Source organism: Salinicoccus jeotgali (assembly GCF_039538805.1).
Taxonomy (GTDB): Bacteria; Bacillota; Bacilli; order Staphylococcales; family Salinicoccaceae; genus Salinicoccus; species Salinicoccus jeotgali.
The window spans coordinates 1-109,667 of sequence record NZ_BAABCK010000017.1; the positions used below are offsets into that span (position 1 = coordinate 1).

101 protein-coding genes, 2 pseudogenes and 1 riboswitch are annotated in these 109,667 nt (G+C 46.2%); of the genes and pseudogenes, 34 read left to right on the plus strand and 69 right to left on the minus strand.

From position 1 onward, the window contains the following. Nucleotides 1–237: 237 nt before the first annotated feature. The 4 genes from ABD734_RS04030 to ABD734_RS04045 all read right to left on the minus strand — a co-directional run bounded on the left by ABD734_RS04030 (nucleotide 238) and on the right by ABD734_RS04045 (nucleotide 3,970). On the minus strand, nucleotides 238–1,503 hold the full coding sequence (locus ABD734_RS04030) for an amidohydrolase family protein (protein WP_344701665.1): 1,266 nt from the start codon (nucleotides 1,501–1,503) through the stop codon (nucleotides 238–240). Nucleotides 1,504–2,162: 659 nt separating this feature from the next. Continuing rightward, nucleotides 2,163–2,708, minus strand: a complete 546-nt coding sequence (locus ABD734_RS04035) for a TetR/AcrR family transcriptional regulator (protein ID WP_084135718.1) — start codon at nucleotides 2,706–2,708, stop codon at nucleotides 2,163–2,165. A 60-nt stretch (nucleotides 2,709–2,768) separates the two neighbouring features. Further along, nucleotides 2,769–3,539, minus strand: a complete 771-nt coding sequence (locus tag ABD734_RS04040; RefSeq protein WP_026858747.1) for a DNA alkylation repair protein — start codon at nucleotides 3,537–3,539, stop codon at nucleotides 2,769–2,771. A 2-nt stretch (nucleotides 3,540–3,541) separates the two neighbouring features. Further along, complete coding sequence (locus ABD734_RS04045; protein WP_026858748.1) at nucleotides 3,542–3,970, minus strand: VOC family protein; 429 nt, start codon at nucleotides 3,968–3,970, stop codon at nucleotides 3,542–3,544. Between the two features lie 460 nt (nucleotides 3,971–4,430). On the opposite strand from ABD734_RS04045, the pseudogene ABD734_RS04050 reads away from it, so the two are divergent. The 6 genes and pseudogenes from ABD734_RS04050 to ABD734_RS04075 form a co-directional block, all read left to right on the plus strand. Further along, a pseudogene (locus ABD734_RS04050) lies at nucleotides 4,431–4,944 on the plus strand (recombinase family protein); the annotation flags it as partial. 104 nt (nucleotides 4,945–5,048) lie between these two features. Next, nucleotides 5,049–5,144, plus strand: coding sequence for a type I toxin-antitoxin system Fst family toxin (locus ABD734_RS04055; protein ID WP_344701666.1), 96 nt, complete (start codon nucleotides 5,049–5,051; stop codon nucleotides 5,142–5,144). 386 nt (nucleotides 5,145–5,530) lie between these two features. After that, nucleotides 5,531–5,632: riboswitch (TPP riboswitch) on the plus strand. A gap of 126 nt (nucleotides 5,633–5,758) precedes the next feature. Beyond that, entirely contained in the window at nucleotides 5,759–6,757 is a 999-nt protein-coding gene (locus ABD734_RS04060) for an ABC transporter substrate-binding protein (protein WP_344701667.1), read from the plus strand. Continuing rightward, complete coding sequence (locus ABD734_RS04065) at nucleotides 6,758–7,537, plus strand: ABC transporter permease (RefSeq protein WP_344701668.1); 780 nt, start codon at nucleotides 6,758–6,760, stop codon at nucleotides 7,535–7,537. Beyond that, a complete protein-coding gene (locus tag ABD734_RS04070) occupies nucleotides 7,527–8,282 on the plus strand; it encodes an ABC transporter ATP-binding protein (protein WP_344701669.1) in 756 nt (251 codons plus the stop codon). Before ABD734_RS04065 ends, ABD734_RS04070 begins: the two co-directional genes overlap by 11 nt. After that, nucleotides 8,279–9,370 carry an acyl-CoA dehydrogenase family protein gene (locus ABD734_RS04075; RefSeq protein ID WP_344701670.1) on the plus strand — a complete coding sequence of 364 codons (1,092 nt, stop codon included), beginning with the start codon at nucleotides 8,279–8,281 and terminating at the stop codon, nucleotides 9,368–9,370. Before ABD734_RS04070 ends, ABD734_RS04075 begins: the two co-directional genes overlap by 4 nt. A gap of 347 nt (nucleotides 9,371–9,717) precedes the next feature. On the opposite strand, the gene ABD734_RS04080 is transcribed toward ABD734_RS04075, so the two are convergent. The 12 genes from ABD734_RS04080 to pxpB form a co-directional block, all read right to left on the minus strand. Beyond that, complete coding sequence (locus ABD734_RS04080; RefSeq protein ID WP_344701671.1) at nucleotides 9,718–10,311, minus strand: alpha/beta hydrolase; 594 nt, start codon at nucleotides 10,309–10,311, stop codon at nucleotides 9,718–9,720. A 21-nt stretch (nucleotides 10,312–10,332) separates the two neighbouring features. After that, nucleotides 10,333–10,473, minus strand: a complete 141-nt coding sequence (locus ABD734_RS04085) for a hypothetical protein (protein ID WP_344701673.1) — start codon at nucleotides 10,471–10,473, stop codon at nucleotides 10,333–10,335. A 20-nt stretch (nucleotides 10,474–10,493) separates the two neighbouring features. After that, entirely contained in the window at nucleotides 10,494–11,390 is an 897-nt protein-coding gene (locus ABD734_RS04090; protein WP_344701675.1) for a ring-cleaving dioxygenase, read from the minus strand. Between the two features lie 25 nt (nucleotides 11,391–11,415). Next, entirely contained in the window at nucleotides 11,416–12,369 is a 954-nt protein-coding gene (locus ABD734_RS04095) for a ring-cleaving dioxygenase (protein ID WP_344701676.1), read from the minus strand. An 88-nt stretch (nucleotides 12,370–12,457) separates the two neighbouring features. After that, nucleotides 12,458–12,898, minus strand: a complete 441-nt coding sequence (locus ABD734_RS04100; protein WP_344701678.1) for a MarR family winged helix-turn-helix transcriptional regulator — start codon at nucleotides 12,896–12,898, stop codon at nucleotides 12,458–12,460. A gap of 160 nt (nucleotides 12,899–13,058) precedes the next feature. Beyond that, complete coding sequence (locus ABD734_RS04105; protein ID WP_344701680.1) at nucleotides 13,059–13,838, minus strand: putative hydro-lyase; 780 nt, start codon at nucleotides 13,836–13,838, stop codon at nucleotides 13,059–13,061. A 12-nt stretch (nucleotides 13,839–13,850) separates the two neighbouring features. Beyond that, complete coding sequence (locus ABD734_RS04110; protein WP_344701682.1) at nucleotides 13,851–15,062, minus strand: NRAMP family divalent metal transporter; 1,212 nt, start codon at nucleotides 15,060–15,062, stop codon at nucleotides 13,851–13,853. Nucleotides 15,063–15,073: 11 nt separating this feature from the next. Next, nucleotides 15,074–15,832: a LamB/YcsF family protein gene (locus ABD734_RS04115; protein ID WP_344701683.1), complete on the minus strand. Its 759-nt coding sequence runs from the start codon at nucleotides 15,830–15,832 to the stop codon at nucleotides 15,074–15,076. Nucleotides 15,833–15,844: 12 nt separating this feature from the next. Beyond that, the gene (gene accC / locus ABD734_RS04120) at nucleotides 15,845–17,191 is read right to left on the minus strand and encodes an acetyl-CoA carboxylase biotin carboxylase subunit (protein WP_344701685.1); all 1,347 of its coding nucleotides are present in this window, start codon (nucleotides 17,189–17,191) and stop codon (nucleotides 15,845–15,847) included. Nucleotide 17,192: 1 nt separating this feature from the next. Then, nucleotides 17,193–17,603 carry an acetyl-CoA carboxylase biotin carboxyl carrier protein gene (locus ABD734_RS04125; RefSeq protein ID WP_344701687.1) on the minus strand — a complete coding sequence of 137 codons (411 nt, stop codon included), beginning with the start codon at nucleotides 17,601–17,603 and terminating at the stop codon, nucleotides 17,193–17,195. Between the two features lie 4 nt (nucleotides 17,604–17,607). Continuing rightward, nucleotides 17,608–18,600 (minus strand): 5-oxoprolinase subunit C family protein, encoded by a 993-nt coding sequence (locus ABD734_RS04130; RefSeq protein ID WP_344701690.1) that lies wholly within the window; start codon nucleotides 18,598–18,600, stop codon nucleotides 17,608–17,610. Beyond that, on the minus strand, nucleotides 18,597–19,313 hold the full coding sequence (pxpB, locus tag ABD734_RS04135; RefSeq protein ID WP_344701692.1) for a 5-oxoprolinase subunit PxpB: 717 nt from the start codon (nucleotides 19,311–19,313) through the stop codon (nucleotides 18,597–18,599). The genes ABD734_RS04130 and pxpB overlap by 4 nt, the downstream gene beginning before the upstream one ends. 101 nt (nucleotides 19,314–19,414) lie before the next feature. On the opposite strand from pxpB, the gene ABD734_RS04140 reads away from it, so the two are divergent. Continuing rightward, nucleotides 19,415–20,680 (plus strand): M20 family metallo-hydrolase, encoded by a 1,266-nt coding sequence (locus tag ABD734_RS04140; RefSeq protein WP_344701694.1) that lies wholly within the window; start codon nucleotides 19,415–19,417, stop codon nucleotides 20,678–20,680. Between the two features lie 71 nt (nucleotides 20,681–20,751). Beyond that, the gene (locus tag ABD734_RS04145; protein ID WP_344701696.1) at nucleotides 20,752–23,016 is read left to right on the plus strand and encodes an ATP-binding cassette domain-containing protein; all 2,265 of its coding nucleotides are present in this window, start codon (nucleotides 20,752–20,754) and stop codon (nucleotides 23,014–23,016) included. A gap of 60 nt (nucleotides 23,017–23,076) precedes the next feature. On the opposite strand, the gene ABD734_RS04150 is transcribed toward ABD734_RS04145, so the two are convergent. The 7 genes from ABD734_RS04150 to ABD734_RS04180 all read right to left on the minus strand — a co-directional run bounded on the left by ABD734_RS04150 (nucleotide 23,077) and on the right by ABD734_RS04180 (nucleotide 29,686). Beyond that, nucleotides 23,077–24,336: a TolB-like translocation protein gene (locus tag ABD734_RS04150; RefSeq protein WP_344701698.1), complete on the minus strand. Its 1,260-nt coding sequence runs from the start codon at nucleotides 24,334–24,336 to the stop codon at nucleotides 23,077–23,079. Between the two features lie 66 nt (nucleotides 24,337–24,402). After that, a complete protein-coding gene (locus ABD734_RS04155; protein ID WP_344701700.1) occupies nucleotides 24,403–25,578 on the minus strand; it encodes a diaminopropionate ammonia-lyase in 1,176 nt (391 codons plus the stop codon). A 34-nt stretch (nucleotides 25,579–25,612) separates the two neighbouring features. Then, on the minus strand, nucleotides 25,613–25,819 hold the full coding sequence (locus ABD734_RS04160; RefSeq protein ID WP_344701701.1) for a hypothetical protein: 207 nt from the start codon (nucleotides 25,817–25,819) through the stop codon (nucleotides 25,613–25,615). Then, nucleotides 25,812–26,798: an alpha/beta hydrolase gene (locus tag ABD734_RS04165; RefSeq protein ID WP_344701702.1), complete on the minus strand. Its 987-nt coding sequence runs from the start codon at nucleotides 26,796–26,798 to the stop codon at nucleotides 25,812–25,814. Before ABD734_RS04165 ends, ABD734_RS04160 begins: the two co-directional genes overlap by 8 nt. A 57-nt stretch (nucleotides 26,799–26,855) precedes the next feature. Continuing rightward, nucleotides 26,856–27,518: a DUF6320 domain-containing protein gene (locus ABD734_RS04170; protein ID WP_344701703.1), complete on the minus strand. Its 663-nt coding sequence runs from the start codon at nucleotides 27,516–27,518 to the stop codon at nucleotides 26,856–26,858. Beyond that, nucleotides 27,515–28,792, minus strand: a complete 1,278-nt coding sequence (locus ABD734_RS04175; RefSeq protein ID WP_344701705.1) for a condensation domain-containing protein — start codon at nucleotides 28,790–28,792, stop codon at nucleotides 27,515–27,517. Before ABD734_RS04175 ends, ABD734_RS04170 begins: the two co-directional genes overlap by 4 nt. Nucleotides 28,793–28,825: 33 nt before the next feature. Further along, entirely contained in the window at nucleotides 28,826–29,686 is an 861-nt protein-coding gene (locus ABD734_RS04180; protein ID WP_344701707.1) for a putative RNA methyltransferase, read from the minus strand. 161 nt (nucleotides 29,687–29,847) lie between these two features. Between ABD734_RS04180 and ABD734_RS04185 the strand changes: the two genes are divergently transcribed. Next, on the plus strand, nucleotides 29,848–31,194 hold the full coding sequence (locus ABD734_RS04185; protein ID WP_344701709.1) for a dihydrolipoyl dehydrogenase family protein: 1,347 nt from the start codon (nucleotides 29,848–29,850) through the stop codon (nucleotides 31,192–31,194). A 46-nt stretch (nucleotides 31,195–31,240) separates the two neighbouring features. Here ABD734_RS04185 and ABD734_RS04190 read toward each other — a convergent pair whose 3' ends face one another. Further along, nucleotides 31,241–31,678 carry an SRPBCC family protein gene (locus tag ABD734_RS04190; protein ID WP_344701711.1) on the minus strand — a complete coding sequence of 146 codons (438 nt, stop codon included), beginning with the start codon at nucleotides 31,676–31,678 and terminating at the stop codon, nucleotides 31,241–31,243. Nucleotides 31,679–31,823: 145 nt separating this feature from the next. Here ABD734_RS04190 and ABD734_RS04195 point away from each other — a divergent pair, with 145 nt between their 5' ends. Continuing rightward, entirely contained in the window at nucleotides 31,824–32,672 is an 849-nt protein-coding gene (locus ABD734_RS04195; RefSeq protein WP_344701713.1) for an aldo/keto reductase, read from the plus strand. Nucleotides 32,673–32,811: 139 nt separating this feature from the next. Here ABD734_RS04195 and ABD734_RS04200 read toward each other — a convergent pair whose 3' ends face one another. Further along, nucleotides 32,812–33,807, minus strand: coding sequence for a proline racemase family protein (locus tag ABD734_RS04200; RefSeq protein WP_344701715.1), 996 nt, complete (start codon nucleotides 33,805–33,807; stop codon nucleotides 32,812–32,814). 123 nt (nucleotides 33,808–33,930) lie between these two features. On the opposite strand from ABD734_RS04200, the gene ABD734_RS04205 reads away from it, so the two are divergent. Both ABD734_RS04205 and ABD734_RS04210 read left to right on the plus strand, forming a co-directional pair. Beyond that, the gene (locus ABD734_RS04205; RefSeq protein ID WP_344701717.1) at nucleotides 33,931–35,040 is read left to right on the plus strand and encodes a M24 family metallopeptidase; all 1,110 of its coding nucleotides are present in this window, start codon (nucleotides 33,931–33,933) and stop codon (nucleotides 35,038–35,040) included. 226 nt (nucleotides 35,041–35,266) lie between these two features. Then, nucleotides 35,267–36,250, plus strand: a complete 984-nt coding sequence (locus tag ABD734_RS04210; RefSeq protein ID WP_344701719.1) for a formamidase — start codon at nucleotides 35,267–35,269, stop codon at nucleotides 36,248–36,250. A gap of 103 nt (nucleotides 36,251–36,353) precedes the next feature. Here the strand turns inward: ABD734_RS04210 and ABD734_RS04215 are convergent, their stop codons facing one another. Beyond that, complete coding sequence (locus tag ABD734_RS04215; RefSeq protein ID WP_344701721.1) at nucleotides 36,354–37,760, minus strand: sodium/glutamate symporter; 1,407 nt, start codon at nucleotides 37,758–37,760, stop codon at nucleotides 36,354–36,356. Nucleotides 37,761–37,897: 137 nt separating this feature from the next. On the opposite strand from ABD734_RS04215, the gene ABD734_RS04220 reads away from it, so the two are divergent. Further along, on the plus strand, nucleotides 37,898–38,131 hold the full coding sequence (locus tag ABD734_RS04220) for a hypothetical protein (RefSeq protein ID WP_344701723.1): 234 nt from the start codon (nucleotides 37,898–37,900) through the stop codon (nucleotides 38,129–38,131). Between the two features lie 91 nt (nucleotides 38,132–38,222). Continuing rightward, a complete protein-coding gene (locus ABD734_RS04225) occupies nucleotides 38,223–38,693 on the plus strand; it encodes a peptide-methionine (S)-S-oxide reductase (RefSeq protein WP_344701724.1) in 471 nt (156 codons plus the stop codon). A 174-nt stretch (nucleotides 38,694–38,867) separates the two neighbouring features. Here ABD734_RS04225 and ABD734_RS04230 read toward each other — a convergent pair whose 3' ends face one another. The 3 genes from ABD734_RS04230 to ABD734_RS04240 all read right to left on the minus strand — a co-directional run bounded on the left by ABD734_RS04230 (nucleotide 38,868) and on the right by ABD734_RS04240 (nucleotide 41,481). Then, nucleotides 38,868–38,963 (minus strand): type I toxin-antitoxin system Fst family toxin, encoded by a 96-nt coding sequence (locus ABD734_RS04230; RefSeq protein ID WP_344701726.1) that lies wholly within the window; start codon nucleotides 38,961–38,963, stop codon nucleotides 38,868–38,870. Between the two features lie 114 nt (nucleotides 38,964–39,077). Beyond that, the gene (locus ABD734_RS04235; RefSeq protein ID WP_344701728.1) at nucleotides 39,078–39,248 is read right to left on the minus strand and encodes a hypothetical protein; all 171 of its coding nucleotides are present in this window, start codon (nucleotides 39,246–39,248) and stop codon (nucleotides 39,078–39,080) included. A 94-nt stretch (nucleotides 39,249–39,342) separates the two neighbouring features. Beyond that, nucleotides 39,343–41,481: an LTA synthase family protein gene (locus tag ABD734_RS04240; protein WP_344701730.1), complete on the minus strand. Its 2,139-nt coding sequence runs from the start codon at nucleotides 41,479–41,481 to the stop codon at nucleotides 39,343–39,345. A gap of 527 nt (nucleotides 41,482–42,008) precedes the next feature. On the opposite strand from ABD734_RS04240, the gene ABD734_RS04245 reads away from it, so the two are divergent. The 3 genes from ABD734_RS04245 to cls all read left to right on the plus strand — a co-directional run bounded on the left by ABD734_RS04245 (nucleotide 42,009) and on the right by cls (nucleotide 45,685). Next, entirely contained in the window at nucleotides 42,009–42,518 is a 510-nt protein-coding gene (locus ABD734_RS04245) for a cupin domain-containing protein (protein ID WP_344701731.1), read from the plus strand. Nucleotides 42,519–42,614: 96 nt separating this feature from the next. Then, entirely contained in the window at nucleotides 42,615–43,964 is a 1,350-nt protein-coding gene (locus ABD734_RS04250) for a dihydrolipoyl dehydrogenase family protein (RefSeq protein WP_344701732.1), read from the plus strand. Between the two features lie 239 nt (nucleotides 43,965–44,203). Next, entirely contained in the window at nucleotides 44,204–45,685 is a 1,482-nt protein-coding gene (gene cls, locus ABD734_RS04255; protein ID WP_344701733.1) for a cardiolipin synthase, read from the plus strand. 99 nt (nucleotides 45,686–45,784) lie between these two features. On the opposite strand, the gene ABD734_RS04260 is transcribed toward cls, so the two are convergent. From ABD734_RS04260 to ABD734_RS04280, 5 genes are all read right to left on the minus strand, one after another. Beyond that, complete coding sequence (locus ABD734_RS04260) at nucleotides 45,785–46,135, minus strand: ion channel (RefSeq protein ID WP_344701734.1); 351 nt, start codon at nucleotides 46,133–46,135, stop codon at nucleotides 45,785–45,787. A 137-nt stretch (nucleotides 46,136–46,272) separates the two neighbouring features. Beyond that, nucleotides 46,273–46,833, minus strand: coding sequence for an SAV1803-related protein (locus tag ABD734_RS04265; protein ID WP_344701736.1), 561 nt, complete (start codon nucleotides 46,831–46,833; stop codon nucleotides 46,273–46,275). A 396-nt stretch (nucleotides 46,834–47,229) separates the two neighbouring features. After that, nucleotides 47,230–50,316 (minus strand): type I restriction endonuclease subunit R, encoded by a 3,087-nt coding sequence (locus tag ABD734_RS04270; RefSeq protein ID WP_344701738.1) that lies wholly within the window; start codon nucleotides 50,314–50,316, stop codon nucleotides 47,230–47,232. Nucleotides 50,317–50,328: 12 nt separating this feature from the next. Further along, nucleotides 50,329–51,537, minus strand: a complete 1,209-nt coding sequence (locus tag ABD734_RS04275; RefSeq protein WP_344701740.1) for a restriction endonuclease subunit S — start codon at nucleotides 51,535–51,537, stop codon at nucleotides 50,329–50,331. After that, nucleotides 51,534–54,098: a type I restriction-modification system subunit M gene (locus ABD734_RS04280; RefSeq protein WP_344701742.1), complete on the minus strand. Its 2,565-nt coding sequence runs from the start codon at nucleotides 54,096–54,098 to the stop codon at nucleotides 51,534–51,536. Before ABD734_RS04280 ends, ABD734_RS04275 begins: the two co-directional genes overlap by 4 nt. A gap of 303 nt (nucleotides 54,099–54,401) precedes the next feature. Here ABD734_RS04280 and ABD734_RS04285 point away from each other — a divergent pair, with 303 nt between their 5' ends. The 4 genes from ABD734_RS04285 to ABD734_RS04300 all read left to right on the plus strand — a co-directional run bounded on the left by ABD734_RS04285 (nucleotide 54,402) and on the right by ABD734_RS04300 (nucleotide 59,307). Further along, nucleotides 54,402–56,612 (plus strand): McrB family protein, encoded by a 2,211-nt coding sequence (locus tag ABD734_RS04285; RefSeq protein WP_344701744.1) that lies wholly within the window; start codon nucleotides 54,402–54,404, stop codon nucleotides 56,610–56,612. Further along, on the plus strand, nucleotides 56,602–57,933 hold the full coding sequence (locus ABD734_RS04290; protein WP_344701746.1) for a 5-methylcytosine restriction system specificity protein McrC: 1,332 nt from the start codon (nucleotides 56,602–56,604) through the stop codon (nucleotides 57,931–57,933). Before ABD734_RS04285 ends, ABD734_RS04290 begins: the two co-directional genes overlap by 11 nt. A 203-nt stretch (nucleotides 57,934–58,136) precedes the next feature. Continuing rightward, complete coding sequence (locus ABD734_RS04295; RefSeq protein ID WP_344701748.1) at nucleotides 58,137–59,114, plus strand: hypothetical protein; 978 nt, start codon at nucleotides 58,137–58,139, stop codon at nucleotides 59,112–59,114. A 10-nt stretch (nucleotides 59,115–59,124) separates the two neighbouring features. Then, nucleotides 59,125–59,307: a hypothetical protein gene (locus ABD734_RS04300; protein WP_344701750.1), complete on the plus strand. Its 183-nt coding sequence runs from the start codon at nucleotides 59,125–59,127 to the stop codon at nucleotides 59,305–59,307. A 122-nt stretch (nucleotides 59,308–59,429) separates the two neighbouring features. On the opposite strand, the gene ABD734_RS04305 is transcribed toward ABD734_RS04300, so the two are convergent. The 5 genes from ABD734_RS04305 to ABD734_RS04325 are packed head-to-tail and all read right to left on the minus strand — an operon-like array spanning nucleotide 59,430 to nucleotide 65,092. Continuing rightward, nucleotides 59,430–60,989: a hydantoinase/oxoprolinase N-terminal domain-containing protein gene (locus ABD734_RS04305; protein WP_344701752.1), complete on the minus strand. Its 1,560-nt coding sequence runs from the start codon at nucleotides 60,987–60,989 to the stop codon at nucleotides 59,430–59,432. A gap of 17 nt (nucleotides 60,990–61,006) precedes the next feature. Further along, nucleotides 61,007–62,074, minus strand: coding sequence for an S-methyl thiohydantoin desulfurase family protein (locus tag ABD734_RS04310; protein ID WP_344701754.1), 1,068 nt, complete (start codon nucleotides 62,072–62,074; stop codon nucleotides 61,007–61,009). Nucleotides 62,075–62,092: 18 nt separating this feature from the next. Continuing rightward, nucleotides 62,093–63,145: an S-methyl thiohydantoin desulfurase family protein gene (locus ABD734_RS04315; RefSeq protein WP_344701756.1), complete on the minus strand. Its 1,053-nt coding sequence runs from the start codon at nucleotides 63,143–63,145 to the stop codon at nucleotides 62,093–62,095. Beyond that, nucleotides 63,142–64,503 carry a purine-cytosine permease family protein gene (locus tag ABD734_RS04320; protein WP_344701758.1) on the minus strand — a complete coding sequence of 454 codons (1,362 nt, stop codon included), beginning with the start codon at nucleotides 64,501–64,503 and terminating at the stop codon, nucleotides 63,142–63,144. The genes ABD734_RS04315 and ABD734_RS04320 overlap by 4 nt, the downstream gene beginning before the upstream one ends. A 1-nt stretch (nucleotide 64,504) precedes the next feature. Continuing rightward, entirely contained in the window at nucleotides 64,505–65,092 is a 588-nt protein-coding gene (locus ABD734_RS04325; protein ID WP_344701759.1) for a TetR/AcrR family transcriptional regulator, read from the minus strand. Nucleotides 65,093–65,615: 523 nt separating this feature from the next. On the opposite strand from ABD734_RS04325, the gene ABD734_RS04330 reads away from it, so the two are divergent. From ABD734_RS04330 to ABD734_RS04350, 4 genes are all read left to right on the plus strand, one after another. After that, on the plus strand, nucleotides 65,616–66,467 hold the full coding sequence (locus ABD734_RS04330; RefSeq protein ID WP_425568296.1) for a YitT family protein: 852 nt from the start codon (nucleotides 65,616–65,618) through the stop codon (nucleotides 66,465–66,467). Nucleotides 66,468–66,606: 139 nt separating this feature from the next. After that, entirely contained in the window at nucleotides 66,607–68,010 is a 1,404-nt protein-coding gene (locus tag ABD734_RS04335; RefSeq protein ID WP_344701763.1) for an FAD-dependent oxidoreductase, read from the plus strand. A gap of 338 nt (nucleotides 68,011–68,348) precedes the next feature. Next, nucleotides 68,349–68,834: a cation:proton antiporter regulatory subunit gene (locus ABD734_RS04345; protein ID WP_344701767.1), complete on the plus strand. Its 486-nt coding sequence runs from the start codon at nucleotides 68,349–68,351 to the stop codon at nucleotides 68,832–68,834. 2 nt (nucleotides 68,835–68,836) lie between these two features. Next, complete coding sequence (locus ABD734_RS04350; protein WP_344701769.1) at nucleotides 68,837–69,994, plus strand: cation:proton antiporter; 1,158 nt, start codon at nucleotides 68,837–68,839, stop codon at nucleotides 69,992–69,994. Nucleotides 69,995–70,052: 58 nt separating this feature from the next. Here ABD734_RS04350 and ABD734_RS04355 read toward each other — a convergent pair whose 3' ends face one another. The 3 genes from ABD734_RS04355 to ABD734_RS04365 form a co-directional block, all read right to left on the minus strand. Next, nucleotides 70,053–70,997 carry an ornithine cyclodeaminase family protein gene (locus ABD734_RS04355; RefSeq protein WP_344701771.1) on the minus strand — a complete coding sequence of 315 codons (945 nt, stop codon included), beginning with the start codon at nucleotides 70,995–70,997 and terminating at the stop codon, nucleotides 70,053–70,055. Between the two features lie 12 nt (nucleotides 70,998–71,009). Further along, nucleotides 71,010–72,320: an MFS transporter gene (locus tag ABD734_RS04360; RefSeq protein WP_344701773.1), complete on the minus strand. Its 1,311-nt coding sequence runs from the start codon at nucleotides 72,318–72,320 to the stop codon at nucleotides 71,010–71,012. A 1,127-nt stretch (nucleotides 72,321–73,447) separates the two neighbouring features. Beyond that, nucleotides 73,448–73,771: a TIGR04104 family putative zinc finger protein gene (locus ABD734_RS04365; protein ID WP_344701775.1), complete on the minus strand. Its 324-nt coding sequence runs from the start codon at nucleotides 73,769–73,771 to the stop codon at nucleotides 73,448–73,450. 126 nt (nucleotides 73,772–73,897) lie between these two features. Between ABD734_RS04365 and ABD734_RS04370 the strand changes: the two genes are divergently transcribed. Continuing rightward, nucleotides 73,898–74,593 carry a DUF554 domain-containing protein gene (locus tag ABD734_RS04370; RefSeq protein ID WP_344701777.1) on the plus strand — a complete coding sequence of 232 codons (696 nt, stop codon included), beginning with the start codon at nucleotides 73,898–73,900 and terminating at the stop codon, nucleotides 74,591–74,593. 59 nt (nucleotides 74,594–74,652) lie between these two features. Here ABD734_RS04370 and nhaC read toward each other — a convergent pair whose 3' ends face one another. The 4 genes from nhaC to ABD734_RS04390 all read right to left on the minus strand — a co-directional run bounded on the left by nhaC (nucleotide 74,653) and on the right by ABD734_RS04390 (nucleotide 78,980). After that, nucleotides 74,653–76,077 carry a Na+/H+ antiporter NhaC gene (gene nhaC / locus ABD734_RS04375; RefSeq protein ID WP_344701779.1) on the minus strand — a complete coding sequence of 475 codons (1,425 nt, stop codon included), beginning with the start codon at nucleotides 76,075–76,077 and terminating at the stop codon, nucleotides 74,653–74,655. A gap of 30 nt (nucleotides 76,078–76,107) precedes the next feature. After that, nucleotides 76,108–77,193, minus strand: coding sequence for an NAD/NADP octopine/nopaline dehydrogenase family protein (locus tag ABD734_RS04380; protein ID WP_344701781.1), 1,086 nt, complete (start codon nucleotides 77,191–77,193; stop codon nucleotides 76,108–76,110). Between the two features lie 432 nt (nucleotides 77,194–77,625). Further along, the gene (locus ABD734_RS04385) at nucleotides 77,626–78,597 is read right to left on the minus strand and encodes a YsnF/AvaK domain-containing protein (RefSeq protein ID WP_344701782.1); all 972 of its coding nucleotides are present in this window, start codon (nucleotides 78,595–78,597) and stop codon (nucleotides 77,626–77,628) included. Between the two features lie 158 nt (nucleotides 78,598–78,755). Next, the gene (locus ABD734_RS04390; RefSeq protein WP_344701784.1) at nucleotides 78,756–78,980 is read right to left on the minus strand and encodes a hypothetical protein; all 225 of its coding nucleotides are present in this window, start codon (nucleotides 78,978–78,980) and stop codon (nucleotides 78,756–78,758) included. Nucleotides 78,981–79,122: 142 nt separating this feature from the next. Here ABD734_RS04390 and ABD734_RS04395 point away from each other — a divergent pair, with 142 nt between their 5' ends. Continuing rightward, nucleotides 79,123–80,013: a patatin-like phospholipase family protein gene (locus ABD734_RS04395; protein WP_344701786.1), complete on the plus strand. Its 891-nt coding sequence runs from the start codon at nucleotides 79,123–79,125 to the stop codon at nucleotides 80,011–80,013. Nucleotides 80,014–80,067: 54 nt separating this feature from the next. Here the strand turns inward: ABD734_RS04395 and ABD734_RS04400 are convergent, their stop codons facing one another. Beyond that, entirely contained in the window at nucleotides 80,068–80,292 is a 225-nt protein-coding gene (locus tag ABD734_RS04400; protein WP_344701788.1) for a hexameric tyrosine-coordinated heme protein, read from the minus strand. A 229-nt stretch (nucleotides 80,293–80,521) separates the two neighbouring features. On the opposite strand from ABD734_RS04400, the gene ABD734_RS04405 reads away from it, so the two are divergent. Beyond that, the gene (locus ABD734_RS04405; protein WP_344701790.1) at nucleotides 80,522–80,785 is read left to right on the plus strand and encodes a hypothetical protein; all 264 of its coding nucleotides are present in this window, start codon (nucleotides 80,522–80,524) and stop codon (nucleotides 80,783–80,785) included. A 69-nt stretch (nucleotides 80,786–80,854) separates the two neighbouring features. Here ABD734_RS04405 and ABD734_RS04410 read toward each other — a convergent pair whose 3' ends face one another. Beyond that, nucleotides 80,855–81,628: a CHAD domain-containing protein gene (locus ABD734_RS04410; protein ID WP_344701792.1), complete on the minus strand. Its 774-nt coding sequence runs from the start codon at nucleotides 81,626–81,628 to the stop codon at nucleotides 80,855–80,857. A gap of 174 nt (nucleotides 81,629–81,802) precedes the next feature. On the opposite strand from ABD734_RS04410, the gene ABD734_RS04415 reads away from it, so the two are divergent. After that, entirely contained in the window at nucleotides 81,803–82,933 is a 1,131-nt protein-coding gene (locus ABD734_RS04415; RefSeq protein ID WP_344701841.1) for an NADH-dependent flavin oxidoreductase, read from the plus strand. 71 nt (nucleotides 82,934–83,004) lie between these two features. Further along, nucleotides 83,005–83,295, plus strand: coding sequence for a 4a-hydroxytetrahydrobiopterin dehydratase (locus ABD734_RS04420; protein WP_344701794.1), 291 nt, complete (start codon nucleotides 83,005–83,007; stop codon nucleotides 83,293–83,295). A gap of 172 nt (nucleotides 83,296–83,467) precedes the next feature. Here the strand turns inward: ABD734_RS04420 and phoU are convergent, their stop codons facing one another. From phoU to ABD734_RS04485, 13 genes are all read right to left on the minus strand, one after another. Further along, nucleotides 83,468–84,124: a phosphate signaling complex protein PhoU gene (phoU, locus tag ABD734_RS04425; protein WP_344701796.1), complete on the minus strand. Its 657-nt coding sequence runs from the start codon at nucleotides 84,122–84,124 to the stop codon at nucleotides 83,468–83,470. Then, nucleotides 84,121–84,969, minus strand: coding sequence for a phosphate ABC transporter ATP-binding protein PstB (pstB, locus tag ABD734_RS04430; protein ID WP_344701798.1), 849 nt, complete (start codon nucleotides 84,967–84,969; stop codon nucleotides 84,121–84,123). Before pstB ends, phoU begins: the two co-directional genes overlap by 4 nt. Before the next feature lie 15 nt (nucleotides 84,970–84,984). Then, nucleotides 84,985–85,863: a phosphate ABC transporter permease PstA gene (gene pstA, locus ABD734_RS04435; RefSeq protein ID WP_344701800.1), complete on the minus strand. Its 879-nt coding sequence runs from the start codon at nucleotides 85,861–85,863 to the stop codon at nucleotides 84,985–84,987. A 1-nt stretch (nucleotide 85,864) separates the two neighbouring features. Beyond that, entirely contained in the window at nucleotides 85,865–86,794 is a 930-nt protein-coding gene (pstC, locus tag ABD734_RS04440; protein ID WP_344701843.1) for a phosphate ABC transporter permease subunit PstC, read from the minus strand. A 70-nt stretch (nucleotides 86,795–86,864) separates the two neighbouring features. After that, nucleotides 86,865–87,848, minus strand: coding sequence for a phosphate ABC transporter substrate-binding protein PstS family protein (locus ABD734_RS04445; protein ID WP_344701801.1), 984 nt, complete (start codon nucleotides 87,846–87,848; stop codon nucleotides 86,865–86,867). 311 nt (nucleotides 87,849–88,159) lie between these two features. Further along, on the minus strand, nucleotides 88,160–89,941 hold the full coding sequence (pnpS, locus tag ABD734_RS04450) for a two-component system histidine kinase PnpS (RefSeq protein ID WP_344701803.1): 1,782 nt from the start codon (nucleotides 89,939–89,941) through the stop codon (nucleotides 88,160–88,162). Beyond that, nucleotides 89,938–90,636, minus strand: a complete 699-nt coding sequence (locus ABD734_RS04455) for a response regulator transcription factor (protein ID WP_344701805.1) — start codon at nucleotides 90,634–90,636, stop codon at nucleotides 89,938–89,940. The genes pnpS and ABD734_RS04455 overlap by 4 nt, the downstream gene beginning before the upstream one ends. Before the next feature lie 405 nt (nucleotides 90,637–91,041). Further along, nucleotides 91,042–92,259, minus strand: a complete 1,218-nt coding sequence (locus tag ABD734_RS04460) for a dicarboxylate/amino acid:cation symporter (RefSeq protein ID WP_344701807.1) — start codon at nucleotides 92,257–92,259, stop codon at nucleotides 91,042–91,044. Between the two features lie 309 nt (nucleotides 92,260–92,568). Then, on the minus strand, nucleotides 92,569–93,063 hold the full coding sequence (locus ABD734_RS04465) for a dihydrofolate reductase (protein ID WP_344701809.1): 495 nt from the start codon (nucleotides 93,061–93,063) through the stop codon (nucleotides 92,569–92,571). Nucleotides 93,064–93,144: 81 nt separating this feature from the next. Next, nucleotides 93,145–93,882: a tryptophan-rich sensory protein gene (locus tag ABD734_RS04470; RefSeq protein WP_344701811.1), complete on the minus strand. Its 738-nt coding sequence runs from the start codon at nucleotides 93,880–93,882 to the stop codon at nucleotides 93,145–93,147. A gap of 81 nt (nucleotides 93,883–93,963) precedes the next feature. After that, on the minus strand, nucleotides 93,964–94,443 hold the full coding sequence (locus ABD734_RS04475; RefSeq protein WP_344701813.1) for a PH domain-containing protein: 480 nt from the start codon (nucleotides 94,441–94,443) through the stop codon (nucleotides 93,964–93,966). Between the two features lie 212 nt (nucleotides 94,444–94,655). Beyond that, nucleotides 94,656–95,135, minus strand: coding sequence for a nucleoside deaminase (locus tag ABD734_RS04480; RefSeq protein WP_344701815.1), 480 nt, complete (start codon nucleotides 95,133–95,135; stop codon nucleotides 94,656–94,658). 26 nt (nucleotides 95,136–95,161) lie between these two features. Continuing rightward, entirely contained in the window at nucleotides 95,162–95,968 is an 807-nt protein-coding gene (locus ABD734_RS04485) for a carbon-nitrogen family hydrolase (protein WP_344701817.1), read from the minus strand. A 172-nt stretch (nucleotides 95,969–96,140) separates the two neighbouring features. Here ABD734_RS04485 and ABD734_RS04490 point away from each other — a divergent pair, with 172 nt between their 5' ends. Further along, nucleotides 96,141–96,563 (plus strand): GNAT family N-acetyltransferase, encoded by a 423-nt coding sequence (locus tag ABD734_RS04490; protein WP_344701819.1) that lies wholly within the window; start codon nucleotides 96,141–96,143, stop codon nucleotides 96,561–96,563. A gap of 33 nt (nucleotides 96,564–96,596) precedes the next feature. Here the strand turns inward: ABD734_RS04490 and ABD734_RS04495 are convergent, their stop codons facing one another. The 7 genes and pseudogenes from ABD734_RS04495 to ABD734_RS04525 form a co-directional block, all read right to left on the minus strand. After that, a complete protein-coding gene (locus ABD734_RS04495) occupies nucleotides 96,597–97,490 on the minus strand; it encodes a YitT family protein (RefSeq protein WP_344701821.1) in 894 nt (297 codons plus the stop codon). 81 nt (nucleotides 97,491–97,571) lie between these two features. Then, a complete protein-coding gene (locus ABD734_RS04500) occupies nucleotides 97,572–98,462 on the minus strand; it encodes a diacylglycerol/lipid kinase family protein (RefSeq protein WP_344701823.1) in 891 nt (296 codons plus the stop codon). Between the two features lie 294 nt (nucleotides 98,463–98,756). After that, nucleotides 98,757–99,367, minus strand: a pseudogene (locus ABD734_RS04505) (CadD family cadmium resistance transporter). A 101-nt stretch (nucleotides 99,368–99,468) separates the two neighbouring features. Further along, a complete protein-coding gene (locus ABD734_RS04510) occupies nucleotides 99,469–100,698 on the minus strand; it encodes a metal-dependent hydrolase family protein (protein WP_344701825.1) in 1,230 nt (409 codons plus the stop codon). A 24-nt stretch (nucleotides 100,699–100,722) separates the two neighbouring features. Then, nucleotides 100,723–101,874, minus strand: coding sequence for a hypothetical protein (locus ABD734_RS04515; RefSeq protein ID WP_344701827.1), 1,152 nt, complete (start codon nucleotides 101,872–101,874; stop codon nucleotides 100,723–100,725). A gap of 144 nt (nucleotides 101,875–102,018) precedes the next feature. After that, nucleotides 102,019–103,512: a pyruvate kinase gene (locus tag ABD734_RS04520; protein ID WP_344701829.1), complete on the minus strand. Its 1,494-nt coding sequence runs from the start codon at nucleotides 103,510–103,512 to the stop codon at nucleotides 102,019–102,021. A gap of 90 nt (nucleotides 103,513–103,602) precedes the next feature. After that, complete coding sequence (locus tag ABD734_RS04525; RefSeq protein ID WP_344701831.1) at nucleotides 103,603–104,013, minus strand: hypothetical protein; 411 nt, start codon at nucleotides 104,011–104,013, stop codon at nucleotides 103,603–103,605. Between the two features lie 133 nt (nucleotides 104,014–104,146). Between ABD734_RS04525 and ABD734_RS04530 the strand changes: the two genes are divergently transcribed. Together ABD734_RS04530 and ABD734_RS04535 are read left to right on the plus strand one after the other, a co-directional pair. Continuing rightward, nucleotides 104,147–106,216: a HelD family protein gene (locus ABD734_RS04530; protein ID WP_344701833.1), complete on the plus strand. Its 2,070-nt coding sequence runs from the start codon at nucleotides 104,147–104,149 to the stop codon at nucleotides 106,214–106,216. 87 nt (nucleotides 106,217–106,303) lie between these two features. Further along, on the plus strand, nucleotides 106,304–107,695 hold the full coding sequence (locus tag ABD734_RS04535) for an L-cystine transporter (RefSeq protein WP_344701835.1): 1,392 nt from the start codon (nucleotides 106,304–106,306) through the stop codon (nucleotides 107,693–107,695). Nucleotides 107,696–107,838: 143 nt separating this feature from the next. Here the strand turns inward: ABD734_RS04535 and ABD734_RS04540 are convergent, their stop codons facing one another. Next, the gene (locus ABD734_RS04540) at nucleotides 107,839–108,861 is read right to left on the minus strand and encodes a M42 family metallopeptidase (protein WP_344701845.1); all 1,023 of its coding nucleotides are present in this window, start codon (nucleotides 108,859–108,861) and stop codon (nucleotides 107,839–107,841) included. A gap of 259 nt (nucleotides 108,862–109,120) precedes the next feature. Here ABD734_RS04540 and ABD734_RS04545 point away from each other — a divergent pair, with 259 nt between their 5' ends. After that, nucleotides 109,121–109,513 carry a VOC family protein gene (locus tag ABD734_RS04545; RefSeq protein WP_344701837.1) on the plus strand — a complete coding sequence of 131 codons (393 nt, stop codon included), beginning with the start codon at nucleotides 109,121–109,123 and terminating at the stop codon, nucleotides 109,511–109,513. The last annotated feature ends 154 nt before the right edge of the window (nucleotides 109,514–109,667 follow it).

Consider the following 109,667-nt stretch of genomic DNA (forward strand, 5'->3'; position numbering starts at 1 on the left):
TTCATCCATGGTAATATGGGTGTAGGTCATGCATGATCACTCCTATGATTTCTTTTGTCGGAAAACCATTTTGAGTGTATCATGTGTGACCGTTTTATGTGTCTAGCTTAATTTTACAATCGGCGATTCATAATCCGCTCTCCTCTAAAAAGTAGAATTTTTTTCATTTCTTGTTTCACTAACCCGTCTCCTATATTTCAATAGAGTGCGAACTACTTCTTGAAGTAACTCAACTGTTCAAGAAGATTGGGTTTTTAAATAGCTAACAAAACCTTCTGCAATATGATTATATATACTTTCTATTTTTCCTTCGTCAATAGTAAGCAGTTCTCTATCTTTCATAATCCATTTACCATCAACCATCACATGTTGAACTGAACCCTCATTACTATGAAACAATAAATTGTGAAGGTAATTAGAAAAAGCTTCATTGTTTAGTAGTGGCTCCAAATCCTGACTCTTTTTAATAAAAACTAAGTCAGCTTTATAACCATCTTTTATTTTACCTATGCCCTCCTGTAAACCATAAGCTTTTGCACCATTTAAAGTTGCCATTTTAAAAATATCCTCAGCAGTGTATTTATTAACAGGGTTATTTATTTTTAATAAATAGTAAGTTAACTTCATTAATTCCCACATGTCTGTATGACTGTAATCAGTGCCTAAACAAACATTCACACCCGTTTCAAGCATGTAACTAACATCTGCAACTCCTGCTCCTGTATCTAAGTTTGAAATTGGACAATGGACAACAGAACTTTTATGTTTGGCGACTAAATCTATATCATTTTTCGACATATAAACACCATGAAACAGCACTGTCTTATCATCGAGTAACCCCAATTCATTGTAAATATCAATACTAGATCTACCAAAATCAGATTTTACTATGTTGGATCGCCACTCATTCTCTAAACAATGCGTCATCATTATAGGGTTATATTTATCCTTAGTATCTTTCAAGTTGTTTAATTCAGTATTAGTAAAGTCTTCTTCTTCTAATAAATGAGTGCCAAATAAAACATTGCCATCAGATCTACTATAATAATCCCCAATTTCTTCATATGCATCAACTATTCCTCGTATTCCAATTTCGTTTATTGCATCACTTAGTAATTTTGGCGATTGGGGATCTGAGTCACTTACAAAAGTCACCCCATTTTTAACCATATCTATATAGCTTTTTTGAGCAACACACAAAAAAGCTTCTTCAGAGACTTCATTGTCGATATACTCAAAGAACAATTGCTGTACTTTTCCTTGTTCTGTGTCATTGCTCCAGTCTTGGAGTGGCATTTCCTTCATCAATCCTTTAGTTAAAGGGGAATAACTATGGAAATGGGCGTTAACCAAACCAGGAATGACAAAATAATCCGAGCAATCTATAGCCTCCTCATCATTTGCATCATTAATATTTAGACGAATTTCACCATTTTGAATTTCAATACTTTGTGTTTCAAATTTCATATTACTATTTAGGTATGTTACATTTTTTAACTTCATTTATTTACCCCTTTAATCATTTCTATTCTATCAATTATTTTTCATAGTTAGTCACAACGAATCTCCTCTTAAAATCAATTTCAATTTATATAAAAGTACATGGCTGAATTTACATATAATGCTTCGAAACTGTAGTTATTATTATAGGTAGCTACCAAGATGATATTCCTCTATTTTATCATATATGTTTTTGCGTTCTTAAAATTATACTTTTAAGAACAGTATGAATATTCTAAATATATTAAAATAAACGTTCTTAACATATAAAAATAGTTTATGAACGTTCAATATTTTTGCATATACTTTTACGCGCATTTTTCATTTTATACTTAGAAATTAATTTTCTGGTTAAACAATATGTAAATGTGTTTTTCCCTCTTAGATTTATGATTGATTAAAGTAGATCCCAAATAGACATTAATAGAATATCGATTTTACTGCTTATCACTTTCTTCTTTATTTTGCATGTAAATGAGAAAACTCCAACTCCTTTGCTAAGAAAGGGGATTGGAGTTTTTTCTGTACTTATAGCAACTACCAATCAGTTATGATATGTAAACTGTAAAATTGACTGGAAGCCTTCTAACTTCATTTACACAAGATATTTTACGCTCTCGCATTATTATTTTTATTCGAATTTAGTAATGTAATCATTAAATTTAATAAGGGTTCTTAAATCCTAAAATTATTCCTTCTATCACAACCATGGACTTCTCTATTGCTTTTTTCTTATCGTTTTGTTCTGACACCCATATTGAAAGTTCGTTAATAGCTCCTGATAAAGCATGCGTCATTACAATTGAAGAGTTTTGTTGAAGAATATCCTTATCTTGTAACTGTTCAATCTGATTTTGTAGTAATTTCATTGAGTTTTCTTTGTCAAATCTTCGGAAAATTTGCCACCCCAATACAGATGGACCGTCTACTAGCAGAATTCGATACATATTTTCTTTTGAAATAGTTTCAATGAATATTCTACAGCCTTCTATTAATTGCTCCAACTGATCCTCGTTTTTTTCATCTACTGCACTAATTTCTTCTGCAATTAGTTGATGCGCGTGCTCGAAAACTGCATAAAACAATCCTTTTTTGCTCTTAAAGTGATGGTATACTGCCCCGCGTGTCAATTGCTCTGTTTCAACAATATCTTCCAATGAAACTTTTGAATAGCCATGTTCCGAAAATAATTCGGTTGCAATTTCTATTAATTGTTTTCTAGTTTGATTAGCTTGTTCCTTTTTTTTTTTTCACTTTAAAGTACCTCTCTATATTTCTCTTATCATTTCTAGTGCTCCTGGATATTCCTTTTTAACTAAAGTACGCAGTCCTCTTTTTATTACTATTGGTGATGTAGTTGTTCTTCTTTCAAGTAGCCATGATAACACGATTTCTGGCTCTTCTTTAGATAGATCGTTAAGGTGATTTCCTACAGATTTTCTGACGTAATTAGATGAATCATTTTTAAGTGAATCAAGTAAAACTAAATTTTGATTTATATCCCCATTTATATAGTCTATCTTTGAGGCCCAGGGTAATCTTGGGCGAGTTCCTTCGCTTACAAGTCGTCTTACGTGAGAATTATTATCTTTTCTCCATATATCAAAGTATTTTAAGCATTCGTTAGTATTGTTTACAATAAATGGTCGAATTGCATATTCTGAGGTGTGTCTTTGAGTAATCTCATAAAGTGCTTCCAAAGATAAAGAGACATGACTTGAGCCATATAATTCTACGTAACGTGCTATGGGCATTAGAAAATAACCGTTCGTAAACATGCCTTTTTCTGTCTGGTTTACTGGTCCCAGTACAGACAATAATACAAGAAGCGCTTTATCAAACTCTTTAGGCAGCGCTTTGTGTAATTCTTCTGCAATCACTAAAACACGTGCTTTTAATTCTTTGTTCTCTACTCTTTTCGAAACATTATCGATAAATATTTTGTTGGGAAATGATTTATAATTTATTGAAATTAATGTCGCTAACCTTTCAGCTAAATCCTTGTCAAAATAATATTTGAGTGGAATATACTGACCCATTATTAATTTGAACCAAAATTCTCGTCTACATATTGTTTTGTGTAATTATCGTCCGCAGGGATAACTTTTATTACATCTATTAGAACACCATTAGGATCTCTTGTAATAAAGTGTCGTTGCCCGAATGCTTCACTACGTATATCCAATACGATAGGCAACTGGTTTTCTATTGCAAGTTTTTGATAAATAGCATCAACATCTTCTACCTCTATGTTCAATAAAAGACCTTGCGCTGCCTTGCCATAACCTTCAGGTATTGTTTCGTGGTTAAGGTCAAGTAAAGCCAATTCACCGTTCGTTCGTTTATTAACAAGACTTACATACCAGTCAGCCTCGAATGATACTGAATATCCAAAATAATTCATATAGAATTCTTTGCTGCGCTTCAACTCTTCAATCATCAATACAGGATAAAAACTATTCCATTTCAATTAAATCACTCTCCTTTACAATATAAATCAATTATACATACGTACTGTATGTATGTATATATAAAAAACTTTATTTTTACTTTGATTAAGCATTAAATGCTAGAATTTCTATGGAATTTATTGTGTTTTTATTTACTTTTAATATTAAATTAACATTTCCTGTTGTATCTTTTTTGGGTCATCTTTTCATAAGTATCTTCAGAAATAAGCGTTCGTAAAAGTACACTTTTGCGGACACTTCGAAAACATTTGAAATAAATAAAAACAAGAGTTTGTAAACATACTAAATTATTTTAAGATTGTTTTTCATTTATAACTAGAAAAATAATCTTCTGGTAAAACAATATATAGATGTATTTTTCTCTCTTAAATTTTTGATTGATTAGGGCAGACCCTAAATAGACAGTTTGATGGTGTTGATAATACTGGATTCAGAGTGTGTGATTAGGGTGTATTTTAATTACATTCAGAAAAGAGGTCTGGCGCCACTGTAAATGAGCGAAGTATTTTAAAGAAGTCTTAGTATTTGGCGTTTAGGAAATCTACTCATCGTAGAATCCATTGATGGTCTGGGGAGAAATTATGATGAAGTGATAGATACCATATTTTTTTGAAACAGAAGGATGTCCAGCTGATCATCACAAGTTTGCCTATAATGAGTGAAGCAATCGGTAACCCTTTGTTGGATAAATTTATTAAAGATCAAATTATCCAAATCCTGGCCATGATTGCAGAACAGGAGCGTTCGGAGTCAAAGCTCAGGCAAACTCAGGGCATTAAATTAGCAAAAAGCAAGGGAATCTATAAAGGACGACCAACACTTTATCCCCCCAAATGCCAAAAGTCCTCAAAAGCGATTTGTTTAACATCGTGTCGTTTCTCAGTTGAATGAAAATATTGCCATATCTCAAATTGCCAAAGAGGTCGGGATTACACGACAGACGATCTATAGAATTAAGAACAATCTAGATTAGTCTTCACTATATAAAAGCGATGTATTCAAAAACGTTTTATATGATAAAATTGATGCGGTCATCTAGTTCACTTCTGTGCGGATAGCATGGAAGGAGGTAACACCATGTTTGCAACAATGTTTGAGTCCCTTATTGCACCAATTTTAGTCGGTGCAGTAATCACATTATTATCGTATTGGTTGGATAATCGTGAAGACTAACTAGATGGCTATACCAATAACACCAAAAAACCCCCAATCTACTGCCATAGATTGGGGGGTTGGTGTGTCATGTTAAGCAACAATGTTTGATTACTTATATTATAGCATTTTCACGTTGCCCCGTAAATAAAACAGAATCTACAAAGCATTTAAAGGTAAGTGATGTCCCGCTCCTTCTGTTGATTCCACCGAATAAAATGATCGCTTTCCGAACTGTCTTCCCATTGGTAACTTCGAGTGATTCCCAGCCCTTTTATACCGGAGAGATATTTTTTATGCCGTTAGCCTCCATTTTCGATTGACCATTTCCTCTCCAAATTACTCCACACTCCCCTTCCAGCTTTAACCCCTGTCCGCATCATGTTATACTGTGTTAAGAAAATAATAGTAATACATGGGGGAGCCATAACAATGGCTGAGAAGGATGCTTCCTGACCCTTTGACCTGATCTGGATAATACCAGCGTAGGGAATGTGTGGCGGTTTCGGTCTTTGCTGAATAGTAAGCACCACGCCTCCATTACTCTTTAACGCCTCCAGATACGGAAGGTGTTTTTTTATGCCCATTTCTACAATGGTCACGGAACACCACCAATTTTGAGAGGAGCATACATTATGAAAAGAATGTTATACGCCATGATTGCCATCCTGTTCCTATCCGCCTGCGGCGGAGGGGAAGATAAGGCATCGACAGGTGAGGACGGATTGAAGGATGTCACCTTCGTCCTTGACTGGACGCCGAATACAAACCACACCGGCATCTATGCCGCGAAAGCGGAAGGCTATTACGAAGAACAGGGGCTCGACGTCGAAATTGTGTTGCCTGGTGAAGCGGGAGCCGAACAGACGGTTGCTACTGGTAATGGAGATTTCGGCATCAGTGCCCAGGAGAACGTCACCCAATCGAGGTTGCAGGGCGTGTCCATCGTGTCGCTTGCTGCCATCATCCAGGACAACACGTCCTATCTTGCCTCCCCGAAAGAATATGATCTTGAGACCCCGGCCGACCTTGAAGGACAGACCTATGGCGGCTATGGCTCTCCAATCGAAGAGGAGACCATCGCGTCCATCATGAAAGCTGATGGTGCAGATATCAGTGAAGTGGATATCCTGAATATCGGAGAGACGGACTTCTTCACTGCTGTACAGCGTGATGTCGATTTCGCCTGGATCTATTACGGTTGGACGGGGGTTGAAGCAGAACTTCGGGACTTTCCGCTCAATACGATTTCCTTCACCGAGTATTCGGATGCGCTGAACTTCTATACGCCTGTCATGATCACCAATGAAAAACTGATTGAAGAAGACCCGGAGATGGTTGAAGCCTTTACAAAGGCGACTGCCAAAGGGTACCAACTGGCAATGGATGAACCTGAACAGGCAGCCCAACACCTGATTGATGCAGAACCAGACCTTGATGAGGAACTCGTCATAGCAAGCCAGAAATGGCTGACCGATGTCTATCAGGGGGATGCGCCATACTGGGGCCACCAGGAGCGTGATGTATGGCAGAACTATATGGCTTGGATGTATGAAAATGAGCTGATCGATTCTGAGCTGGACGTCGACGCAGCCTATACCAATGATTTCCTGCCGGGAAGCTCGGATGATTAGATGATGAAACGCCTACTCTCATGGAATGTTGTGGCGCCTGTTTCCGTCATTATTCTCATCCTCGCCATCTGGCAGTTGGCGGCTTCGCTGTTTGACATTCCAAGCTGGATGCTGCCAAGCCCAGTTCAAATATTCGAAGAAGGCATGCAGATCTATCCACGTATATTGGACCATAGCCTCTCCACCGTGCTGATCGCACTCGGCGGATTCGCCATCGGCGCCTCGGTTGGAATCGTTCTGGCACTTGGACTTCACCTTGTGCCCCAAGTGCGGCAGGCTGTATATCCATTGATGGTATTGTCGCAGAACATTCCGATCATTGCGCTGGCTCCGCTGCTCGTACTGTGGTTCGGCTTCGGTGCCTTGCCGAAGATACTGATCATCACACTCGTCTGCTTCTTCCCGATCGCCGTTTCCCTGATCGATGGATTCAGGCAGACCAATCCAGCGCTCCTCAACTATATGCGCATGATCGGCGCGAGCCGCAGGCAGATATTCTTCAAGCTGGAATGGCCAAGCGCCCTGCCCTACTTCTTCTCGGGTCTGAAGATTTCTGCCACATACAGCGTAATGGGTGCAGTTATCGCCGAATGGCTCGGGGCTCAAAAAGGGCTTGGTGTCTTCATGACAGTTGCCTCTTCTGCCTTTAGGACAGATCAGGTATTTGTATCGATTTTTGCGATCATGCTGATCAGCATGATTCTGTTTGGCTTCATCCTGTTGCTTGAAAAATGGATGATCCCGTGGAATACGGAAGGAGATGATCGAGATGACGGCTAAACTCCACATTGAAAATTTGACCCACACATTCAGGGGCACATCGGATATCGAAGTGTTGGCTGACCTCTCCATCACCATCGGAGACGGCGAGTTCGTCACCCTTCTCGGTCCGTCGGGAAGCGGGAAGAGTACCCTATTCAACCTGGTCGGTGGACTGATCGAGCCGGATGAAGGCGATATCTTCATAGATGGCAAGCGGGTCAACGGCACCCGAGGCAACATCAGTTATCTGCCGCAGCAGGATTCATTGCTGCCCTGGCGCACGATTGAGGACAACCTTGTTCTGGTCCAGGAGATAAACGGCAGCATCGACCGCCAGACGGCGCGTAAATGGCTGACACGGGCAGGGCTTGGCGGATACGAAAAATCCTATCCCAATACACTGTCCGGTGGGATGCGGCAGAGAGTCGCCTTCATCCGCTCCCTGCTCAGCCCTCAGCAGCTGATGCTGCTCGACGAACCGTTTGGCGCGCTCGATGAACTCACCCGCCTAGACATGCAGGACTGGCTGCTCAAGATGTGGGAGACCGACCGCCGCTCCGTGTTGTTCATCACGCACAGTATAGAAGAAGCAATCTATATGTCGGACCGCATATTGATACTATCCGACAAGCCAGCAAAAATAATAAAAGAAATTGAGGTGCCCTTCGCACGCCCAAGACACCATGACATCACATTGGAAGATACATTCACCAAGCTGAGAAGGGAAATCTACCTGTTACTGAAAGAAGGCGATACAGAATGATCGATCTGGACATGGTGTCTGAAGTCAGAAAGCATTCCGCTGCGATGGAAGAAAATGGTCGCCCCACCGATGAGATGCTTGAATATATGTATGATGAGGGGTTATTCAAACTATTTCTGCCAAAGGCACTCGGTGGCAGCATGACCCCTTTGCCTGAAGCCTTACAGACGTTTGAAACCGCGGCCTATGCCGACGGCAGTTTCGGCTGGCTCGTACAGCTTGGCTCTGGCGCGGGATTTTTTGCGGCCACATTATCACCGATAGCCGTCGAAGAATTCTTCACCGCCCGCAACTTCTTTATAGCAGGCAGCGACCGGCCACTCGGCACGGCGAGAAAGACGGACGCCGGCTACATCATCAGCGGAAGCTGGCCCTACGCAAGCGGCGCCCTGATTGCGAACTTGTTCACCGCAACGTGCAGGATAGTCTCAGATGATGAAGACGATGGGGCGTTATATGCCTTCGCCTTTACACCGGAACAGGTGACCATAGAAGAAGACTGGAATGCTTTTGGCATGAAGGCCACCGGTAGCCATACCATTCATGTTACAGAAGCCATCGTCCCAGCCTATCGGCGTTTTGATGTCGCTGCGCCGCATTTTTACTATGACCATCCCGCCTACCATTATCCGTTCTTGCCATTTGCTTCTGCCAATATCGCCGCTACCGTCATCGGAGTCGCGCGCCACTTCTATGAAGCGGCCCGCAGGCAGATCGAGTCGAAGCTCTCGACCGACAAAGAAGTAGATGAAATGCGCCACCGCCATACCCTCGATATTCTAAATGCCAACGAAACATCATTCATGCAGGCTCGCCAGTCATACTATGATGCCGTCAGGACGTCATGGCAGACCCATATGGATGGGGAAGTTCTGGACGATGAAATTCTGGACGCCGTATCTGACCACAGTAAAATGGTCGCACATGCTGCAGTCAGCGGCGCCCAGCAGCTCTATCGCCACCTCGGCATGGATATGATCATGGAAGACAATCCATTGAATCGCATATACCGTGACTTGCTCACCGCTTCCCAGCATGGCCTGCTCATCGATGCCGAAGGACGTATTGAGGAAATCAGCACCATATAATAAAAAGGCACCCCCTGTAATCTGACCGCCAGATTGCAGGGAGTGCCTTTTCTTGTCTCATCGCTTTTGGTTTTTGTCCATCTTGAGCTCAACGAAGCAATGTTGTGTATTTTCCCATTCCAGATGATCGAATGATTTCCTGCATGAAGCTTCCAGGAAACTTAGCACTGGAGCCGCATCCGCCTGCTCTACGTCCCCCTTCATTTCATAGACGAATGTCATTTCGCTGATGGGTGGTCCGGGTTATCCCCTACGTAAAACTTCGTGCTGCTTTTCTTGATATCCACTCTGATCACCTCTAATTCCGTTTTTTTAGGCTCTTATCGTAAAATGGCGGATTGTCCGTATTATCTATTGAGCCAGTTCTTCGCTTCCATCGCGGCATCCTGGGTCAGGCTGTGGCCATTCACCCATGTCACCTCAACGTCTGCACCGCGTTCTTCAAACAGGTTGATCACGCGTTCACTTTCCGCTTCCGGCACAATCGGGTCACCCTTGCCGAGGGACAGGAATACATCCACATCATTGAAGTCCTGTTTTTCTTCTACATCTGCCGGATAGAGCGGAGCGAACAAGGCCGCCCGCTTGAATGTCTCAGGCTGCCGCAGCATCATCTGGATGGCGATGTTCGAACCGTTGGAGAAGCCGACAAAGACGACATCTTCCAGTTTGAATTCATGTTCCTTCGACTTTTCAACGATGAACTCATAAAGCTCATTGCCGCGGAATTCAAGGTCTTCCCAATCATACTGGCCTTCACCGTGGCGTTTGAAGTAGCGGTTCATGCCATTCTCCTGCACATTGCCGCGGACTGATAAAACATTATATTCAGGATTCAACAGCTCAGCAAGCGGCAGCAGATCCCTTTCTGTGCCGCCTGTACCATGAAGTAATACGAATACTGGTGCGCCCTTTTTCTTTTCATTGTATAAGTGTTCCATTATGGGTCATCTCCTCTGTCATTATGGTCTTTCTGCTGTAAACATGCGTCCTATTTCTGCATGGCCATCATCTGCAAGCCTACCTACGGCGCCTGATCCTAGGGGACCGATATAGCCGTCTCGATAGATGTCCTCACCTATATGATAGTGCTGCACCTTCAAAAGCAGGACATCTGCTATGATTATACACCCAGCTTCGGCAGCAGACTTTCATACTCTTCACGTCTATGCTCGTATTGCGGCGGCAACTTCAGGGTGGTGCCTAAAGCATCTTTATCCTCGTCCCTGTCGAACCCGGGACCATCGGTCGCAAATTCAAATACGACATGGCCCTTCTCGGAGACATAGATGGAATTGAAGTAATGCCTGTCCTTGACTTCAGTAACGCCGAAGCCTTCATCCTTCAGCGCAGCCTGCCATTCATCGAGCACGTCCATGTCGGGTACGGACCATGCGATATGATGCACTGTACCGATGCCGAACCTGCCTGGGGCAAGCGGCGGGATTGCTGTGATGATATGATGCTTTTCCTCACCAGCCGTCTCGAAATGGAGGTTCTGGCCGTCGTGGTCGAGCTCCGTCAATCCCATCATGTCGGTCAACAGTTCCTTTGTGCCGCCCGGGTCACCGGACAGGAGCACAGCACCATGGAATCCAAGGATTGCGTCATCTTCAGCAGACGCTTCCCCTTCAACAAGGGCGAGCTCGAGCCCGTGTATGTCGTCGAATTCCAGGGTCTCCTTGCCGAACAGTTGAGTCACTTCGACATCAATGTCCTGGCTGCTGAGGTGGTCCTGCCATGCACTGAGGCTGCCTTTTGGCACCCTGAAGGCGATCCTGCCCACTTGACCGCTGCCTTTTCTGCCCTCTCGGCGTTCATTCGTCCATGGGAAGAATGTGATGACTGTTCCCGGGGTCGCATCGTGGTCTGAAAAGTAGAGATGGTAGACGCCCGGGTCGTCGAAATTGACTGTCTGCTTGATGAGGCGCAGGCCCAGGACATCCCTATAGAATTTCAAATTCTCATTTGGATCGCCGACGATTGCACTGATGTGATGGATGCGTTTTATTGCTTCCATTTGATCAATTCCTCCTATATGCGCATTAAGACCGCTTCGTATCGAAAGGACGTATCTGCGCTTCGATTTCTTCGCGTTGTGATTCAAGGAATGGTGGCAGGGCCAGACTCTCGCCGAGCGTTTCATATGGTTCATCGCCCATGAATCCCGGACCGTCTGTTGAAATCTCGACCAAGATGTCACCGATCCGTGTGTACAGTGCCTCGAAGTAGAAGCGGTTTACGTTACCGGAGTGTCCCATACGGTTCTGATTGTATTTCTCTTCCCATTTTTTGATCGTCTCGTGATCTTTCACCCTGAATGACACGTGGTGAACCTGTCCATAACCTTGACGGCCAGGAGTCGATTCGTCTTTCCTCAAGATCACTTGACCACCATTACCGCCCTCGCCGACTTCAAACAGCGTTACATCCTGTTCTTCCAGGCTCGGTTTCATGTCATAGATTCCTGTAAGGATCTGCTTGAACTCATCGAAGTAGCTTACCGTGATTTCAATCGGACCCAGACCATAGATCGCTTTATCTTCCGGTACCGGACCGTTCTTCCATGGAATGCCGGGAGCCACCCCTGTATCCCCTTCGTCGGAGAACAGCTGATACCTCTGGCCATCCGCCTCTTCGAACGGCAGTACTTTTTTCCCAAACACCTCTTTGATGCCATCATGTTTTACATCAAATTCTTCGAATCGCTCCAAATAATATTCCAGTGCCGCGTCATCCGGTACCCTGAGTCCTATGCGTGAAATCGAGTTCGTGCCCGGCGCGCCTTTCGGGATATTCGGGAAGTCAAAAAATGTCACGTCTGTACCTGGAGAACCGACATCGTCCGCAAAGAATGTGTGGTAGGTGTGGATATCATCCTGATTCACCGTCTTCTTGACCAATCTCATGCCGAGTACTTCAGTGAAGAATTTATAGTTCCGCTTTGCGTCGTCCGTCATCGCTGTAACGTGGTGGATTCCGAGTAGTCCTTCAGTCATTTCAAAAACTCCTTTTAAATGATTCATCCAATAATTATCTTCAATTAGAGATAATTGGCTGTTTTAAAGCCTGTGCCCGGCACAAGCTTCATTTCAGTAATCCTTCTGCATGCAGACCGACACGTTTCAACAGGTCGATCGCTTCGTCAACTTCATCATCCGTCCATTCATCGAAAATGGTGTGGATCAGCGCTTCCTGTTCTGCTACGCGTCTGTTCATATATTGCTTACCCGCTTCAGTGATGCAGGCAAACATTTTCCGCCTGTCTTCTTCACAAGGTTTCCTGTACAGGAAACCCTTCTCTTCCAGTTTATCGATGACATATGTGATGCTTCCGCCCCCCATCAGAATCTTTTTCCCGATGGATTGGATCGGCTGATCCCCCTTATGGTAGAGCAGTTCCATCACCGCATACTCATTCAGATTGATTTCCTTCTTCAGGAAATCCTGCTTGATCAGTTTCTGGATGGACTGGGATGACTTGATGAAAACAGTGAAGGCCTTGATGCGCGGATCGATATCTTTCATCTCTGCACATCCTTAAAATTAGTTTAAATTAAATTAGATTAAATTTAATATATCTGTACTATAAGCCATGAAAAATCATAATGCAACCCCTCAGCTCAAAAAATATTAAATTTAATCTAAATGGGTGCAATCCAAATGTTTTAGAAACGGCACGCCGCCTTTATTCAGGCTGCCGGACTTTAAATGCTTCATTATATAGATCCGTGACGAACATATGGCCCGGCGCATGGGTGATCATCACTTCCGGCCTGGCATTCAGGGCCGCATTCTGCGGTGTTACACCGCACGCCCAGAATACAGGTACTTCATCCTCTATAAGCTCGACACTGTCACCATAGTCCGGCTGGCCGAGGTCGGTGATTCCGATCGCATCCGGGTCGCCATGATGGATGGGACGGCCATGCATATCCGGAAACATGCCTGTAATCTCGGCTATACGTTCGACACTTTCCTTCCTGAACGGCCGCATCGAGACCACGAGATCGCCGCTGAATATGCCTGCCGGCACGGTTTTGATGCTGGTCCGGTACATTGCGACATTCCTGTTCTGCATGATGTGCTTCATCTCAAATCCGGCATCGGTGATGGCCTGTTCGAAAGTAAAGCTGCAGCCGATCAGGAACGTCACAAAGTCGTCCTGCCACCAGTCGCTTATATCATCGACGGTTTCTGACAATTTCCCGTCCCGATAGACATTGTACCGTGGGACATCCGTGCGGATATCCGACCCTTCTGCATACACACTCTCCGTCCGGCCATCCTCGAGCACCTCGATGATGGGAACGGCCTGGTGGTTGCGCATTGCATACAGAAGAAAATCGAATGCATAGCGCTTCGGCAGGATGACGACGTTGGCCTGCACATGATTGCCCGCTGCCCCAGACGTCGTCTTGTCGAATGTGCCATTTCTGATCTGGTTTCTAAGTTCCTTCGCTTCCATGGTATCTCTCCCCTACTTCACCCATAAGTCCTGCAGACCCTGCAGCGACATGACCCCTGCAATGATCGTGATGATGATGGCGATGATGCCGAAGACGATCATCCAGGATGGATGGCGATATTCTCCGACCACTTTCTTTTTACGCGAAGCAATCAGCACCGCCCCCAACGTCAAAGGCAGGATCAGGCCATTGAAGGCACCTGCAAGGATGAGCAGTGTGACCGGTCGGCCGACAAACGTAAAGATGACGGTGGAGATGACGATGAAAGAAATGATTACAATATTATTGTATTGATCGAATATGCGGTGCAGCGACTTCAAAAATGAGGCACTCGTGTAGGCGGAGCCGATGACTGAAGATAACGCCGCTGCCACAAGTACGATGCCGAACACTTGCATGCCGATGTCGCCAAGCGCGATCTGGAACACCGACGCCGGTGGATTGTCGGGATCGAGGGACACCCCGCCGGAGACGACGCCGAGGACTGCCAGGAACAGCAAGATCCGCATGACGCCGGTCGTCAAGATGCCGTAATTGGCGGCACGGCTGACGAACCCTAGATTCTCACGCCCAGTCATGCCCGCTTCTATCAGCCTGTGGGCACCGGCAAATGTGATGTAGCCGCCGACAGTCCCCCCGACCAGCGTCACCACCGGCAGGAACAGAGTCAACGGCTCTTCAGGCATGACGGCGCGGTAGGCCGCCTCCCCATAAGGTGGATCGGATTTGATCATGACGAACGCCGTGATGCCGATCATGAGGACACCGAGTATCTGGATGATGATATCCATGACCGCCCGGCCGTTCCTGAGCAGGAATACGATGATGGCGATGACCCCGGCGAGTGCTGCCCCAACCCTTGGGTCCCACCCGAAGATCGCATTGAAGCCAAGGCCCGCCCCGGCGACGTTGCCGATATTGAACGCGAAGCCACCGAGTACGATGAAGAACGCGATTACGTAGCCAAGTCCGGGAAGGACATCATTGGCGACGTCCTGCCCCCGTTTGCCGGAGACGCTGAGGACCCGCCAGATGTTAAGCTGCGCCCCGATATCGATGACGATGGAGGCAAGTATCGCAAACGCAAAACTGGCAAGGAACTGTTCGGTGAAGACGCTGGTCTGGGTCAGGAACGCCGGACCGATGGAAGAAGTCGCCATCAGGAAAACTGCTCCGAACAGCAGCCTGCGCTGCGTCGTTGTCATTTTGGGCTTGTTATCCATTATTCCACTCCCTACATCGTTGTGACTTCAATATCATTTTCCTTCAGGCGCCGGCGGATCTCCCGGACGAATTCAAGCGCCTTCTCCCCATCCCCATGTACACAGATGCTGTCAGCCTGTATTTCGATGTCGGAGCCGTCGATTGCCTCCACCCGGCCTTCAGTAACCATCCGGATGACACGCGCTGCCGCTTCGTCTGTATCGGTCACCATCGCCCCTGCCTTACGGCGGCTGACCAGCGTGCCGTCGGCTTCATATGCACGGTCGGCAAAGACTTCGTGACGCACTGCCAAGCCGGCTGCCTCACCCGCCTTCACCAGGTTCTGGTTGGACAGACCCATAAGCTTGAGGTCGGGGTTATATGTCTTCACAGCCTCTGCAATGGTCCGGGCGAGATCCGGGTCGGTAAATGTGGCATTGTAGAGGGCCCCATGCGGCTTGACATGATTCATCCTCTGACCTTGAGCGCGGCAGAAGCCGTCCAGGGCGCCAAGCTGATAGATGATGAGCGTACTGATCTCATCTGCCGTCATATCCATATAGCGCCGCCCGAAGCCCATCAGATCTGGGAATCCCGGATGCGCTCCGATGCCCGTCACGCCACTATCCTTTATCAACCGCACCGTCTCCTGCATGACGGAAGGGTCCCCTGCATGGAAACCACATGCCACATTCGCTGATGAGATGAGCGGGATGATGTCTTGATCATTGCCGATCGTATAGTTGCCATAGCTCTCTCCGAGATCCGCATTCAAATCTACTGTAAGCATTCATATCTCCCCCTAATTGATTATCGCATTGCGCTCAAGAAATTTTATATCTACGTCATTCTTCTCATAGTTCGGGTGGTTCATCAGAAAGTGCTGGAAATCGAGATTTGTCGAGATGCTTCCGATTACCGTCTCATCGAGCACATGACGCATCCTGAGAATCGCTTGCTCGCGGGTCGGGGCATGCACGATGATCTTTGCGATCATGGAGTCGTAATGCGGCGGGATCACATAGCCCGGATAGACATGGGAATCGATGCGTACCCCACGCCCCATGCCGAAGTGGAGCATGTCGATCTCACCGGGCGCAGGCATGAAATTGTTTGCCGCGTCTTCGGCATTGATGCGGCACTCTATGGCAAAACCTGAGATCCCTACATCTTCCTGTGTGATGGATAGCGGCTTGCCGCGGGCCACCTCCACTTGGGCACGTACGATGTCGACACCGGTGATGGCTTCCGATATCGTATGCTCCACCTGGATGCGGGTGTTCATTTCAATGAAGTAGAAAGCCGCTTCCTCCTCGACATAAAGGTATTCGACTGTGCCGGCGCCGCGGTAATGGAGGTCTGCGACGGCAGCGGCCGTCCGTTCTGTAATGTCTTTGCGGGAAGCCTCAGGCAGGATGGCGGCGGGCGCTTCTTCTATAAGCTTCTGGCTATTGCGCTGTATCGAACAGTCACGCTCGTAGAGGTGGACCGCATTGCCTTTTCCGTCCCCGATCACCTGCACCTCGATATGGCGCGCTTTTTCGATGAACTTCTCGACATAGATGCGGTCGTCGTTGAATGCATTCTTCGCTTCCTTCTTCGCTTCCTTGAAGTACTTTTCGAGTTCAGAAGACTCATGCACAAAGCGCATGCCCTTACCGCCTCCGCCGGATGCCGCTTTTATGACGAGCGGAAAGCCGATCTCCTCAGCAATCTTCTCCACTTCTTCAAACGTCTCGACCACACCTTCGCTGCCTGGAATGACGGGCACCCCCGCCTGCTTCATCGTCTGCCTTGCTTCCGATTTGTCCCCCATCCGGGAGATCGTCTCCGCAGTAGGCCCGATGAAGGTCACGTCCATTTCTTCAAGCCGCCGTACGAACTCCGCCGATTCCGACAGGAAGCCGTAGCCCGGGTGGACTGCGTCCGCCCCTGTGACCTCAATTGCCGAGACGATGGCGTCGATGTCCAGATAGCTGTCTGCGCTCTGGGCGGGGCCGATGCACACCGCTTCATCCGCCAGCGCAACATGCATACTCCTTGCGTCCGCTACCGAGTAGACTGCCACGCTCCTGATGTCCATTTCCTTCAGTGTCCGGATGATCCTGACGGCAATCTCTCCCCGGTTCGCAATCAATACTTTCTCCACGTCAGTCCCCCTCCTGCCGGATGGAGATGAGCGGTTGGCCATATTCGACCCCTTCCCCATTGCCGACGAGTATTTCTTCCACCGTACCGTCAACATCCGACACGACATCGTTGAATACTTTCATCGCCTCAATGACGCCAAGGACGTCCCCTTTTTTGACAGCCTCACCTTCAGCTGTATACGTGTCCTTGCCGTCTTCATCCTTGTCTATATAGAAAGTGCCCACTTGTCCGGCATCTATGGTGTGCGCCCCACTGTCTCCCGCATCATCCTTCACTGCGGGCTGCGGCTGAGCACTTGTTTTTTCTTGTGCTTCGAGATGGAGCTTGAAGTCCCCGTCTTCCACCGTCAGCACCTTCAACTGCTGCTCCTGCATAAGCGCTGCATAGGCTTTCACTTTTTCGACATCCATTTAATTAACCTCCCATTAATTTTTCGATCTTTTTTGACACCGGGCGAATATGCGCACGGAAATCATCATTGGTCTTCATATAAGCGCCGTCTTCAATCCGCGCCATTTCCGCTTTGTACATATCTGTCGCTTCCTCCACTGTGACGGCCTTGAACCTGATTGTCTCTCCAGGTTGCTTCTGGACGAATTTCGGGATATCCGCCCGGACGACCGTTGCGATCTTTGCGTAGCCGCCGGCGGTCTGCCGGTCGTTCAGCAGCACAATCGGCTGACCGCCCTTCGGCACTTGTATACTGCCCAATTGTGTCGGTTCCGACAATACATCATGGGAGGTGGCTTCAAGCTCTGGCCCTTTCAGGCGGGCTCCCATGCGGTCTGCGTCCTTCGTCAATTCATACTCGCCTTCAAAAAATGTGTGCTGCATGGCTTCATCGAAACGCTCGAACTGCTGGCCCGGCACCACATGGACGACATCATCCCCTGCAGGTATCTGAACACGTTGCTGAGCGATTTTGTGCACCTGTCCGCCGTATGCAGCAAGCCGATCGGAAGCCTTGAGTGGACGCCCACTATATCCGCCGATGCCGCTTCTGGCATGGGTTGAGGCGCTGCCGAGCACCCGGTTGACCTTGAAGCCACCGGCTGCGGCAAGATAAGTGCGGGCACCACTGGCGGCTGCACCGATGGTGATTATGCTGCCCTTTAGGACTGGGATGGCAATCCCTGAAGGATGGCTGCTGCCATCTATATCAATCGGCATCTCTGCGCCGGCCGTCGCAATGAAAGTGTCAGAGAGCACCTCGAATGTGCCGCCCTGCAGCGTCATTTCAAGTGCGGCGGCAGTTTCCGTGTTGCCAAGCAACTGGTTCGCCAAGCGGAACGCCCGGTAGTCCATCGCCCCGGCGGGCGAAAAGCCCTCTGACTGATGGCCGTAGCGGCCGAGGTCCTGGACGGTCGTGTAGACCCCTGGCTTCAGTACTTTCAGAATCCCCGTCATTTGTTCCTCACCTCGCTGTTCACTTCATAGTCCCCTTGGGCGACACGCTTTTCGATATCCTTGTACTCGTCTTCCCCGATCGACCGGTAGACGATGCGGTCCCCCGCCCCGTAGAGAATCGCCGGGTTTCTATCCGCATCAAAAAGTGGGACGGGCGTGCGGCCGAGCAGGTGCCAGCCGCCTGGTGACTCGAACGGGTACATGCCCGTCTGTCGTCCCCCGATCCCGACAGAACCTGCCGGAATGCTGACCCGGGGCGTTTCCAGCCGATCTTTATGCAATCGTTCGTCGAGACCGCCAAGGAATGGAAACCCCGGCATGAACCCAAGCATATAGACGAGATACTCGGTATCCGCGTGCAGGTGCACGACGTCTTCCTCGGACAAGCCCGATGTTTCAAAATGACCGATGTCCGGCCCGTACTCCCCGCCGTAGCACACGGGTATTTCGATGACCCGGTACTGGAACGGCTCCTGCGCAAGTGCATCGATATCTATTTTCTCAAGAGCTGCCTTAAGTTTTTCCAAGTCTACAGAAAATACTTCGAAATGGATGATGAGACTTGTATACGACGGTATGACCTCCACCACGCCTTCAAAGGACTGTGCTTCTATATGATGGCGCAGGGCGACGATCTGTCGATTCACCGCTTCATCGATTTCGTCGCCCAAATATATCGTCAGTGCATCTTCTGCAAACTGTCTGATTTTCATGCCTTTGCCCCCAAACTGAATTTTCACACTTTTCTCATCTAATATCGTATACTATTATGGACAAAGATGAAAGACCATTACTTAAATGAAGGAGCATAAAAATGACACGATACTTCTTGGATAGGATGAAGGCAGAACAGCTGGAGGATGCCTCCGGCCATAGACTCCACGAACAGTTCATGACCATCGCCGAAATCGGCATGACGAAAAATCAAGGGTCGCGGCGCATGGGGTATTCGAAGGAAGAGGAGGCAGCTAAGCAGCAGGTCATCAAATGGATGGAGGAGATCGGCATGACGGTGCGCCGCGACGGCGCCGGTAATGTCTTCGGCAGATACCCAGGACAAAACGATTCGAAAGTCTTCATGGCCGGTTCGCATCTCGACACCGTGCCGGACGGGGGACATTTTGATGGTGTCGCCGGCGTGCTTACCGCGCTCGAGATCGCAACACTGTGGCATGAGGCGGGATACAAACCGAAGTACTCCTATGAAGTAGCCGTCTTCAGCGATGAAGAAGGCAGCCGCTTCAACAGCGGACTGACCGGCAGCCGGGCTTTTATGGGGATGTTGACGGAAGGGGAAGTGGATAAATATAAGGACCCTTCCGGTCAGGACTTTGACGCCGTCATGGACGCAGCCGGGTTGGACCGCACACATTTCCTGGACGCGGAGGGACCTGATTATCCGATTGAAATGTATGCGGAGGTCCATATTGAACAGGCCAGACAGCTCGAAGAGAAGAATCTGCCGCTTGGCATCGTCAGCGGCATTGCCGGGGCGACGCGCACCAGTGTCGTATTCCATGGAGAAGCGGGCCATGCCGGCAGCACCCCGATGCCGGGACGTCAGGATGCGCTGGTCAAGGCATCCGAATTCATCTCGACTCTACCCCAGGTCGCCCAGGGCATCAGTGAGACGGCAGTCGCCACAGTGGGCAAGATCAATGTCGAACCGGGCGGCGTCAATGTCATCCCGGGCGAAGTGTCGCTTGTCGTCGATGCCCGGGATATAGACGTCGAGCTGCAATCTGCGCTCATCGATGCCGTTCGCAACCATGCCGAACGGACGGTTGAAGGCAGCAACGTCACGGTCGATGTCGATTTGACGACCCGCATCATGCCGATCCCCATCCAACCGGAAGTCATCGAAAAGATGGAGCAGTCCTTCGAGCGCAAGGGGTTGAGCCCCGTCCATCTGCCGAGCGGCGCGGGGCATGACGCCATGGCCATCGGCACAAGGCACCCGATTACCATGCTGTTCGTGAGGAGCATTGCAGGCATCAGCCATAATCCGGCAGAATTCACCCATATTGCGGATATCCAGCAGGGCGTCCGTGTGCTGCAGGATTTCTTCGAAAATTACTAAAACCGGAAAGAAATGATTTCTTCCCTATTAAACGCCTGTTTTTCGGGTAGACTGACAGGGAGGTGAACCGAATGTCATATATACGCATCAAAGGCGCCAATCAGAATAACTTGAAGAATGTGAGCGTCGATATACCAAAACATACCCTGACTGTCTTTACTGGACGCTCCGGCTCAGGCAAGTCATCGCTTGTGTTCAATACACTTGCGGCCGAATCGGAACGCCTGTTGAACGAAACGTATTCAAGCTATCTGCAGAATCAGATGACGCAGTACGAGAAGCCGGACGTCGATCAGATCGAGAACCTGCCGGTGGCGATGATCATCAACCAGAAGCGCCTCGGCGGCAATTCCCGTTCCACGGTCGGCACGATTTCCGACATATACTCGTCCGTGCGTCTATTGTGGTCGAGGATCGGGGAACCGTTCGTCGGCTACTCCAACGTCTTCTCGTTCAACAATCCAAGCGGCATGTGCCAACGCTGCCAGGGATTGGGGTATGTCGAAGATATTGACCTCGATGAACTGCTCGACTACGACAAGTCGCTGAATGAAGATGCAATCAAGTTCCCATCCTTCCGCCCGGACAGCTGGCGCGGCAAACGCTATCTCTACAGCGGTCTGTTCGACAACGATAAGAAGCTGCGCGACTATACGGATGAGGAAATGGAGACCTTCTTGTATACGAAGCCGACACGTCTTAAGAATCCCCCTTCGAATTGGCCGCGTACGGCACAGTTCGAAGGGCTGATCCACCGCTTCAGACGGTCGTTCCTGCTCAATGACAACTTCGAGAAGAAGCGCTTCATCAACGATGTCAACCGCGTCGTCACAAGCCGCGACTGCCCCGACTGCAACGGCAAGCGCCTGAACGACACGGTGCTGTCATGCAAGATCGATGGCATGGATATCGCGGATTTCACAAATCTGTCCATCGAGGAGGCCATCCCGTTTCTCAAACAGCTCGATGATCCGAAATCCGAATACATCATCCGGCCGCTGCTCGCGCAGATGGAGTCCCTGTCGTATGTCGGACTCAACTATTTGACGCTTGCCCGTGAGACACCTTCCCTCTCAGGCGGGGAATCCCAGCGCATCAAACTCATCCGCCACTTGAACAGTCCGCTGGCCGATCTGGTCTACATCATCGATGAGCCGAGTGTCGGCCTGCATCCGGAAGATATCGAAAAGATCAATACGATCATGCGCTCCATCCGGGATAAGGGCAACACCGTCCTTGTCGTCGAACATGATCCCGACGTCGTCCAGATCGCCGATCATGTCATCGATATCGGTCCCGGTGCCGGCCAGCACGGTGGCGAAATCATCTTTACGGGGTCGTATGAGGAACTGATGAAGACCGATACGCCGACAGCGACGGCACTCGACCGTCCGCATCAGCTGAAAGCACAGCCGAGGCGCCCGTCAGACTTCATCAGCCTCAAGCACATCACCAGAAACAACTTGAAGGATGTCTCCGTCGACATCCCGAAAAATGTGCTGTCCGTCGTGACCGGGGTGGCCGGTTCCGGTAAGAGTACACTGATCAAGACTGGCTTCCGCAATGATCCGGATGCGATATTCATCGACCAGAAGCCGGTCCATGCTTCGAACCGTTCGAACCTGCTGACCTACATGGACCTCTTCGATGACATCCGGACCTTCTTCAGCAAGCAGACGGGACTGCGCAAGGGCATGTTCAGCTACAATTCTGAAGGCGCCTGCCCGGAATGCAACGGCAAAGGCGTATTGAAGACGGAGCTCGCCTTCATGCCGGACTTCTCCCAGACTTGTGAAGTGTGCGGCGGCACCCGCTATAAGCCAGAAGCATTGGCGGCCACAGTCGATGGCTATTCCATCGCTGATATACTGGCGCTGACCGTCGAGGAGGCATTGAGCGTCTTCAAGACCAACGCCCATGTCATCGAACGCCTGAGAACCGTGCAGGATACAGGGCTCCACTATATGACCCTCGGCCAGTCGCTCGATACATTGTCTGGCGGTGAGATACAGCGGGTCAAGCTCAGCCGCTACCTCGATGGCGAGGCGACAGGCCAGGTCTTCATATTTGATGAACCGACGACCGGGCTGCACGAAGATGATATCCCGACCTTGCTTAAATGCTTCCAGGAGCTGATCGGCCAGGGCAACACCGTCATCCTGATCGAACATAACCTCACCATGATGACCCATGCCGACTGGATCATCGATGTCGGTCCAGGCCCCGGTCTAAAGGGCGGCACGATACTCTACAGCGGCGCGCCCTCCGGCCTGCTTGATGTAGAGTCATCGGTGACGGCCAAACACATCAGACGCTATATCAGCAATCCGGAATGACACGTTAAGAAAGCCTCCACCAAAAATGGGTGGAGGCTTTGTTTTATGATCTGAGTATCTTCAATTCCCCCTGTAGCGCTTCGTCTTTCTGTAGAGCAAGGCAAACACCAGCAGTACACCTGTACAACCGAGCAGCCAGACGGAAAGCATCATCATCCCGATTGTTCTCCATGGGTCATCGAGCCCGAAAAACATCGTGATGATAACCAGCACAGTCAACAAGGCGCTGGCCGCAACAGGAATAAGTGTCCGGCCATGGAGTTCCGCATAGACGATGGCCAGCCCAAATGTCAGCAGATAGAGGAGCGTCAAGGTTGCGGTGTTGATCGATTTATCCAACATCGTCCCAAAATCCACCCCACCCGAAGTTTCCGGCATCTCGACTTCAAGCGGCGCCATGTCATCCCCTTCATAGGAAATCGTCTGTATCTCATAGACAGCCGGCTCGGACGGCCAGTCCTCCTGCACCAAAAATGCGAGGCGCTCTTCATTGTTGAAGAATGCCGGGGACATCACCGAAGCATCTTGGTTGGTCAATTGCTCCACCTCTTCCGTTTCAGTGTCCGTCAGAAACAGCTCATAGATGTAGGTGCCTTTATCCGACTCGCCTGCCTGGGCTGTATAGGCAAGTGAAGCGCCGTCAGACGACAGGGTCGGGACGCCGATGTAGCCAGGTCTTCCGATTCCCACATAGGGCTGTTCCTCTTTGGTCTTAAGGTCATATGAACGCATCGCCTCTCCCATGAAATGGAGCATCTCCCCATCCGCGGAAACATTCAATCCCCGCATATCGAATGCATCCTTATCCGTCAGTTTTTCATGGGCATCACCTTCTCTACTGACGCGGTGGAGATCCCGTCCGTTTTCCGTCGATTCAGGAGCCGCGAGCAGATCTTCTGAAGGCATTGCGATATAGTAGACTGTTTCTCCATCCGGTGACATGGCAGCCTCAAAGACGTGAGTCTCAGTGCTTGTCAGCTGGATGGGGTCGCCACCTATCTCTGGCAGGAGATGAAGTGTCTGTATCCCCTCTTCCGAGCGGCTCAAGTACATCAACCCTTGACCATCCGGAGTGAACTGGGGTTGGGTCTGATCCGCCTCTTCTGTCAGCGCGATTTCTTCCGTCCCTCCGCCGATATCTCCTATATAGATGGATTCCCTGCCGTCATCATAGTAGGAGAAGGCCACCTGATCATCGTCCGGAGAAATATCAATCGATTCACCCAAACCCGTATGGTGTCTGTACGGGCTATCGTCTGTGGTCATACTGTACGTGACTGCTGCAACAAACAGGATGAAGCCGATGATGATGGCCGTCATCAAACTCCTTTCTTTATTGATGCTACCCCTCCTTTAGATGTGACACTAGTTCAATCACTGTGACTGTCACTCCCCCATCACTTGCCTGTAGTGATCGGGATCCGTAGCCCCTTCTGTATTGATGACTAAGACGTTGGAAACTGCATCCAGCCCGAGTTTCTGCCGTGCTTGTGGGTATCCGCCTTCTGTCATCAGCGCGTGCAGCGCGCCGAGTGTGACGGCTCCGGAGGCACCCGAAACGACAGGTTCATCTGAACCGACCGGCCTGCCATAGAGCCGCATACCCCGCTCACTCGTTCCGTCCTCACAGCGGATGAACGCGTCCGCTGACGCTTTCAGCATCTCAAAGCCCTGGGTACTCGGCGCCCCGCAGGCCAGGCCGGCCATCACAGTATTTAAGCTTCCTGTGACTTGTTGCGCTTTACCGGAAGTGTCCTTCATCGATTGATGGAAACAATCCGCCGCTTCTGCCTCCACCACGATGATCCGCGGGCCGTTACCGTCCATTCTGCTGATTACCGCGGCGGTCATCGCAGCAGCGAACGACCCCACTCCAGCCTGCAGAAATACATGCGTGATGTCATTGAAGGATGTGTCCCCCAATTGTGCATGGACTTCAGACATGAGGGTCGTGTACCCTTCCATGATCATCAGCGGAATCTCGTCATACCCTGGCCAAGCTGTATCCTGCAGCAGCACCCAACCATGCTCTTCTGCCAAGTTGGCCGTCTCCTTCACCGTGTCATCATAATTGAGTGTAGTGGCAGTCGCTTCCGCCCCGAGTTGCCGCACTGCTTCAAGACGGTGTTCGGCCGCCCCTTCAGGCATGAAGACTTTCGCCTTTTGGCCAAGCAGGCTGGCCGCCCACGCCACCCCTTTGCCGTGGTTGCCATCTGTTGCAGTCGCGAATGTCACGCCGGGATGCGTTTTAAGCCGCTCCAGCAATTCATTGTAATCATCGAAATCCAAGCCTTCATATCGTCTGAAATATTCCGCCATGACATAGATGCCACCCAGCCCCTTGAACGCATTCAACCCGAAGCGTTCCGATTCATCCTTGGCATAGATGTTCGCGACGCCGAGCTGTTGTGCCAAACCATCAAGATGAACCAGCGGTGTAGCCGCATACTCCGGCACACTCTGGTGGAATCTTGCCGACCGCTCCATCACCCCCTGTGTGAAGTGCGCGAGCAGATCAGTTTGTCCCCCTTCTTCCTTAAACCGATTTAAGACCATATCCATAGATGCTTCCCCCTTACAATCATCGTCCATCGATTTAGAGTTCTTGCTTCGACTTTTCCATCTTCGCTTCTTTACGCTTCTTCCTTTTCTCCCTTATGCTGACAAGGAAATAGAGCGGCAGCATGCCAACTACAAATGCCACAATGACAATGGTCCGGTTTTTCGGCCCCACCCAATCGAAGACGTAGAGGCCGAGGAACAGCAGTATCACTACAGCGATCAGAAATAATTTTTTATACATTGTACGCCACCTGTCCCCAATCTTTTAATATCTCCTGCATCTGCCGGCGTGCATGTGCCCCTTCACGGATCGGGTACTGCGGGAAGACATGGTTCATCTTTGGATATTCGTAGTATGAATACGGTGCACCGGCCGCTTCAAGCATACCGGCAAATTTCCGGGCGTCCGGCAGGCACACTTCATGCTCGCCGACGAACAGGTGGATCTTCGGCAGGCCCTCTAGGCTGCCATATATCGGCGACACTTTGTAGTAGGTTGGATCTGCGTTCCCCGCCCAGATGCGGCCGATGACCTTCAGGTTGTCGGGCTTTAACATCGGGTCGAGCGCCGCGTATTTCTTCATTTCGGGATGGGTCATGGTGACGTCGAGCCAGGGTGATATGAGGATCAATCCGTGCGGCTTGGGCAACTGCATTGACGCGAGCCACTGGGCGAATCCTAAAGCCAATCCGCCACCGGCCGAATCACCCATAAGCACGGGCACCTCCGGGTCTTCATCCAGCAGCTCACGGTACAGCTGATCCACCGCGTCATACGCATCATCATAAGTGAATTCCGGAGTTTTCGGGTAGATCGGCACGATGAATTCAAGTCCCGTATCCTCCACCATCCGATCTAGGAACATCCAATGGAAGAGCGATGGTTGATGGATGTAGCCGCCGCCGTGGAGATAAAGTACCCGCCTGCTGCCATGCTTCTGCCGCGGCTGCATGCGGTAGACCTTCATGCCGGCCTGCTGCGAGATGTCGATTTCCGACCGTAGTATACCTTCTGGTATTTTATGTTCCTTGCGGTTCTCCTTGAAGTTATCGGCAAGCATCTTTTCATCCACATCTTCGAGATCGAAGTTGACGAAGCGGATGATATCTTCGGCAAGCTTGCTGCCGATGCTCCTCTCTTCTACCAGAAGCGCCCGTACCGAATACGATAAAACCCCGACGCCCGCCAGTACGGCTGAGGCTTTGAGGACATCTTTCATGCAATCATCCCTTTCGTTTTGAAGTGCCCTCTGAAGAGGAGCGGCCCTTGATTTATATTACAGATGGAAACGCCGGCCGAGCTGGGTCATGAGGGCGCGGGTGGCGAATGCAAATATCACCGTGAACGTCGTAACGCCGAAAAGCAGCGCGACGACACTCGGCCACATGACGGTTGCCACCCCAGCCAGGTAGAGGATTCCCGGTACAAAGCCAAGCGCAATCATCATCAGCAGGAAGCTGACATAGCCGCTCCATCTCAGACGCACACGCAACATGAAGATCGACATCAATAGGATGCCGCCGATGATCAGAAACGGCACGACATAGTTGACGGACCACTGGACGGAGCCGGACATCGCGTCGATCACCAGCAACAGTATCGTCAGGCTGACCACCTGCGCGGTGATCTTACCGCCGATATGGGAAGCCGAGAGTATCGTATGGCTGAGCGACACCAGCATATAGAATACGGCCACGGCGACATAGAACACCCACAAGTACTGCGGCATGACGATGATGTTGACGGCCAGTGAGGCAATCACTGCCAACACCCCGAGGAAAATGGCGATTCTGGTGATGCGCGCTTTCATGCGCTGTTCCTCCCGGTTGTAATCCGGATACCATGTTTCGCTGGTATGTACGTCGATGCCAGTGGGTGCGTCGCACAGCGGACATTCCGCCTGGCCCACCCAGACACCGCAATTCGGACATTCCGTCATATCTCATCCCCCCAGTCATTCGAGTAGACGGTGATGTCCTGCCCGGTCTTCTCCTTAAGCAGCATAAAGAATGTGCGGATGATCTCCTGTTCTATAATCGAGCGTGAAAATGTTATCGTGAGCCGGTCGTTCAACGTACCGATCCCACAGTTGATCGGACTCTTCCGGGTCGGATACAGCACCACTTCCATGCGGTCGACATGCGGTTTCATCGCATCAGGCAGCTTGATGTTGCCAAGGTTCGACAAAGTCATCGTCTTGAGCCGTTCGCCGAATTGATTGAAGCCAAAACGCATGATCGGGTATTTGAGCAGGACCGGCATGGCCCGGGTCAGGAGGTTACTCTGCAGTGAGACGAAGCGGTTGATGCCGGCCTGCAGATTCTCTTTATCGGTCTTATCGGCAAGCTGGGTCGATACTTCCTTAATGAGACTATCAAACTGCATATAGCCATCCATCGAGACATCGATGTTCGCGACATAGAAGAAATTGCGCAATGTTGTGGATGGAAAATGCCGCCTGAGGCTTACTGGCACCGCTATCGCGATCCGTTCCTCACGCCTGTCGCCTGCTTTCTTTTCGTCGTGGATCGCCTGGATCAATACGCTGAGCAGAAACCCTGTGAGCGAAGTTCCTTGTGCTTTGGCGAAAGCATTCACTCGGCCAGCATCCATCACGCCGTGGATGACATTGATGCCCGGCGGGTCAATCGGCACGCCTTTAATCTGATAGCTTGGCTTCAACCGCGGGCCCGTGCGCTTGATGTTGCGGGACGTGGCAAAGCGTTCGAAACTGTCTTCCATCTCCTCCGGCCGCGGCGGGTCTTCCGGCACCAGGATATCATTCCCAACCGGGTCTTCCATGCCGCGCAGCATCAGATATTGGTAGACGAGCGTCTTCAAAAATTCCACCGCACCCCCGCCATCGGTCACGGAGTGGAAGATTTCCACAGAGATGCGCCGGTCGAAATAAAGCACCCGGATGAGATAGGCGTTGTTTTCCTTCGCATCGATCGGCGCACATGGATGCGCCGCTTCCCGCTTGACGCTGAGCAGCTCATCATTATGTTCCATGAAGTCCCAGAACAGCCCTTTACGCACGCGCACCTTCAGTGTCGGGAAACGCACTGCGACGATATCCAGCGCCTCCTGCAGCGTATCTTTATCTATCTTTTCTTTCAGGATCATCGCCACCCGGAATACCGCGGAGTTCGTCGCATCCGATACCGCATGGAATATCTTCCCTGTATTATCTATCTTGTACCACTCATCCATGCGACCGTCTCCTTCCGATTGATCTTCTTGCTCTTATTTACGTCCGATCAGTATTTCAAGGTCGAGCGTCACCGTCCGCGCCTGTGTGATGAAATCATCCAGTTCACCCGGCGCCTGGTTCCAGGCCAGCGGGGACATCCCGGAAAGATGCCGCAGGGCCGCTTCATCGAGCGGTACGCTTTTTGTGATGTGCATGCGCTCAGAAGGCCCGTACTGCGCCTCGAACAATGCCACCGTATCCGCGTTGTCGTACTGCGCCTTATCCGTCCCCTTATAGAGTGCCTCACGCAGTTCCTTTAAATAGCCCGCACCCGGCACGACTTTGATAATGCACCCGCCTGGCGCCAAGACGCGGTTGAAGGCGTCGTAGCGCGCCGGCGATAGTATATTCAAGATGACGTCGCTCTTGGCATCGGCTATCGGCAGATCCGCCAGATCTCCCACCAGCCACAGCTGCTCTGGATAATGCTTCGCTGCCATCATGATGCCTTCTTTCGCAATATCGACACCCACACCGACCGCATCCTCCCTATCGATGTCCGCCATGATCCTGGCAAGGTGGGAACCTTCACCGCTGCCGGCATCCAACACCTTCAAACTTGACTCCCCCGTCACCTGGCCCACCGTTTCGGCAATCGCTGTATGCAGTGCCAAATAGAAGCCACTTTCCGTGATAAAGGCGTGCCGGTCTTCAAACAACGCCTTGTCATACTGGGTCTTGACCGGCTTGTTCAGCATATTGACATAGCCTTGTTTGGCGAAATCGAATGCATGTGCATTACGGCACACGAGTGAAGCCTGCTCCCTCACATGCATATCTGCCCCACATACTGGACAGCGGAATATGTCCGCATGCCTCGCTGCGAGCTGCGCGCTTTTTTCTTTCTTCTTCATACTACGGCCTCCCGCTTCATTGTGTTAGTTTTATAGTAGACGAGCCGCCCGCCTTGTGCAAATGAATGTCACTTCAAGTCACATCATTTGTAATCACGCGGGCGCTTATTTAATGTTTAAGTATGACAGACCAGATTCAAATCAACGGAGGTACGGATACTATGACACGATATGATTATGATGTAGCGTTCATCGGCAGCGGGCATGCCGCATGGCACGCTGCAATGGCGCTCGTCCAGGCGGACATGAAAGTTGCCATCATCGAGGAGGACACCATCGCCGGCACATGCACGAACTTCGGCTGCAACCCGAAGATCCTGCTCGAAGGACCATTTGAAGTGCTTGAAGAACTCGGACACTATAAAGGCATCCTCAGCCAAGACACTACAGTCGACTGGCCCTCATTGATGGACTACAAGAAAAAAGTCATCCCACCGATGTCAGAAGGCCTCAGGCAGATGTTCGAACAGCAGGGCATCGACATCCACATGAATCATGGCACCCTGCAGGATGCCCACACCATCGCAGTCGGTGAAGAGACGTTCACGTCCGATAAAATCATCATCGCAACCGGCCAGCACAGCAACGCACTCGACATACCGGGCAAAGAATACACCAGCAACAGCCGTGACTTCATGGATATGGAGTCCATGCCGGAACACATCACATTCATCGGGGGTGGCTTCATCACGGCAGAATTCGCCTCCATCGCCATCAAGACGGGGGCGGAAGTCCATATCATCACCCATTCCGATGAAATGCTCCGTGGCTTCAACCGCAAGCATGTCGGCATGCTCACCAAAAAACTCGAGTCGGAAGGCGTCCATTTCCACTACAATGAAGATACTGCCGAAATCTCGAAGGATGGCGGGCGCTATACATTGCGTACCGAATCCGGTATGACACTATCCACCGACTGCATCATCGATGCCACCGGACGCGTACCGAACGTCGCCGGGCTCGGTCTTGAGAATGCCGGAGTCAGATATACGAAAAACGGCATCCAGACAGACGGCTACCTGCGTACCGCACAACCGAACATCTACGCAAGCGGCGATGTGCTGGACAAGACGATTCCAAAACTCACGCCGACCGCCACATTCGAGTCGGAATACATTGCCGCGCATATCACCGGCATGAATACGGAACCGCTCAAATACCCGGCCATCCCGAATGTACTCTATACACTGCCGCGCCTTGCCACAATCGGCACGACAGTTGCCGAAGCGGAGGAAGATGACGCCCTCACCGTTAAAACGGTCGAGTTCGGCAAACGGCTGTTGTTTGAGTACAAGAACGAAACCGATGCCCAGATGGATATCATCATCGACCAGGACAAACGTCTGGTCGGCGCTGAAATATACGGCAATGATGCAGCTGACTTGGTCAACGTCCTCACTTTCGCAGTCAACCAGAAAGTGACGGCGCAGGACCTCTCTGCCATGATTTTCGCCTTCCCAAGCCCTTCAAGCGGCGTCATCGATATGCTCAAATTCGAATTGTTGTAGCGTACTACCGAAGCGGATGAATGTCATCCGCTTCTTTTTTATGCCGTCAACGTCCTGCCATTCCGCCGAGTTTCTTCATCTGCCGGTCCAGCACCTGCTTGATGATTGGCTTCACCCCTTTAAGCATAAACGCATACTTACGCTTTCCGGGATCGAATGTGCTCGTCACGTGCACATTCGTCGTGCGTGCAGCAGCTGGCTCCAAATTGAAGGTTGAAACAATCACACCCTGCTTGAGCACGGTCTTCACTTCAACATGCTGGTTCTTTTCATATTCCGTAATCTCAGACCGGAAGCGGTATGTACGGTTCAGCACCTTCAACTTTGTGATGAAGCGGGCGCCGACTCCCCGTTCTGCCTCAGTCAGATAGTCGTTGCCTTCAAAGATCGGGCTCCACGACTTCAATTCCTCATCATCATTGACTATGGTGAACAATTCCTCCGGTGTGCCCGACATCTCTTCTTCAAAATGATACAGTTCCATAAGATTCTGCCTCCCTCTTTTCCCCAATCATACCATTTTTGCGCCCATGACCTGGCACAGCGTGCACATCATTAACGCTCGATTTACATGCGTGATAAAATGGGGGCTGTATTAAATAAACAGAGGAAATGCGAGGGATAGACAGATGAAGACATTGACAGATACATTCAAATTGCACAACGGCACCGAGATTCCGGGCGTCGGCTTCGGCACATGGCAGACACCAGACGGGGAAACTGCGGTCAACGCCGTCAAGAAGGCGATCGAATCCGGCTACCGCCACATCGATACGGCAGCTGCATATAAAAATGAAGGCAGCGTCGGCCAGGCAATCAGGGAATCCGGGGTGGACCGTAAAGATCTGTTCATCACCAGCAAGCTATGGAATTCCGAACGGGGCTATGAGACGACGAAAGCCGCTTTCGACAGCACTCTGAAAGCACTCGGTACGGATTACCTTGACCTCTACCTCATCCACTGGCCAGCAAACAAGAAACAGTCTGACGACTGGGAAACCATTAACCTCGATACGTGGAAAGCGATGACCGAGCTCTATAAAGAAGGCAAGATCAAAGCCATCGGCGTCTCCAACTTCATGCCACACCACCTGGAAGCGCTCGTCAACACGGAAATCAAACCAATGGTCAACCAGATCGAATATCATCCAGGGTACACGCAGGATGATACCGTCGCCTACTGCAAGCAGCACGACATTCTGGTCGAAGCATGGAGCCCGATCGGATCCGGCCGCCTGCTTGAAAACGAAGACCTCAAAAAAATCGCCGGGAAATATGATAAATCCGTAGCACAACTGTGCATCCGATATGTCATGCAGAACGGCATCCTGCCACTGCCGAAATCCGTAACCCCTTCACGCATCGAAGAAAACACACATCTCTTCGACTTTGAAATCAGTGAAGCAGACATGGATCAGATGGACGGAATGGACACCGTCGGATTCTCCGGCATGACACCGGATGAAATGGACCTCTAAACTTCTGAAGCATCATGATGTAAGGTGCTGGCACCTTGCAGATAACTCATTGAACCTCCTTTCCAGATGGAATGGGGGTTCATTTTTATACTTCAATGACTACTGATTATTTTGTTGCGTGAGCCGATCTCTCACCAAGCTATAACAGAAACCCTTCAGGCATCCCGTCTGACGGTTCCAATATAAAAGTGTGGAAGCCAGTTATATTGGCCCTTCCGGACACTTTCGCAATGACCGCTTCGTACTCGCCCACTTCCATTTCAGTGGTCACCTCTCCTTTGAAAATCCCGCCGGTGATGCTCCGGTTCATGAACGTGTCCCCTGCCCCGATGGTTGAATCATTAAAGAGTTGGGCGGCTTTCGCACTCGTGCCCGTACCGCACGGGGACCGGTCGATCTGTCTATCTGCAAAGATTGTGATGTTCTGCCATGTGCCTTCTTTCGACTCTTCCGAAAAGATGACGCCATAGATGCCATTCAAGCCTGCTTCAAGTGGGTGTCGGATGGTGTATTGCTTCTCGACCGCCGCTTTGATCATGGCGCCCCACTCCTTGAATTCAGCCAGATGTTCATGTTTTTGTGGCAAATTCAGAAGTCGATTGTTAAGAAACACATAAAACGCGCCGCCAAAAACCACATCGGCGTTCAGCTGCTTCCCCTCAACATCCAGAGTGATATCTTCCAGATAGACGAATGAAGGGACGTTTTCAAATGTAACCAAAAGTTCTTCATCCACGTCATATTGCGCATGGGCAATGACTTTTCCTGCCGGGCTGTCTATCACAAACCTTCTCTTATCGGAATTGTCCCCGAAGGCGCCCGTCTCGATCATCACAGTGACGACCGCAATAATGCCGTGCCCGCACATCGTGCTCCATCCCTCGTTATGCATGAATAGCACGCCGAAATCGGAATCTTCCTGTGCCGGGGGTGTAATGATGCAGCCGTACATCCCTTCATGCCCCCTTGGTTCATTCATCAAAAACTTTCGGATACCGTCAAGATTTTCCATGCAGTAGGCACGGCGTTCCAGCTGTGTCTCTCCTTTAATGGTTGGCAACCCGCTCATGATGATCCGAAGCGGTTCTCCTGCCACATGCATGTCGATGGTATTGATCATTTTTTTGTAATTCACTTCATTCCCTCCCTTTTCTTGTTTTAGAATATAAAGAAATTTCCGTGCCATAATTTTCCGGTTAGACGCATTGCCTGCTTTTCGATATACTGGAAAGAACCAAAATTTTGGAGGACTACTACTATGACCATCGATTATACATCCAGAAAAGATGCACTGATTTCCAATCTTAAAGAGCAGGCGGTTGATGCTGCACTCATCACCGATCCGTCAAACATCTATTATATGACCGGCTTCTTTGCCGACCCCCACGAGCGCTACATGTCGCTCTTCATCGATGTAGAAAGTAAAGAGACACACCTTTTCCTTCCGGCACTCGATAAGGATGCAGCGGAAGTTGCGGATGCCGACCACATCATCCCGATTTCCGATGAGGAAGATCCATTCGCCCTCATAAAAGCCACCATCAAAAGTGACGTGAAGACAATGGGAATCGAGACGAATGTCGTCACTGTCGCCCATCACAATGGACTGAAAAGTGTCTTCCCCGAAGCACGCTTCACCGATATCCAGGAAGCACTGAATCTGCAGCGGACATTCAAGAGCCGTGAGGATGTGGACGGCATGAAAGAAGCGGTGCGCATCATTGAAACCGTGCTCAAAGAAGGCCTCAAGACCATCAAGGCCGGCATGACCGAAGCCCAGCTTGTCGCCCAATTCGAATACTTGATGAAAGTCCATGGCGCCGCCGGCCCATCATTCTCCACCATGGTCCTGGCCGGCGAAAAGGCCGCACTGCCGCACGGTACCCCGGGTGACAGAACGCTCGAAAACGGTGATTTCCTGCTCATCGATTTCGGTGTCATCACCCATGACCGCTACTGCTCGGACATCACACGCACCTTCATCATCGGTGAAGCGACCGACAAACAGAATGATATCTACAATATCGTCAAAGCTGCCACAGAAGCCGGTGTCGACGCCGTCAAAGCTGGCGTACCACTCAAGGAATTCGACATCGCAGCGCGCAGCGTCATCGAGTCCCACGGCTACGGCGAATACTTCAATAACCGCGTTGGACACGGCCTCGGCATCGAAGTCCATGAAGCGCCGTCCATCCATCACTTGAACGAAGATGTCGCTAAACCCGGCATGCTGTTCACCATCGAGCCTGGCATCTACATCCCCGGCTATGGCGGTGTCCGCATAGAGGAAGAAGTGTACATCAACGAAGCCGGAGAAGCGGAAGTCCTCACCACTTTCCCGACGGAATTGCAGACGATAAAAATCTAATGCTATCTCAACAAATAAATAACTGACTGCCCCTGTCCGATATATTTTAATATCGGACAGTTTTTTATCTACTCCACCATTAATCCATTAGTGTGAAGACGATCAGCATCCATTATTAAGTAGTTTATGTAATCACTTTAAATAATCTGAATTTTAAAATATAATGGAGCGATAGAACATTTTACATGCATTCTGATACTAGTATGAACAAAAGGAGTGGAAATTGATGAGTGGATTAGGTGGATTGAACAAATCACCAAATGGTGTGGGAATCGGGCTTGTACAGCTACAGTTGCCTGTAACCGAAACTAAAGAGGACTTGAAAGCACAGACGGAAAAGGTATGTGAGATGGTGCGTAAGGCGAAGCGGTTCACCGCCCCAACTGATATCGTCGTCTTCCCGGAATACATGCTGCACGGTTTGTCCATGAGCATGGACGACGCGATCATGTGCGATATTGACGGCCCGGAAGTCCAGGCGTTTAAGGATGTCTGCAAGGAAAACGAAATATGGGGCTGCTTCTCCATCATGGAATATAACCCCAACGGCAATCCCTACAACACAGGATTGATCATCGACGATAAAGGCGAGATCAAACTGAATTTCCGCAAACTGCACCCATGGGTGCCTGTAGAACCATGGGAACCAGGTGACCTCGGCCTGCCTGTATGCGAAGGGCCGAACAGTTCCACACTCGGTCTGGCAATATGCCATGACGGCATGTTCCCTGAAGTCACCCGCGAACTTGCCTATAAAGGCGCCGACATCATACTTAGAACGGCTGGCTATACTGCACCCATCCACCATTCGTGGCGCATCACCAACCAATCCAACGCCTTCTGCAACTTGGCCTACACCGCTTCAGTCGCCATGTGCGGCAGTGATGGAACGAACGATTCCATGGGCGAAGGCATGATCGTCAACTTCGACGGCGTGCCGATGGTCGAAGGCAGCAACCGCCCTGATGAGATCATCACCGGCGAAGTCAGGCCGGACCTGGTCCGTGAAGCGCGGACGCATTGGGCTTTGGAAAATAATATGTATCAGTTGGGCCACCGCGGTTATGTTGCGGTCGAAGGTGGCGTCACCGACGCGCCCTACACTTATATGACGGACCTTCAAAACGGTACTTACAGATTGCCTTGGGAAGACGACATCGTCCATACAGATGGTCAGGATTATGGGTTCCCTGCACCAAGGAAGAAGTAGGTTTCAATACAACACCATCAACGGCACAACAAAACCACTGGTCCATTTAGACCAGCGGTTCTTTTCTCGGTAATTTGATTCACCACTTCTTTATAAGCAATGATTATTCCGCCCTCTTCTTCCCGAAATAAAGGAGACCAGCAAGCAACCCGATCAGCAGCATGGCTGAAGCAAATATAAGGAAAGGGATCGGGCCGAACTGGAAGATGAGCGGTGCGGATAGCGCAGTGACGAGCCCACCGCCAAGGAATGGTTCAAAGACCAGCTGCTTGTAGCCAAAACCTTCAAGGGCAGGCGATTCCGTCTCGGGGTCGGCCACACGGACCAGCATCAGGCCGGTGGCTGTCACCCCGGTCGACTGACCAAAGTCACCGATGGCTCGCTCCAGCCAATAGTCCGGCAGCATCCTTGGACCGAATACAAAGAATCCGAAGACATTCCATACGATGCCGAATAACGCCAGCAACAGAAATGGCACCAGATACTCACCCAGCACAGCCAAGGAAACAGTCGCAATCGCACTGGTGATGAGGATATCAAGGGCAAATCCTTGTATAGTTGTAATCATCTGTCTATCTACAAGACGGGCTGTATCGTATTTGTCCACGAAGAATTGAACAGCCAATCCCCCGAACATCGCCAGCGGGAACAGCGGGACATATGTCATAAAGTTCGAGCCGAATGAGGCAGCTTCCAGCCATTTAAGGCCTTCAAGAAGAAGGTAACCGATAAAGATGGCAAGGCCCACTATCGCAAAATGAAATGTAAGTGTTTCAATAGATTCGGCGCGTACCGTCTTTTCAGGACCGGAACCACGATCTTCCTCCTCAACGATACCTGCTTTCTTCGTAGCTGACATTCCTTTTACATTACTGATGATTTCCGTCTTGTTCCAACGGACACCCCAGTTGATTAGGACAATACCGAAAATTACCCCACTCAGAATACCGACGGTGGCCATCCCGACAGCGAGGTCATAGGCTTCAGGGAACCCGAGTTCTGCGAAAGTCTCCTGTAGGCCGGCCGCTGTACCGTGGCCGCCCTCAAAGCCGATTTCAACAAGCGCACCGACAAACGGCGGCAAATCATAAAACGGCACTAATATGAGAATTGTCAGCAGCAGACCAATGACATACTGACCCCAACCCAAGGTCCAGCCGAATGCCAGTTGTGGCCCACCGACATTCCATATTCTCTTAACATTGGGTAAAACTGTGCCGATGAACAGCGTTGCAAACACGATATTAATCATAAGACCTGGAAGTGACGACCAGACTTCCATAATTTCTTCAGTTAATATCCCGGTTGTCCAGAACGAATCCTCCCCGACAAAATTTCCAGCGATCCGCCCCAGTACTCCTGGTCCTAAAAACAGTGCGACGAACCCTCCAATGACGGACGCCGGGAGGAAAAGATTCTGCATCAATTCCACGCGCATCCGGATCCATTTTCCGATGAGGAGGAAAATCCCTAGACAAAGCAGCGCAAATCCGATATGTTCCGGACTCATATTTACACTCCTCCCAATAAACTAAAAAAAGTATAATCATCGCATATTACCTTTTGTAAACAATAGCTATTATTATCCTCCTCTTCCCGACAATGATATTATGGAAACGTGAAACCAATGACAAAATGGATGGGTATATGAGTAATAATCGGTACAACCGCAAAATCGACCCTGAAAATTTCGAGGAGGCTTTCCTAGAGGAAAACCCGACGTCCATATATGACCAGTGCATTGCGGACTTCAAACTCATCATCGTCCTCGACCTGCTCGAGAAGATGGTGCATGGCTACAACCAGGAGGATCGAGCAGTAAGCTGGAGCCCGTCTCCTCCTCGAGGAGCACCAGCATCATTTGTGGCGCGATCAGATTGATAAGAGCGCTGAGCGTCTATTTCGATTCGGCAGCCCACTCACCCCGGAGTTTCTGAGAAAAGTGTTCAAGTTTTTGAAAGGAGAAGTTGATATGGAGACCATATACTTAGCCGGCGGATGCCTATGGGGCGTCCAGGCTTTCATCAAGACCCTGCCAGGCGTCAAAGCGACAGAGGCCGGGCGGGCCAACGGCACGAGCGACACACTCGAAGGCGCCTATGACGGCTACGCCGAGTGCGTGAAGACAGAATTTGATCCAGCAGTCATCTCCGTCGATCGATTGATGCGCCACCTGTTCGAGGTCATCGACCCGTACAGTGTGGACCGTCAGGGGGAAGATGTCGGCAGAAAATACCGGACCGGATTATATAGCGAAGATCCAGTGCATCTGGAAGCAGCGAACGCCTTCATAAAGCAGAGGGAGGATCACGCGAAAATCGCCGTCGAAGTCCTCCCCCTCACCAACTATGTAAGAAGTAGAGAGGAGCATCAGGACCGTCTGGATAGATGCCCCGATGACTATTGCCATATCCCGAAGGAATTATTGATGAAGTACCGATGAGCGCCACTGTCATTACTAGTGGAGCCCTGCCCCTCCTCCCCATTGCACTGGATTCCCGAAGGTAATAGTGTTATAATACAATTAACAAATAGGATGCTGTACATGAAACACCGAACCCCCAATCTATGCCAGTAGATTGGGGGTTTTATTTGGTGTATTGACTGCGTCATCTGGTCAGTCATCACGATTCTCGAGCCAATAGGCGAACAACGTGAGGGCTACACCTGTCATGACAGGTGCAACCAAAACTTCAAATAGGGTGCTGTACATGACTTCACCTCCTTCCATGCTGCCACAGCACGGAAGTGGACCAGATGACTGCCATCATTTTATCATAGATACACCCTTTCCTTATTGATGCCGGATACTATCCAATCTACAATTTTAAGCCTTCCCCTCTTCAGTCCGGTACACGATATCCGCCGTCCTTTCCACAAAATACTTATCATGCAAAGTCAGGATGACTGTCCCTTCATAGGCTTCGACGAATGACTCCAATGCTTCACTCGTGTCATTAACGTTCGAGTCGTATGATATGAGAAATGATGATGCCATATAAAAACCCCTTCAGATACTTTTCTGAAGGGGCCTTTAAATATAAATATATAGTGTTTTAATCTCCAATATTCTTATTTAGTTTTGACCTGATTCATTCCGGTGGACTGGGTGGATTATACCCGTCATATGGTGCACCACTTCCTGATCCTTCAAGCTCCGGTGCATCTGTTTCATATAGTTCCATGCTCGATCCCCCACCATTTTGTTCAATCAGGCTCGTGTCTTTCTCTGGATGCTCTTCGAGGATCTCTAATTGATCACGGTATAAATAATCGATTTCTTTCAATCCATCCAGAGGTTCAGGGTTATAGAAACGCAGAAGATCTTTCATCAGAACTTCGTCGGAATGGCTTAATTCTTCTCTCGCATTATCTCTATAGCGATAAAGCTCTTCCAATTCTTCTTCGGTTAATTGATCCTGCAGCGCCTCCCCTGTCTCTGTATCATAGATATCCTCTCCTAAGAAAGTATATTCCGGCGTCACCACACGTCCATCTCTGAGTGGGACGGTATTATCGTGTTCTTCTGATAAAATATCCTGTCCCATAAATAGATAGCCATCTGTTTTCATGCCGAGTAGATGCATTAAGGTTGGAAGCATGTCCACCTGACCACTGTATGTGTCGAACACTTCACCATTTTCAACGCCGGGGACATGCATAATGAACGGCACTCTTTGCATTTGAGTATCATGGTATTGATTCCACTCCTGCGGATCTTCACCCACTAAAGGTGCCAATGCCGGGTTTCTCATCTCGGAAATACCATAATGGTCACCATACATGACGATGATCGAATCCTCATATAAGCCGCTTGACTTCAAGTAATTGAAAAATTCCTCCAAAGCCTGGTCAGCATAATGTGCTGTAACGAAATAATTGTTGATTGTGCCATCCTCGGTTTGGGCAGCTGGAAACTCCACATTTTCCTCGTCCAGTGGATAAGGGAAGTGATGAGAGACGGTAAGGAACTTGGAGTAGAATGGTTGAGGCAACTGTTCAAGATACTCCACCGAATCATGGAAAAATAATTTATCTTTCAAGCCATATTCCATTGATCTGTCTCCGGACACATCATAAAACTCGGAATCAAAGAAGAAGTCATAGCCGAAACTTTGGTAAGTATCCGTCCTGTTCCAAAAAGAGCCGACGTTTCCGTGAAAAGCAGCTGAGGTGTAGCCCCCATGCTGCGCTAGAATATTTGGCGCTGAATGGAATGTATTTGTGGATCCCAATGATTGAAACATACTGCCTTGAGGAAGACCATACAATGACAACTCCCCTAAAACTTCAGCGTCTGATGACTTGCCTTGGCCAGTCTGATGGAAAAAGTTCTCAAAACTATATGAGGCCTCATTGTCATATAGACTCGAAAGGAATGGCATGACTTCGTGAGTTTCACCATATTCATCTTCCAGCTCGTAATCAATTAAAAACTGCTGCACACTTTCCAATCCAATCATAATAACATTACGGCCCTCTGCCGCCCCAAAATATTCTGGGTTTGGCGCTGCATGATTTTCGGCCGAAAAGTTAAACACCTTCGCTAAATCTGACTCGTCGGCACTCACTCGCATTTGGCTTTTTTGCGATGCTTGGAAAACATCATAACCGGTAAAGAAATTCAAGCCTAAGTATTTAACGATATAATTCCTGTCAAAAGTGCGCGTTAATAATTGAGGGCGATCAATTTCCGCCAATATCAGGTTCCCTGCCAAAAGTAGGACACCCACTAATGTAACGAAGGCTTTAGTACGCCTCTTATATTCTTTCCTATCTTCAGCGAGCGGTGTCTCCTTTTTATAGAAGAATAGATAGCCAAACAACATGAGATCGACCCAATATAACACGTCCCAGACCCGCATCATTTCAAATGTGGAAGTGAATAAGGCGCCGGTCACATTGTTGGTGCCCGATACGATGTTAAACGTCAGAAAGTCAGCGAATTCCCTGTAATATAGTATGTTCGCATATAATAATATGGACATGAACAGTAATATTGTGAACATTGCCCATTTCCTTAACACAGGATTGTTGAAAAATAGTGCGATGGACAACAATATGACGCCCGTCGCAATCGGGTTGATGAACAAAATGATGTGTTCGAATATACCGGATACGCCCAGACTGAATTCAATCCAGTAAGCCATGTATGTTTTCAACCAGAATAGAAAAAGGAATAGGATGAAATATCCATAGCGTCTATTCAATAACTCTTTTATGTTTGACATGTTTTCACTTCCTCATTCTCTACCTTGTCCCTTAACCTCCAATGAATCATAAAGGTTCTATACAGATGATCCATAGCGAATTAAGATAGAGTAGAATATAAGATTATCCCGCAAATAACGTCGAGGGGGTGATGACGGGCACTAAATAAAGTTGAAACGCTTTAATATCAAGAGTTGCGATAACTTAACGCCAATATATGGACAGTTACTTCATCCACTTCAACGAAGCATTATCCCTTATGTAGAGTCTCTATAGATGATTTCATTCGTTTCGCTAAAATATCAGAATTTTACAAATATTGAACAGACTTTATCAATACTCTTTATTATATAACAAAATGTGGTTTTTAAGCAAAACTTACCTGTTTACCAACAGCGATTTCTACGAGTCAGTCGCTTGGCACGACAATAATAAATTAGCGCGACTGGTGCATGGAATACTGTGAAATGGATTGATAGATAAAGGAAAGGGGTATTTTCAGACAGAAGCGGTAAAAGGATAGTAATCAGTATATGGAGGGATGAAGATGAAACGTGCTGAAGCTATTGAAGTCATTCCGATAAAGTTAGAAGACGATGGCAAGATACCCAACCACCCCACCTTTCCCCTGTTGATCTATAAGAGCGTATTTGAAGATGGTGATGACATTCCCGCCACACTTAACTCCAATGATTGGTCCGGGGAGTGGCTCGGGTCCGTCCACCCTTTCCACCACTACCACAGCAACACCCATGAAGTGCTTGCGGTCAAAGAAGGTTCTGCCACACTGCAGTTGGGCGGTGCGCAAGGTGAAACGATTGAAGCGGAGAAAGGCGACGTCATCATCCTGCCAGCCGGCTATGGCCATAAAAGAATCAAAGCAAGTGATGACTATGCCAACTACGGCGCCTATCCGGGCGGTGCCGATTTTGATATGTGCTACGGTAAACAGGAAGAAAGGCCTGAAACAATCAACAATATCGCACACGTCCCACTCCCCGATGACGATCCCGTATTCGGCCAGGACGGTCCACTCTTTGACCATTGGATACGATGATGCCGATTTGAAAATAGAAGGCATATAAGTTTAAACACCCTGATTTTAGAGAAGATGTGTAGGAAATCATTTAAAACGAATAGGAGCTGTCTGATAATGAAAACGAATTTTGATTTGGTGGTAGTCGGTACAGGGCCCGCTGCATCCTCTACAGCAATGAAATGCAGGGAAGCGGGATGGGAAGTGGCCATGATAGATTCTCGGCCCTACGGAGGCACTTGTCCTTTAAGAGGATGCGATCCAAAAAAAGTTCTGGTAGGGGCGGCAGAGATGATTGACGGTGTGGAACGAATGAGCAGCAAAGGCGTGGTGCCCGGTGCAACCATCAACTGGTCCGAACTGATGGCGTTCAAGCGGACATTTACAGAACCGGTGCCCGACGGAACAGTCAAGAAGCTGCATAAGGCAGGGATCCATACGTTCCATGGACGGGCATCATTTGCAGATGAAGAAACGATTCAAGTTGGAGAAGATCAGCTTACAGGCAAGCACATTCTGATTGCGAGCGGTGCAAAGCCGGTCGAGCTGCCAATCGAAGGGATTGAGCATCTGACATACAGTGATGAGTTTCTGGAACTCGATGCCTTGCCTGAAAAAATAATTTTTGTCGGTGGCGGATATATCTCATTCGAATTCGCCCACATCGCAGCCCGTGCCGGCGCTGAAGTGCACATCATCCAACGTGGGGCGCAGCCACTTAAGAACTTTGATCCGGAGCTTGTCGACCTGCTGGTGAAAAGTTCTGAAGAAAACGGTATTCAGATCCACCTGGACACAGAAGTCAAATCCATTGAAAAGACAGGGGCGGCCTTTACGGTCGAAGGCATTAAAGAGGACGAATCCTTCAAACTGGACGGCGATCTCGTCGTCCATGGCGCAGGCCGTGTCCCTGAAATCGATGATTTGAACCTTGAAAAGGGAAATGTGGATTGGGAGAAAAAAGGCGTCTCCGTCAATGAATATCTACAGAGTGTCAGCAACCCCCGCGTGTATGCAGCGGGAGATGCAGCCGCGACAAAAGGGCTGCCCTTGACTCCGGTCGCCTCCATGGAAGCACAAGTCGTGACTGCCAATCTACTCGGCGGCAATCAGCGCACACCAAACTACGACGTGATGCCAAGTGTTGTATTTTCACTGCCCAAACTCTCGGCAGTAGGGTTATCGGAAGAAGCGGCCAGAGAACAAGGGTACAACGTCAGAGTCAATAAAATTGATACTTCGGAATGGTACACCTACAAGCGGACAAATGAAAGGTACGCAATGGTTAAAATCATCATCGATGAAGATTCCGATCAGGTGCTCGGCGCCCACCTGCTCAGCCGGGAAGCGGATGAACTCATCAATCATTTCGCCACAGCGATCCAGTTCAAGCTGAAGACAGAGGACCTTAAACAGATGACGTATGCCTATCCTACCGCTGCTTCTGATCTCGGTTCCATGCTTTAAAAAACTGAATCTGTTCCAATATAAAAAAATCATCAAACATGAATCTCCCCCAACCTACCTTTGTAGATTAGGGGAGATTTGTTTTTTATTTCTGCAGATTAACCAGCTGCTTCTTATCTTCCAGTTGATTGAGACGTGACGCCATCGCTTTCGATGCACTATGCAGTTTCTTCTACAGTTTATTATGATATAATGCGCAGAGGATTTCAGTGACATCAAAATGATTACGAGGTGGATAAATGGACTGGTTTTTCTTCGATTATATATTTGATACTTATATTCTCAGCATCATCACTACAGTCATCATCATTTTAAACATTCTGCTGGCGATCAGCCTTGTCTTTCTTGAACGGCGCAATGCACAAAGCCTTTGGGCATGGTTGCTGATTCTATTCTTCCTGCCCATCATAGGGTTCATCCTGTACATGCTGTTTGGCCGCACCATATACAGGAAAAGCATATTCGCCATTCCAGAAGATAAGAAATTGGGCATGTCCCATCTTGTTGAAAATCAACTGGAATCCCTGGAGGATGGATCATTTAAGTTTCCGAACGAAACCACAAAAAAATATCACCAGATGATCCACATGCTGCTCTATAACGACCAGTCCTTCCTGACGACGAACAACAGCATCCAGACATTTACAAACGGCCGGGATAAATTCGATTCCCTGCTTGAAGACATCCGCAACGCAACAGACCACATCCACTTCCAATACTATATCCTAAAATTGGATGGCATCGGCCAGACGCTCTATGATGCGCTGCTCGAAAAGCAGAAGGAAGGCGTCACGGTCAAAATCCTTTATGATGACATGGGGTCCCGTGGCCTTAATCTAAAAAGTTTTGGCACGCTCAAAAAAGAAGGCGGGGACGCCAAATCATTCTTCTCCAGCATATTTCCATTAATCAATCCACGTGTGAACAACCGTAACCACCGAAAGATTGTCGTGATTGATGGGAAGATCGGATACGTTGGTGGATTCAACGTAGGCGATGAGTATTTGGGACGGGATAAGAAGTTCGGCTTCTGGCGCGATACGCATTTAAAACTACAGGGGAATGCGGTCAGATCGCTTCAACTTCGTTTCCTCCTGGATTGGAATTCGCAGCCTGGCGGAGATCGCATAGACAATGAAGATCGCTATTTCCCTGAAATACCCTCCCACGGTGAAAAACCGATCCAGATCGTCACCAGTGGACCTGATGAGGAATGGGAGCAGATTAAATATGGATATATGCAAATGATACACAGCGCTAAAGACTCCATATATATCCAAACACCCTATTTCATCCCAGACCAAGCCTTCTTCGAAGCATTGAAAATTGCCATTTTAAGTGGGGTCAAGGTCCACCTTATGATTCCAAGCTTCCCGGACCATCCCTTCGTCTATTGGGCAACATATTCCAATGCCGGCACACTGGTCAAAATGGGCGCAACCGTCCATACTTATGAAAAAGGCTTCAACCACCAGAAGGTCGTTATGGTGGATGATGAAGTCCTCAGCATCGGTACAACGAATGTAGACGTCAGAAGCTTCTCATTGAACTTTGAAGTCAATGCCTTCATATATGATAAAGAACAGGCCAAGCATTACCGTGAGATATACGAAGCTGATATTCAGGATGCCACTCTGCTCACTGAAGAAAAATATAAAGCCCGCAGCAATTGGATCAAAGTGAAAGAAGGATTCGCGCAGCTTGTGTCGCCAATACTTTAGAAGTACGATTATAAAAAACTTAATAACATTAATAAGCACCCCTGAAGTTGAATGTCAGAACTCAACTTTAGGGGTGCTTTCATATACTTAGAAATCCAATCAATTAACATTGTCTTTATTCTTCTCAGGTTTAAAGTCGATGACTTCCTTGGCGATCATGCCAAGCATGCTGACCATTACGCCAACCCCTACCACCAAGTACATCATGGTGAATATCTTCCCTGAATTGGTGACGGGTGCCATACCTATATCCACGCTGCTCGGCACCAGACTCACCACTCCAAAGTAGATCGCATCCAACACGCCCCACCCTTCTACGCCAGTATAAAATAATGTCCCCGACAAAAGAATCAGGAAGAGCGTGAACAATAAGGATTTAAACGCCGGACGTGCGAATGCTTTGCCGATGGCTTTCAATAAGCGTAATGCGGTTAAAAAGAATGAAATCATATTTTTATATTATCTCCATTTTAAGTTTCTGTTCCCTGTTAAAGTAAACACGTAAGTACCTTCTTGCGTTGATTGGCGAGATGGAAATGATAATGTATCATGATTTAATAATTAAATGCTTTGCAAAACTTAATTTTTTATCTTCTCATAGCTTGATCAATTACTTTTTGTTCAACTGACAATATGCCGTCCATTTCCTCTAATAAATCAAGCGCTTCCTCAGGTGTTAAATAAGCTTTATGGTAACAGGCGATATGCCATTTGCTTTTTTGAGGAATATCTTTTTTAACATACCAGTCCGCTATTTTAGGTCTTAAAAATTCTTTATACCCTGGATATCCAAATTCTAACGATGTTTCTTTAGCAATTAAAGTATGTAGTATAGCATGTTCAACAATATCACAGAACACCAAGTTTTCTTTTTTATGGTATTCAAAAGGTATATTTTGTCTCCTTATGAATCCCCCATTTGTCATATTTAAATACTTGTTTTCCGAAATGTGATGACACTCTAACCCCTCAAGCGATCTCGAAAACTTCCCTTTTGCAATACTTTTTATTTCTCCATTTAAGAATCGCCCATACGATTTTTCTCTATAGTAATCGTCTTCTGCTGCACCATATTTATCAAGCAGAAATTCTACTGCTTCATTATAGGTTTTAGAAAGCAAAGCAAAATACTCGTCTTTTTTTCCCATTTTTAATTCTCACCTCGTTTTATTACATAAATTCCACATAATCACTCATGTTTATAGCAAAATCCATCAACTCTTGTGGAACCTGATATATTCTTCATTATAGAGCATTATATCCTTTTTCTTATTGCTGAAGCCGTGCTTCCGCCTTTTAGTTCCCAACATTTTAAATATAAAGTTGTTATTCACATAAATAATAACATATTAGATTATAATGAAGCCTTCCGCTATAATAGTTCTTCTTTTTATTAATAAGGACGTATCATTATCGGATATTCAATAGGAAATCAATAATTTAGAGACCCTTTATAATAAAGGGCCTCTTTAAGGATGTCGTCACAATATAATTAAAATACATATTTTCAAAAATCACTCTGATCAGCAATCAATGTAGCCTATTCAATCATATTTCATTTTTATTTTGGGAATTACTTTAGGAAGTTCCTTCGTTAACTCCATATTATGCTGTAATTGATTTTTTCCTAATGGCTGTTCAGCTTTCGAAAAATCTGACATTCTTGTTATCTCATGAATAAAAGGCACATCATCAGGCTTTGTTTTTGAGTACTCTTCTACCGACTTCTCAAAAATATTCCAATCCATCCCCCAATTTTTGGAGATTTCATAGATTGCTTGTTTCTTTTTGTTATTCTTCCATTCATTAAATGCCTCATCAAACCTTATATTTGTCGGTACATGACCTGGTTCCAATTCTGTTGTGACAAATTCTTTTATCAATTCAGCTTTTTCATAATCTCCTAAATCACTTAATTCTTGAATCTGTTGGTAGATGATACGTAGTGTTTCAGCATCGACTTGTTGCCTACCCTCAGAAGATTTGGTCTTCTCACCAATCAATTCAAGAATATGGTTGGCATCAATAACTTGTGTACGCACAAGTTTTGTCTTACCAAGAAGGGGCGTTACAGCTTCTGTCTCATCTGGAGGCTCCCCTTCCTCAAAAACCAGGTTCCTGTAAGCGCCTATATATTTTAGCCATGTATTTTCATCTATGCCAAAATCGTCATTACGCCATTCAAATTGATAGTACTGTTCTACCACCTGCATTTGTTTTGCGACTTGTTTAAATGCTTTTATAAAATCATTTTTGGCGTCTTCATCATTTTGAAATTCTTGCCATGTGGTAGGATCGGTCATCTTTGTCTTCATTTCACTCATTGCTATATTTAATTTTTCTACAGCTGTTTTGTAGTCGTCGACAATGGCTTTGCTGCTTGTACCACCTGTACCATAAAGCCTCAGTGCCTCGTCAACTTTCTCCTCTGTAATCCTTGGGTACTGGAAGTTTATAATCGAGCCAAATTCTTTGTCAGGGCCATGAACACGATTTGTTCGGGAATAGGCTTGAATCAGTCCATGCAATTCAAGAGACCGATCTACATATAACGTGTTTAAAAGTTGGGAGTCATATCCGGTCAGAAGCTGTTCTACCACAATCAGAAGATCAATATTTTTTCTACTCCGTCCGCTTCCTCCCCGACTCCCACGGGTCACGACATCTTCGTAATAAGCTTTTTCACCATGCTGCAAATCATCTTTTCTGAATTTGACCCCTGTAAAAGAAGCATAGTCATTAAACATCCAATCCACTACATCAGGGTCGACAGGGTTACGTTCTTCGTCCCCACCAAAACTGAATGTCAACGCAATATTTAATGGTCTGTCCATAGGCTCCATTTGATTTTTAAATTCTTCGAAATATTTAATAGCATGTTTTTTTGATCGGGTTGTTAAAATAGCGTTGAACTTTCTTCCTTGTGATTGCCCTTCCCAATTAGAAAGGATTTCAGTCACTACCCTTGGAATGTGAGTCTTATCGTTATACTGTAATATTTTCCTTTTGCTGGCGTCCTTTTCAACCTGCAATTCAGATAGTCCTTGGACGGAACGTTCAATATCTTTGCCTTGTCTATCTGGCTTTTTTAATTTCTCGTCCTCAATTATCATATCCCTTAAACTTTCGTAACTCTCAAATTCGCCTGTATTGATATAATCCACATGGAACCCCAATACATTACCATCAGAAATTGCTTCATCTATCGTGTACTTATGGAGTTCGGGACCAAACAATTTTTCTGTCGTATCGATGAGTTGACTATGCTGGTCAATCATTCCAGTCGATTTATTTTCCTCATATAATGGCGTGCCAGTATATCCAAAGAACAATCCATTCTTTTTAAAATAATTCTTGATTGTAGCCATCATGCTTCCCATCGTTGTCCGATGCGCTTCGTCAATGATGAATACTATTCTTTTCTGGCTCAACCTATCATTTTGATTCTCAATCAATTCATTTACCAGGTTGTTCAACTTGTACGTGGTTGTGACAACAATGCCACGGGCAGATGAATGCAGAGTTTTTCTGAGTTGATATGTATGCTGGGTGTCGTCTACAGAGACTGGTTCATAAGCGGCATATGCTTTAAAATTCTCACTCGTACGTTGATCCAACTCTCTCCGATCAAGCAAAAAAACGACCTTGTCGTATGCTCCGCGAGTTGATAAAAACAAAGCGGTCTTAAAGCTTGTGATGGTTTTACCAGATCCTGTGGTATGCCAAACATACCCTCCATGCGATAACCCCTCGTCATTATCCCAACCAAAAGCCGCTGCTTCAACAGCTTGCAGGGCATGAACCTGATAAGGACGCATGAGCATGTGACGTTGATTGTGCTCCTCTAGTGATTCATCAATCACCAGGTAGTCTCCGACCATTTGATGAGCCATGGGTATCATAAGAAATTGGCTGATGATCTCTTCCCAATCATTGACTGGTATATTGTTTTTATCGGCCCAGTGGAAGACAAAGGCAGGATTAAATTCATGGATAGACTTCGGCGTCGCAAAATAGCGTGTTGCCACTTCCGAAGTCGTCACCATCATTTGTGAAAACACCATGAAGTTATGCGTGTATTCGCCATCTTGATAATAGCGTTTAAATTGTCTGAACGCTTCGTCCAAAGTTTTATCAGAGCGCTTTTGTTCAATATTAATAAGCGGCAGTCCATTGATCAGCAGGATTAAATCGAAGCGATTGCCATTGGGACTTTCGACTTCACGGGCAATTTTATAGCTTGAGTCTCCCCCACTCACCTCAGCTTTTTTGAATATCGTCAGTGTGATTTGTTCTCTCGTTACATTCTCGTGGGCATCCCGATAAATCCCATCAATCTTCCCTTTAGAAGCTTCCATCGCAAGTAGTTTTGAAGCTTCAAAACTATTCGATATCTGATTCACCTTGGTCATCACTTGTTGGAACTCATCATCAGTCAAAGGCACTCCCTCTAACTGATCCGCATTAATACGGTTGAGTTCGTTACGCCAATTCGCCACTAGATCATCCACAGTGACTCTTTGTTTATTCCCGTTTAAAGAGTCTGGTGCCATCCACTTAAATTTTTTTAGCTCTGCCACAAATTTCTCTTGGAAATTATGCTCTGACGCATTTTTGCCTGTCCTACGCATGTCATCCCTCCTTTACACAAACATCTCATGTAAGTACGCTTGTTTAGTTGCTTTGAGCTTTTCTAGTTTTTGTTCATGCGTTTTAATCATGTCATCAAGATGTTTGAAGAACTCACCAATTTTTTGTTGTTCTTTATAATCTGGTATTTTGATTTGAATACTTTTTAATATTTCTGCATTTAGTTTTGCTCTCCCTCCTCCTACCAACCACTTTGATATATCCATAGATTTCATTCTCGATACTAAGAATAAGTTATCAACAATATCTGCTTTTCCTTTAACTACATGCGCATGATTATTGACCCATACTTTGCCATTTACATATATAACTGGATAATTTGTTAAATCATTGGCGCCGTCTTCAGCAATTAAAACAAATTCTCCATTATGAGTACTTCCTTTAACGTAATCTTGTATTCCATTAGCACCGTAATATGGGGTGTAACCTATTATTCTTTTTGAAGCAGTGACTGGAATTCTCAAATTATTATGCATGTTAATTATGTTTTCAAACTTAGAACTAATCCATTTCTCCGTAAACCCTTCAAACCTTCTTTTCGGTACACTTTCACCTTCTGTAGGGAACATTTCAGCAAGATAAGCTGACTTTAAGTCTTCTATTTTATCAATTTTTTGTTGCTGTAGAGCAATCATTTCATCAAGATATTTGAAGAACTCACCGATTTTTTGTTGTTCTTCTTTTGATGGAACACTAATTAAGCTATTTAAAATCCTTTGTGGAGATGAATGTTTTACAGTTGTTCCTGAAGCTGTCATAACAATTTGATTATGATAATTTTTGGTACATAATAAATTAAACAAGTAACTCTTATCTAAATCGTAATTCACTAACTTTCCAAGACGTTGATTATGTAAATATACATTACCGTCATCAGGAATTATAGCCGGAAACCCTAAAGTTTGAGCTGTTGGTGTTAAATCTGTCATTGTAACAAATATATCTCCAGGTTTCATTGCTGTTTTTTTTGGATAATCTGCAAGCTCATCATAATAATGGCCTTTATCTATCTGAAATCCTCCACCTACATTAATATTTCCAGGTGTCAGTACAATTTTTTTTGTAACATTAGATTGAAAATATTCACTTTTAAAAGCATGTCCATTTTCTAATTCAACATATTCTTTGACCTTACATATTTTCCATTCCGTATTAAACCCTTCAAACCTTCTCTTTGGTACTAATTGCTCTTGCTTAATCATCCACTCACCACCATTTGTGCCATCATGACTTCAAGTTCTTTTTCTAACTCTTCACTTTCTGCTTCTAAGGCATCCAGTGTATCTGAATAACGGTCTTGTAGTTGTTCTAAGACTACGAGTTCTTCAGTTAATGGGATTTCAAGCAGACGATTGACTTTCGAAATGACTGAACCAAACCATTTTTCATACATTAATGTGTCGATTTCTTCATCTGTTAGTGTTTCTATACGAGTTTCGGTCATTTCTTTTAACTCTGTTTCTAATTTCTTAACGTCTCGATTAAGTTTTGTACGTTCATTTAATAACTCTTCTATATTTTTAAGTAATGCATGATCCGTGCTCTCTTTTTCAACTGCTTTCAGCTCATTTCTGACTGAGCCGATTAAAAATGCATCTTCCTTTTCGTTTAGAGTATCGCTTAACGCAATTTCTTCATCACTCTCTTCAACTTTAGCCGCTTCAACAAGTTCTGTTAGTTCTGACTCAACCTCTTGAAGCCTCGTCTCTTTGGTTTCAATATTCACCAATTCTTCGTTATACAAAGTCGTTCTAATGAGGTCATTGGGTACTATGCTGCCGATCCATCCGTCCTGTTCTTCACGCTTCTTATTGCCTGAGCCTTTTGTTACTATATTCGGCACGCGTTTACGGCCTTTTTCATAAAAATCGCTTACTGCAATGATTTCTGCGTCCTCAGTTAATGTTTCACTCCAAATGTCAGCAATAATTTGGTAACCGTCATATTCATCTATATAGTCGAATTCTGATAAGATTTCTTTAATTTCATCGAGCATTGCTTCTCGAATCGCTTTAATGTCATTGACGTCGTTCACTGATTTGAGTAATTCCCAATACTTATCCTGATACGATTTAATTCTGCCTTCTAATGATTTAGATTTTTCCAATACAGCATTATCTTCTAAAACACTTTCCTTTAATACATCAATGTCATGCTTTAGCTGAACATAACCGGTCCGTACCTCTTCCAAGGCGTTTTCGATTACATGCGGCACCGTTGATTGGAGGACATGCAGATCTTTAATGTTTTTATACGGTATACCGCCAAATAGATGGGCATCCACATCATGTGGAATTTCTTCATCAACCGATTCGATGTAGCGTGGAATATTTAAGTTATATTCATTTTCAATAATCTCTTCGCGTGTCGCCAGATGACTATATCCTTTTGTTTCACTACGCTTTACATAAGTATCAACGAGTCTGGCTATGTCTTTTTCCCTCAATACATTCTGTTTACCTTCCTTAGTGAAAGTATGGGAGGCATCAATCACCAGAACAGGTGCATCGAGCGCTCTATTTTTCTTTAGGATGATGACAGTGACAGGAATGCCTGTATTGGTAAATAATTTATCCGGCAACCCAATGATGGTATCGATATAATTTTTCTCTAAAAGTCGTTTTCGGATTTGGCCTTCTGTTCCACCCCTGAACAACACGCCATGGGGCAATACGATCGCCATCGTTCCCTCTTGACCCAAGTGATACAAGCCATGCAGCAAGAAAGCATAATCTCCTTTAGAGTCAGGAGGTAACACGCCTGCCACTTCAAATCTTGGATCACTGACTTTTAAATCTGATTGGTTCCAGTTCTTTACGGAATAGGGTGGGTTCATAACGACAGCATCAAACTGCACACCTTCACTCGGCTGATCTGGGTCTTCTGGCCAGTCTTCTGCCAGAGTATCTCCGTTACGGATTGTCATACGTTCAGGACGCACGCCGTGCAGCAATAGATTCATACGCGTTAAATTATAGGTCGCTGTGTTTTTTTCCTGACCATAATAATTCAATAATTTCTGGTCGTCTTTCAAGAGATGGTTCCTCGCAGTTAACAATAAAGAACCCGAACCAACAGTCGGGTCATATATTGAATTAATATTCGAAGATTGAGCGACTATTTGAGCCATTACTTCACTGACTTGCCTAGGTGTATAGAATTCCCCTGCCTTCTTACCGGATTCCATAGCGAACTGACCGATCAAGTATTCATAGGCATCTCCCAATACATCTCTTTTTTGCAGAGCCACCATGTCCAAGTCAGCAAATAACAATATGAGTTTTTTAATATTTTTACTGCGCTCGTTTAAGGTGCTGCCTAGAGCGGTATTTGATAAATCCAATGTGGAGTTTGAAAACAACCCTTTGAAGTCATCTGAATCTCCACTCACTGCGATAGTCCGCTCAAAATTATTTAAGCTATCAATTACTTTCTGGACTTCGAAGTCCCCATTATTGATATCTGCCATCCAATTTTGATAAAGGTATTCCGGTAAAACATAATACCCTAACACATTGCCAATCATATTGGTCAATTGTTCCCCATATTCTTGATGCGCTTCGCGATATGATTCCACAAGCTTCATTTTATCTGATTCGGTTTCTCCACTCGTATCTTTAAACGTTTCCAGCGTCTGATCACTTAGAAATTTATAGAACATCAACCCAAGCATGTAATCCTTATAGCGGCTGGCATCCATTGAACCTCTCAAATCATTTGCGCCATCCCATAGTCTTCTTTTTATCTCATCTGATGTAATCATTTGAATTCTCCTTGAATATTAATTTCTAATTTTAATTTAATATCTCTATATTAACATTGCTCCATATATATGTTTAAAGCATTTAATAATCCATCCTTCATTTCTTGCATTTGATTTGTTGCAAGTTATTACCATTGTACTATATATGGAATTAGGTTAAGAGTGGCTCTATTGATTTTAACAAAGGAATTTCCAGCCTTTTCAACGTTTCAGGTGATTAAACTGGAGTGTATTTAAGCTTAACCGTAAATATAACCCGTATGGTAAGATGAAAAAAAGACCATCATGCTGAGGAGGCACTCAATGAATAATTATCAGGATAAAAACTTTTTCTTTGTAGGTACGACTATTAGCGAAGTTGATTATACGGATGAATTCATCAACAATAATAAGTGGCAGCTTGGTTGGGAAGGCAATGAAGAGGAACCGCAATATAAAACGATGCGGACTTACTATGACCAAATGAGTGAAGGTGACTATATCGTACTTAAGTCTACCTACACCCGTAAACACGACCTCCCATTTTTCAATCCTAACAATGTACATACTTCAGTCATGAGCATAAAGGCAGTTGGAATCATTAAAAACAATCTCGGAGATGGTCATACTGTAGAAGTCGACTGGCTCAAAGATTATCGGAACACTAAAAAGGAATGGTTGTTCTATACACAAAGACAAGCCATCTGGATGATTGATTATAAAGATTATTGGAACAGTCTATTGATAGAGTTTGCAATAAATGATGTTGAGCAGGATTATAGTGTTTTCCTACATGATGAGTATTGGCGAGATAAATATTTCACTGAGGCGCAATACGAAGAATATAAAAACTCGCATGAGAATAATATGTATGACTGGATTGATTTTTATCATTCCTTTGCTGATAAGCTGCGAAATTATGTCAACGATAGAAAAACATTGATCGAAAAAATTAAGCGTACTTATGATGAAATAGGAATGAAACTTCCCAGACTCGAAAGAGAGTATGACCTGACTGATATCGATCCATTCACCATCTTTGGTTTGTTCAACAAAGGAATCACCGACAAGAACAGAATCAAAATTATAAATGGCTTCAAGGAGACGTTCTCAATTGAACAACCCACCCCGAAATCATTCGCAGGTGTGCCTGTTGTCGTGAACATGGCCGCGACTTTCTATTATTTCAAGGGAGATAGAGAAGATGGGGACATAGACAACCTATGGCAGGTATTCATTGCTGCTTTGGATTATGATCAAGACCCCACTGAAACACATAAAGAAGCATTCATCCAAGCTTTTGATACAGTTACGAATCAACAAGGAATCAAGTGGAATATAACAATGGGCCTTTACTGGATACGTCCATACGCATTCATTAACTTAGATAGCGTAAATAGAGATTTTATAGCGCATTCAAAGAATATATCAACTGAATTCAATAAGAAGTTCAGCACCCTTAAGAAAGTGCCAACAGGAAACGAGTACATTGACATCATAAAAACAGCCCAGGATTCTTTCGAAAGTGGCAACTACAAATATCGCAGCTTCCCTGAGCTTTCATTACACGCATGGTTATCTTTAAGTGAGTCAGATGAAGAGGCAGTTGTAAGTGCTGAAGTTCCCCATACTAAAGCGGCAGATATTCCCAAGTCCGAATATGCCGAAAAGCTAATCTCTGCCAAAAATGTGATTTTAAGGGGTGCGCCTGGCACCGGTAAAACATACCTCGCACGAAATATTGCAGCAGAGATTGCGAGCGGCGGGGAAACACTCTCATATAAGTCGCTCGATCAGAACCATCAACACAATATAGAATTTATACAGTTCCATCCAAGTTATGACTACACGGATTTCGTGGAGGGATATAGACCCACTATTGATGCTAAGACAGGAGAAATGCATTATGAAATCATTCCCGGGGTCTTTAAGAAATTTATTAAAAAGGCTATAGTAGGCAAAAACAGCGGAGAGAAATTCGTTCTGATCATTGACGAAATCAATCGTGGGGAAATCTCAAAAATATTTGGAGAACTGTTCTTTGCGATCGATCCGGGGTATCGGGGTGAAGAAGGTAAGGTCAAAACCCAATACTCTTCCATAAATGCTGTGGATGATTTCCTATATGTACCAGAAAATCTATATATCATCGGGACTATGAATGATATCGACCGCAGTGTGGAAAGTTTTGATTTTGCGATGCGGAGACGATTCCGCTTCATAGAAATAACTGCTGAAACTCAAGCGGATATGCTGATAGATAATCTTACTGATCATGAAAATGCCATCAAGCATATGCATAGATTGAATGATGCGATATCTGAAGTAGAAGGCTTGAACAGTCATTATCACATTGGTCCCAGCTATTTCCTGAAGCTTAAAGATATTAATTATGATTATGGTTTATTGTGGCAAGATTATCTCGAACCATTACTCGAAGAGTATGTTCGTGGATTCTTTGATGAACAGAGTATACTGTCTGACCTCAAGGCAGCCTATGATGGTGATCACGTGGAGTACGACTATGAAAACTAAGGACAATACAATGACTACATCGGCTGATGTGAGCATCAGTAAAGCATTCATAGATAAAATCGCCAATAAGGATATTGAGGAACTTGAGACTTCAAACTTATTTTTATTTCCACCAAAAGTCAGTGAATCTGATGATTTGGATGCATCTCGTTTTGTAATGATGGCGAATACTGACGACATCAGAACCACAAACGTGATGGGCGTTATCGGCTATAAAAATGAACGACTCTTCATCGGTTCAAGATTCGATTCAGAAAATGATTACTTCTTTTATTATATGCTGAAAAAAGTTTTGAATATGAACGTCATCGATACTGAGGTTAATATGCAAGCTCAGAATGGTTTCTTAGAGCTGCTCATTCCCCTCTTCCCCAAATTTTTAAATAACGCAATGAAAAAAGGACTTTATAAGGAATATAAAGTGCATCATCATAATGACACTAACATCAAAGGCGCCATTGATTTCAAAAGACACTTAAAAAAGAACACCCCTTTCTTAGGGAAAGTGGCCTATAATACACGGGAATTCAGTTATGAAAACCATATGATCCATTTGATCAGATATACGATAGAATTCATTAAAAGAAGACGTGACTTGAGAAAAGTCCTCTACATGAATGACACTACAAAAGAAAATATACGCGTCATTGAAGAAAATTCACTGCAATTCGATTCCGAGCATATGTCGAAGATTATCCATCAGAACATCAGGAAACCAATACGGCACGGATATTTCTTTGAATATCAAGCTTTACAGAGGTTGTGCATTGCGATACTGAGAATACAATCCTCTCATTTCAGGAAGCACTCAAATAATGAAGTCTATGGCATCCTATTTGACGGGGCTTGGTTGTTTGAGGAGTATGTAAATACAATAATCGGAGATCAATTTCTGCACCCTCAAAATACGAAAGGCCTTGGACGCCATTATCTCTTCAATGCTGGCAATGGACTGATTTACCCCGATTTTATAAGTAGGAATGAGATGCAACCGAGAGTCGCAGATGCTAAGTATAAGCCTAATAGAAACATTCATGGCCGAGACTACTTACAGCTTGTCGCTTACATGTATCGCTTTGAAGCAGCTGAGGGGTATTTCATCTATCCTTTCCAGGAAACGTTAAATAATAATGAAGACAAAACATTGTCCTTATTAAGCGGCATAGAAAAAGCTTCAATAAGAGAACCTAGAATAAATATAATTAAATCAGGCATTCGAATCCCGAGCCAAGCGCGTGATTTTAAGAACTTTGAAGAAAATATGATGGAAGAAGAAGTGAAATTAAGAAATAGGATAATCACTCCTATTCCTTCTATTTGATGAAGCGTTCTATCCTTTACTCTTTAGAATGTGTTTTTGTTGACTGTGCATGAAACTATTCTATATCACGAATAAAAGTTAATTTAAAAACTCCAAGAATGTTATTTATTAACTGTCCATTAGTCAAGTTACAGTTCACTTTCACTAAAAATAGTATTATAATGAGTGAAACAATAGTTATAAAAGGGGGTATCCTGAGAAGAGTGAAAAAGTTATTTCAAACACTTAGTCAACCAGGGTACACACTTGCCTTTATTCTCGCTTTAGTGACATGCATATCTATATTCTTTCCTGATGCAATAGAAAATCGAAGCAATTTGGTGATATTCTGTTTAATTCTCGCTTTAATACTATTAATATTATATACAGATGTTATTAACCAGACCAATCGTGACTTAAATAAAAAAGTAGAAAATCATCATTTAACAATGATTCAAAGTTACGAGAGATTGACTCAATTGGAAACAGAGAAAGCTTATATTAAACTGTTTGAGGACTTTGTAAAATATGATAGCAATCTCTTCAATGTGCAAATGTATAAATATAGCATACATCCAACAAAAAGAAATAAAATTGATGTTCGTATCAATTATGTCGTAGGTTACACCGAAATCGGACACAATCTAAATGTAATGATGCAAGGAAACTATACATTCCTAAAATCCGATTTGAAAAGACTTCATAAAATAATAAATATAAGAAAACACACTAAAGATGACGAGGAATTATTAAATTATCAAGCAAATAAAATAGAAGAGATTAGTAGAATGAAAAAGTTCAAGGATGACTACAACGTTTTTCCACTATTAAATATCATAGAACAACAAGTTGTAAAAGATGCAACGGAAGATTCTCTCACAGGAGCTTATGTCCAGGCCATCAATGATATGGTTTATAATAAATTTGATAACTCTAACCGTAGAACTGAGCTAGTGGAAAGTATTATTAAGAATGAATTTTTAATTAAAAGTATCTTTGATACCTTTGAGTATAAAGGTATCAATAGAAATAAACAGGGCAGAAACTATTATTCTATAATTACTAAGAATATCTTTAATGAGAAAATAATATTTTTATTTACTTTTCATAGCAAAGGCGAAGTTATATATAAAAAAGACCCTGATGAATATTATCACGAATTCCTCTCCCAACTCAGAAACAGAAAATTGATTAATGAATAGGAGGATCTTTATGAATAAAAAAAGAGTAACATACTCAACTAATCCTCATTTGGATGAGCTTATGAAAAGATATGAGAGATTGGGCTATAATGTGTCTAGAGAAGAAATTGAGAAACGTCGTAAAACAATAGAACAAAAAAAACAATATCAGCAGAAAAAAAATGATAAAAAAGAACCATTTATCATCAAATAACATTAAAAACAAAGCAGAGTCATATAACTCTGCTTTGTTCTTTTATAGTGAATCTTTTAATCATTGTAAATCGAGTTCAGAAGTACATAGATGATCTAATTCCTTCTATCCACTATAATTTATTACATTTCTTCTTTTAGTGGTCCGGCTGCTTTAACTTTAATTCTTGTTGCATTACCTGGCAGATAGGCAAGTGGGACATCTTCAAAACTTATTATTTCTGTCTTTCTTTCATCAGCACCAGCCCTCACGGCTTCTTTAATGGCAAATTCTTTGATTTCAGCTATAATTTCTGTACGCTTTGCAGGGTCAACATTGTATATTTTTTCAATTTCTCCACTTATATCAGAAATAGCGGATCCGATTGCATTGGCAACTCCACTATTTTGGGGATTAATTACTTCACTAGCCCCTTCAATCTTCTTTGAAATTAGGGCACTGCCCCCGCCTACTAGAATCACAGGAACTTCTTGTTCACTTGTCTTCATTCTCTCTATCGCTTCTTCAATCATTTCCATAATCCTGTTATAGATACGATCTACTAACTCTTTTTCCAAATACTGAACTTTTTCGGAATCTCCTAATTCAAGTTTACCTTTTGCTACAGCAATATCCGTCACCGTAAGAGTATCTCCACCAAATACTTTTGCCTCTTCTGTTAATTTATATCCAACGCTATCTGGGCCTATTTTGAAATCACCTTCAAATACTTGGACTATAGTGCCCCCGCCGAGACCCAGTGAGTAGATATCAGGCATTCTAAAGTTGGTCTGTACTCCACCCAACTCAACTGAGAGTGAAGATTCCCTCGGGAATCCATTATGAATTACACCTATATCCGTAGTCGTTCCACCTATATCTACTATAATCGCATCTTCATGACTGGAAAGGAAACTGGCACCTCTTAGACTGTTGGTGGGTCCACAGGCTACAGTCAGTATTGGGTATTTAAGAGTATATTCTTTCGACATCAATGTTCCATCATTTTGACAAAAATAAACTTCACATTCCACATTGTTTTTCTCCAGTGCCTTTTGGAATCCTTCTGTCGTACGCTTGGCTACATCGATTATAGCAGCGTTCAATACAGTAGCATTTTCACGCTCAAGTAGGCTGATACTCCCGATTTCAGAAGAAAGCGAAAATGCAACATCTGTTCCAATAATGTCTTCAATTATTTCCTTAGCACGTACTTCGTGCTCTTTATTTACTGGTGAGAATATTGAAGTGATGGCAATAGAATTCACTTTCCCTTTAAGGTTTTCCGCAATATCTTTCAAATGTTCTTCGTCAAGGTCAGTAATCAGATTTCCGTTAAACTCATGGCCCCCTCTCACTTGGTAGATATATTGACCAATGATTTCTTTTAAGTCATCCGGCATACTGTAAATGGGTTCAATCGCTGTTCCAGCTGGTGCCCCAATGCGTATGACCCCCACTTTGTTTAAATTTTTCCGGGTTACTATTGCATTGGTACATTGGGTGGTCCCGAGCATGGCATAATCAATAAGGGACTTGTCTATACCTGAACTAGAAAGCAGCTGTTCTACAGAGGCCACAATACCACTTTCAATATCGTTCGTTGTAGGGTATTTAACCTCAGTGATTACCTCCATATTAGAATCCAGTATTGCACCATCGGTATTAGTTCCACCCACATCAATTCCTAGCTTATATCTCATTTAAAAAGCTCCTATCCTTATTGATTTAGCGTTTCTATTGTTTGATATTCATATTCATAGCCAAAATATGCTGGACCAACTGTTTCTATACCTTTGACAGTTCTCCATTTTGGATCACATGGCATGCCTAAAATCACAACCCGCATACCGAATTTCAATCCTTCAGTTGTAATCGGCATACCAGTTTCAGCATCAAGTACAGTAATGAGATCTGGTGTAAGACATCTAGGTTCATTATCGACTAAGCAGATAAGGTTTTCATTTTGGAAACTAAGCGAGCACTCAGATGATTGATATCGATTCAGACCTTCGAACATAGCCATACCTTTAACGAAACCGCCATCTGTCGCCCGCTCTACATCTTTTATTTTTCCTTCAAATAAAATAAAACCACTTGTTAATTCAACAAGTTCTTCAATCGGATTTTTAGAAGACATTATTATTTCTCCTAATTTTTCTTCGAAGGTTAATGATTTAAGTATAGAAGATTCTTTAACCTGCTTTCCTGTCATCGGGTAGATTGCATTTAATAATGACCCGCCCATAGTCATCGTAGCTGCACGAGCAATCCTTTCTGTCCACATTCCATCTATGGCATTTAGTACTATTGAGTTCTCCTTCTCATCCGCTAAAACCATTGGTGAAGCGTTTATTCCATCCAGATAGTACGTGACCATCTGAAGTTCCGGGAATGCGCGGCCCATTCCATCCGCATCTACTACAGGCAATCCTGCACGAGCTGCGAGAGCGAACGGTAGTAGAGAGTTCACACCACCCGCTTCAATCGGCATAGTTGCTGTAATCTTCTTACCCAGGTAATTTTCCAATTCAGTAAATGCTGTTATGGATTCATTCCCACTTGGAACCTTTTCCACCATGACTGTTGGAGCACCCATCATTGCTGAAGGGACCACCAGATCCTCATCATTCAATTCCTCTGCGCCTATTAATGGAATGGGCCCATATTTTTCAATTGCTTGCAGTACCATCAATTTACCTATAAATGGATCGCCGCCGCCTCCTGTACCTAATAAAGCTGCACCTATTGCCATTTTTTCTATTTCATCTTTCCCAATATAACGCATAATTTCACCCTCTAATTTTTATAATGGAACATAATCATAGTGATAACCAAAGTATCCTGGTCCCACTGTTTCTATTCCTTTTTCGGTTTTCCATTTATCATCCGCTGGCAATCCTAAAACAAAGCATCTCATACCAAACCTTAGCTTTTCTGTCGTTATCGGTTTTCCAGTTTCTAGATCTAACACAATTATCAAATCCGGAGTCACACACCTAGGCACTCCATCAATTAAGCAAATCAAATTCTCATTCTGAAATTCTATATGACATTCGGATTTATAATCCTCATTCAATCCTGTCAAATTAACCGTACCTTTTACGAAACCGCTGTCTGTTCTTCGCTCAACATCATGTATTTTACCTTGGAATAAAATAGTTCCATTAAGGAATTTCTCAAGCTCGACTATAGGCTGCTTATATTCTAGAAGTATTTCACCTACTCTAATCGACATGGAAACGGTATTTATAATAGCGTATTTACTTAACTCATCTTTACTAAGAAGATATACGCCATTTAAAACAGACCCCCCCATTACATCCGTCAAACTACGGGTGATTTTTTCTGTCCAGTCTCCCCTTTTCGTATTTAAGATAGCGGTATTACCCTTCTCATCTGCAAATACAGCTGGCGTATTGTGAATACCATTTAAATTAAATGTATCCATCTGCATTTCAGGAAATGCGCGTCCCATAGCATCTGCATCGACAAGCGGCACATTATTAATCGCGGCGAATATTATGGGAATTATGGAGTTGACGCCCCCCGCTTCAATTGGCATTATAGCGTCTATTTTATTATCGCTACACTTAACAAACTCCTCGTATAATAATGTAAAAGATTCAAAACTGGGGATTTTTTCTATTAACACTGTCGGGGCACCCACCATGGCGAATGTGGCAACTTTAGCATCTGAGTCCAATTCCTCAACCTCTATCATTTTCACTTTCCCATACTTTTCGATAGCTTGTTGCGCCATAAGTTTACCAAGGTAAGGGTCGCCTCCTCCCCCCGTCCCTAGCAGGGAAGCTCCAAGTGCTAGTTTATTAATATCTTCTTCGTCCAGATACTTCATTTGTTCACCTCTAGAGTAAAATCTTTCATCAACCATTTACTCGCGATCAGCTGCAATAGGAATGCCACCAAAAAAGCATCCATTGCCGGAGCGTTAGTCAAATTGATCAATTCCAGGCCAAGAGGGCTGGCTGACGTAGCAAATGCAACAAATATAGCTATTGCCCAAATGATAAGACTATATGGGTTAACTTTTTTGATATTATTCACCAGAGCAAAATCATAGGCTTTATGTCGCATAATATAATCTGCTGCATAAATACCGCCTACCGGTGGTATCATTATGCTGAGTATGTTCAGAAATGTAATGAAGTTTGTATAGATTCCAGTAATAGCAAAAGTAGTACCGACCACACCTGCAACTATAGTAATAATATATTTCGGGACTTTTTTGAATACCACTGAAAAACCTAATGCAGAAGAATAGAGGTTAGTATTGTTAGTAGTCCACTGGGCAAGGATTAAAACAAGCATCCCTCCGGTTCCCCAACCAATCCCAATCATTATGGCGACAACATCTACTTCTGTAGTTGCCTTAGCCAAAAGTACTGCTATCATCAAAACTATAGAGTATCCAACAAAATAACCGAGTAGCGAAGAGATTATTGTATCCTTGGTACCTTTCGCATATCTTGAAAAGTCAGGTGCAATGATGGCCCCAACAGCCAAAGAACCTATGACCAAGGATATTCCTGTGCCTATTGTGATCGATTCTGTTGCTAAGGCTGCATTGTTTAATTCTGATAAAGAGTAGTTTCTCAAGACAATTACTGTCGAACCAACGAGAAGTATTCCAAGAAGTGGAACAGCTACTATACTCAATTTTTCTATTGCTTTATATCCAATCATTGATGTTACCGTCATCATAGCTCCGCCGATGACCATCAATAAAGTACGATTAATTTCAATACCAAATACAGAGTTGATAACATTAAGTAGACTTGAACCAAAAAGATCAAGTTGTACCCCAAACCAACCAAATAATGAAATAGCAATAACAATTGAAACAAGATATGCACCGTATCGTCCCATAGCAAAGGAAGATATCATTGATGTTGATAAACCAGTTTTGTTCCCTGGGATTCCACATATTATATTCAAGATTGCGAGGAGGAAAGTGCCCACGAAAGATACTACTACTGCTTGTGATAAGCTCATTCCACTACCAAGTGCCCCACCAAGTGCTGTTGCTGACAATGCGATGATGCCAGCAATCCATACCATTGTTAGATGAAACCATCCTTTTCTCTCAGATTCTGGCACTGGACTTATCTCATAGTCTTCAATTAAACGTTTCCCCTCACTGGCTCCATTTCCTACAAAAGTTTCATCTTTTACAACACCTGTCCCTGTATTCATACTATTCCTCCTCCAGCATATTCATCATAGCAAGATTGAATAAATTTTTTGCATGTACGATTTCTTTCTCAATCCTTGAATCCGAATAAATTATACTACCCCAAAACAATCCATTTCCTATTAGCATATATGTTTCCAATAAATCTTTAATTGCGGTCTCATCTTTGCAAGTGTATTCATCTTTTATATTTCTGTACAATTTTTCAGTTAGCCATTGATTATATTGTTTCAAGTACTGTTCGACTTCCATTTTGAAATCTGTATTGTTGCTTTCCATTAATCTTAGGTACACTGCCGTCTCGTTCTGATTACCTCTATGGTGCCTCACTATTTTTTCTAATAAAGTTTCGAAACGTACCTTTAGTTCCTCATTCTCATATTTAAAGTACTCGTCTGTCATCGCCTTAAAATGTCCTGAAAGTACTTTAAGAAGCACATTGTTCACTAAATCCTCCTTGTTCTTGAAGAAGTAGTAAATTGAAGCTGATTTAATATTTGATGCTTCGGCTATCTTTTTCATTGTAGTTCCTTCATACCCGTGAATGGCAAGTTGCTGGAGAGCAGAATTAATGATGTTTTCCTTTGTCATATTTCACCTACCTATCGATTAGTAGGTAATATAACACGAATGTTATGAAAAGTATATGTTTTCTGACAACTATATTTTACTTTTTAAAATTCATGGCATAAATATTTATCAATCTATATTTTCATTTCATCATCAATTTATCGGACTTTTATAAACAACTGCTATTTATTCACCTGATATCAAAATTGCTTGTTCTACCAATCCCTTTCATCCTCTCTCTTTGGCTCAACATTTTTATGATATCTTTCTATCTCTGCATATAATTTCATCCAACTTTCACCCTACTTTCATAGCGCCTAAAAATCCCTATATTTTTAGGAAAACGCTTACCTTAATAATCTCCCAAACCCCTTGCCAGCCGTGGGTTCAGCGGATTAGATTTCTGTTTATTAGGACTAATAGCAAAAGAGTTGTAATATGCCATCATTATCTAGTATTATGAATCGGTGCTACTCAAGTGGCATACAAAAGGAGGGTTAATATGATAGGTCTTAAAAAATTGGGGAAAATGAATTTCGAGAAGATGCGGTTATTCATGTCACCGGTCTTCACAGTGCAGACGTTGTTGAACATCGCTGCTGTGATCATCGGTTCGTTCCTTTTTTCTGTAGGCGTCAACGCCTTCATGATTTCGGGCAACCTGGGGGAAGGTGGCGTCACGGGCCTGGCCATCATACTCCTGTATGCATTTGACATTTCTCCGGCCATTTCGACTTTGGTACTGAACGGCATCCTGCTTCTGGTGGGCTTCAGATACCTTTCAAGACGGGCGATGTACTACACGATATTCGCAGTCATCATGATGTCGTTCTTCCTCGGGCTGACTGAGCCGATCACACTTCAGACGGATGAAGTGATGCTGAACGTCATCTTCGGCGGCCTGTTCATCGGGATGGGGAACGGCCTCGTCATACGGATCGGCGCGACGACGGCGGGGTCTGCGATACTGGGCCGGATCGCCCACAAATATCTGGATGTAAAGATCGCAAATGCCGTCCTCGCATTTGACCTCGTAGTCATCCTGCTCAGCTTGACGGTCCTGCCGGTCGAAAAAGTACTGTTGACCATCGTGGCCATGTATATCGCGGTTAAGGTGATGGACTTCATCATAGAAGGAATGAATCCTAAAAAGGCCATCACCATCATCTCCAAGCATCCCGAAATGCTCGGCAGGCTGATCAACAGTGAAATCGGCCGCGGCGTGACGATGATGAGCGGTAAAGGGTTCTATGCCCGCGAGGAGAACGATATCCTCTACGTCGTCATCAATAAAAACAAACTGACCCGCCTCAAACGCCTCATCAAGAAGTATGATGAAGATGCATTTGTCGTGGTCAATGATGTCAACAGCGTCCTCGGCAGCTCATTCGTATAAGAATAATAAGTGAAGAATAGATGCAGCACCCCTAGTGAAAATCTGGGGGTGCTATTTTTTATACAACTTTTTTGGGATCGATTGCAAGACAGAATGGGTATAGTGGTTTAACACCCATCATCCAATGGAGGTGAGATATATGACAACACCAGTATTGATCGTCGGTGCGGGGCCGACGGGGCTTGCGCTCGCCGTCGGTCTCGAGAAGCACAATGTGCCCTTCCGCATCATCGAACAAAACGCATCTTCCGGCACGACTTCCAGGGCGATCGCCGTCCATGCACGGACGCTCGAATTCTACCGGCAGTTCGGCTTGGCTGAGCGATTGCGAGACGCAGGCATCGTGGAAGATGCCGTTCATATCCATAAAGATAAAAAGGAGGTGGGCCGCATCCCGCTAGGAGAAATGGGCCGGGGTATCACGCCCTACCCTTATTTGTTGAGTCTGGCCCAAGATGTCCATGAGTCGATCCTGGTTGAATACTTGGAGTCAAAAGGGATCGACATCGAATGGCAGAGCAGTCTGGTGTCGTTCAAAGATAAAGGCGATCATGTCAAAGCGATCATCGACAGCTGTGGGGAGCGATCGGCTTCAACTTTCCAGTATGTATGCGGCGCTGATGGCGCCCACAGCACGGTACGCCACCAACTTGGACTGGACTTCCCGGGCGGGACGTACAGCCAGATGTTCTTCGTTGCGGATGTTGAGAACACGCAGTCGTTCAAAGGGATGTCAGCAGGCTTCCAGGGCAGCGAATTCAACCTTGCCGTCAACATTCGTACAAGTGGCACAGTCCGTCTGATCGGTGTCATCCCGTCCTACCTCATGAATCCAGACCCACCGGAAACCTTTACTCCACTTATCCCGCATGTCGAAAGCGTGCTGCCTGTCAAAGTGGGGACCATCAACTGGTACTCATCCTACAAAGTCCATCACCGCGTGGCGGAATCGTTCAAGGTGGGTCGTGCCTTCATTTTGGGCGATGCCGCACATATCCATAGTCCAGCAGGTGGCCAAGGTATGAATACAGGAATCGGGGACGCCTTCAATCTGGCATGGAAACTGACCTTCACCGTGCAGGGCCGGATGGATGCTGCCGTCCTCGATAGTTACGAGCCGGAACGGATGGCCTTCGCACGGAAGCTCGTTGCAACGACGGATAAGGTTTTCAAGGAAGCAGTCAACCGAAAACGGTTCCGCAACATCATCATGCCCTATGTTCTTCCGCAACTGATGCGTTTCGCCGCAGTGCGCCGGATGCTTTTTAAGATCATTTCCCAAACTAGGATCCATTATCGTGACAGCCCATTGAGCACCAGCAGAAGCGGAAGTATCCAAGGCGGTGATCGGCTCCCGTGGATTAGGCTCGCGGACGGTGATAACTTCAGCCCGCTTGCGAGCGTGGACTGGCAGCTGCACGTCTACGGACGCCTGAACGCCAAAGTTAAAGCGCTGTCCGATCGCTCCGGTCTACCGCTTCACCACACGCCGTGGACGAAAGAGATGAAGCAAAAAGGTATCCGCAAAATGCCGCCCTATTGATTCGTCCGGATGGGCATGTGGCAGTGGCTGCGACGATTGATGACCTCGACAGTATTGAAGACTATATCGCACGGTTCGGACTGAAGATGGCTTAGAAGAAAAGAGGCAGGATGCTGGTATGCCTTCCTCTTTGAAACTTTGATTATTGGCATGTACTCCATAGCCTGTACCTGGACTATAATGCCCCACTCATAAAGTGCCATTCCAAATACGATACACTCTAAACGCCACCATTCATACTTATTACTGGCGGCGCTGCAGAGCGGCAAACAATCAAATGGCTCATTTTCGTGTATAATGTCTGTACAGTCCGGCCAATCATAAAGGAGGAAAGTTTAATGAAAGAACAGAACCTACCGGGTATCGGAAAGAAATATTCATTGATCTCCAGTGAAGGGCTTGAAATTTATCTGATCCTGCATCTCAATGGAAAAAGAGAATTCTATATTTTGGAGAATGACAGGAAGGTCAACTATAATTTTTCGCTCACCCCAAATGAAGCGATGGATGTCGCCATGAAGATGATGGATGTAAACAAAGACACGGTGGTGCAGGAAGACTTTGAACGATTCCGCCTGATACGTAAACAAATGATGGTGGATTGGTTGAAGGTCAATTCCGGCTCCATCATTGCAGGCCTCACAATTGAAAAAGCAGAACATCATGTCCCTGACGGGGTATCCATCGTCGGAGTAAGCCGTAACAATGATATTACGCCAAAACCGCAGCAGGATTTTGTGATAGAAAAAGAGGATATATTGCTCGTCATCGGAGAATATGATCCTATCGAGGCTTTTGAAGATGCTTGTAAAGTGAGGCAGTAGACATGGATATCTTTACCGTATCCGAACTGTTTTTAACAGGACTGCTGCTGATGGTGCTGTTCGTCGGTGGATTTGCCGCACATAAGTTCAAAATTCCCGACGTCATCATATTTTTATTTTCGGGCCTTGCCCTCGGTCTTTTCATGCAGCATTCGGATTTGATGGAATTTGCCGCTGAAGTGGGGATTGTCATGCTGTTTTTTATGCTCGGCATGGAATTTCCCATTCAACAGTTGAGATATCTTGCCATGAAAATCTACAAGCCCGGCCTGATCGACCTGGCTTTATCTTTCGGGGTTTCCACTGCCATTGCACTGCTGTTCGGCCTCGATCTACCGAGCGCGTTGCTGGTAGGTGGCGTGGCTTATGCCACCAGTTCCTCCATCACTGCAAAATTGCTTGAAAAGAACAACCGCCTGATTAAAAATGACGCCGATTTTCTTCTTGGAGTGCTCATTTTTGAAGATATCATCGCCCCCATCCTGGTCGCGGTCATCGCAAGCATGTATTTGAGCGGCAGCATCTCGCCGACAGAAATGATTTTCGTCTTCGTCAAAATCATTATTTTGATCATTGGCGCACTAGCGATAGGAAAAGTGATATTCAGCAACATGAAAGATTTCATAGATCATTATGTATCAGAGGATTTTTTCATCCTGTTCGTCGTCGGGCTGGGTCTGTTATATGCAGGGCTTGCCCTATCACTCGGGTTGTCTGAAGTGCTTGGAGCATTCCTGGCCGGAATAATGCTTGCAGAATCGCAGCAATCTTCTGTATTGCAGAATCAGATCAGGAATCTACGGGATCTGCTCATGCCCGTCTTCTTCATTTACTTTGGTACAACGATAGATATCTTGAATGGCATACCAATGCTCGGACTGTTACTCGTCCTCCTGACTTGGTCGATTGCATCCAAAGTAGTTGTCGGTATATATGGTGGCCGACAATACGGATTGAACCGTGAAGAAGCATTGCGTGCAGGCCTGTCCTTCACCCAGCGCGGAGAGTTTTCGATCATCATCGCTGCTTTGGCGACAAGTGATCTGAAAACATTCAGCGGTATTTTCATACTCTTTTCCGCTCTGATTGGAGTCATCATGTTCCAGAATGCCACAAAATGGGCAAAACGGATTGTTGGACCAACCAAATTAAATTCATAATAGACGAAACAAAGGACAGACCTAAAAAGGCCTGTCCTTTGTTGTAGATGGAAATATGCTATTCTGCGAACATCCGCATCACGCCGCTTGCCACCGCAAGATCAAAATATCCTGCACCGACGCATTTATACAATGTAATTTCCGCATCCGACTCCCTTAAATAAGGGGCATCAAAATAATCCACAAGCGAACCTTGGATGTCATCCCATCCGATCACACCCTGCTCTACAGCATACATCAGTTCACCCGCCTCTTCTTTTATGGCCTCGATGTCGTCGACGTAGATTTTATCAGCCCGCTGGATTGTTTCATTATCCATCTCACGCATTGAAGACTTGAATGACCCCACTCCATTGATATGAACGCCCGGCTTTAGGCTTCTCCCCTCAAACACCGGTTCAGTCGACTGTGTCGCACAGTTGATGATATCGGCTTTTTCGATGACTTCTGATACATGGGCCGCCACTTCAAATTCTGCCTTAACACCTGCTGACTTCAGTTGTTCTGCGAAATGGTGCGCTTTTTCCTCTGTCCTGTTGAAGAGTACGATCTTTTTGATGTCGCGCACCTCAACCACACCGATGACCTGTTCGAACCCCATATTTCCGGTGCCGATGACACCGAGCACTTCAGCATCCTTACGCGCGAGCTTATCGGTTGCGATGGCGCTCATCGCACCTGTCCTCAGGCGCGTGAGATAGGATGCATCCATCGTCGCTTTATGTTGGCCATCCGATAAATCCGTCACAAGGACGTTCCCTTGCGTTGTCGGCAGGCTGGCATTGGTCGGGAAGATGGACACTGTCTTTATGATGGAAGTCTTCGATGCCCGGCTGATGCATGGCATGTAAAGCATTGAACTGTCTTCATCGACCGGCAGCACAGTCCGGACCGACTGGAGAATGCCGTCATCCCTTAAATCCTGCAGCACGTGTTTAACATCTTCGATCGCATGTTTCATCAAATATTCTTTCTGGATCTGTTCATCAGTAAGTGTAATCATAATAAGCTCCTTCTATACTTTTGCTTTTGCCGCCTGGTCCTGTGCGTATTCGAGATCCTGCGCCTGGACGCCTTTTATCGCCCATACTGCTGTTATTGATACGATTGCGGTAAATATGATATAGAGTGATACAGGTACACTCGAACCGTTGAATTCATTCATCAGGAACTGGGCGATCAATGGGGCAGATCCACCTGCCAACGCAGCTCCGATCTGGTAACCGATCGTAACGCCTGTATACCGTACTTCCCTACTGAATGCTTCAGAGAACATCGTGCCGAGCACTGCAGTGATCGGTGGCCAGATTACGGTCAGGCCAATCAATGTTGCGATGATGACAAGTATCGGTTCATGCGTATTGACGATCAGGAAATACGGGAACGCATAGACCAACATGGCAAACGAACCGATTAAAAACATCTTACGGCGCCCCACTTTATCAGACAAAGCTCCCATGATCGGGATCATGATCGTCGTCAGGAATGCGGCGATGACGATTGAAATCATCATGAATTCAAATGATACATCAAGCTGGCTGGTCCCATATCCAACGATGAACGTCGTGAATATATAGAAGGGCCCCGTTTCAACGAACTTTGCACATGAGGTGATCAGCACTTCTTTTGGATGACGCTTGAATGTTTCGATTAAAGGTACTTTCTGCACGGATTGGGTTTTCTTCGCTTCCTGGAAAGCAGGCGTCTCGTCCAGATCCTTACGAATCCACAAGCCGAATCCAACCAGCAGCAAGCTCAACACAAACGGCACACGCCAGCCCCACGTTTCAAAAGCTTCCGGCGATAACAGCCCTGTCAATATGAAGAAGCTCGTGTATGCCAGCACCAGACCAATTGTGATACCCATCTGGGGCACACTGCCGAAAAAGCCACGCTGCTCCTTCGGCGCATACTCTGTAGCAAGCAGTAGTGCACCGCCCCACTCTCCGCCTATACCGAGACCTTGGATGAGTCTGAGGACCATCAGTAAGATCGGTGCCATAAGACCGATCTGTCCATATGTAGGCAATAGGCCAATCAGGGCCGTTGCGATTCCCATCATGCTTAACGTAATGATGAGTGTCTTCTTACGCCCCACCCTGTCTCCAATATGGCCGAATATGACACCACCGAACGGACGGATGAAGAATGACAGTGCCAGTCCAAAGTAGGCAAGCATCGTCGAGACGACCGGATCATCGGTTACAAAGAACTGGTTGTTGAAGACGATTGTCGCGACTGCCGCATACAGAAAGAAGTCGAACCATTCGATCGAGGATCCGACCAGACTCGCGACCAGCACCTTCCTCCTTAATTTTTTATCCATTTCCATACCTCTTTTCCACTAAATTTTACATCAGTTATTACCTTATCATAATATTCTTTAAATTCCCACATCTATTAAATACTCCGGATATTTTACTGTAAGGGGTAATGGTCTAGTATTACTTTTAACTATTTTTCGATAGTCCCATACCTTGTGCATTCTTTACTATGTCAAGAAACTGTTTGGTAAAACCACCTGAATAAACAAAAAAGTCGGTAGACAGATACCCTACGGCCTCTGTTACCGACAACACTTAAATTTTTAGGATTTTTCCGATTACGTCACACGAAAATTGAAATTAATATTATAGAGAATATAAACACTTATCCTGAAAAGAACAATACCTATGAGGGATAAAGATACTAATCCACCAAAGAAGAATAATTTGTGGCAAGTGTTTTTTATGTATAAAATATTAATAGAAGATACAATATGGAATCCATAAGAAAGTGTAGAATATTTAAATCTCAATCCTTTAAATCATCACTAGATGGAAACCTCTTATTCAAAAATTTTGTGAAATAAAACTGAATGATAATAACAATAAATAAAGTAATGATGAATTTCACAAAATCATCCATTATTTCAGGAACAAAGAATAATACACACGTATATATAATAGGTAACGCCAAATTTAACCAAGCTTTCTTATTTTCATTCGTCATAAAGTATATCCTTTCGCTTTCTTATGTTATAGAGTTGTTGATATATACCTTCGCAAAATTGGAACAAAGGCATTTTTCTATTTTGCTCAAACCATCCACGAGAAATAATTTCTCATCAACATTAAAAAAGGAGTATTCTATGCTTTTCATATTGAGACTCATCTTTGCAGGTATCACTGCTACATTTTCTTTGTGGGTACTAATCACCGATAACAATCAATTGATGCCGTGGGCCTTTATAGCTATGGCCATGCTATTCCTGACAATCGCAATTGATGACTACATAAAAGGATACAAGAAAACAAGCATCTTATTTCTTGCTGCCTTTGTATATATTATATTTACTTCTATTTATATCTTTTAGTAAGAGCGTAAAATATCTTGTGTAAATGAATAGATGGAAAAAGAACCCTTTATTTTAAAATCAAGCTGTCAATTCCAATCCCAAAAATATAAAACACATCAAAATGGATGTTCCTCTTCATTCGATAGTTCAACAAAAAAAGGATATATTATAGCTGCTAGAGGTATTACGCCTAAAATAGCGAATAAGGCGATATAGGAAGGTCCAAAGAAAAGATTACCTAACAAAATTAAAAAAATCACTATAGGCATAATTAGGGTGCTTCTTTTTCTCATCTGTGCTGTGAGGTACTGTTTCTCCCCACAATATGGACAAATCATTCCACCGATTAATATAAACGACCGCTTAAAGGTCTGCTTCCAACTCCATTTACTACCACAATTTTGGCAAGTCGGCATCGTTGTCTCCTCCCTTCCGCTCATTTCTAACCGCTTCCATTATTCACTTTAACTAAAATCCTTTTGACAATCAATTCCTGGAATAATATAATTATACGAATTAACAAATGGCGCTCCAGACGCTTCACATCAATGAAATGAGGAAATTACATGCTGTCTCTGCTCGGCTCGGCCGTAAACGTACTGGCCATCATCACCGGAAGCTTCATCGGACTGTTTTGGCGCAACATCAACGAGAATATGAAAACTACCATCATCCAGGGGCTATCCATTACAGTCATCGTCCTGGGTATGGATATGGCCATGGAAAGCAAACGCCTCATCATTGTCGTAATCAGTATAGCGTTCGGCGCCATGCTTGGGGAAAAATGGCAGATTGAAGAAAAGATGAACCACTTCGGCGTCTGGCTTGAAACGAAAACCGGGGCGAAGGAAGGCGGTGTGGCAGCAGCATTCGTCACAGCGACACTCGTCTATGTCGTCGGTGCGGTGGGCATCGTTGGTGCTTTGGACAGTGGTCTGCGTGGAGATCATACGTTGCTGTTCACCAAATCACTTATAGACGGTATATTCTCCATCTTCCTCACTTCGACACTCGGCATCGGCATCATATTTTCTGCCCTACCGGTGTTTTTGTTCCAAGGATCCATCACTCTGTTTGCGGCACAGATCGACCGCTTCATTCCGCCTGAAATGATGGCGCAGTTCATCGCCCAGATAACCGGGGTCGGTGGCATCATGATCATCGCAATCGGCATCAGGCTGCTCGGTATCGTCAACATCCGTGTGGCCAATATGCTGCCGGCCATCCCGATCATCATGCTGCTCGTCTTCATCCTATACTAATGTTAATACTAAAAGGAGCCATCTAAAATATTAGATGGCGCCTTTTGATTGTGTCATTCCTAACGCGATCCAGCAGTGGCCTGATCGTCTGCTTTCGCAATGCCGATGCCGGTCTTGGCATTGATCATTGCGAATACGACACATAAGTAGCAGGGAATTGCCCAGATCCAATAATCTGCGACACTCACGCCGAGAATCTCCCAGTAGTAGATGCCGGAGACGCCCCACGGTACGAATGGCAGCAGCATGGTTCCCGAGTCTTCCAGCGTCCGCGACAGGTTTTTGGCATGCAGCCCCTGCTTGGCATACGCATCCTGCAGGAGCACACCCACCATGATAATGGAGATCGAAGCGACACCGGCTGTGAATACAATGATTGCACTGCCGAGTATCGTCACACCCACCAGCTGCCATGTGGAGTGGATGAGGCGTGAAAAACTCTCGAGGATCTTATCCAGGCAGCCTGCCGCCTCAACGATGCCGGCGAAAGCATACCCACAAAAGATCGTCACTACAATCGTCGTCATGGAAAATATTCCGCCGCGCGCAATCAGCGTCGTCGCGTTTTCGGACAAAGCTGCCGCATCGAAGCCTGATGCTTTTATCATGTCAGTACTGAAGCCGTTCGCCATCGCAGTAAACCCATCGACGAGTGCGAAGCCGTTGGAGAACATCCCGATGAAGACCGCTACCAGCGACGACAAAAGCATCATCGGCACAACAGGTTTTTGGGTGAAAGCCCCCCATAAAATGATGATGAACGGAATGAGCATGAACAGGTTCCAATTGTAGACCATATCCAACTCACCCAGTAATCCTTGCACATTGTCGGCAGACGGTGAACCATACTCCGTATTGACCCCTACGAAGAACCACACGGTGAGCCCGACGATTGATGCCGGTACCGTCGTCCAGAGCATATGCTTGATGTGATCAAAGAGGTTAACTTCGACGACAAGGGGCGCAAGATTGGTCGTATCCGACAGCGGGGATAGTTTATCGCCAAATACACCACCGGAGATGACCGCACCTGCGGCCATGGCCAAGGAGACATCCAATTCAGCCGCAATCCCCATCAGAGCGACACCTGCAGTCGCTGTGGATCCCCAGGCCGTACCGGTGGCGACGGATACTACCGCCACAATGACGAAGGCCGTGACAAGAAAATAGGTCGGATTGATCATCTGCAGACCGTAGTAGATCATCATCGGCACTGTGCCGGCGTAGATCCAAGTGCCAATGATGATGCCGACAGAAAACAAAATGAATATTGCCGGCATCGCCGTTTTGAGCCGGAGGATGATGCCCTCTTCCATCTCCCTCCACGACAATCCGACACGCAGCGCGATGAGTGCTGCATAGGCTGCTGCAACCAGCAGCAACGGCTGGATCGGGATGCCGAAGTAGCCGAATCCGACTCCGACGACCAAACCTAAAATTATAAAACATGATATGGATTCGAAAAATGTTGGTGCACGCTTCATATATCCTGCTCCTTTATCTGTTGCGTTATTTTATACACTCCTGATCAGCTCTTCTGCTGATTGTCCTGAAAAGCCAAGGCTGTCCAAGGTAAGTCCACTTTCGTAAAAATCTTCATCAAACAAGGTCGAGCCTAAAGTGATGATGGCATCAATGTTCGGGGTTGCAACACCAGCTGCTTTCGCCATCCCTGACCATAATACGAGGCCACTTGAAATATCTTCGGTAAAATATCTGGAGTTTATGGAAACCGGCCCTTTTATATTGGAGTACACCTCGCTCGTATTGAACAGTTCTTTGAGTGTTCTGCCATCATCCTCGAAGTAACCCCGGTTCGCCCTACTCTCTGTCGCATCTTCCAAGTGATATCCAAATGCCTTGCCGATCGCCATCCGTTCATCCTCGACCGCCTTCAGCAGTTTGACTGTATGCTCGGTGATCCCTTCCTTATACAGCCAGAATTCGCCTTCCGAATAATCAATCCTGCCCGCATTCAATAGAGCAGGACCAGGATGCACTTCAGGATTGCCATTCTCCAATGCTGCATGCCAGCTGCTTTCAGCCGGCACAAGGCAGTCATACAATTGTGAACAGACATCCAACAGTTCATCTGTCTTCGAGCTCGGGTATGCAGCAAGGAATACTTTTTTGACGTACAGGGAGACTTCGACCCGTGCCGCTTCCGGAAATGCTCGCGTGCCATATGTAAGCGAATTGGTCTCGGCAATGTTGAATGACTTGTCGATGCCAAGCTGTCGGGCCCTATTCACAAATCTGCCAGCCCCCATCGCGCCTGCACCATTGATCAGTATCACCTGTTTTTCCGTAACCACAGGCGCAAGCTGCTCCGCTATGTTCTCAACCGCAAAACCAGGCACGGTCAGCATGATGACATCCGCTCCCGCAACTGCTTTTTCAATGTCTGCAGTAACGTTGGAAAACGGCACAAGACGCTCCCCCTTCTCGTCCTTCAGGGTGATGCCTCCATTCTTTTCGATTGCTGACAAATCATCTGTGAACCCCGTCGCGCCGAACAATGAAACCTCGAACCCCCTATCAGTAAGATCTGCAGCTGCAGTAATTCCGCCGTTCCCGGCACCAATGATTGAAACCTTCATGATATCTCCATCCCTTTCTTCAAAATATCCATAACCATATTGCCTATTGATGAAATATAAGACATTTTAGGCCATCCTATATCCTACATCAGAGGGTTACCGAACAATGCAATCAAAATAAATGCAATAATCATTCCCAAAATGAAGGTTAAAATGAGCTTCAGCATTTTCATAAACAGTCCCCCTTGTAATGTAATTAATATAAAATTCAGTCCTTATATGTTTTAAGCTTAAATGTCCTTGCGAAAACAATCAACGGTTATCTGTATGTTGAAGCGGCACATGTATATGACAATTTGATTCTCAAGTCGCTAGAGAGTAGACTCCGCATTGGCGAGTATGCCCTAATAAGTTCCAGAATATAAGTATAGTCACTACGTTATACAAAAAATACGGCCCAAGAGCAATGCCCCAGGGCCGTGATTTCTCTTATTATATTCTGTCGTTTCTTCCTTTGTTGTCATCGTAGTCAAAATCGGACTGTCTTCCATCTGCTCTATCTCTGTCCAAGTCTTTATCCAAGCCGCGATCCCTATCCAGTCCGCGGTCTTCTGTGTCTTCCTGGATGTCGACATCTTCATGGCGCACATCTTCGGAAACATGTTCAGTATCTTTGACTTTATCTTTTTTGATGACGACTTCTTCGGATACTACGCTCTCTTTATCGACATTGACGCGTTCTTCATTGACTGGCACGCGGACGGATTCATCACTGTCTGTGAAATCACCGTCGGCTGGACGCCCGTCATCCACTTTGCGTCTTTCAACTGTCACTTCTTCACGCTCGACAGGCACTTCGAATTCCTGACGTTCAGTCTCGACATGTTTATCTACGTTGACTTCACCTGTCTGCACATTATCTTTTTCGACATTGAGACGTTCTTCACGCAGTTCCATGGTGGCTTCATCGTCATGATTCCGGTCTTTGCGGTCTGCATCGAATCCGGCACCAGGCTTGTCACCCAGGTTATCATCTTCGCGATCGACGCCAGGTGTAAGGCCCGCTCCCGCAGCACCTACAGTGCCGCTACCGTAAGCTGCATCATTTCTATTCATGTCACTTCGAGCTGTATCGTTTCTGCTGCCTTCATCTGATACATGGAGTAGAATTTTATCTGCATCCAATGCATCCCGGTATTCACGTTCTTCTGCCGAGGACAGGTTCATGCTGTTGAGTGTCTGATCTTCAGGATCATCCCCAGTGAAGAATGACATCACTTTGTCCCACGTACTGCCGGTAGAATGTTTGATATCAACGCCGGAATAGGCACTGAATGCACCTCCAGCTTGCAGGTCGCGGTTGGAGACGAGTGTAATATCCTCTTCTGCGACGCCTTCTGCTTTAAGTTCATCAAGTCTCTGTTTTACATCTTGTTCTGTAGGGAGCGCTTCAATCTTACGCATTTTCCATTCCTCCTCGTTACAATTTTTACAATTTGCGAGTACCGCGATATGGATATTTTCATATCCGTTCGGCTCATTCAAAGTATACCCGTGACTCCATTCTTAAAACGTCTATCTTTATTTCTGATGGAGATATGACGTCGGAGTGGACGTCTCAGCTATTTATTTTTTCTATCCGACTTATAATCCTTGTTGAAAAAATCATATTTCAGAATATTTTCGAACAGTGTACTTATCAAAATCGGTGGTAGGATTATAATGGATACTACAAAAACCACTGAAAAAGCGCCAGGCGAGGAGGCAAGTATTATTCGAATCACTGAATAGGATGCAATCACCCAAGTCAGTCCAAGGACTATCGCTGTTATGTTCCATTCACGCATACCAGACCCTCCATGATTATAGTCATTCAAGTGTATCATATTACATTCCTTACCCTTATGGCCTCTTACATGAGAGGCTGCTATCTGATAGAATGGCTTATTATATGCTTGAAACATTTAATAAATAGGTGGGATCGCTTTTATGACGGATACAGGATTGGTGCTTGAAGGTGGCGGCATGCGTGGATTGTATACAGCCGGGGTATTGGAATATTTCATGAGCCGGGGGCTCTACTTTCCTTATGTCATCGGGGTTTCTGCAGGGGCTTGTATGGGCGCCTCATATCTGGCGCGCCAGGAGGACCGCAATCGCAAAGTGAACCTGGACTATATGGATGACAAACGCTATATGTCATTATCGAACTCCATTAAAAAACGCGAACTGTTCGGCATGGACTTCATATTCGATGAAATACCCAATACGCTTGTTCCCTTTGATGTGGAGACATTGATGCAGGAACCGGAAGAGTTTGTCATCGTCGCAACCGATTGCGAGACCGGTGAACCTGCCTACTTCAAAAAAGAGGACTACGACACTTCATCCATCGCCACACTTCTGAGGGCTTCCAGTTCTCTGCCCTTCGTTGCCTCGCGTGTAGAATTTGAAGGCCGCGAACTGCTGGATGGCGGCATCTCCGATTCGATTCCGATCAAAAAGTCGGAAAATGATGGTTTCCCTAAAAATGTCGTCATCCTGACCAAACCGCGGGGATACTATAAAAAGCCGGGCCGGATATCGAAACTCATCAAATATAAAAATCATCCGGCAATCAGCGACAGGCTTGCTACCCGCTACCGTTTCTATAACGAATCGCTCCATTATGTATATAGACAGGAGAAGCATGGTGCAGCCTTCGTCCTCAGCCCTTCCGTGGACTTGAAGGTGGGCCGGGCTGAACGGAAGAAAGAGCGGCTTGAAGCTCTTTATCAACTCGGCTGGGAAGATGCCAAAACCCATTACGATGCACTCCGCTCTTTTCTCAGGCCCACTTCTTCCACCCAGACTCAGAGTGCTCAAGGTAAAACGACATAGTACGACCTCTTAAAAGGCGCATACGATGTATGCGCCTTTTAGACTCTTTTATGCTCATTTCCAATAATCATTGGCAGCAGCAATCGTCTGGTAATGGATCGCAATCACCTGGGATGCCATTGTGAGACTGTCTGCATCTTCTGCGTAGACCGGGCGCAGTTTCTTGCGTACTTCCGCATCAGGCTGCGTCAGCCCTACGCCCTTACGTGCCAACTTCACTGCCGGATGGAATCCCTGCTGCGGTGTCTCTGTCTTTAAACTTGTCAGCCATTCTTCCATAAACGAATCCCCCCCGATATATTTTATGCCTCACCTACATTATATCGAAACCGAGACCTGATTGTAACTTTTCACTATTCCATTTCATGCATAACCGCTGTTGTAGTTGTCTACACATCAGAAAATATTCGCTATATTTCCATTTTACAGACAATTATGAGATAATAGAAGTAACAAGTATTGGATGAGAAGTACAGTCATTTTCTCAAATGGAAAGGAAGGATATTTCATGGGGAAAGTTACAAAGTTGATTGGTGCAGCGGGGATTCTGGCAGGAGCTGCCTATCTATCGAAGGAAGAAAACCAGAAAACGGTCAAACGGGGTGTAGACAAGGTCATCAGGAAAGCCAGCACCTGGACGGATGACCCTTATACCATCCAGTTGGGCAAGCCAGACGAAGAGCATGATGCCAACATGGTCGATGAAGGTGCGATGACAAGCGTGCTGTACTATAATGAACTGCGTGAAGAAGCGTCTAAGAAGCAGCAATAAAATAAAGGGGGGAATCCGAACATCGGATTCCCCCCTTTATTTTGGGTGCACAATTCGCTCTCCCTAAAGTCATTTAGACTGATTCTCTATCCTGCCCATATAAGCAAACAGCTTCTTCAATTCCTCATTTTTCATTTTGGCACCCAATTCATCGAGCAGTTCGGCGTTGACATGGGCATCCGTGTAATTGCCCAACGCATTCTGGATCTTCTTCATCCTTTTAATGGTCTTCTTATGCTTCTTTCCTGTCAATGGCCTCAAATAACGGGCAGAGTATCTCAACTTCTTCGCCCGCTTCCTGACGTCATGCACTGCATTGTAATCGGTCATATCCAATTCTTCATATTCTTTGATGAGGACAGTTTTTTTCGTTTTGAGCCTGTCAGTGATGTAATCCTCAATACTTGTATCCATTTCGATGGACAACATATCGATTGCCTGCTCGACGGATTCGAGCATTCCATTGAATGCTTCAATATTCGTTTTATTGAATGTCCGCTTCATTTCCCTATTGCGTTCTTCCCGCAGATATTTGAACATATCGTAATAATGCTCACTTAAATCCGGCTGCCTCAATGCGATTGTACTGCACACTTCCGTAAGTACATCCAGTTCCCTAAGCCGGCCGTAAGTCTTTGCGAATGATTTCAATTCCCGATTGATACGATTGTATTCCTTTTCGCCGAATGCATGTTTAAGGAAATGGATGACGCTCCTCAATTTTCTGGTATCTACACGCAATTCATGCACCAATGCCGGATTATACGGATTATTCTCGTAGTCTCTATATGCTTGTTTGATCTTTTTGAGCCGTTTATACAATATCTCCTGAAGTGCTTCCATCCTGTTCCTCCCCTTCCTCTCATGCTTGTCACCATACTATACCCTTTATCCACATAATTACTGCATATCGAGAAGTCCACCTGACAACTGAACAGATGAATTGATAAATATAAATTCGACTTGTATAGTATGTTTTGTTGCAACAAAGAGTAGAATCTGGAGGAAACTTATATGATGACCAAAACATATGAACCATTGTTCGAAACGGTGCAGTTGCCGAACGGCACCGCACTGAGGAATAGATTCGTCCTCGCCCCCCTCACGCATATTTCTTCAAATGCGGATGGTACGGTATCAGAGGCTGAAATCGAATATCTCCGTAAACGCTCCAAAGATGTCGGTCTGGCCCTGACAGCTGCATCGAACGTCACGGGACTCGGCAAAGCATTCCCAGGACAACCGTCAATCGCCCGCGATTCTGATATCGCAGGCATGTCACGTCTTGCGGAAGCAATGAAGGCAGGCGGCGCGAAAGCAATTCTGCAGATCCACCATGGCGGCGCCCAAGCTCTACCCGAGTTGACGCCTGAAGGTGACGCCGCTGCACCAAGCGCAATCACCATGCAAAGCTTCAACGAAAAGGAACCCCACGACGCGCGGGAAATTACACCCGATGAAATCGAATCGACGATAAAAGCATTCGGAGAAGCGACGCGTCGTGCGGTAGAGGCAGGCTTCGACGGCGTTGAAATCCACGGCGCGAACCACTACATCATCCACCAGTTCGTCTCCCCCCACTTCAATAGGCGTACAGATCAATGGGGTGAGGACCGCTACCGCTTCCCGCTGGCAGTGGTTGATGAAGTCATCCAGGCAGCCAAAGAACATGGCAGTGAAGATTTCATCGTCGGCTACAGATTTTCACCAGAAGAACCGGCTGATCCGGGGATCGACATGGAAATCACCAAAACGCTGATCCAGAAACTCATCACCAAACCTCTGGATTATCTCCACGCCTCATTATTCGATGTCCATTCCACAGTGCGTACGGGTAAATATGAAGGCATGAGGCGTATTGACCTACTCCATGAATGGATCGATGGGCGCATGCCATTGATCGGCATCGGTTCCATATTCGAAGCGGATCAGGCAGCGGACGCAATCAAGACCGGGCGTGTCGATCTGCTTGGCCTGGGCCGTGTGCTTCTGCTTGACCATGAATTCGTCCATAAGATTGCACATGGCAAAGAAGATCAGATTACAAATGTGTTCGATCCGGACAGAGCAGACATGCATGACTTGCCGGAACCCCTGTGGCAGCAGCTAAAAAAAGGGTTCTATCCGGTGCCACGTAAAGACCAGTAGGCAGTATAACGATGGTTGTCACCGCCCCTTCCAGGGTAGATACATTGTAGTACTATCTATAAGGAGGCGTCATGACGAGTGATGTTAAAGCCGAAGTCGAGAAACTGCATGACTGGACGCTGGAAGATGAAAAAATCAAACGAACCTTCAAATTCGACCGCTATCTGGATGCCATCTCCTTCGTCGAAAAAATCGGCATCTATGCAGAAAGTGTCCAACACCACCCTAAGATTGTAATCAACCATACCGCAGTTACTGTATCATGGACCACTTTCTCCAAAAAGCAGCTTACTGAAAAAGACATCCAAGGCGGTAAAGCGTGTGAAAACATCTACCGGCTGTATGAAAATGAGATGAAATAAGCCAAAAAGCAATTGCATAGAATTGAACTAACCCCCTCCAGGTCTACAGATGAAATAACACATCTGTAGACCTGGAGGGGGTTCTTTTGTGATAGGCAGAGATTCGGTGTACCAAAGAAAAACCATAACCTGAAATTATCGCATAGAAATAGACCCTGGAGGATTCCAGGGCCTATTTCATCTGCTTTCCGCTTTCATGTTTGTCACCTGTCAGTACATAGAAGACATGTTCCGCCATATTTTTTATATGATCTCCGATGCGTTCCAGGTATTTTGCACACAATTGGCTTTGGCCTGTCAGGAAGGCATCGGTCTCCTCAAAGATGTCTGATGTGGTGATCTGGACGAAGAGTGCATCGATGTCTTCATCCCGCATGATGATTTCAGTACAGAGTTCAATATTTTCTGTGTCATAGGCGGTTTTTACATCTGCCAGCATCAACAGTGCGAGGTTTTCCATCGTGGACAGGCGCAACAGCAATCTTTCATTCGTAATGCGTACCCGCTTCCTCACCTCTCCAAGGTTGCTGATGTTGTCGCTGATCCGTTCGAGATCATCTGCCACTTTGATGCTAGAGATGATGAGCCTGAGGTCGGTGGCTACAGGCTGTTGGGTAGTTATCAGATTTATGGCCTGTGTGTTGATCTCCTCTTCCAACCTGTTGATCCTGAAATCATCTGCCACGAGTTTTCTGGCATACTCCGTATTTTGACTTGAAAGGATGTCCGTGCTCCCCCTCAGCCGATTGTAGCACTCGTGACCGAGTGTGTTTACATTGCCATAGAGCCTTTCCATCTCATCGGAAAACTTTCCACGGTAGACCATCATCCAAACCTTCCGGAAACATAGTCTTCGGTACGCTGATCCTTCGGCTTCTCGAAGATGACGTTCGTCCGGTTATATTCAATGACATGACCCTGGTAGAAGAACGCCGTGCGATCTGATATTCTAGCTGCCTGCTGCATATTGTGTGTCACGATGATGATGCTGTAGTCCTTCTTCAGCTCCTGCATCAAATCTTCGATTTTGGTTGTGGAAATCGGGTCGAGTGCACTTGTCGGTTCATCCATCAGAATGACATCCGGCTCAATCGCCAACGCGCGGGCGATGCAGATTCTCTGCTGTTGGCCGCCGGAAAGCCCATAGGCGTTATCGCTCAGTCTGTCCTTCACTTCATCCCATATGGCAGCGCCCTTAAGACTTTTCTCCACCACCTGATCCAGTACCTTTTTGTTGCGGATCCCATGAACACGTGCGCCGTATGCGACATTGTCGTAGATGGATTTCGGGAATGGATTCGGCTTCTGGAATACCATCCCCACCTTTGTGCGCAGTTCCTCCACAGTCAGCGATTTATCGAAGATGCTCTGATCCCTGTAGAGTATATCCCCTTCGGTCCGGACGATGGGCACGAGTTCCACCATGCGGTTCAGAGCTTTAATGAAAGTCGATTTACCGCACCCTGAAGGACCGATGATTGCGGAGATTTCATTCCTGTTGAAGTCAAGGTTGATATTCTGCAGGGCATGATTGTCCCCATACCACAGGTTGAAGTCCTTTGTCTGGAATACCGGTTGGGACTGCTCAACTGGTTTGCTACCTGCAGGCCTGCTCTGGGTTATTGGGTCATTTATTATCATATCTTTTTCCTCTTTTACTTTTGTCAAAGTCATATTAAAGCCTCCAGATTAAAAACGCTTAGAGTATTTATTCCTTATATAAACTGCTACGGAGTTCATCAGGAACAGGATGAACAGAAGCACGAGTATCGCTGCCGCTGTAATGGACTGGAATTCTGGATTGGGCATTTTGACCCACGAGAATATCTGCATCGGCAGCGCTGAGAATGTATCGAATACACTTGTCGGTGTAAACAGCAGAATCGTCGGTATGCCGATGACGACGAGGGGAGCCGTCTCCCCGATTGCGCGGGAAAGTGACAAAATGATTCCTGTGATGATCCCCGGTAATGAGGCGGGAAGTATGATTCGGGTAATCGTCTGCCATTTTGTCGCCCCCATGCCAATGGATGCTTCACGTATGGAAGATGGAACCGACCGGATGGCCTCTTGGGAAGCCACAACGATGACGGGCAGGATCATAAGCGACATCGTCAGTGCGGCCGCAAGGACGGAATTCCCGAGTCCGGCCATTCTGACGAACAGCGTAAGGCCGAGTAGACCGAACACAACCGATGGTACCCCAGCGAGATTCGAGATGTTTATCTTTATGAAGCCGGTAAGCTTATTTTTGGGTGCATATTCTTCCAGATAAAGGGCTGTACCTACAGAAAGGATGATTGCGATGGGCGCTGTAGTGCCCATCAGCCATAATGTACCGATAAGTGCGCCTCTGATGCCTGCATTCTCAGGACGGCTCGAGCTGAAGTTCGTGAAAAAGTCAGCCGTCAAGTAGCTCCACCCGTCGATGATAGTATCGATCAACAAGGTTGCCAAAACGACCAGTCCCACCAGGGTGCACAGGAGGAAGATGTACTTCAGCACCTTGTTGAGCATCAGCCTTCCATTCAATCTCTTTCCTATAGACTTTTTATCGATCAATTCCATCTTAATATTCCTCCCTGAATTTCCGTGAGAACCATTGTGCCATCACATTCATCAGCAGTGTGAAGACAAAAAGCGTCATGCCGACGGCGTAGAGGCTGAAGTAGACGTCACTGCCGTAAGTGGCGTCGCCCGAGGCTACTTGAACGATGAAGCCCGTCATCGTCTGTAGGGACTCCATGATGTTCAGGCTTGCATTGGGAGTACTCCCTGCTGCAATCGAAACGATCATCGTCTCGCCGATTGCCCGGGAAACCGCAAGGACAATCGAGGCCATGATGCCCGAAACGGCAGCAGGCAGGACAACCTTGAACACCGTCTCGAGTCTTGTAGAGCCGAGACCGAGTGCCCCTTCCCGAATGGTATTCGGAACGGAGCTCATCGCATCCTCACTCAGGCTTGCAATCATCGGTATGATCATCACTCCGACGACGAGACCTGGACTGATTGCGTTGAAAAGGTTGACTTCAGGCCATACGCCCCTGATCAGAGGAGTGACGAAAGTCAAGGCGAAAAACCCATAAACGACAGTCGGTATGCCGGCAAGGATTTCGAGTATCGGCTTGATTACCCGGCGCACCCGATCGCTTGCATATTCACTTAAATATATGGCAGCCCCAAGGCCAATCGGTACTGCAAAAGCGACTGCAATCACAGTGATTTTCATAGTTCCCATGATCAGGGCAAAAATACCCCACTCAGGGTCAGAGCTGAACGCAGACCATTCGGTCGAAGTCAGGAATTCCACCGGGGAGACCCGGGTGAAGAACATTACCGTCTCTGACAGTAATGTTATAAGGATACCTATGGTCGTCAATACGGATACCGACGTGATGAGAAGTAAGATGATCGGCACTGCCTTCTCCATAAAGACTGTACTCCGTCTGCCCTTTTTATTGTCTATCATTTCACGAATATTATAATCACTCATAATGAACCTCGTTTCAAAATACTTTAAACTGGACGGGGACTTCCCGTCCAGTTGCTTTTATTGTGCCAAATACCTACTTGAATGCTTCGAGCTTGTCCTTCTGTTCCTTCATTTCATCTTCAGTCAGTGCAACATATCCTGCCTCTTCCGCTGCAGATGAAGCATTGTTCAGAGTGTATTCCATGAACTGCATGAACGATTCGTTATTTTCAAAGGATTCATCCTTGGCGTATACAAACAGTGGACGCGCCAACGGATACTCATAGCTCATGACAGTCTCTTCTTTGACTTCAACAGGCTCTTCACTTTCCGTACCTTGAATCGGAACACCTTTCAGATTTTCCTGGTTCACCATGTAGTAGTTATATCCGAAGAATCCAATCGCACCTTCGCTGCTTGCCACGGATTGGGAGATGACGTTCGTGTCCTGGTTCAATTCAGCTGTGATATCGCCATCTTCCATGACCGCTTCCTTGAAGAAGTCGTGTGTGCCGTGTGACTGGTCCGGTGCATAAGCTGTTATTTCTTCATCAGGGAATTCATCACGGACATCGCTCCAAGTTTCAGCTTCGCCATTGTAGATCGTCTGCAGCTCTTCGAAAGTCAGGTAGTCGACGAAATCATTCTCCGTATTGACTGCAACCGTCAGGCCGTCATTCGCAACTTTGAATTCTGTAAAGTCGATGCCTGCCTTTTCCAGCTCAGAAACTTCTTCTTCCTTGATTTCACGGGATGCGTTCTGAAAGTCCGTCTCACCGGCTACAAACTTCTCAAAACCGCCACCTGTACCGGAGACACCGATGGAAACCTGGACTTCTGGGTACTCAGCGTTGAAATCTTCGTTTATCAGTTCAAGAATCGGGGCTACTGTTGAAGATCCGTCGCCGGAGATGCTGCCTGATGCAGAAGCTTCTGCATCTGTACTGGCTTCGGAACCATCTCCGCTTCCGTCCCCTGTGCTTCCTTCAGATGGATCACTTGCATTGCCCCCTCCGCACGCTGCCAGAATGAATACTAGGCTCATCAGCAATGCAGCCATAAAGATACTCTTTTTCATTACCCGAACTCCTCCAATAAAATAAGTGTTGTGTTTCCTACAAGCCCTACTCTATCGGATGAATGTAAATTTGAAATGAATGGTTTGTAAAGATTGTGTAAATATGAAAAAACACCAACGCCGAACCCCCCCAGGTCACCATTCAAGTAATTTTGAATCACATTCAGCTTAGAATCTATTAAGTATTTTCTATGCATATAAAAACACCCCTAAAGTTGAAATTTGGAATTCAACTTTAGGGGTGCATCTTAGAGAAGGAAGCAGAGCCTTTTTATTTTTACGTGCTTTGGCCGGAATCCGCACACAGGCCGTTAGCTGTCTTCCTGCTTTTTCGGCAGCGTCACGGTGAAGGTCGTGCCCTCGCCTTCACGGCTTTCGACCTCTATTTCCCCGCGGTGGGATTCTATCAGGTGTTTGACTATGGCAAGACCGAGGCCTGTGCCGCCGGAGTGGCGGGAACGTGCCCGGTCAACACGATAGAAGCGCTCGAATATGCGGGGGAGGCTCTCTTCAGGGATGCCGATGCCATCATCCTCTATAATCAGGCGGACGTTATTCGTATCCTCCTTCAGTGATAACTTGACAGCCCCACCTTCGGCAGTGTAGTTAATGCCATTTCCCACCAGATTGAGTATGATTTGTCTGAGACGGTCTTCATCCCCCTCCAGATATACATCCCTTGATGGATCTGGAAGGGCCAGCCGTGTCTTCTTCTCTTCGATGGCCCCCTGCAGTGTAACGGAAACCTCATGGGCGAGTGCCGTCAGGTTTAGAGGCTCGAGGTTCAGAGGCATCTCCTGCTTCTCTATTTTGGAGAGGTTCAGAAGGTCCCTGATCAGGCGATCGAGCCGCTGGCTTTCATCGTGTATGATCTTGAGGAACTGCTGAGTGGTTTCTTCATCGGTCACTTCCCCGCTCATCAGCGTCTCGGAGAACCCCCTGACCGAAGTGACTGGTGTCTTCAATTCATGCGAGACATTGGCCACAAAGTCACTGCGCATCTTTTCAAGTCTCCTTATCTCCGTAATGTCATGGAGGACGATGATGACGCCACACTGCTGCCATCCTTGGCCATAGTAGGGGGCAAGGTGGGCATCCATGATGCGTTCGTGCGGATAATAGGAGTGGACTTCTTCGTGAACCTTCTCATTGGTTTCAAAGACGGCATGTATATGCGGACTGAGGGCGAATCGTTCACCGACTTTCTCATAGGGCTGGCCGATCAGGTTATCCTTATGCTGGGAAAGGAACTTTTCCATCGATGCATTCATCAATGTGACCTTCCCGTCCTGGTTGACGAGCATGACACCACTCACCATATTAGAGATGATGCTCGTAAGCTGCTGTTCATTCTCCTCTATCTCCTTCATCTGGCTCTGCAGACTTGCAGCAAGCGCATTGATGGACTGGGAGAGGTCGCCGATTTCACCTTTTGCCTCCGTGCTCACCCGGCTGCTGTAGTCCTTCCTTCTCAGGCGGGAAGTGACATTCATGATGGTGTCGATCGGTCGTGTGATGCTCCTTGCAAGCATGGTGGTCGCAATGGCGGCCATCAGGAACATCAGACCAAGGGCAATAGACAGGCTGAACCTTAGCTGGTCCATGGCATCATCAATGATGCCGAGGGACAGGGAGCTCCTGACTGCTCCTACAGTCTCCCCTTCGGAAACGAGTGGCAGGGCGACATACATCATATTGAAGTCCTGCGTTGTACTGTAGCGGATTGATTCTCCGAATGTCTCATTCTGCTGAAGTACATCCTGTATTTCAGGACGGTCGAAATGATTGTTCATTTTTTCAGGGTCGTTTTCGGAATCGGCAAGCACGACACCTTCCGTATCCACAACTGTAAAGCGCATCTGAATCGGCTGCTCAAAGTTTTTGATGAGTTCCTGCAGCTGTTCACGTTCATCATAGCTTTCCGAGGCGCTGATGATCTGTGTGACCATCTGTGCATTTTCGATAAGATGATCGCGGGTCATATCTGTATAGGCATTCTTCAGCAGTGCTGCAAGGATGAACCACAGGATGAGTATCAGGATGAGTATCAGGATGAAGAAGGCGGATGCGATCCTGAACCATAGACGCTTCATTCTGAAGGAACCTCGAGCTTGTAGCCGAACCCCCGGATGGTCCGGATGTAGGCAGGACGTTTCGGGTCGGCCTCGATCTTTTCGCGCAGATGACTTATATGGACATCAACGATCCGCGTATCGCCATCATAATGGAAGTCCCACACCCCATTCAGCAGCTGGTCGCGACTCAGGACTTTGTTCTTATGATTTGAAAGATAGAGGAGCAGTTCGTACTCCTTTGGGGTCAGTACGAGCTGTTCGCCGCGGACATAGACATCGTAGGTGTCGGTATGTATTTCTAGTGTACCGAGCTTGATCACTGTAGCTGCATCGACAGGGGGCTCCTGTATCTGGGTCCTGCGGAGAATCGCCTTGACGCGCGCCACCACCTCCCTTGGACTGAAAGGCTTCGTCATATAGTCATCGGCGCCGAGCTCCAGACCTAGAATTTTATCGAACTCTTCATCCTTTGCTGTGAGCATCAGGATGGGTGTCTCGACCTTTTCTTGCCTGAGTGTCTTGCAGACATCCATTCCATCCATTCCTGGCAGCATCAGATCCAGTACGATCAGGTCGGGCTTTTCAGTCAAAGAAAGATCCAACCCCTGCCGACCATCCTCCGCTGTAATCACTATGTATCCAGCCTTTTCCAAATTGAATTTTATCAATGTAACAATGGATGGCTCATCATCCACTACAAGGATCTTATGCACAGTAATTGCTCCTTCCGTATATATCAGGTTTTTTTAATGTTTTCATTTGTCGGAAAACCATTTTGAGTATATCATGTGGGACCTTTCTATCTGTCTAGCTTAACTTTACAACCGACGAAGTGTTTACTGTCACTCAAAATCTAAAAGACAATTGATATGTTCGAAATTTGCGCATACTGGGATTTGATGGTGTTTTTTAGCTTTTCATGATAAGATTCTTCCTTTTTTAAAGAACTTGATCTATCTGTTTTTCTGTCGCCACACTTCATAAGTGCGGGCATATCTGTTCTTGCCATCCACTGGCCGCTTCAAACACTTTACTCATTTGACCTTCAAAAAGAGCAGAACTCCACTCGTTATCCGGATTTTGCGTAGGGTCAACATACTACCGTGAAGGTTTCCCAGCTACTCATTAGGTCTTACTTTTCTTTTATCTACAACGGCAGCTCCAATTATGTCACCCAATACATTGGAGGCAGTCCCTCCCATTCCTATTATTGCATCCACACCAGCTATTAAGGCCACAATTTCTAACGGTAAACCGAATAGACTAAGAACAGCTGAAAGAGTTATGAGACCGCCAGCAGGGATGCCAGCAGTACCGATGGACAAGATTGTTCCTATGGCTACAATTATAAATAGATTTTCTAAAGATAGATCCATTCCGATTACGTTGGTTGCAAATACAATGGACACTCCCATTCTGAGGGCACCGCCATCAGAATTAAATATGGTACCCAGAGGAATTGAAAAATTCACAACCTCATGTGAAATATCAGCTCTTTTGGCAGACTTGATTGCAATAGGCAAAGAAGCGATGCTGCTTGAGGTGAAAAAAGCAGTTAAATAGGCTTCTTTAGTATCTTTTAAAAATCTCAAAACAGATTTATCCGCTAATTTTAAAAAGCTGAAATAGACGAGGAACCATAAAATAAAAATCCCTATATAGAAAGTGAGTGTAAATAACAATAAAGACTTAAAGGAGTTCAATCCTTGAGAACCGAATGTCGAGGCGCTGATACCAAATACACCAATTGGTGCATAGAGCAATATACCATTTAATATAACATTAAAAACTTTGTTCAAAGTTTCAAAGAGTGAATAGAGGGACTGTGTTTTTTGTTGTGTATCGTCATCAGATGAAGATAACAGAATCGACATCGAAATGCCTAAAATTATAGCTATGAATAATATTGACAATAACTCACCGGAAGAAAATGTTCCAATTAAATTATCAGGTATTATTTTATACAGTATGTCTGAAAAATCGGGGATATCGGGTTGATCAATTGATGTTTTTGGTAAGGTCAAATTTTCACCAGGATTTATAATCAGGGCAACTATTACACCAATCAATACAGATAAACCTGTTGTGACACTGTAATATAAAAATAATTTCCCGCCCATCCTTCCTAGACTCGCTAAATTAATTCGACTTAAGGATAATACTATAGTCAAAAAGATGATGGGTATAGCGATCAATTTTAATAATCTAATGAGTATCTGGCCTAATGGTTCCAGAAATTTAGCGTTTTCACCTAATATTAAAGCAACAATTATGCCTGCTATAAAAGCAATCGTCATTTTTAAAACAATTGAGCTGTCTTTATACTTTCTCCACATATATTTGATCCTCTCTTTTCAATGACCAAGTGTTGCTTCGTTCTTCTGGACCCGACAGCAACCTTAAATATAATACGAGTGCTATTTGAGTTCGATGTAATTTATGTAGTACAGTTGATGAATTTGTTATAAACAATTATATAGATGTTCAAGTAAATATTCATAAAAAATGGTTTAAAGGTTAAAAAATAATCTTTTGAACAGGCATTCAAGGTCACAAAAATCCCCTCCTGATTTACAAATGTTTCGTTGCATCCGTAAACCTGGAGGGCGTCAATTCAATTCTATGCACCAGTTTTTTGATTTGGGTTATTCCTTCCGCTGCCACACTTCATAAGTGTGGGCGTACTTATTTTTATCATCTACAGGCCCCACTTCAGATTGAATGCGCTCGAACTTGTCGTAATCGAAGTCTCGCGGGAAATACGTATCCCCTTTGAAATGTTCATTGATAAGGGTGCGATAAAGGATCTCCACATCGTCTTCAAACATCTTAAACAGCGTGGCACCACCGATGATGTACAGATCCTCCCCATACTCTTTCCCAAGGGCTAGCGCTTCTTCCTTGGAATGGACCACCATCGCTCCGGGGGCCTCGTAATCTTGGTTGGTAGTCAATACAATATTACGACGTCCTAGAAGCGGTCTTTTTGGGATGGTCTCATAAGTCCTGCGTCCCATTACGATATCACCTTGCAGCGTCACCTTCTTGAAAAAAGCCATATCAGCCGGCAGGTGCCACGGCAGTTCACCGTCTTTGCCGATGACTTTATCTTCATCCTCGGCCCACACATACGCAATCATCTCGTCCCCTCCTTTCTGTCACTTACGTTCGTCAGGACATCCACCTCAGCAAGATTGTGATGCCTCATAGAGCCACCCCCATTACCCAGTCCGCTGTCCACGCAGCTTCGATACCGCCACAAATACAGCTATTGCAATCAGCAACAGGGACGTAACGACCAGGGTGATATCGAGGCTCGCATACGCCCCTTCATTTTTAGTGTATATGGCAAAGAATGGCCAGAGCGCTATAAGCGGGTACAGCCAATCTTTGAAGCGGAGTCCGATGGCTGCAATGATCAATGTGGCTGCCATAAGGATGATGATCGTCCATGGCAGTTCACCCATGCCGAACAGCGTTCCAATACCGCTGCTGACGATAAGTGTGAAGACGTTGACCACCGTCGCAATCGTAACCCAGCTGTAATAGACTGAAATCGGCAGGCGATCAAACCAGCGGTATCCTTTTTCAGTCAGCAGCACATGCATCCTCGCCAATGTAAACAGCACTGCGCCAATGACAAGTACTGAAGCAATCAGCAATTGTTGGGTGAATACGACAATCCACAGGCCATTCAGCAAAAAGTTGGCAATGGGCCAGAACCTAAGTTTTTGGACGACTGAATCTTCCCATGTTTTCTCGAAAAACAGGCGGATGAGCCATATCAGCAGCAAAATGTAGATGATGCCCCATATCGAAAAGGCGTATCCTGCCGGCTGGATGATCGTCTGATTGTCATTTGCGACAGAGCTTACGTTAGCCGCACTTAAGTAATTGAAATACAGCATGACGGCAAATGCTGCGATATATCCTATGGTCCATTTCCTATGTTCAGACATTTTATCGACTCTCTCCTCCATAATATTTTACCTATACCCCAAATACTATTTAGCCACTCCCTAGAGGGGGATACGTTTTTTTTAATATATGAAGTGGATGATGACGAGAACAAACATGGAGATGCCGAGGCCGATATGAAGTTTCCTGATTTTAAGCCTCGGATCGACCAGCAGCCGGTACCATCCTGAGAGAACCAGGCAAAGCAGATTGAACGCTGCGATGGTCCCTGTCAATATCTTCATATTGGATGGGTCGAATGTATAGAGGTCGATGACCAGGAAACCATGCAGCAGGATGATGATCAGCGCTCCTGTCCCGACATAGCGGTGATAGGGCCTGATGCGTTTCGAAAATTGGGCCAGACGGATTTTCTTCCGCCTGTCCCCGATATTGCGTATGGTCGAGAAAACAGCATTGCGTGTCCAGTTGAATATGAACAGTAAAAAACCCGTAAAACCAAGCAATATATGTAGATATGGCGTGTTGGCCGAGAACCCGGATGCAACATTCCACACAGCCCAGATCACTAATATGAAATTCAATAGGAACCAGATGCTCATACAGATGCGCCCCACTTTTTTTACTTATAGAAGACACTCATCAAGTTTTGGATGTAGTCTTCCTGCTGCCCCATCATACTGTTTTTAGCTGTCTGTCGGCAAGTCTCGAAATGAATTTCAACGTTTCCATTTCATCAAGCTGCAGCTTCCAGTAACGATTCATTTAAAAATACCCCCCCTGTAAATACTTAACAGGGCGGTTATTTCGTAAATTATGCTTTTTGATGGTACGTGAACTGGAGTTGTCGCACTTCTTCGGCCAACGTGTCATCGGGGCCATCCACTTCAGCATCCGTCAGCACTTCGGTGATGGATAATCCTTTCAGTGGGCCTGATTCCAGGCCCATTTCCTGCTGCCATGCCTTCAGCTGCTTGGTGGAACTGGCATATACGATGCGGCCGAGGCCGACAAGACCGTGCGCCGAGGCGCACATGGAGCAGTGTTCACCTGAAGTATAGACGGTCGCGCTGCGACGGTCTTCCTCATTCAGATGTGAAGCCGCCCATCTTGCGATTTCAAACTCGGGATGGCGCGTGGCATCGCCGCTGGCGATTCTGTTGTGATCTTCAAAGAGTACTTCCCCATCTTTTGAGACGAGGAGTGAACCAAATGGTGCGTCTCCTTTATCGAGCGCAGTCCGGGCGAGTTCTACGCATCTCGTCAAATATTTCCTATCTGTTTCAGTAATCACATGATCATCCTTTCCCAGAACGTATTCTACAGGCAATGATACATATCCCGCCGCCTGCTTTCAAAAATAGGCACTTCCTGTCTGATGCGCGCCACTTCCTGCGAATCGATTTGTCCACTGACTACCGCTTCAGACTGCCCTTTTGCTTCGCTGATGACTTCACCCCAAGGATCTGTAATCATCGAGCGTCCTGCGAAAGTCTGCCCACCCATCTCACCATACGTGTTCGCTCCGATGATGTAGCACTGGTTTTCGATCGCCCGTGCTGAAAGGAGCGTTTCCCAGTGCTTCTTCCGTGCATCCGGCCATTGGGCTGGCACAAAGATGATGGAAGCACCTTTTAATGTCAGGTCCCTGAACAGCTCCGGAAATCTTAGGTCATAGCAGATCACCATGCCGCACTTGCTGCCATCAATCATAAATGTCTCCACTTTATTGTCCCCTGCCGCAAGATGTTTCGGTTCATCGAGCATCGGCACAAGATGCATCTTGGAGTACTCATATACAAGCGTCCCCTCACGGTCGACGACGAACGCAGTGTTGTAGACCTTATCCGGGTCATCCTTTATGTTGGCGACGGAGCCGGCGACGATATTGACATTATATTGCTGCGCCAATTCCGATATGAACGACAGGGCCGGCTCAAGGTCATGACAGGCATGCGCCGCTATATGTTCAAGGTCATACCCTGATGTCCACATTTCAGGCAGCACAACGATATCCGTCTCTTCAAGCGTCTCCTGTTCGAATTGTGCACGCACCTTATTGAGATTACCTTCGAAATCTCCAAATTCCACCTGGTACTGTAGGACTTTTACGTTGATATCCCCCACTCCTCTACTTCATATGATTTAATGTCGATGAAATATCGCTCACCGTCAAAATGAACGTGTCAGAATCATTCAATATCTACTTAAAGTATATGGGACATGCCGAATACTTGCAATTAACGATGGCAAGTCCAGCGCTTTCACGTTATCCTTATAATTAAAAAGAGGTGGCCACATGATTGAGGTAAGGCAGGATAAAGATTTACGGCAACACGACCTTGAGCAGCTCTATATGGCGAAGGGGCAATCCAGATATGAATCGCGATTCGGTGAACTCCATAAAGCAGTCATTGCATCTGATTATCTCATCACCGCATGGTCGGATGAACAGCTGACTGGTATTCTGCGTTCTTCTGGTGATGGGGCTTTTACGCAATACATATCCGACTTCATCGTCCACCCCGATTTCCGTTCACAGGGCATCGCTTCATCCCTAATGGATACTTACCTTGAAGCTGTCGCACATGTTGATGAAATCTATCTTTTCTTTCAAAATAGCGGACCCAACACCTTCACTGGAACGTGGCTTGCCTACAGGGGGTTTTCCGAAATAAAAGGGGGATCCGTCCCCTTCATATACCTTCGCAAGAAAGCATAAAAATCCCGCTTAAAGATAAGCGGGATTTTGGTTTTATATAAAATAGTTGCCGAGGACGCTGTTGACGTCGTGCACCACCACAAATGCATTCTCATCATAATGCTTGATGAGCCGCTTGACGCGGGGCAGCTGGTTCTTGTTGATGATGACATACAATATATCCTTATCGGCCTGGGTATAGAAGCCGCGCCCCTCCATGATGGTCACACCCCGCCTGATTTCACTGTTGATCATCTTGCCGAGGCGATCCGGATGGTCGGAAATGATGGTGATCGCTTTTTTGGGGTTCATACCTTCGATGATGAAGTCCATCACCTTCATACCGATGTAGAGTGCAATGACAGTCAAGAGGACCTGCTCGAGCGTCATGACGGTCAGACCGATTGTAATGACGACCAGGTCAAAGAACAGCAGGGCATAGGAAACGTTGATATCCATGTATTTATTGACGAGACGTGCCAATATCGTCGTACCGGCAGTGGTCGCACCGATGCGGATGACCAGACCGATGCCAAGACCGACGAACAGCCCACCAAAAACGGTGTTGATCAATATCTGATCAGTCTGGATCTGCCAGTCTTCAGTCAGCCATAGAAACAAGGATGTCAATATGACTACGACGATTGTATAGTACATGGAGCGTCTACTTAAGAATTTGAACCCCACTACAAGTAAGACTGCATTCATAAGGAAGTTCGAGATTGCCGGTGAAATATCAAATGCATAATACAGGATGACTGCAAGCCCAGTGACGCCCCCTTCGCCGAGATTCCCGGCGATCATGAAGGTGTTGACGCCGATGGCGAAAAGGAATGACCCGACGATGATGGTCACGATATTGATCAATGTCTGTTGGGTGATCCTTGAACTGATCGGTAATTTACGTTTTTCAAAATTCATGTTCTTAAGTTTCTCTCTGATTTTCACAATAATCCTCCTCCTGGTCCATATTTCTCTTGGGTGCATTGCACTTTAGAAAGTATTTATTCAAACTGTCGTATATGGCCTCTACTCTGCATAGGCCTCTGGCACGTTGACTCTGAGGCATCCTTGGAGCAATCTGATATCCATCGCTTCAAATTCATGTGGGTCCCCGTCAATATCCATCGTTTCAAGACGGTCTGTATCCAGATGGAGTGTTTCAGCCTTCATGTAATGCACATTTTCGTGCTCAGCAATCGTCCCCCTGAAGGCCGCAATGATGATTTCAATGATTGCCTTCGGATTCGATGGCGTGATGTTGAGGATATGCAGATGGCGGTCGTCGATGCTTGCATGCGGCAGTAATTTTTCAAAGCTGCCGACGGATGAAGTATTCGCTACAATCGTCAATATGGAATCACTCATCACTTTTTCCGATTCCGTTTCGATTTTCACACGATATGTCTTCATTGTGACGAGCGCACGTAATCCGGCGTAGAGATAGGCGAAGATGCCGAAGCGATTCTTAGCGGTCGAGCCCACGCGGGTGAAAGATTCCATAAAATCACCGAGCGCGATCAAATAGGCGATATGGCGGTCATTGCCTTTCATGACATCCGCTTCTATAGTCTTCTGGGGCGATTTCAGGTTATTTATGGCCGTATCCATGTCAAGCGGCAGACCCAGTGCGCGGGTGTAATCGTTGACGGTCCCTGCCGGCAGGATGGAAAGCGGTGCATCTGACCCACTCTCCACCATCCCATCGATGATTTCGCCAATCGTACCATCGCCGCCTGCTGACACAATCAGATCGACATCTGATGCAGCCATCGCGATTTCCTTTGCGTCCGATCCATCCGTGTAGTGGATGTCGACTTTATAGCCCTGACTATTCAGTGCATCGAGCACTCGGTATTCGATGGGCGGTTTCTTTTTTTTACCCGAGTTTCTGTTGATGATGACTGCGGCTTTTTTCATATATTACTCCAATCCGGCCATTACAGCCCATTTGATTGCCTATGGTAATCAATATATATGATAGGGTAAAAAGATACGCGGCGCAATGATCAATGCTCGCATTATTTTTTATGTAGTGACTGGCACACTGCTCCATCGCAGGGGCATAGCAGAATATCTTAAAAAGGGACGGCTCCAAACCGTCCCTTTTGCCTTATATCCTTTGAATCTTTTTGGATGCTTCCTTTAGACACATGTCCAACGACCCAATTTTTATTTGCTCAAAATTGATATGCAGCTAGAGAACGTTCCTCATCAGAGAAAGGAAAAGATCGTCTGCACCGTTTCATTTCCATAGAGGATGTATACGCCAAGGCCAATATATATGATCGCCATAATCCATGTGCCGTACTTTTCGATTGTTTCCCCGATCAGCGCAGTACGTGCTATCCTATGCGCTGTAAAGGCCAGCAGAAAGATGAGGATGAGAAGTACTATTAAAGAGACAGCCAGGCCGCCTGCATCGATCGTCACAAAATATGGAACGAACAAACCAATATTATCAGCGCCACAACTTCCGATTATGATCATCACTACTTTTCCCGCTAATCCGTCCAACCCCTTCTTATCCAACTGTGCTGTTGCCTCCGCCTCATCGGAATCACCCACCAGCAAGACCTTTACCCCGAAGTATATCGGTATGAGTCCAAGCAATCCCAAAATCCATTTTTCAGGTATGAAACCGAGCACATAGGCCAAGATGAGACTGACTATGATCAATATCAACGAACCCACATACTGGCCGATATAGATTTGTCTGATCTGCCTGTCCGTCTCTGCCCTGGCAAAAAGATCAGCAGTATTGCGATCAGGTCGATGGCGGTAGCCATGTATAAAACCGCGGCCGTCAATATTGTCTGCAACATGGAAGCACTCCTTCCTTAATCCCATATACCCAGTTGACCGTTGAAACATCCACCCTGTTCCTGGCATGAAAGAAACCCCGGGCATTGCCCGGGGCTTACGTCTAATTTAATATATTCTTATGGACGACGCCCTCTTTGGCTACGACCGTCACCTTGCTGTTATCCTTCAGCGACCCGATATCTTCCAACGGATTGTCTTCCACCAGGATGAAGTCGGCCACAAAATCTTCCTTGATCAGGCCGATGTCCGCATACCCCATGCATTCTGCCGCCGTCTTCGTCGAAGCGACGATCGCATCCATCGGCGTCATGCCGCACTCGACCATCAGTTCCAGCTCCCTTAGGTTGGTGCCGTGCTTGAACACTCCTGCGTCAGTACCCATTGCGATCTTGACGCCTGCCTTATAGGCGCGTGTAAAGCTTTCCTTATGGTATTCGATGACTTCCTCCGACTTTTCGATGGCTGTCTTCGGCATCCCTAGCTCTTCGGCGAATTCGAGGACGGACACCGGCGCCAACAGTGTCGGCACAAGATAGGTGCCCTGATCCTTCATCAATCCGCACACCTCGTCATCCAGGAAGATGCCGTGCTCAATGGAGTGGATGCCCGCTTCCACACATTGCCTGACACCTGCCAGGCCCTGGGCGTGGGCCATGACCTTCACGCCATTCCTGAACTTGGCCTCTTCGACGATGACCTTCAACTCCTCAAGTGAGAACTGGGTGAATTTCGGATGATCCGTCGGGCTCGATACGCCGCCCGTGGCGTGGACTTTAATGATATCCGCCCCGGCCCTCAACATTTCACGCGTCTTCTTCCTGACTTCCTCCACCCCGTCACAAATACCTGCCGGCATGCCGGGATGCGGTTGGAACAGTTCCGTATTGATGCCTGAGTAGTTGTAGCCATCCCCATGGCCCCCTGTGATGGTCAGCGCATTGACACTGATCTGCATGCGCGGGCCGGCCACCAGCCCATCTTCTATGGCACGCTTTAAGCCCAGATCACTGCCGAGTGCATCTCGCACTGTGGTGACGCCGGCATCCAGCGTGCGTTTCAAGTATCCCATCGCCTGGTAGAAATTATAGGAGAATGGCGTGACCAGCCGCTCTTCCATCGGTTTGAACTCGGTCATCATATGGACATGTGTATCAATCATTCCGGGGAGCATGTAACGCCCGCCCCCTTCTATGACTTCCACATCTTTTCCACCACCTTCTGCGTTGATTGCCCTGAACCGTCCGTCTTCCACCAGAACATTTACGTTTTCGATTACTTCAGAACCTGTACCATCGATCAGATTGACATTTTTTATAAGCAGTTTGCTCATCAGTTACACTCCTATTTCATTTTTTTAGATTAGGCTCATGACGAATGTGGCAACGAATATGGACGCTGTCGTGACGGTGATGAATCCACCGATCAGCATCGGGGTGACCAGTTCCTGGAACAGCGTATTCTGATCTTCTATATTGTCCGTTTCACTGCGGGCGACTTCCTCGCAGATCAGATAATCGCCCGGAAAGCCGATCAGCGCCGTCAGCGCGACAGGCACACCCTTATATGGGTGCCACCCGACGAGCTTCGAAGCGAGGAAGCCGCCACCGATGATGCCGACGATGCCAAGTCCCAAAATCATGGCGACCGCCGGGATGTTCGCAACGACATCCTGCGGGGTTATTCCTCCCATCGTCCCGATGATGACGAATATCAATGCCACCATCATGAAGCTGAACGAGTTCGCAGACTCAAGCGCACTTTTCGGCAGCAGATTGAAATTCAATGCCAGAATGCCGAACAGTAGACAGAACAGCGTATAATGGATGCCCGTCAGATCGCCGATGATGACACCGAGCATGCCCAGCAGGAAAATTACGAACAGCTTGATTGTATTGTTCTTCATCAGACTGAAGCGCGATACGCCACGAGCCTCTTCGAAGCCGACATTCTTGTCCTGGGCTGTCCGCTCCCCGGCCATGTATGTACGGCCATACCGTTTCATGAAGGCAGTGGCAAGTGGCATTCCGATGACGCCCTGGAAAGACTGGACGAGCACAGGGACGACGATAAGGCTTGATAATCCAAGGTTCGTCAATGTCTCATTCGTGATAAGCAGCGCCACGACGCCGCCGGATACCGGCCCGACGCCACTTGCTGCGGTTTCAAAGTCAAACACCAACGTAACAAGGCCCAATATAAGCACCAAGGCTCCGACCAGCCCGGAAAGGGCGATCACTACAGCCCGCCACTGCTTCTTCAGGACCGAAAAGCGCATCAACGTACCCATATGTACAATTAATGGTCCGATGAGTATCGCGCCTAAAGCCGGCAAGGTCGACAATTCCAGGATATTTTCTGGAAATACACCGATCCAAGTCAAAATCAAAAATCCCAGCATCGCCGTCATCAACATCGGTATACGTGCCCGCGTCAAGACGGATACCACTTCTCCTAAAGCAATCAAAGCAAACAACATGACAGTCGCAACTATCGGTTCTTCCATCATGACCTCTCACCCCTTACTCCTCTTTGACAGTAGTATACGGGGTATCTTCGATAAATTAAACCCCGTTTTCAGAAAAAAGGAGCAATTCTGACAATGAATACGTTTTCATAGATGGAAGAGAGGGGATCCCCCTCCTCAATAAAGTCATTCGAATGCTTCACGGGCGATGCCGAGTGACCGGAGCATAGCAGTCTTTTTATAATGATGGTCCTCGAATTTCTCCAAAATATCAGAGACGACTTCGACCCCTTCGACGATATAATCTCCCTTATTCAGCATGATGCACTCCGCCCTGGAGCCAGCCACCACATCCGACATTTCGGAGCGGGTCGGAATGCCGGTCTTGACCAAGGATTCCACTACTTGAGTCGCCCATATGACAGGTACGTGGGCTGCTTCGCAGATCCATAGAAGTTCCTCCTGCACTTCACTCAGTCGCTCATAGCCGATTTCAACCGCAAGATCTCCCCGTGCGAGCATGACTCCGAAACGCCTGGCCCCCGCTGCCTTCTGGATGATTTCAGGCAGATTGCGTATACCTTCAGTGGTTTCAATCTTTGCGACCGACGGCAGTTTACGGCGGTCACCTTCGAGTCTTGAAGCCAAGGCTTCTTCTATCACCTCGATATCTCCGGCATCCTTGATGAATGAAAAGGCGATGGCATCTGCGTGGTGTGCAGCGAAATCAAGGTCTGTCTCATCCTTCTTCGTCAGGACCGGGAGTTTGAACTTAAGGTCCGGCAGATTGATGCCTTTCTCGGTCTTGACTTTGACACCGCCCTCTTTGACCGTACGCTCCACTTCACAGATGACCCCATCGTCCGAAATATCGGTTGCCACAGCCTCAATATGTCCATCATCAATCTTTATCTTCTGGCCCTGCTCTATTTTATCGATGACTTCTGGAACTGAAGTGTTGAGCGCAATCTCTATGCCTTTAGGCAGAGTCATCGCAATCTTGTGGGATAACAGGAAGCGCTCCCTTTCCTTTAGTTTTGGATTCCGTTTTGAAGTCAACAGATGCTTGGTGCGTATTTTCGGTCCGCTGATATCCATCAAGATGCGGCACTGCCTGCCAGTCTTCTTCTCAGCACGCCGGATATTCTCAATCATGCCGAGCCATACATCTTCTGTGTCGTGTGCACAGTTGATCCGTGCCATATCCATGCCAGCTTCGACCAGACTCAGTACAAGGCTGTAATCAGCTCCGGCCTCAGACGGCATGGTTACAAGAATACGGGTGTCCCGTCCTTCTTCTCCTCCGAACAATTGCACTGTATTCTCCTTCAGAGCCTGATTGCGCTCCAAAAATGAGGAAGACGTCCGGTAGTCGATATCACCGACATCTTGATCGGCAATGAATCCGAGTGTCCGCACGACCGCATTCAGCGTGCCCATCACATCCGCCTCCAATCTGCCCAGGGAAGAGACGCCCCATGGTATGAGCGATTGCTGCAGCGCACGCCGATCATATTTCCTGAATGCCATATAATATGCAAGGTTGCGGGCACTCATCTCATATTCCGGCCGCATCGTTGCTGTATGCCATCTATCAAAAAGGATCTCCCCTTCTTCTTTGACTTGTGTGCGGATCACCATCACTTCTTCCAATAAGGATTTTGCCTTGTTCCTATCCATACTCATCACCTCTCGATTATTAATTCGTTTTTATCTGTATACCCTTCAATGGATATAAAAATGCTCCCCCAGTAGATTCTGGAAGGAGCTTTAAATGCCACGTTTAAAAAATAGGTACAGAAGTTCAAAGAAGCCGATATGAAAAATGACCCATAGCAGAAATCCGATGTGCCCCTCCAGGTTAATGTACTGGACTGCCGCTTGCGGCAATATGAAGTAGAGCAGTACTGTAGACGCCCAGGCTATCACCATGGCCGGCATGTAGAGGGATGGACGGTATATATGGAATCCTTTCAGAACGGTCGCGAGAACGATGGAGACAACGAGATGAATTGCGACCTCCACTAACAGATGCAATTCACCACCATACAAGAAATCAATGTTCAACAACAACGTCATTAATTCTATCTCCGTGCTGAACTCGACATAGGCGCATGCAAGAAAAAGCAGAACGCCAGACGCGATGCCTGCAACCAAACCTGAAACAATAATTTTCTTCATGGTCAATGTCCTCTGATTTATAAAATTAATTCAATTCGACATCTCTATTGTAGCATAGCGTAACTGTGATTTTAAGACTGGCAATTGAAGCCAAACCGATATATGATGAATGTCGAGATAAAGGAGGGTTTTCTTGAAAAATCTATCATTTGAAGAAGAAGCGCACCACCTTACCTTCATCACCAGCTTCCTGAAGGTATTTCATGCCGACTTAAAAAGGAGACAGGATGCGGTGTCACAAGGCATACTCGACACACGTCAAGACATCAACGAGAATATATCCAACGTCGTTGACTTCGCAGACGGCAACGTCATGGAATTCGTCCAGATGCTGCCTGAAATCAGAAGGACTGAAATGAATTTCAACTATATCCATACAATGCTTGAACGGACTAAACGAATGCTGCCGAAACCTTACTTCGGAAAAATCGTCGTTGATGGAGAACCGCTCTACATCGGTACCGGAACCATCAAGGACCGCGATGACGACATACTGATATACGACTGGCGCACGCCTGTTGCGGGCCTGTTCTATGAAAATACGACCGGGGACCTCGACTACATCATCCCGGATGGCAGCCGGATCGACGCCACCGTCACCGAGCGTCGCCAGTTCATCATAGAAGATGGCACGCTAATCAACATGTTCGACAGCGACATGTATATCGGAGATGAAATACTGCAGCAGATGATTACCGATTCCTCGCAATCCAAACTGAAAAATATCGTCTCCACCATCCAACAGGAGCAAAATGATGTCATCCGCCTGCCGCTATCGCAGGATACCCTCGTCTATGGACCCCCAGGCAGCGGCAAAACTTCTCTTGCGATGCAGCGGATCGCCTTTTTGCTCTACCAGCATAAAAACAAACTTGATCCTGAAAATATTCTGTTGGTATCACCTAATGAAGTATTCAATGATTACCTCTCTGATGTGCTGCCTGAACTGGGTGAGAACCATGTGAAGAACATGACATTCTATCGCCTCATCAGCCGTTTCCCCTATTTCGGCGGCCGGCAGTTCGAAACAGTCTATGAAAATATCAGGCGGTTGCGGGAGACTGATGAAGGCCATGACATCTATGCCTATAAAAATTCCCTGCGCTACTTTGAATCACTGCACCGCTTCATGAACCGACTTCATGAGACCGGTATGGAATTTCGGGAGCTGAAGGGGGAAGATGGCATATTCTTCACAAAAGAACAGCTGCATCATCTCTTCTATAACGACTTGGGCCACCATCCGATCAGCCGCCGCCTGTCCCTGATCCGCGAGCGGCTTTTGAACCTCTACACTGAAAGGGTGGCAAGCCTGACGAACGAGCGCTTTGAAGCATTGCTGTCAGACAACCAGTATATCGGGGAGCGCCACGAGCTTAAAAACGAGGCGCATCAATACGCCAAAGCCCAGCTTAAAATCGTACACCGTCAAATTTCGCTCTACCGCTTCGTCCACTTCGAAAAGCTGTACGTCAACTCCATCGAAGAAAAGGCATTCCGCAATCCGACGATCCGATCGATCAAGGAAAACCATTTTAAATATGAAGATATTGCACCGCTGCTCTACATGTTCATCCGACTGCTCGGCCGCGCTGATAAAAAGATCCAGCATGTTCTTGTAGACGAAGTACAGGACTATTCCAACATTCAGTACTATGTCCTACGTCATTTCTATAGGAATGCTACATTCACGAGCCTCGGCGACCCGAACCAGCAAATCCACCCGGGACGAAAAGATGCACTCGTCGCCAAGAATCACGCTAAAAAGGCTCTTGAACGGTCATATCGTTCGACCAATCAGATTAATGCTTTCTTGAACACTCTAATACCAGATTCCATACAGTCGGCCTCAATTGACGGTGCGCCCGTCCATCATGTTGAGACGACGGATGAACTTGCGAGTGTCCGCAGCATCCTACAGTCCGATTCACATCCTCAAGTGGCTATCATCACCCCTTCCAGGGAATCGGCGGATGCATGGTTCGAACAGTTGAAGGATGATTTCCCGGACCTTAAAAACCTCGGGGAGACGGATACCCTCTATAACCAGTCGTTCATCATCCTACCCTACTATCTATCAAAGGGATTCGAGTATAATACGGTGATTCTGACGGATGCTTCAAGCTATAAGGACTCTGTGCATATCCTCTACGTTCTGGCGTCACGGGCGACGCGCCATTTATATTTGATGAATTCCGACTGAAATAATAAGAATTGAGTAATTCCTACTTTACAAGTAGGGATTAATTGTTTATGATGACAATACTCATATCGAAAGGAGATTCCTCAATTGAATCTGTTATTGGTCATCATAAATCTAGTTGTATTCCTATCATTGATCGGTGCTTTAGTCATAATGAAGCAAAAGAAAATAAAGTTTTCCTATCGCGTGATGCTCGGCCTGTTGGTCGGACTCGTATTCGGTGCTGCGCTGCAGCTCATCTACGGTACTGATAATATCATCATCACCCACACGATGGACTGGGTAGCAATTGTCGGTAGCGGCTTCGTCAGACTGCTCCAAATGATCGTCATGCCGCTTGTATTCATCTCCATACTTGGTGCGTTCGCCAAAATGGACATGAAGGAGAAATTCCTTAAATCAGGCATCAAAATCATTGCCCTATTGCTCGGAACGACAGCAATAGCCGCCACCATCGGCGTCTCTTCTGCGCTCATCTTCGATTTGGACGCATCCAACTTCAACCTAGGCGAAGAGGAGAACAACCGCTCCATCGCACTCGAGTCGACTGCGTCTGAAATTGAAGGGCAGACACTGCCAGATCAACTGCTGTCCTTGCTGCCTGCCAATCCTTTCCTTGACTTCACAGGGGAACGGGCGACTTCCACTATTGCAGTCGTATTTTTCGCCGTATTCATGGGCGTCAGCCTCATCCGCCTCATGGATCGGGATCAGGAAAATGGAGAGAAGATACGCAGCGGCATCATCGCCGTCAATGGATGGGTCATGCAGCTCGTAAAAATCATCATCGCACTGACGCCTTATGGCGTATTGGCATTGATGACATCCACCGTTGCCACTTCAGACTTCGCCGCCATATACGATCTGGGTCTGTTCGTCGTCGCTTCCTATGCGGCACTTATAATAATGTACCTTGTCCATCTTGGCCTGATTGCCTTGACGGGACTCAACCCTGTACAATATTTGAAGAAGACGCTCGAGACGCTGATCTTTGCCTTCACTTCACGTTCAAGCGCTGGTACATTGCCGCTTAACATACAAACACAACGGACACGTCTTGGCGTCCCGGCAAGTATTGCGAACTTCTCTGGCAGCTTCGGCCTATCCATCGGCCAGAATGGCTGTGCCGGGGTATATCCAGCGATGCTCGGCATCATGATCGCACCAGCAGCAGGGGTTGAGATCAACGCGCAGTTCATCGTAACACTGATTGCTGTTACAGTGATCGCTTCGCTAGGCATTGCTGGTGTTGGCGGTGGTGCGACATTTGCTGCCATCATCGTATTATCTACAATGAACCTGCCGATTGCCCTTGCCGCCGTCCTGATTTCCGTCGAGCCACTTATCGACATGGGTAGGACAGCACTCAACGTCAGCGGCTCCATGACGGCCGGCACCATCACCGCGCAGACAAACGGCTCATTGGACAAAGATGTCTTCGATGATCCGCACCTTGATGAATTGACTGCAGAAACTTAAGGACCGATGGATGTTCCGCCGAAATTCCATCAGTATTTAAAATGAATCTGCAACTTCAAATAAATCCCCCCGACCAGACTGGTCGGGGGGATTTATGCTGCTTAAGGCTTTTTTCCAAGCCCGATCAGTTTCGGGATCTGATCTTATATATACGCCATAATCAGTTCAAATGTATTCCTTATGGCATCCGTATGTGTGCGTTCCATGCCATGACTGCTTGCAACACCCGGCCCGATCAGTGCACCTTTGATGTTTGCGCCAGCGCGTAGGGCTGCAGAAGCATCACTGCCGTACATCGGATAAATATCGACAGCATAATTGAGCTTCTTATTTTTCGCATGATTAATCAAGTCTGTAGTCATCCCGTAATCGTAAGGTCCAGAGGAGTCTTTGGCGCAGATGGAGACATCGAACTCTGTGCATTCAAGATCCAGTCCAATACATCCCATATCGACTGCGAGAAGTTCTGTGATGTCTTCTGGTATCCATGCTGCCCCATGACCGACTTCCTCATAGGTGGAGAATATGAATTTCAAGTTCGTGGCAGGTACAATATCTTCTGTCTTGAGAGCCTTCAGCACACTGACCAGGATAGCGACGGATGCTTTATCATCGAGGAACCTGGATTTTACAAATCCTGAATCGGTAACGACGACTTTCGGGTCATAGGCAATGATATCCCCATTCTGGATACCCAACTCTTTTACATCTTCTTTACTGCTAACGCGCTCATCCAGCTTTACAATGAGACTATCGATATCACGCTCTTTAGTCGCTGCATCTTTATAGACGTGGATCGATGGCGATTTGGATAGGATTGTACCTGTGAATACTTTGTCATCACGTGTAATGATGTCGCAGTATTCACCATCAAGCGTTGGTGTAAGCGGTCCGCCGATCTTAGTCAGGGACAGTGTACCGTCATCATTGATGGAACGTACCATCAGTCCGAGGGTATCGATATGGGCACTGAGCCCACGAGTGCGTTTAGTATCCTGACCTGCAACGCTGACAATCAGGTTGCCCTTAGGCGTCGTTTCCGTATCATAGCCGACTGCTTCAAGTGTCTCACGCACGTAATCCACCGCATGACTGGTATACCCTGACGGGCTATTGATCGACAGCAGTTCTGTCAGAAAGGAAATTGTCTCTTCTTTTTTAAACATATGATTATGTATGAACAAAGTTCACTTTGTTCATATCCTCCCCTCTATATTGTATAAACTTCGACAATTAGAATTTTACCATACTCTGAACCTCTGAGTCGGGTGATTACAAAACATGGATCATCGGTCTATTGTAGTCCCCTTCATCTAATGCGGCCATCCACATCTGCTGATGTAATCTTCAGCCACTTTATAGAAGGCGTTCCATGTACACCATCAAGTCCTCTGATATAATGAAGTAAACTAAAGGAGATTTTCCATGAAATCAATCGCTCCATTCCTCATGTTCCAAGGCAGTGCCGAAGCGGCTATGCGCTACTACGAGGAGACCTTCAAGGATGCACAGATACGCATGCTGACCCACTACGGGGAGGATGCACCTGAAATGGCTGATAAAGTGATGCAGGGTGCCATCCAGATACAAGGCCAACTGATCATGGTGATGGATAGCCAAACACCTGCAGAATTCACCTTCACCCCAAGCATGTCATTTTTTATCGAATGCATGTCTCCTGATGAAATCAATCTCTATTACAGAAAGCTTAAAAAGAAAGGCGCCATACACATGCCTTTGGATGAATACGGATTTTCCAGACAATTCGCCTGGATACAGGATCAGTTTGGCGTCACATGGCAGCTCAATTTATCATAGTGAACACAAAAAAGGCCGTCCCTCTTCTTTGATTTGACCCCCTCCAGGTTTACAGATGAAATAAAACATCTGTAAACCTGGAGGGGGTTCTTTTATGACTGACAAATATTATTCATTTGAAGAAAAGCTGAAAATGATTCAGGAATTGAGGGTA

Coding starts and splice junctions, on each gene's coding strand:
- ABD734_RS04030 (WP_344701665.1), bottom strand. CDS start 1,503: ATGAAGTTAAAAAATGTAACATACCTAAATAGTAATATGAAATTTGAA.
- ABD734_RS04040 (WP_026858747.1), bottom strand. CDS start 3,539: ATGGGTCAGTATATTCCACTCAAATATTATTTTGACAAGGATTTAGCT.
- ABD734_RS04055 (WP_344701666.1), top strand. CDS start 5,049: ATGTTTGCAACAATGTTTGAGTCCCTTATTGCACCAATTTTAGTCGGT.
- ABD734_RS04060 (WP_344701667.1), top strand. CDS start 5,759: ATGAAAAGAATGTTATACGCCATGATTGCCATCCTGTTCCTATCCGCC.
- ABD734_RS04065 (WP_344701668.1), top strand. CDS start 6,758: ATGATGAAACGCCTACTCTCATGGAATGTTGTGGCGCCTGTTTCCGTC.
- ABD734_RS04070 (WP_344701669.1), top strand. CDS start 7,527: ATGACGGCTAAACTCCACATTGAAAATTTGACCCACACATTCAGGGGC.
- ABD734_RS04075 (WP_344701670.1), top strand. CDS start 8,279: ATGATCGATCTGGACATGGTGTCTGAAGTCAGAAAGCATTCCGCTGCG.
- ABD734_RS04080 (WP_344701671.1), bottom strand. CDS start 10,311: ATGGAACACTTATACAATGAAAAGAAAAAGGGCGCACCAGTATTCGTA.
- ABD734_RS04090 (WP_344701675.1), bottom strand. CDS start 11,390: ATGGAAGCAATAAAACGCATCCATCACATCAGTGCAATCGTCGGCGAT.
- ABD734_RS04095 (WP_344701676.1), bottom strand. CDS start 12,369: ATGACTGAAGGACTACTCGGAATCCACCACGTTACAGCGATGACGGAC.
- ABD734_RS04100 (WP_344701678.1), bottom strand. CDS start 12,898: ATGAAAGATATCGATCCGCGCATCAAGGCCTTCACTGTTTTCATCAAG.
- ABD734_RS04105 (WP_344701680.1), bottom strand. CDS start 13,838: ATGGAAGCGAAGGAACTTAGAAACCAGATCAGAAATGGCACATTCGAC.
- ABD734_RS04110 (WP_344701682.1), bottom strand. CDS start 15,062: ATGGATAACAAGCCCAAAATGACAACGACGCAGCGCAGGCTGCTGTTC.
- ABD734_RS04115 (WP_344701683.1), bottom strand. CDS start 15,832: ATGCTTACAGTAGATTTGAATGCGGATCTCGGAGAGAGCTATGGCAAC.
- ABD734_RS04125 (WP_344701687.1), bottom strand. CDS start 17,603: ATGGATGTCGAAAAAGTGAAAGCCTATGCAGCGCTTATGCAGGAGCAG.
- ABD734_RS04130 (WP_344701690.1), bottom strand. CDS start 18,600: ATGACGGGGATTCTGAAAGTACTGAAGCCAGGGGTCTACACGACCGTC.
- pxpB (WP_344701692.1), bottom strand. CDS start 19,313: ATGAAAATCAGACAGTTTGCAGAAGATGCACTGACGATATATTTGGGC.
- ABD734_RS04140 (WP_344701694.1), top strand. CDS start 19,415: ATGACACGATACTTCTTGGATAGGATGAAGGCAGAACAGCTGGAGGAT.
- ABD734_RS04145 (WP_344701696.1), top strand. CDS start 20,752: ATGTCATATATACGCATCAAAGGCGCCAATCAGAATAACTTGAAGAAT.
- ABD734_RS04150 (WP_344701698.1), bottom strand. CDS start 24,336: ATGACGGCCATCATCATCGGCTTCATCCTGTTTGTTGCAGCAGTCACG.
- ABD734_RS04155 (WP_344701700.1), bottom strand. CDS start 25,578: ATGGATATGGTCTTAAATCGGTTTAAGGAAGAAGGGGGACAAACTGAT.
- ABD734_RS04160 (WP_344701701.1), bottom strand. CDS start 25,819: ATGTATAAAAAATTATTTCTGATCGCTGTAGTGATACTGCTGTTCCTC.
- ABD734_RS04165 (WP_344701702.1), bottom strand. CDS start 26,798: ATGAAAGATGTCCTCAAAGCCTCAGCCGTACTGGCGGGCGTCGGGGTT.
- ABD734_RS04170 (WP_344701703.1), bottom strand. CDS start 27,518: ATGACGGAATGTCCGAATTGCGGTGTCTGGGTGGGCCAGGCGGAATGT.
- ABD734_RS04175 (WP_344701705.1), bottom strand. CDS start 28,792: ATGGATGAGTGGTACAAGATAGATAATACAGGGAAGATATTCCATGCG.
- ABD734_RS04180 (WP_344701707.1), bottom strand. CDS start 29,686: ATGAAGAAGAAAGAAAAAAGCGCGCAGCTCGCAGCGAGGCATGCGGAC.
- ABD734_RS04185 (WP_344701709.1), top strand. CDS start 29,848: ATGACACGATATGATTATGATGTAGCGTTCATCGGCAGCGGGCATGCC.
- ABD734_RS04190 (WP_344701711.1), bottom strand. CDS start 31,678: ATGGAACTGTATCATTTTGAAGAAGAGATGTCGGGCACACCGGAGGAA.
- ABD734_RS04195 (WP_344701713.1), top strand. CDS start 31,824: ATGAAGACATTGACAGATACATTCAAATTGCACAACGGCACCGAGATT.
- ABD734_RS04205 (WP_344701717.1), top strand. CDS start 33,931: ATGACCATCGATTATACATCCAGAAAAGATGCACTGATTTCCAATCTT.
- ABD734_RS04210 (WP_344701719.1), top strand. CDS start 35,267: ATGAGTGGATTAGGTGGATTGAACAAATCACCAAATGGTGTGGGAATC.
- ABD734_RS04215 (WP_344701721.1), bottom strand. CDS start 37,760: ATGAGTCCGGAACATATCGGATTTGCGCTGCTTTGTCTAGGGATTTTC.
- ABD734_RS04220 (WP_344701723.1), top strand. CDS start 37,898: ATGAGTAATAATCGGTACAACCGCAAAATCGACCCTGAAAATTTCGAG.
- ABD734_RS04225 (WP_344701724.1), top strand. CDS start 38,223: ATGGAGACCATATACTTAGCCGGCGGATGCCTATGGGGCGTCCAGGCT.
- ABD734_RS04230 (WP_344701726.1), bottom strand. CDS start 38,963: ATGTACAGCACCCTATTTGAAGTTTTGGTTGCACCTGTCATGACAGGT.
- ABD734_RS04235 (WP_344701728.1), bottom strand. CDS start 39,248: ATGGCATCATCATTTCTCATATCATACGACTCGAACGTTAATGACACG.
- ABD734_RS04240 (WP_344701730.1), bottom strand. CDS start 41,481: ATGTCAAACATAAAAGAGTTATTGAATAGACGCTATGGATATTTCATC.
- ABD734_RS04245 (WP_344701731.1), top strand. CDS start 42,009: ATGAAACGTGCTGAAGCTATTGAAGTCATTCCGATAAAGTTAGAAGAC.
- ABD734_RS04250 (WP_344701732.1), top strand. CDS start 42,615: ATGAAAACGAATTTTGATTTGGTGGTAGTCGGTACAGGGCCCGCTGCA.
- cls (WP_344701733.1), top strand. CDS start 44,204: ATGGACTGGTTTTTCTTCGATTATATATTTGATACTTATATTCTCAGC.
- ABD734_RS04260 (WP_344701734.1), bottom strand. CDS start 46,135: ATGATTTCATTCTTTTTAACCGCATTACGCTTATTGAAAGCCATCGGC.
- ABD734_RS04265 (WP_344701736.1), bottom strand. CDS start 46,833: ATGGGAAAAAAAGACGAGTATTTTGCTTTGCTTTCTAAAACCTATAAT.
- ABD734_RS04270 (WP_344701738.1), bottom strand. CDS start 50,316: ATGCGTAGGACAGGCAAAAATGCGTCAGAGCATAATTTCCAAGAGAAA.
- ABD734_RS04275 (WP_344701740.1), bottom strand. CDS start 51,537: ATGATTAAGCAAGAGCAATTAGTACCAAAGAGAAGGTTTGAAGGGTTT.
- ABD734_RS04280 (WP_344701742.1), bottom strand. CDS start 54,098: ATGATTACATCAGATGAGATAAAAAGAAGACTATGGGATGGCGCAAAT.
- ABD734_RS04285 (WP_344701744.1), top strand. CDS start 54,402: ATGAATAATTATCAGGATAAAAACTTTTTCTTTGTAGGTACGACTATT.
- ABD734_RS04290 (WP_344701746.1), top strand. CDS start 56,602: ATGAAAACTAAGGACAATACAATGACTACATCGGCTGATGTGAGCATC.
- ABD734_RS04300 (WP_344701750.1), top strand. CDS start 59,125: ATGAATAAAAAAAGAGTAACATACTCAACTAATCCTCATTTGGATGAG.
- ABD734_RS04305 (WP_344701752.1), bottom strand. CDS start 60,989: ATGAGATATAAGCTAGGAATTGATGTGGGTGGAACTAATACCGATGGT.
- ABD734_RS04310 (WP_344701754.1), bottom strand. CDS start 62,074: ATGCGTTATATTGGGAAAGATGAAATAGAAAAAATGGCAATAGGTGCA.
- ABD734_RS04315 (WP_344701756.1), bottom strand. CDS start 63,145: ATGAAGTATCTGGACGAAGAAGATATTAATAAACTAGCACTTGGAGCT.
- ABD734_RS04320 (WP_344701758.1), bottom strand. CDS start 64,503: ATGAATACAGGGACAGGTGTTGTAAAAGATGAAACTTTTGTAGGAAAT.
- ABD734_RS04325 (WP_344701759.1), bottom strand. CDS start 65,092: ATGACAAAGGAAAACATCATTAATTCTGCTCTCCAGCAACTTGCCATT.
- ABD734_RS04330 (WP_425568296.1), top strand. CDS start 65,616: ATGCGGTTATTCATGTCACCGGTCTTCACAGTGCAGACGTTGTTGAAC.
- ABD734_RS04335 (WP_344701763.1), top strand. CDS start 66,607: ATGACAACACCAGTATTGATCGTCGGTGCGGGGCCGACGGGGCTTGCG.
- ABD734_RS04345 (WP_344701767.1), top strand. CDS start 68,349: ATGAAAGAACAGAACCTACCGGGTATCGGAAAGAAATATTCATTGATC.
- ABD734_RS04350 (WP_344701769.1), top strand. CDS start 68,837: ATGGATATCTTTACCGTATCCGAACTGTTTTTAACAGGACTGCTGCTG.
- ABD734_RS04355 (WP_344701771.1), bottom strand. CDS start 70,997: ATGATTACACTTACTGATGAACAGATCCAGAAAGAATATTTGATGAAA.
- ABD734_RS04360 (WP_344701773.1), bottom strand. CDS start 72,320: ATGGATAAAAAATTAAGGAGGAAGGTGCTGGTCGCGAGTCTGGTCGGA.
- ABD734_RS04365 (WP_344701775.1), bottom strand. CDS start 73,771: ATGAGCGGAAGGGAGGAGACAACGATGCCGACTTGCCAAAATTGTGGT.
- ABD734_RS04370 (WP_344701777.1), top strand. CDS start 73,898: ATGCTGTCTCTGCTCGGCTCGGCCGTAAACGTACTGGCCATCATCACC.
- nhaC (WP_344701779.1), bottom strand. CDS start 76,077: ATGAAGCGTGCACCAACATTTTTCGAATCCATATCATGTTTTATAATT.
- ABD734_RS04380 (WP_344701781.1), bottom strand. CDS start 77,193: ATGAAGGTTTCAATCATTGGTGCCGGGAACGGCGGAATTACTGCAGCT.
- ABD734_RS04385 (WP_344701782.1), bottom strand. CDS start 78,597: ATGCGTAAGATTGAAGCGCTCCCTACAGAACAAGATGTAAAACAGAGA.
- ABD734_RS04390 (WP_344701784.1), bottom strand. CDS start 78,980: ATGCGTGAATGGAACATAACAGCGATAGTCCTTGGACTGACTTGGGTG.
- ABD734_RS04395 (WP_344701786.1), top strand. CDS start 79,123: ATGACGGATACAGGATTGGTGCTTGAAGGTGGCGGCATGCGTGGATTG.
- ABD734_RS04400 (WP_344701788.1), bottom strand. CDS start 80,292: ATGGAAGAATGGCTGACAAGTTTAAAGACAGAGACACCGCAGCAGGGA.
- ABD734_RS04405 (WP_344701790.1), top strand. CDS start 80,522: ATGGGGAAAGTTACAAAGTTGATTGGTGCAGCGGGGATTCTGGCAGGA.
- ABD734_RS04410 (WP_344701792.1), bottom strand. CDS start 81,628: ATGGAAGCACTTCAGGAGATATTGTATAAACGGCTCAAAAAGATCAAA.
- ABD734_RS04415 (WP_344701841.1), top strand. CDS start 81,803: ATGACCAAAACATATGAACCATTGTTCGAAACGGTGCAGTTGCCGAAC.
- ABD734_RS04420 (WP_344701794.1), top strand. CDS start 83,005: ATGACGAGTGATGTTAAAGCCGAAGTCGAGAAACTGCATGACTGGACG.
- phoU (WP_344701796.1), bottom strand. CDS start 84,124: ATGATGGTCTACCGTGGAAAGTTTTCCGATGAGATGGAAAGGCTCTAT.
- pstB (WP_344701798.1), bottom strand. CDS start 84,969: ATGACTTTGACAAAAGTAAAAGAGGAAAAAGATATGATAATAAATGAC.
- pstA (WP_344701800.1), bottom strand. CDS start 85,863: ATGGAATTGATCGATAAAAAGTCTATAGGAAAGAGATTGAATGGAAGG.
- ABD734_RS04445 (WP_344701801.1), bottom strand. CDS start 87,848: ATGAAAAAGAGTATCTTTATGGCTGCATTGCTGATGAGCCTAGTATTC.
- pnpS (WP_344701803.1), bottom strand. CDS start 89,941: ATGAAGCGTCTATGGTTCAGGATCGCATCCGCCTTCTTCATCCTGATA.
- ABD734_RS04460 (WP_344701807.1), bottom strand. CDS start 92,259: ATGTGGAGAAAGTATAAAGACAGCTCAATTGTTTTAAAAATGACGATT.
- ABD734_RS04465 (WP_344701809.1), bottom strand. CDS start 93,063: ATGATTGCGTATGTGTGGGCCGAGGATGAAGATAAAGTCATCGGCAAA.
- ABD734_RS04470 (WP_344701811.1), bottom strand. CDS start 93,882: ATGTCTGAACATAGGAAATGGACCATAGGATATATCGCAGCATTTGCC.
- ABD734_RS04475 (WP_344701813.1), bottom strand. CDS start 94,443: ATGAGCATCTGGTTCCTATTGAATTTCATATTAGTGATCTGGGCTGTG.
- ABD734_RS04490 (WP_344701819.1), top strand. CDS start 96,141: ATGATTGAGGTAAGGCAGGATAAAGATTTACGGCAACACGACCTTGAG.
- ABD734_RS04500 (WP_344701823.1), bottom strand. CDS start 98,462: ATGAAAAAAGCCGCAGTCATCATCAACAGAAACTCGGGTAAAAAAAAG.
- ABD734_RS04510 (WP_344701825.1), bottom strand. CDS start 100,698: ATGAGCAAACTGCTTATAAAAAATGTCAATCTGATCGATGGTACAGGT.
- ABD734_RS04515 (WP_344701827.1), bottom strand. CDS start 101,874: ATGATGGAAGAACCGATAGTTGCGACTGTCATGTTGTTTGCTTTGATT.
- ABD734_RS04520 (WP_344701829.1), bottom strand. CDS start 103,512: ATGGATAGGAACAAGGCAAAATCCTTATTGGAAGAAGTGATGGTGATC.
- ABD734_RS04525 (WP_344701831.1), bottom strand. CDS start 104,013: ATGAAGAAAATTATTGTTTCAGGTTTGGTTGCAGGCATCGCGTCTGGC.
- ABD734_RS04540 (WP_344701845.1), bottom strand. CDS start 108,861: ATGTTTAAAAAAGAAGAGACAATTTCCTTTCTGACAGAACTGCTGTCG.
- ABD734_RS04545 (WP_344701837.1), top strand. CDS start 109,121: ATGAAATCAATCGCTCCATTCCTCATGTTCCAAGGCAGTGCCGAAGCG.